General features: G+C 71.0%; 97 protein-coding genes (1 of these 97 running past the window's edge). 51 read left to right on the top strand and 46 right to left on the bottom strand.

All coding sequences use genetic code 11. The features are described 5' to 3' along the window. The 3 genes from AUL35_RS05595 to AUL35_RS05585 all read left to right on the top strand — a co-directional run. Positions 1–710, top strand: the 3' end of a protein-coding gene (locus AUL35_RS05595; protein WP_082666136.1) for an ATP-binding protein. The gene continues 1,138 nt to the left of window position 1, outside the view; the window shows 710 of its 1,848 coding nt (coding positions 1,139–1,848); its start codon lies off the left edge, out of view; its stop codon occupies positions 708–710. Next, complete coding sequence (locus AUL35_RS05590; RefSeq protein ID WP_062012869.1) at positions 707–2,056, top strand: sigma-54 dependent transcriptional regulator; 1,350 nt, start codon at positions 707–709, stop codon at positions 2,054–2,056. Before AUL35_RS05595 ends, AUL35_RS05590 begins: the two co-directional genes overlap by 4 nt. Positions 2,057–2,149: 93 nt before the next feature. Next, a complete protein-coding gene (locus AUL35_RS05585; RefSeq protein WP_062012867.1) occupies positions 2,150–4,135 on the top strand; it encodes a response regulator in 1,986 nt (661 codons plus the stop codon). A 21-nt stretch (positions 4,136–4,156) separates the two neighbouring features. Here AUL35_RS05585 and AUL35_RS05580 read toward each other — a convergent pair whose 3' ends face one another. Continuing rightward, complete coding sequence (locus AUL35_RS05580) at positions 4,157–6,523, bottom strand: EAL domain-containing protein (RefSeq protein ID WP_062012964.1); 2,367 nt, start codon at positions 6,521–6,523, stop codon at positions 4,157–4,159. 184 nt (positions 6,524–6,707) lie between these two features. On the opposite strand from AUL35_RS05580, the gene AUL35_RS05575 reads away from it, so the two are divergent. After that, positions 6,708–7,970, top strand: coding sequence for a glycosyltransferase family protein (locus tag AUL35_RS05575; RefSeq protein ID WP_156417852.1), 1,263 nt, complete (start codon positions 6,708–6,710; stop codon positions 7,968–7,970). Beyond that, entirely contained in the window at positions 7,967–9,262 is a 1,296-nt protein-coding gene (locus tag AUL35_RS05570) for a glycosyltransferase family 4 protein (protein WP_062012865.1), read from the top strand. The genes AUL35_RS05575 and AUL35_RS05570 overlap by 4 nt, the downstream gene beginning before the upstream one ends. Here the strand turns inward: AUL35_RS05570 and AUL35_RS05565 are convergent. Genes AUL35_RS05565 through AUL35_RS05555 form a run of 3 tightly spaced genes read right to left on the bottom strand, consistent with a single transcriptional unit; the run spans position 9,252 to position 13,626 of the window. Beyond that, entirely contained in the window at positions 9,252–10,601 is a 1,350-nt protein-coding gene (locus tag AUL35_RS05565; RefSeq protein WP_062012864.1) for a nucleotide sugar dehydrogenase, read from the bottom strand. The genes AUL35_RS05570 and AUL35_RS05565 overlap by 11 nt on opposite strands. Continuing rightward, positions 10,598–12,496 (bottom strand): glycosyltransferase, encoded by a 1,899-nt coding sequence (locus AUL35_RS22010; RefSeq protein WP_062012862.1) that lies wholly within the window; start codon positions 12,494–12,496, stop codon positions 10,598–10,600. Before AUL35_RS22010 ends, AUL35_RS05565 begins: the two co-directional genes overlap by 4 nt. Beyond that, entirely contained in the window at positions 12,484–13,626 is a 1,143-nt protein-coding gene (locus AUL35_RS05555; protein ID WP_062012861.1) for a glycosyltransferase family 4 protein, read from the bottom strand. Before AUL35_RS05555 ends, AUL35_RS22010 begins: the two co-directional genes overlap by 13 nt. Before the next feature lie 172 nt (positions 13,627–13,798). On the opposite strand from AUL35_RS05555, the gene AUL35_RS05550 reads away from it, so the two are divergent. The 4 genes from AUL35_RS05550 to AUL35_RS05535 are packed head-to-tail and all read left to right on the top strand — an operon-like array spanning position 13,799 to position 19,146. Continuing rightward, complete coding sequence (locus AUL35_RS05550; RefSeq protein WP_062012859.1) at positions 13,799–16,513, top strand: ABC transporter transmembrane domain-containing protein; 2,715 nt, start codon at positions 13,799–13,801, stop codon at positions 16,511–16,513. A 40-nt stretch (positions 16,514–16,553) separates the two neighbouring features. Beyond that, positions 16,554–17,018: a cyclic nucleotide-binding domain-containing protein gene (locus AUL35_RS05545; RefSeq protein ID WP_062012857.1), complete on the top strand. Its 465-nt coding sequence runs from the start codon at positions 16,554–16,556 to the stop codon at positions 17,016–17,018. Continuing rightward, positions 17,015–17,878, top strand: a complete 864-nt coding sequence (locus AUL35_RS05540; RefSeq protein WP_062012855.1) for an MBL fold metallo-hydrolase — start codon at positions 17,015–17,017, stop codon at positions 17,876–17,878. The genes AUL35_RS05545 and AUL35_RS05540 overlap by 4 nt, the downstream gene beginning before the upstream one ends. 8 nt (positions 17,879–17,886) lie before the next feature. Next, a complete protein-coding gene (locus AUL35_RS05535) occupies positions 17,887–19,146 on the top strand; it encodes an adenylate/guanylate cyclase domain-containing protein (protein ID WP_062012853.1) in 1,260 nt (419 codons plus the stop codon). Here the strand turns inward: AUL35_RS05535 and AUL35_RS05530 are convergent. From AUL35_RS05530 to AUL35_RS22515, 6 genes are all read right to left on the bottom strand, one after another. Then, positions 19,114–20,274 (bottom strand): ABC transporter permease, encoded by a 1,161-nt coding sequence (locus AUL35_RS05530; RefSeq protein ID WP_062012851.1) that lies wholly within the window; start codon positions 20,272–20,274, stop codon positions 19,114–19,116. The genes AUL35_RS05535 and AUL35_RS05530 overlap by 33 nt on opposite strands. Next, positions 20,271–21,269: an ABC transporter permease gene (locus tag AUL35_RS05525; protein WP_062012850.1), complete on the bottom strand. Its 999-nt coding sequence runs from the start codon at positions 21,267–21,269 to the stop codon at positions 20,271–20,273. Before AUL35_RS05525 ends, AUL35_RS05530 begins: the two co-directional genes overlap by 4 nt. 6 nt (positions 21,270–21,275) lie before the next feature. After that, positions 21,276–23,216: an ABC transporter substrate-binding protein gene (locus AUL35_RS05520; protein WP_062012848.1), complete on the bottom strand. Its 1,941-nt coding sequence runs from the start codon at positions 23,214–23,216 to the stop codon at positions 21,276–21,278. 50 nt (positions 23,217–23,266) lie between these two features. After that, positions 23,267–25,177 (bottom strand): ABC transporter ATP-binding protein, encoded by a 1,911-nt coding sequence (locus tag AUL35_RS05515; RefSeq protein ID WP_062012846.1) that lies wholly within the window; start codon positions 25,175–25,177, stop codon positions 23,267–23,269. Positions 25,178–25,251: 74 nt separating this feature from the next. After that, on the bottom strand, positions 25,252–26,103 hold the full coding sequence (locus AUL35_RS05510) for a GNAT family N-acetyltransferase (RefSeq protein WP_062012844.1): 852 nt from the start codon (positions 26,101–26,103) through the stop codon (positions 25,252–25,254). Continuing rightward, on the bottom strand, positions 26,096–26,899 hold the full coding sequence (locus AUL35_RS22515; RefSeq protein WP_192847047.1) for a polysaccharide deacetylase family protein: 804 nt from the start codon (positions 26,897–26,899) through the stop codon (positions 26,096–26,098). Before AUL35_RS22515 ends, AUL35_RS05510 begins: the two co-directional genes overlap by 8 nt. Before the next feature lie 183 nt (positions 26,900–27,082). Here AUL35_RS22515 and cysG point away from each other — a divergent pair, with 183 nt between their 5' ends. Beyond that, entirely contained in the window at positions 27,083–28,609 is a 1,527-nt protein-coding gene (gene cysG / locus AUL35_RS05500; protein ID WP_062012839.1) for a siroheme synthase CysG, read from the top strand. Between the two features lie 19 nt (positions 28,610–28,628). Here the strand turns inward: cysG and AUL35_RS05495 are convergent, their stop codons facing one another. From AUL35_RS05495 to AUL35_RS05480, 4 genes are all read right to left on the bottom strand, one after another. After that, complete coding sequence (locus tag AUL35_RS05495) at positions 28,629–29,000, bottom strand: CesT family type III secretion system chaperone (protein WP_062012837.1); 372 nt, start codon at positions 28,998–29,000, stop codon at positions 28,629–28,631. Next, on the bottom strand, positions 28,997–30,292 hold the full coding sequence (locus tag AUL35_RS05490) for an HrpJ domain-containing protein (RefSeq protein WP_062012835.1): 1,296 nt from the start codon (positions 30,290–30,292) through the stop codon (positions 28,997–28,999). Before AUL35_RS05490 ends, AUL35_RS05495 begins: the two co-directional genes overlap by 4 nt. 124 nt (positions 30,293–30,416) lie before the next feature. Continuing rightward, positions 30,417–30,737, bottom strand: a complete 321-nt coding sequence (locus tag AUL35_RS05485) for an EscF/YscF/HrpA family type III secretion system needle major subunit (protein WP_062012833.1) — start codon at positions 30,735–30,737, stop codon at positions 30,417–30,419. 283 nt (positions 30,738–31,020) lie between these two features. After that, positions 31,021–31,806 (bottom strand): Crp/Fnr family transcriptional regulator, encoded by a 786-nt coding sequence (locus AUL35_RS05480; RefSeq protein ID WP_156417849.1) that lies wholly within the window; start codon positions 31,804–31,806, stop codon positions 31,021–31,023. A 208-nt stretch (positions 31,807–32,014) separates the two neighbouring features. Here AUL35_RS05480 and AUL35_RS05475 point away from each other — a divergent pair, with 208 nt between their 5' ends. Next, positions 32,015–34,216 (top strand): FHA domain-containing protein, encoded by a 2,202-nt coding sequence (locus AUL35_RS05475; RefSeq protein WP_062012830.1) that lies wholly within the window; start codon positions 32,015–32,017, stop codon positions 34,214–34,216. Between the two features lie 594 nt (positions 34,217–34,810). Here AUL35_RS05475 and AUL35_RS05465 read toward each other — a convergent pair. The 15 genes from AUL35_RS05465 to AUL35_RS05395 form a co-directional block, all read right to left on the bottom strand. Continuing rightward, positions 34,811–37,219 carry a secretin N-terminal domain-containing protein gene (locus AUL35_RS05465; protein ID WP_062012827.1) on the bottom strand — a complete coding sequence of 803 codons (2,409 nt, stop codon included), beginning with the start codon at positions 37,217–37,219 and terminating at the stop codon, positions 34,811–34,813. A 220-nt stretch (positions 37,220–37,439) separates the two neighbouring features. Then, a complete protein-coding gene (gene sctU / locus AUL35_RS05460; RefSeq protein ID WP_062012825.1) occupies positions 37,440–38,564 on the bottom strand; it encodes a type III secretion system export apparatus subunit SctU in 1,125 nt (374 codons plus the stop codon). Next, entirely contained in the window at positions 38,561–39,496 is a 936-nt protein-coding gene (gene sctT / locus AUL35_RS05455) for a type III secretion system export apparatus subunit SctT (protein WP_062012823.1), read from the bottom strand. The genes sctU and sctT overlap by 4 nt, the downstream gene beginning before the upstream one ends. Before the next feature lie 10 nt (positions 39,497–39,506). Beyond that, positions 39,507–39,773, bottom strand: coding sequence for a type III secretion system export apparatus subunit SctS (sctS, locus tag AUL35_RS05450; RefSeq protein ID WP_062012821.1), 267 nt, complete (start codon positions 39,771–39,773; stop codon positions 39,507–39,509). Positions 39,774–39,791: 18 nt separating this feature from the next. Further along, positions 39,792–40,433, bottom strand: coding sequence for a type III secretion system export apparatus subunit SctR (sctR, locus tag AUL35_RS05445; protein ID WP_280137324.1), 642 nt, complete (start codon positions 40,431–40,433; stop codon positions 39,792–39,794). 22 nt (positions 40,434–40,455) lie between these two features. Continuing rightward, positions 40,456–41,556: a FliM/FliN family flagellar motor switch protein gene (locus AUL35_RS05440; RefSeq protein WP_062012817.1), complete on the bottom strand. Its 1,101-nt coding sequence runs from the start codon at positions 41,554–41,556 to the stop codon at positions 40,456–40,458. Then, positions 41,553–42,278, bottom strand: a complete 726-nt coding sequence (locus tag AUL35_RS05435) for a hypothetical protein (protein WP_062012816.1) — start codon at positions 42,276–42,278, stop codon at positions 41,553–41,555. Before AUL35_RS05435 ends, AUL35_RS05440 begins: the two co-directional genes overlap by 4 nt. A 10-nt stretch (positions 42,279–42,288) precedes the next feature. Beyond that, a complete protein-coding gene (locus AUL35_RS05430; RefSeq protein WP_062012814.1) occupies positions 42,289–42,768 on the bottom strand; it encodes a YscO family type III secretion system apparatus protein in 480 nt (159 codons plus the stop codon). Between the two features lie 13 nt (positions 42,769–42,781). Then, entirely contained in the window at positions 42,782–44,164 is a 1,383-nt protein-coding gene (gene sctN, locus AUL35_RS05425) for a type III secretion system ATPase SctN (RefSeq protein WP_244493670.1), read from the bottom strand. Next, positions 44,161–44,805, bottom strand: a complete 645-nt coding sequence (locus AUL35_RS22510) for a hypothetical protein (RefSeq protein WP_062012812.1) — start codon at positions 44,803–44,805, stop codon at positions 44,161–44,163. Before AUL35_RS22510 ends, sctN begins: the two co-directional genes overlap by 4 nt. Continuing rightward, entirely contained in the window at positions 44,784–45,527 is a 744-nt protein-coding gene (locus AUL35_RS22505; protein ID WP_062012809.1) for a hypothetical protein, read from the bottom strand. Before AUL35_RS22505 ends, AUL35_RS22510 begins: the two co-directional genes overlap by 22 nt. Positions 45,528–45,534: 7 nt before the next feature. Further along, complete coding sequence (sctJ, locus tag AUL35_RS05410) at positions 45,535–46,356, bottom strand: type III secretion system inner membrane ring lipoprotein SctJ (RefSeq protein WP_156417847.1); 822 nt, start codon at positions 46,354–46,356, stop codon at positions 45,535–45,537. Between the two features lie 2 nt (positions 46,357–46,358). Next, the gene (sctI, locus tag AUL35_RS05405; RefSeq protein ID WP_062012807.1) at positions 46,359–46,844 is read right to left on the bottom strand and encodes a type III secretion system inner rod subunit SctI; all 486 of its coding nucleotides are present in this window, start codon (positions 46,842–46,844) and stop codon (positions 46,359–46,361) included. A 142-nt stretch (positions 46,845–46,986) separates the two neighbouring features. Further along, on the bottom strand, positions 46,987–47,370 hold the full coding sequence (locus AUL35_RS05400) for a tol-pal system YbgF family protein (RefSeq protein WP_062012805.1): 384 nt from the start codon (positions 47,368–47,370) through the stop codon (positions 46,987–46,989). Positions 47,371–47,393: 23 nt separating this feature from the next. Further along, complete coding sequence (locus AUL35_RS05395) at positions 47,394–47,825, bottom strand: hypothetical protein (RefSeq protein WP_156417846.1); 432 nt, start codon at positions 47,823–47,825, stop codon at positions 47,394–47,396. A 274-nt stretch (positions 47,826–48,099) separates the two neighbouring features. On the opposite strand from AUL35_RS05395, the gene AUL35_RS05390 reads away from it, so the two are divergent. From AUL35_RS05390 to AUL35_RS05305, 18 genes are all read left to right on the top strand, one after another. After that, entirely contained in the window at positions 48,100–48,462 is a 363-nt protein-coding gene (locus AUL35_RS05390) for a hypothetical protein (protein WP_062012802.1), read from the top strand. Positions 48,463–48,480: 18 nt separating this feature from the next. Continuing rightward, a complete protein-coding gene (locus tag AUL35_RS05385) occupies positions 48,481–50,796 on the top strand; it encodes a hypothetical protein (protein ID WP_062012799.1) in 2,316 nt (771 codons plus the stop codon). Between the two features lie 161 nt (positions 50,797–50,957). Then, complete coding sequence (locus AUL35_RS05380) at positions 50,958–51,344, top strand: hypothetical protein (protein WP_062012796.1); 387 nt, start codon at positions 50,958–50,960, stop codon at positions 51,342–51,344. After that, the gene (locus AUL35_RS05375; RefSeq protein WP_062012794.1) at positions 51,341–51,763 is read left to right on the top strand and encodes a hypothetical protein; all 423 of its coding nucleotides are present in this window, start codon (positions 51,341–51,343) and stop codon (positions 51,761–51,763) included. Before AUL35_RS05380 ends, AUL35_RS05375 begins: the two co-directional genes overlap by 4 nt. Before the next feature lie 93 nt (positions 51,764–51,856). After that, positions 51,857–52,411 (top strand): tetratricopeptide repeat protein, encoded by a 555-nt coding sequence (locus tag AUL35_RS05370; RefSeq protein WP_062012792.1) that lies wholly within the window; start codon positions 51,857–51,859, stop codon positions 52,409–52,411. 33 nt (positions 52,412–52,444) lie between these two features. After that, positions 52,445–53,626, top strand: coding sequence for a type III secretion system translocon subunit SctE (gene sctE, locus AUL35_RS05365; RefSeq protein WP_062012790.1), 1,182 nt, complete (start codon positions 52,445–52,447; stop codon positions 53,624–53,626). A 22-nt stretch (positions 53,627–53,648) separates the two neighbouring features. Further along, entirely contained in the window at positions 53,649–54,620 is a 972-nt protein-coding gene (gene sctB / locus AUL35_RS05360) for a type III secretion system translocon subunit SctB (protein WP_062012788.1), read from the top strand. Continuing rightward, on the top strand, positions 54,617–55,117 hold the full coding sequence (locus AUL35_RS05355) for a hypothetical protein (protein WP_062012786.1): 501 nt from the start codon (positions 54,617–54,619) through the stop codon (positions 55,115–55,117). The genes sctB and AUL35_RS05355 overlap by 4 nt, the downstream gene beginning before the upstream one ends. A gap of 162 nt (positions 55,118–55,279) precedes the next feature. Next, on the top strand, positions 55,280–55,765 hold the full coding sequence (locus AUL35_RS22000; protein ID WP_062012783.1) for a hypothetical protein: 486 nt from the start codon (positions 55,280–55,282) through the stop codon (positions 55,763–55,765). Positions 55,766–55,781: 16 nt separating this feature from the next. Beyond that, positions 55,782–56,336 carry a hypothetical protein gene (locus AUL35_RS05345; RefSeq protein ID WP_062012781.1) on the top strand — a complete coding sequence of 185 codons (555 nt, stop codon included), beginning with the start codon at positions 55,782–55,784 and terminating at the stop codon, positions 56,334–56,336. 896 nt (positions 56,337–57,232) lie between these two features. Next, a complete protein-coding gene (locus tag AUL35_RS21995; RefSeq protein ID WP_156417845.1) occupies positions 57,233–57,589 on the top strand; it encodes a hypothetical protein in 357 nt (118 codons plus the stop codon). A 95-nt stretch (positions 57,590–57,684) separates the two neighbouring features. Continuing rightward, positions 57,685–58,722: a hypothetical protein gene (locus AUL35_RS05335; RefSeq protein WP_062012776.1), complete on the top strand. Its 1,038-nt coding sequence runs from the start codon at positions 57,685–57,687 to the stop codon at positions 58,720–58,722. Between the two features lie 155 nt (positions 58,723–58,877). After that, entirely contained in the window at positions 58,878–61,007 is a 2,130-nt protein-coding gene (gene sctV, locus AUL35_RS05330) for a type III secretion system export apparatus subunit SctV (protein WP_062012774.1), read from the top strand. A gap of 4 nt (positions 61,008–61,011) precedes the next feature. Continuing rightward, complete coding sequence (locus AUL35_RS05325) at positions 61,012–62,130, top strand: MotA/TolQ/ExbB proton channel family protein (RefSeq protein ID WP_062012772.1); 1,119 nt, start codon at positions 61,012–61,014, stop codon at positions 62,128–62,130. Continuing rightward, complete coding sequence (locus tag AUL35_RS05320; RefSeq protein WP_062012770.1) at positions 62,123–62,629, top strand: hypothetical protein; 507 nt, start codon at positions 62,123–62,125, stop codon at positions 62,627–62,629. Before AUL35_RS05325 ends, AUL35_RS05320 begins: the two co-directional genes overlap by 8 nt. Before the next feature lie 6 nt (positions 62,630–62,635). Further along, the gene (locus AUL35_RS05315) at positions 62,636–63,391 is read left to right on the top strand and encodes a hypothetical protein (protein ID WP_062012768.1); all 756 of its coding nucleotides are present in this window, start codon (positions 62,636–62,638) and stop codon (positions 63,389–63,391) included. Between the two features lie 50 nt (positions 63,392–63,441). Next, positions 63,442–63,729: a hypothetical protein gene (locus AUL35_RS05310; RefSeq protein ID WP_062012766.1), complete on the top strand. Its 288-nt coding sequence runs from the start codon at positions 63,442–63,444 to the stop codon at positions 63,727–63,729. Positions 63,730–63,816: 87 nt separating this feature from the next. Continuing rightward, positions 63,817–65,061 carry an FAD-dependent oxidoreductase gene (locus tag AUL35_RS05305; RefSeq protein WP_062012765.1) on the top strand — a complete coding sequence of 415 codons (1,245 nt, stop codon included), beginning with the start codon at positions 63,817–63,819 and terminating at the stop codon, positions 65,059–65,061. A gap of 3 nt (positions 65,062–65,064) precedes the next feature. On the opposite strand, the gene AUL35_RS05300 is transcribed toward AUL35_RS05305, so the two are convergent. Beyond that, the gene (locus AUL35_RS05300; RefSeq protein WP_062012960.1) at positions 65,065–65,337 is read right to left on the bottom strand and encodes a DUF2312 domain-containing protein; all 273 of its coding nucleotides are present in this window, start codon (positions 65,335–65,337) and stop codon (positions 65,065–65,067) included. A gap of 149 nt (positions 65,338–65,486) precedes the next feature. Here AUL35_RS05300 and AUL35_RS05295 point away from each other — a divergent pair, with 149 nt between their 5' ends. After that, positions 65,487–66,623: a glycosyltransferase gene (locus AUL35_RS05295; protein ID WP_062012764.1), complete on the top strand. Its 1,137-nt coding sequence runs from the start codon at positions 65,487–65,489 to the stop codon at positions 66,621–66,623. A 7-nt stretch (positions 66,624–66,630) separates the two neighbouring features. On the opposite strand, the gene AUL35_RS05290 is transcribed toward AUL35_RS05295, so the two are convergent. Together AUL35_RS05290 and AUL35_RS05285 are read right to left on the bottom strand one after the other, a co-directional pair. Beyond that, a complete protein-coding gene (locus AUL35_RS05290) occupies positions 66,631–67,500 on the bottom strand; it encodes a glycosyltransferase family 2 protein (protein WP_062012763.1) in 870 nt (289 codons plus the stop codon). Next, entirely contained in the window at positions 67,482–69,575 is a 2,094-nt protein-coding gene (locus tag AUL35_RS05285; RefSeq protein ID WP_062012762.1) for an HAD-IIB family hydrolase, read from the bottom strand. Before AUL35_RS05285 ends, AUL35_RS05290 begins: the two co-directional genes overlap by 19 nt. Before the next feature lie 79 nt (positions 69,576–69,654). Here AUL35_RS05285 and AUL35_RS05280 point away from each other — a divergent pair, with 79 nt between their 5' ends. Both AUL35_RS05280 and AUL35_RS05275 read left to right on the top strand, forming a co-directional pair. Then, positions 69,655–70,704 carry a glycosyltransferase family 4 protein gene (locus tag AUL35_RS05280; protein WP_062012761.1) on the top strand — a complete coding sequence of 350 codons (1,050 nt, stop codon included), beginning with the start codon at positions 69,655–69,657 and terminating at the stop codon, positions 70,702–70,704. Further along, positions 70,704–71,885 carry a glycosyltransferase family 4 protein gene (locus AUL35_RS05275; RefSeq protein ID WP_062012958.1) on the top strand — a complete coding sequence of 394 codons (1,182 nt, stop codon included), beginning with the start codon at positions 70,704–70,706 and terminating at the stop codon, positions 71,883–71,885. Before AUL35_RS05280 ends, AUL35_RS05275 begins: the two co-directional genes overlap by 1 nt. Here the strand turns inward: AUL35_RS05275 and AUL35_RS05270 are convergent. Continuing rightward, positions 71,867–72,838, bottom strand: a complete 972-nt coding sequence (locus AUL35_RS05270; protein ID WP_062012760.1) for a hypothetical protein — start codon at positions 72,836–72,838, stop codon at positions 71,867–71,869. The two genes, AUL35_RS05275 and AUL35_RS05270, sit on opposite strands and share 19 nt — an antisense overlap. Positions 72,839–72,936: 98 nt before the next feature. Between AUL35_RS05270 and AUL35_RS05265 the strand changes: the two genes are divergently transcribed. Both AUL35_RS05265 and AUL35_RS05260 read left to right on the top strand, forming a co-directional pair. Next, positions 72,937–74,049 (top strand): acyl-CoA dehydrogenase family protein, encoded by a 1,113-nt coding sequence (locus AUL35_RS05265; RefSeq protein WP_062012759.1) that lies wholly within the window; start codon positions 72,937–72,939, stop codon positions 74,047–74,049. Beyond that, complete coding sequence (locus AUL35_RS05260) at positions 74,049–75,365, top strand: PIG-L family deacetylase (RefSeq protein WP_062012757.1); 1,317 nt, start codon at positions 74,049–74,051, stop codon at positions 75,363–75,365. Before AUL35_RS05265 ends, AUL35_RS05260 begins: the two co-directional genes overlap by 1 nt. On the opposite strand, the gene AUL35_RS05255 is transcribed toward AUL35_RS05260, so the two are convergent. Together AUL35_RS05255 and AUL35_RS05250 are read right to left on the bottom strand one after the other, a co-directional pair. Continuing rightward, positions 75,307–76,494 (bottom strand): glycosyltransferase family 2 protein, encoded by a 1,188-nt coding sequence (locus tag AUL35_RS05255; protein ID WP_062012755.1) that lies wholly within the window; start codon positions 76,492–76,494, stop codon positions 75,307–75,309. The genes AUL35_RS05260 and AUL35_RS05255 overlap by 59 nt on opposite strands. Beyond that, positions 76,491–78,074, bottom strand: coding sequence for an aldehyde dehydrogenase (NADP(+)) (locus AUL35_RS05250; RefSeq protein ID WP_062012748.1), 1,584 nt, complete (start codon positions 78,072–78,074; stop codon positions 76,491–76,493). Before AUL35_RS05250 ends, AUL35_RS05255 begins: the two co-directional genes overlap by 4 nt. A gap of 232 nt (positions 78,075–78,306) precedes the next feature. On the opposite strand from AUL35_RS05250, the gene AUL35_RS22755 reads away from it, so the two are divergent. From AUL35_RS22755 to AUL35_RS22500, 7 genes are all read left to right on the top strand, one after another. Beyond that, entirely contained in the window at positions 78,307–79,119 is an 813-nt protein-coding gene (locus AUL35_RS22755) for a hypothetical protein (protein ID WP_062012746.1), read from the top strand. Beyond that, a complete protein-coding gene (locus tag AUL35_RS05240) occupies positions 79,116–80,588 on the top strand; it encodes an ATP-binding protein (protein ID WP_062012744.1) in 1,473 nt (490 codons plus the stop codon). Before AUL35_RS22755 ends, AUL35_RS05240 begins: the two co-directional genes overlap by 4 nt. Then, positions 80,585–81,028, top strand: coding sequence for a response regulator (locus tag AUL35_RS05235; protein WP_062012742.1), 444 nt, complete (start codon positions 80,585–80,587; stop codon positions 81,026–81,028). Before AUL35_RS05240 ends, AUL35_RS05235 begins: the two co-directional genes overlap by 4 nt. After that, positions 81,021–82,070, top strand: coding sequence for a sensor histidine kinase (locus AUL35_RS05230; RefSeq protein ID WP_062012739.1), 1,050 nt, complete (start codon positions 81,021–81,023; stop codon positions 82,068–82,070). Before AUL35_RS05235 ends, AUL35_RS05230 begins: the two co-directional genes overlap by 8 nt. 86 nt (positions 82,071–82,156) lie before the next feature. Further along, entirely contained in the window at positions 82,157–82,603 is a 447-nt protein-coding gene (locus tag AUL35_RS05225; RefSeq protein ID WP_062012737.1) for a MarR family winged helix-turn-helix transcriptional regulator, read from the top strand. A gap of 204 nt (positions 82,604–82,807) precedes the next feature. Beyond that, complete coding sequence (locus AUL35_RS05220) at positions 82,808–84,277, top strand: mannitol dehydrogenase family protein (protein ID WP_062012735.1); 1,470 nt, start codon at positions 82,808–82,810, stop codon at positions 84,275–84,277. A 410-nt stretch (positions 84,278–84,687) separates the two neighbouring features. After that, positions 84,688–85,014, top strand: a complete 327-nt coding sequence (locus AUL35_RS22500; RefSeq protein WP_192847046.1) for a BLUF domain-containing protein — start codon at positions 84,688–84,690, stop codon at positions 85,012–85,014. 293 nt (positions 85,015–85,307) lie between these two features. On the opposite strand, the gene AUL35_RS05210 is transcribed toward AUL35_RS22500, so the two are convergent. From AUL35_RS05210 to AUL35_RS05185, 6 genes are all read right to left on the bottom strand, one after another. Continuing rightward, positions 85,308–86,078, bottom strand: coding sequence for an ABC transporter ATP-binding protein (locus AUL35_RS05210; protein ID WP_082666140.1), 771 nt, complete (start codon positions 86,076–86,078; stop codon positions 85,308–85,310). Further along, positions 86,075–86,914: an ABC transporter ATP-binding protein gene (locus tag AUL35_RS05205; RefSeq protein WP_062012731.1), complete on the bottom strand. Its 840-nt coding sequence runs from the start codon at positions 86,912–86,914 to the stop codon at positions 86,075–86,077. Before AUL35_RS05205 ends, AUL35_RS05210 begins: the two co-directional genes overlap by 4 nt. Further along, positions 86,911–87,837: an ABC transporter permease gene (locus tag AUL35_RS05200; RefSeq protein ID WP_062012729.1), complete on the bottom strand. Its 927-nt coding sequence runs from the start codon at positions 87,835–87,837 to the stop codon at positions 86,911–86,913. Before AUL35_RS05200 ends, AUL35_RS05205 begins: the two co-directional genes overlap by 4 nt. Further along, positions 87,834–88,928, bottom strand: coding sequence for an ABC transporter permease (locus tag AUL35_RS05195; RefSeq protein ID WP_082666127.1), 1,095 nt, complete (start codon positions 88,926–88,928; stop codon positions 87,834–87,836). Before AUL35_RS05195 ends, AUL35_RS05200 begins: the two co-directional genes overlap by 4 nt. Before the next feature lie 10 nt (positions 88,929–88,938). Continuing rightward, positions 88,939–90,534 (bottom strand): ABC transporter substrate-binding protein, encoded by a 1,596-nt coding sequence (locus AUL35_RS05190; protein WP_062012727.1) that lies wholly within the window; start codon positions 90,532–90,534, stop codon positions 88,939–88,941. A gap of 108 nt (positions 90,535–90,642) precedes the next feature. Beyond that, entirely contained in the window at positions 90,643–91,719 is a 1,077-nt protein-coding gene (locus AUL35_RS05185; RefSeq protein WP_062012725.1) for a dipeptidase, read from the bottom strand. A gap of 129 nt (positions 91,720–91,848) precedes the next feature. Here AUL35_RS05185 and AUL35_RS21990 point away from each other — a divergent pair, with 129 nt between their 5' ends. From AUL35_RS21990 to uvsE, 3 genes are all read left to right on the top strand, one after another. After that, the gene (locus AUL35_RS21990) at positions 91,849–92,010 is read left to right on the top strand and encodes a hypothetical protein (protein ID WP_156417843.1); all 162 of its coding nucleotides are present in this window, start codon (positions 91,849–91,851) and stop codon (positions 92,008–92,010) included. A gap of 88 nt (positions 92,011–92,098) precedes the next feature. Then, positions 92,099–93,148 carry a DHH family phosphoesterase gene (locus AUL35_RS05180; RefSeq protein ID WP_062012723.1) on the top strand — a complete coding sequence of 350 codons (1,050 nt, stop codon included), beginning with the start codon at positions 92,099–92,101 and terminating at the stop codon, positions 93,146–93,148. Beyond that, positions 93,145–94,203, top strand: a complete 1,059-nt coding sequence (uvsE, locus tag AUL35_RS05175) for a UV DNA damage repair endonuclease UvsE (RefSeq protein WP_062012722.1) — start codon at positions 93,145–93,147, stop codon at positions 94,201–94,203. The genes AUL35_RS05180 and uvsE overlap by 4 nt, the downstream gene beginning before the upstream one ends. A 25-nt stretch (positions 94,204–94,228) precedes the next feature. Here uvsE and AUL35_RS05170 read toward each other — a convergent pair whose 3' ends face one another. Continuing rightward, a complete protein-coding gene (locus AUL35_RS05170; protein WP_062012721.1) occupies positions 94,229–95,839 on the bottom strand; it encodes an alpha-amylase family protein in 1,611 nt (536 codons plus the stop codon). A 259-nt stretch (positions 95,840–96,098) separates the two neighbouring features. On the opposite strand from AUL35_RS05170, the gene ytfQ reads away from it, so the two are divergent. From ytfQ to yjfF, 4 genes are all read left to right on the top strand, one after another. Further along, a complete protein-coding gene (ytfQ, locus tag AUL35_RS05165; protein WP_062012720.1) occupies positions 96,099–97,064 on the top strand; it encodes a galactofuranose ABC transporter, galactofuranose-binding protein YtfQ in 966 nt (321 codons plus the stop codon). 112 nt (positions 97,065–97,176) lie between these two features. After that, positions 97,177–98,697 (top strand): sugar ABC transporter ATP-binding protein, encoded by a 1,521-nt coding sequence (locus AUL35_RS05160; protein WP_062012719.1) that lies wholly within the window; start codon positions 97,177–97,179, stop codon positions 98,695–98,697. Further along, the gene (locus AUL35_RS05155; RefSeq protein ID WP_062012718.1) at positions 98,694–99,731 is read left to right on the top strand and encodes an ABC transporter permease; all 1,038 of its coding nucleotides are present in this window, start codon (positions 98,694–98,696) and stop codon (positions 99,729–99,731) included. Before AUL35_RS05160 ends, AUL35_RS05155 begins: the two co-directional genes overlap by 4 nt. Then, entirely contained in the window at positions 99,728–100,690 is a 963-nt protein-coding gene (gene yjfF, locus AUL35_RS05150; protein ID WP_062012717.1) for a galactofuranose ABC transporter, permease protein YjfF, read from the top strand. Before AUL35_RS05155 ends, yjfF begins: the two co-directional genes overlap by 4 nt. Positions 100,691–100,890: 200 nt before the next feature. Here yjfF and AUL35_RS05145 read toward each other — a convergent pair whose 3' ends face one another. Then, positions 100,891–103,170, bottom strand: coding sequence for an NADP-dependent malic enzyme (locus tag AUL35_RS05145; RefSeq protein ID WP_062012716.1), 2,280 nt, complete (start codon positions 103,168–103,170; stop codon positions 100,891–100,893). Between the two features lie 239 nt (positions 103,171–103,409). Here AUL35_RS05145 and AUL35_RS05140 point away from each other — a divergent pair, with 239 nt between their 5' ends. Further along, complete coding sequence (locus AUL35_RS05140) at positions 103,410–104,549, top strand: OpgC family protein (RefSeq protein WP_062012715.1); 1,140 nt, start codon at positions 103,410–103,412, stop codon at positions 104,547–104,549. Further along, complete coding sequence (locus AUL35_RS05135; protein ID WP_062012713.1) at positions 104,495–105,247, top strand: SGNH/GDSL hydrolase family protein; 753 nt, start codon at positions 104,495–104,497, stop codon at positions 105,245–105,247. The genes AUL35_RS05140 and AUL35_RS05135 overlap by 55 nt, the downstream gene beginning before the upstream one ends. 7 nt (positions 105,248–105,254) lie before the next feature. Here AUL35_RS05135 and AUL35_RS05130 read toward each other — a convergent pair whose 3' ends face one another. The 3 genes from AUL35_RS05130 to metH form a co-directional block, all read right to left on the bottom strand. After that, the gene (locus AUL35_RS05130) at positions 105,255–108,395 is read right to left on the bottom strand and encodes an efflux RND transporter permease subunit (protein ID WP_062012711.1); all 3,141 of its coding nucleotides are present in this window, start codon (positions 108,393–108,395) and stop codon (positions 105,255–105,257) included. After that, positions 108,392–109,627, bottom strand: a complete 1,236-nt coding sequence (locus AUL35_RS05125) for an efflux RND transporter periplasmic adaptor subunit (protein ID WP_082666126.1) — start codon at positions 109,625–109,627, stop codon at positions 108,392–108,394. The genes AUL35_RS05130 and AUL35_RS05125 overlap by 4 nt, the downstream gene beginning before the upstream one ends. A 112-nt stretch (positions 109,628–109,739) precedes the next feature. Continuing rightward, positions 109,740–113,510, bottom strand: a complete 3,771-nt coding sequence (gene metH / locus AUL35_RS05120; protein WP_082666125.1) for a methionine synthase — start codon at positions 113,508–113,510, stop codon at positions 109,740–109,742. A gap of 183 nt (positions 113,511–113,693) precedes the next feature. Here metH and AUL35_RS05115 point away from each other — a divergent pair. Further along, the coding region (locus AUL35_RS05115; RefSeq protein WP_192847045.1) for a CHASE3 domain-containing protein at positions 113,694–114,395 on the top strand (702 nt) is incomplete at its 3' end.

Raw genomic sequence — 114,395 nt, 5'->3', positions numbered from 1 at the left:
TCATCCGCCTGCGCGACGACCTCGCGCAGGCCAACCGCCTGGCGACGCTCGGCCAGATCACGGCGGGCGTCGCGCACGAGATCAACCAGCCGCTCGCCGCGATCCGCACCTATGCCGAAAACGCCGGCCGCTTCCTGGAGCGCGCGCAAGAGGAGGCCGCACGCGAGAACCTTTCGCACATCGTCGGGCTGACGGAGCGCGTCGGCTCGATCACGGGGACGCTGCGCTCGATCGCGCGGCGCCCGGCCGGCGGGCGTGCGCGGGTCGAGCTGCGAGAGGCGCTGGACGGGGCGATGCTTATGCTCTCGACGCGGCTCGCCGAGCAGGGCATCGCCGTCGCATTGCCGGACGCGGGGGGCTCGTTCGCGGTCGAGGCCGACCGGCTGCGGCTCGAGCAGGTTCTGGTCAACCTCCTGCGCAACGCGATGGACGCGCTGCGCGGACATCCCGCGCCGCGCATTGCGATCACGCTCGAACGTGGCGAGGGCCGGGTGCGCCTCGCGGTCACGGATAACGGGCCGGGCCTCTCGCCGGAGCAGATGGAGCGCCTTTTCACGCCCTTCTCCACCACCAAGCCCGACGGGCTGGGCCTCGGCCTCGTGATCTCGCAGGACATCGTCTCCGAGTTCGGCGGCCGCCTGTCGGCCGGTCCTGCGCCGGGCGGCGGCGCCTCCTTCCTGATCGATCTGCCGCGGGCGGAAAACCGATGAGCCATTCTGCCGAACCCCGGATCCTCTTCGTGGACGACGAGGCGCACCTGCGCGCGGCCACGCTCCAGACCCTGGCCCTCGCCGGGCTGGAGGCCGTGGGGGCCTCGTCCGCCGCCGAGGCGCTGGAGCGGGTCGCCGACACGGAGCCGGCGGTGGTCGTCACCGACATCCGCATGCCCGGCACCGACGGCATGGCGCTGTTTCGCCGCCTCCACGCGCTCGACCCCGACCTGCCGGTGATCCTCGTCACCGGCCACGGCGACGTCGAGCTCGCGGTCGGCGCCCTCAAGGAAGGGGCCTACGACTTCATCGCCAAGCCGTTCGCCGCCGACCGGCTGGTGGAAAGCGTGCGGCGCGCGGCCGAGAAGCGTCGTCTCGTTCTAGAGAACCGGCGGCTGCGCGAGGCCGCCGAGGCGGTGGACGAGGACCTGCCGCTGATCGGCGAGACGCCGGTGATCCAGCGCCTGCGCCGCACGCTGCGCCAGATCGCCGACACGCAGGTCGACGTCCTGGTGGAGGGCGAGACGGGATCGGGCAAGGAGGTCGTGGCCTCGCTGCTCCACGCCTGGAGCCGGCGGCGCGCGCGCCCCTTCGTGGCGCTCAACTGCGGCGCGCTGCCCGAGAGCGTGATCGAGAGCGAGCTCTTCGGCCACGAGCCCGGCGCCTTCACGGGCGCGGCCCGGCGGCGCGTCGGGCGCATCGAGCACGCGAGCGGGGGCACGCTGTTTCTGGACGAGATCGAGTCCATGCCCCCCGCGCTCCAGGTCCGCCTCCTGCGGGTTCTGGAGACGCGCAGCGTCGAGCCGCTCGGCACCAACGAGCGGCGCGAGTTGGACCTTCGCGTGGTGGCCGCCGCCAAGGTCGATCTCGGCGATCCCGCCCGGCGCGGCGCCTTTCGTGAGGATCTCTTCTACCGGCTGAACGTGGTGACGCTTCGGATCCCGCCCTTGCGCGAGCGGCGCGAGGACGTCCCCCTCCTCTTCCACCACTTCCTCGGGCGCGCCGCGCGGCGCTTCGGCCGGCCCCTGCCCGAGATCGGCGCGGCGGTGCGGCGGACCTTGTCTGAGCACGACTGGCCCGGCAACGTGCGCGAGCTCTCGCACTATGCCGAGCGCGTGGCGCTCGGCCTGAGCGAGGAGGACGAGCCCGCCGAGGCGCCGACCCGCGATGCGGGCGGTTCGCTCGCCGAGCGGGTCGAGCGCTTCGAGGGCGAGGCGATCCGCGAGACGCTGCGCCGGCACCGGGGCGAGGTGCGCGCCTCGCTGGAGGCCCTCGGCCTGCCGCGCAAGACCTTCTACGACAAGCTCCAGCGCCACGGCATTGACCGCCGCTCCTTCGAGGACTGATCCGCGCCCGCCCTTGATCGCGGGCTCGTGCGCGCAACCTTGGATCGGTTCGGGCGCGGTCGGCGTCTCGTCCGCTCCGGGGAGATGCCAGTCATGACGAGCGCGCGGTTTCTGAGCGGCGAGGGCGAGATGGCCCGCCGCATGCGGGCGGCCGACTGGGCGGCGACGCCGCTGGGTCCGCCATCGGGCTGGCCGCGCGCGCTTAAGACCATGGTCTCGCTGATGCTCGCCTCGCGCCAGCCCATGTTCCTCGCCTGGGGCGAGGACGGGATCATGCTGTACAACGATCCCTACATCGCGCTTCTCCAGAGCAAGCACCCGGCCGCCTTCGGGCAGCGCTTCCGGGAAACCTGGAGCGAGATCTGGGACGAGATCGGCCCGCTCGTGGCCCGTGTCCACGAGGGCGAATCCGTCCACTTCGACGACATCGCCCTGCAGGTCGAGCGCAACGGCCACGTCGAGGAGGCGCATTTCGCCTTCTCCTACACGCCGGTCTACGGCGAGGACGGAAGCATCGACGGTCTCTTCTGCGCCTGCAACGAGACGACCTCCCAGATCCTGGCCGAGCGCGCCAAGATGGAGGCGCTGCAGGCCGCCGAGGAGGCGAACCTCGCCAAGTCGCAGTTCCTGGCCAACATGAGCCACGAGTTGCGCACGCCCCTCTCGGCCATCATCGGCTACAGCGAGATGCTGATCGAGGAGGCCGAGGAGGGCGCGGTGGCCGGCGACCTCGTGCGCGACATCCGCAAGATCGAGAGCAACGCCCGCCATCTCCTCGGCCTCATCAACGACGTTCTCGACCTGTCCAAGGTCGAGAGCGGCAAGATGGACCTCTATGCCGAGACCTTCGACGTCGCAGAGATCGTCGCCGACGTCGCCGCGACCGCCCGGGCGCTCGCCGAGAAGAAGGACAACCGGCTGGAGGTCGAGTTCGAGGGCGAGGTCGGCGCCATGCACAGCGACATCACCAAGCTGCGCCAGATCCTCCTCAACCTCCTCAGCAACGCCGCCAAGTTCACGCAAGGGGGCACGATCACGCTGCGCGCCGAGCGCCGCGGCGACACGCTGGTCTTCTCGGTCTGCGACACCGGCATCGGCATGACGCCCGAGCAGCTGGAGCGCCTTTTCCAGCGCTTCGCCCAGGCCGACGCCTCCACCACGCGCCGCTTCGGGGGAACGGGCCTCGGCCTGTCGCTCACCAAGGCCTTCAGCGAGATGCTGGGCGGCGGCGTGTCGGTGGAGAGCCGCCCCGGCGAGGGCAGCACGTTCCGCCTCACCGTTCCGGCGCGGCTGCCCGATGCCGCCGAACCGGACGCGGCCCCCGGCCCCGCCCAGCTGCCGCAGGGCACCGACACGGCCGGGCGCCACACGGTTCTCGTGATCGACGACGACACGGCCCAGCGCGAGCTGATGACGCGCTTCCTGGCGCGCGAGGGCTTTGCCGCCATCACCGCGCCGGACGGCCAGACGGGCCTGGCCATGGCCAAGGAGATGCGCCCGCGCGCCATCCTCCTCGACGTCATGATGCCGGGCATGGACGGCTGGACCGTGCTCGCGCGCCTGAAGGCCGATCCCGAGCTCGCCGAGATCCCGGTGATCATGGTGACCTTCGTCAGCGAGCGGGCGCTCGCCTCCTCGCTCGGCGCCTCGGACTACGTCGCCAAGCCCGTGCAGTGGGAGAGCTTCCGGCTCGTCATGGACCGGTTCCGCGAGGAGGCGGGCGACGTCCTGGTGGTGGACGACGACGAGGACGCGCGCGATCGGCTGCGCCACGCGCTGGAGCGCGACGGGTGGAGCGTGTCGGAGGCCGGCAACGGCCGCGAGGCGCTGGACCGCGTCGAGGCCGCGCGGCCCCGCGTCATCCTGCTCGACCTCACCATGCCGGTCATGGACGGCTTCAGCTTCCTCGACGCGCTGCGCAGCCGGCCCAGGGACCGCGACATTCCCGTGATCGTCCTGTCGGCCCGCAGCCTGACGCAGGAGGAGCGCACCCGCCTCGAAGGGGCCGACCGAGTGATGACCAAGGGCATGGTCTCCTTGAGCGAGGTCGCCTCCAACGTGCGCGCGGTGACGCAGTAGCGAGGGATCGCGCCGCGCCCGTCAGGCCGCCGAGCCGTGCCGGGCGAGCGCCCCGCGCCCGGCTTCCAGCCGCTCGGGGCGGCCGATCAGGAAGCCCTGCGCCGCGTCGCAGCCGACCGCGGCGACGAGGTCCATCTGCGCCTGCGTCTCGACCCCTTCGGCCAGGATCTCGATGCGCATGTCGCGCGCGATCTGCGTCATGCCGCGCAGCACCGCCAGCGAATGCCGGTCGCTGTCGGCGGTCGCGACGAAGAGCGGGTCGATCTTGATGCGGTCGAGCGGAAAGTCGCGAAGGTGCGCCAGCGACGAGTTGCCCGTGCCGAAGTCGTCCATGGCCACGCGCACCCCGAGCTGGCGGACGGCATGGAGCACGCCCGCGACCTGCGCCCCGTCCTCCACGATCGCCGTCTCGGTCATGTCGATCTCGAGGCGCGAGGCCGGCAGTCCGCTGCGGTTGAGCGCCTGGGTGAGGTGCGACAGGAAGAGCGGCGAGCGCAGTTGCACGGCCGAGACGTTGACCGAGACGCTCAAGCCCTCCTGCCAGGTCGAGGCCTCGCGGCACGCCTCCTCGAGGACCCATCGGCCGATCTCGATGATCTGGCCGGTCTCTTCGGCGAGCGGCACGAAGCGCGCGGGCTCGACGGCGCCGTGGAGCGGGTGCTCCCAGCGGATCAGGGCCTCGCGGCCGCTGACGCGATCCGCTTCGAGCGACAGGATCGGCTGATAGGCGAGGTGCAGCTGGCCCCGCTCCATTGCCGTGCGCAGGTCGTTCTCGAGCACCTGCTGCTCGGCCACCGCTTCCAGCATGCCGATGCGATAGCTGGACACGCGCCCCCGTCCCCGGCGCTTGCTCTCGTAAAGCGCGATATCGGCCCTTTGCAGCAGCTCCGTCGCGTCGCGCGCCTCGGCCGAGCCGCACAGGCCGATGCTGCAGCCGATCGAGACGCTGAACCCGTCGACCACGAAGGGCCGCGCGACGGTCTCGACGATGCGCGCGGCGATCTCGACGGCGCGCGCCGGCTCGTCGTGGACGAGGATGGCCAGCTCGTCGCCGCCCAGCCGCGCGGTGAAGCCCGACGCCCCGACCACCGCCAGGATGCGCTGCGCGACCTGCACCAGGAGCGCGTCGCCCGCCCCGTGGCCGTAGGTGTCGTTGACGGCCTTGAACCGGTCGAGATCCACCATCAGGAGCTGGAAGCGCTGCTTGGGGTGGAAGTTCTCCTCCATGCGCTGCTGCAGCGCGCGCCGGTTGGCGAGGCGCGTGAGCGGGTCCTGGAACACGAGCTCGGCGATGCGGCGCTGCGCCTCGCGATCCTTGGTGACGTCGTCGAAGGTCATCACCACGCCGCCCGTCGCCACGGGCCGCAGCTCGATCTCCATCGTGCGGCCATTGTCCATCACGTAGTCGAACAGCGTCTGATGGCTTCCGCCCATCCATTCCTCGGCCCGCGCGCAGGCGCGCAGGCGCCGCTCGGCGCTCCAGCCCTTCGCGTCGCCGATCGCGCCGATCACCTCGCCCGGCGACATGCCGAGGCGAAAGACGGCGGCGTCAACCTCGAAGATCTCGGCGTAGCGATGGTTGAAGAGCTGCAGGCGGCTGAGCTCGTCGAAGTAGAGGAGCCCGTTCGACATGTTCTCGAGCGCGGTCGACAGGATCGCCGAATGGGCCCGCTCCTGCGCGTCGAACCGCTTGGCGGCCAGGATCGTGACGAAGGCGCCCAGAAACAGGACGGCCGCGCCGATCGCGGTGAAGAGGCTGAGGAGGATGCCGTGGTCCGCCCCCTCCCGCGCGCCGTCGATCGCGGTGATCGTCGTGCCGGCGAGCGAGGCGAAGTGGGCGCCGGTCACCGCGAGCGTGAAGAGCGCGCAGGTCCGCCAGCGCGAGCGCCCGATCGCGGGCCGTCCGCGCGCGAGCGCCAGACAGGCGGCGCCCAGGCCCGACGCGGCCACGCTCACGGCGATCGGCGTCTCGCGCAGGCACCCCTCGATCGCCGCCATGCCGGTCTGGTGCATCACCCCGATGCCGAGCCCGGCCAGGGCGCCGAGCGCGGCCCGAATCGCGAAGTGCTCGACGCGGACCGAGAGCGCGAGCGGGACGCCGACCCCCACGATCGCCGCGATCGCCGAGAGAAGCGTGGTCGCCCCGTCGAAGCCGAGCAGGAGATCCGGCCTGTAGCCGAGCATGGCGATGAAGTGCGTCGTCCAGACCGTGACGCCCGCGACCAGCGCCAGCCCCGGTAGCCAGAGCCGCTGGTAGCGCGCGCGCGTCGCGCTCGCTGTGCGCATGATGTCGGCCAGAAGCCAGCCGCCGACGAGGCAGATGGCCAGGGCGGCCGCGACGAAGCCGAGGGAATGGTCGGCGGCCAGGGAGACGAGCGAGGCGATCATGACGCAGCGCACGCTAGGGGAATGATGTGACCAAGCCCCTCAGGGACATGGTTGATCAAACGTAAGGCCGCCGAAAGCCCGGCTTTCGTTTTCCTGTGCAGACCGGATTTCCCGTCCGGCCCCAAGCGGCGTAGTATGGGTGCAAACGGTCGGGCACGGCAGGACGAGCTTCGAGAATCCGCATATGCTGAATTCGCCCTTTCCGGCCGATCGACGCGAACCCGCGCGGGCCCCTCGCATCCTCATCTACAGCCACGACACGTTCGGGCTCGGCCATATCCGGCGATGCCGCGCCATCGCCAACCGCCTGGCCCCCGGGCTCGGGCGGCCCTCGATCGTGATCATCTCGGGCTCGCCGATGATCGGCAGCTTCGAGTTCGGCGACGGCATCGACTTCGTGCGCGTGCCGGGCGTGGTGAAGCTGCCGGACGGCACCTACTCGACCTCCAGCCTCTCGCTGGACCTCGAGGAAACGGTGGCGATGCGCGCGGCCGTGATCATGGCGACCGCCCGCAGCCTGCAGCCCGACATCCTAATCGTCGACAAGGAGCCGGCGGGCTTCCGCGACGAGCTGCTCGACACGCTCGCCTACCTGCGCGCGGCGGGCACGCGCATCGTGCTCGGCCTTCGCGACATCCTGGACGAGCCGGAGGTGATCGTGCCCGAGTGGCGGCGCAAGGGAGCGCTCAACGCGCTGGAGCGCTTCTACGACGAGATCTGGATCTACGGCCTGCGCGAGATCCACGAGCCGCTCGCCCCCTTCGACCTTCCCGAGGCGGTGGCGCGGCGCATCAACTACACCGGCTATATCCGCCGCGAGCTGCCGCCCCGCCCCCAGACCACGCGCTATCCGCGCCTGACGCGCGAGCCCTTCGCGCTGGTGACGACGGGCGGCGGGGGCGACGGCGAGGAACTCATCGACTGGGTGATCTCGGCCTACGAGGCGGACGGCGAGATCCCGCTCGGCGCGCTTCTGGTGTTCGGCCCCTTCATTCCCCGCTCGCGCCGGGCCGCCTTCATGGAGCGCATCGCGCAGCTTCCGCGCGTCGACGCGATCACCTTCGACACCAAGATCGAGTATCTCATGCAGCGCTCCGAGGGCGTGATCGCCATGGGCGGCTACAACACGTTCTGCGAGATCCTGTCGTTCGACAAGCGCGCGCTGATCGTGCCGCGCCGCACGCCGCGCCTCGAGCAGACGATCCGGGCCGAGCGCGCCGCCGAGCTCGGCCTCGTCGCCATGCTGGACGGCGCCATGCTGGAGCCGGGCGGGCGGCGCGACCCGCGCGTCATGGCCGAGGCGATCCGCGCGCTCGCCCGCCAGCCCCTGCCCTCGGCGAGCTTCCCGCCGGGCCTTCTCGACGGGCTCGACCGGATCGAGGAGGCGACCCATGCCCTCCTGCATCCCGAAACGAAGCGCGCCGGGCTGAGCGCCGTCCGCGCATGAGGGCCGAGAGCGACGCCGCCCTGCCGGGCGCGCCGGCGCGGCATCTGGCGGTCGTGGTGAAGGGCTATCCGCGCCTGTCGGAGACCTTCGTCGCGCAGGAGATCCTGGCGCTGGAGGCGGCGGGCTTCGCGATCGAGATCTGGTCCCTGCGCGAGCCGACCGACGGGGCGCTGCACGAGCTGCACCGGCGCATCCGGGCGAGCGTCCACTACCTGCCGGAATATCTCTACCGCCAGCCCTTACGCGTCCTGCGCGGCCTCCTCCACGCGCGCCGCCTGCCGGGATGGCGCGCCTTCCTGCGGGCGGCGCTGCGCGATCTGCGGCGCGACCCCTCGCCCAACCGGATGCGCCGGCTCGGCCAGGCGCTGGTCCTGGCGCGCGAGCTCGACCCCGCGCTTCCCCATATCTACGTCCACTTCCTCCATACGCCCGCCTCGGTCGCGCGCTACGCCTCGCTTCTTCGCGCCGGCACGTTCAGCTTCTCGGCCCATGCCAAGGACATCTGGACCACCTCGGACTGGGAGAAGCGCGAGAAGATCGCCGAAAGCCGCTTCGGCGTGACCTGCACGCGGCAGGGATTCGAGGAGCTGCGGCGCCTCTCGCCGCCGGGCGACCCGGACCGCGTGCGCCTCGCCTATCACGGGCTCGACCTGTCGCGCTTTCCCCCGCCGCCCGAGCGCGCCGCGGCGCGCGACGGGCGCGACCCGGCCGACCCCGTGCGGATCGTGACGGTCGGGCGCATGGTCGCCAAGAAGGGGTTCGGCGACCTTCTCGGCGCGCTGGCAAGCCTTCCCGCCGACCGGCACTGGCGCCTCGTCCATGTCGGCTCGGGCGAGCTCAAGACGGCGCTGAAGGCGCAGGCGGACACGCTCGGCCTGTCGGATCGCATCGAATGGCGCGGCTCGCAGCCGCAGGACGCGGTGATCGCGGCGCTGCGCGAGGCCGACCTCTTCGCGCTCGCCTGCCGCGAAGGGGACGCGGGCGATCGCGACGGGCTGCCCAACGTCCTGATGGAGGCGGCCAGCCAAGGGCTCGCCATCGTGTCGACGCGCTACGCGGGCGTGCCGGAATTCGTCACCGACGGCGAGACCGGCCGGCTCGTCCCGCCCGCCGAGCCCGAGGCTCTCGCACGGGTGCTCGGCGAGACGATCGCAGACCCGGCGACGCGCGAGCGCTTCGGCCTCGCCGCGTTCGAGCGCCTTCGCCGCGACTTCTCGCTCGACACGGGCATCGCGACGCTCACGCGGCTCCTGGACGAGAGCCTCGCCGCCACGCCGCCCGTCAGGCCTTGACGACGCGACCGAGGTCGAGCCCGCGCCTGGCAAAGGCGTTGCGCGTATCGAGGCCGAGCCGCATGTGGCGGGCCACCAGCGCGTAGTCCACGTCGTCGTGGTCGGTGGCGACGAGCACCGCGTCGAAGCCGGCCACCGTCTCGGGCGTCAGCTCGACCGAGCGACGGCCTGCGAGCGCCGCGTGCTCGCGCGTCGGCCCGATCTCGGGCACGTGGGGGTCGTGGTAGCGCGTCACGGCGCCCCGGTCCTCCAGGATCTCGATCAGGCGGAACGAGGCGCTCTCGCGCGTGTCCTCGACATTGCGCTTGTAGGCGACGCCGAGCACGAGGATCTCGGCCCCGTTGAGCCCGCGCCGGAATCGCCGGTCGAGCGCTTCGGCCAGGCGGTCCACCACGTGGCGGGGCATGGCCGTGTTGATCTCGCCGGCCAGTTCGATGAAGCGCGTCGGCACCTCGAACTCGCGCGCCTTCCAGGCGAGGTAGAAGGGGTCGATCGGGATGCAGTGGCCGCCCAGGCCCGGCCCCGGCTGGAAGGGCATGAAGCCGAAGGGCTTGGTGGCGGCGGCCCCGATCACGTCCCAGATGTCGATGCCCATGGCGTCGTAAACGACCTTCAGCTCGTTCACGAGGGCGATGTTGACCGAGCGGAAGATGTTCTCGGTGAGCTTCACGGCCTCGGCGACCGAGGGGCTGGGGACCGGCACGGTGGAGGCCATGGCCGCGCCGTAGAGCGCGTCGGCGAGAAGAAGCGCGTCCGCGCCGTCGCCGCCCACGATCTTCGGGATGTCGCGCGTGCCGTAGTCCGGGTTGCCGGGATCCTCGCGCTCCGGCGAGAAGGCAAGGAAGAAGGTTTCGCCCGATCGCTCGCCGCCCCGCTCCAGGATCGGCTTCACGACCTCGAGCGTCGTGCCGGGCCAGGTGGTGGATTCCAGGACGACCAGCTGGCCGGGCCGCAGCACTTGCGCGATCTGGCGGCTCGCGCGCTCCACGAAGCCGAGATCGGGCTCGCGCTGGCGCGTGAGCGGGGTGGGCACGCAGATCAGGACGGCGTCCGCCTCGCCGAGGCGCGTAAAATCCGCCGTCGCCTCGAAGCGGTTCTCGGCGATCGCCTCGCGGATCGCGTCGGAGGCGATGTGGCGGATGCCGCTCTCGCCCCGGTTCAGGAGCGCGACGCGGCGCTCGTCGATGTCGAACCCGAGCACCGGAAAGCCGGCGCGGCAGAGCGCCAGCGCCAGAGGCAGGCCGACATAGCCGAGCCCGATGATGCCGACGCGCGCCTCGCGCCGGCGGATGCGCGCGAGAAGCTCGGCGGCATGGGGGTTCGTCGGGGCCTCGCTCATCGCGGCGCCTCCTCGTGTGGGGGTTGGAGGTCGAACACCTCGCGGGCGTCCGCGAACCGCGCGCCGGGATGGGCCGCCAAGCGCTCCAGAAGTTGCTCCGCGAAGCGCCAGACCGCCGGGTCGTGGACGAGATGGTGGGTCAGGAGACCCACCGGCTCGTCGCGAGCGAGATCACGGGCAAGCTTCCGAAGCGTTTCCGCCTCGTCGGCCAGCCCTCGCCCGCCGTGCCAGAGGATCGGGTCGCAATGGGTGTTGGCGACGGCGAGCCCGTCGCGCGAGGCCCCGGATCTCGCGCCGAAGGTCGAGAGGCCGCGATAGCCAAGCGCGGCCAGACCCGGCACGAGCCCTGCATCGATCCGGTTCCAGGGCGGCACGAGGACAGGCAGCGTCCGCGCGCCGAAGAGTTGGCGGAGCGCGGCGAGCCCTTCGGCGAGCTCGGGCAGGATCTCGTCGGCGGGACGCCCCCCCAGCTCGCGCCGCTTCTCGCCCGGCGGCGCGTGGTTGAGGTGCGCTATGCCGTGGGCGAGGATCGCCGCGTCCTCGCCCTCAAGTCGCCGGGCCAGGGCGTCCGTCGCAAGGTGCGGGCTGACGGCGAGCGCCAGCGGCACGCCTGTCCGGCGATGGAGGGCGAGAAGCGTGTCCAGCGCCATGGTGGGCTCGGCCGCGTCGTCGTCGCGCCACCAAAGGGTCGCGGGGCGCCCGGACGCCGCTCGCTCGTCCAGTGCCGAGCCGAGCGCGACCCAGGCTTGCGCCGTCTGCTGCGCGCGCGCGCCGGCCGCCTCGACCAGCGCGACGCTGCGCGCGACGCCCTCCGTGTTCACCGACGCACCGGCGCCTTGCGGAAGTTCGCGAGCCGTCTCCACCGCGCGGACCAGCGCCTCGGGCGACAGATCGGCGGCGGGCAGGAGCACGGCGCGTCCCGACGCCGCCAGCCCCTCGGCGCGCAGGCGCTGCTCTTGCTCCGAGCCCTCCTCGAAGGGCACGAGGACGGCCGGCGTGCCGGCAGCGGAGAGATCCAAAACCGTGTTGTAGCCGCTCTGGCTGACCGACACGGCGGCGCGGGCGAGAAGCGCCGGGAAGTCGGGGCGCGCGCGCTCCACCACGAGCCGCTCGTGGGCGCCGGCGGCCAACGCGGCGAACTCGGCCTCCGGCACGCCGTGGCCGACGAGGACGCGCCAGGGCGGCCCTTCCCCGCCGCCGAGGCGCGAGGCGGCGACGGCTGCGCGAAACAGCGGCAGGCCGGCGGTGCCCCCGCCGCCCGAGACCACGATCTCCCGGCCGCGCGGCCCGCCGGGCAGCGCGGGGCGGTCGGCGACGTAGCCCGTGTAGAGGAGGCGCGGGCGGAGAGCCTCGCCCACCGGCCAGGACCGCTCCAGCGGCACGGCGCTTGGGTCGCCGTGGACGAGGACGCCGTCGTAGCGCTCCGCAACGACGCGCTCGGCCCACGCCGCCTTTTCCGGCCTGGAGGGCGGGTTCAGGATGTCGCGCACCGATGCGAGGAGCGCCGGGCGGTCGGGCCGGTCCCAGGCGGCCGCGACCAGCGCCTCGAACTCGGCTCGCAGCGACCGGCGACCGAAGGGATAGGTTTCCGTCACCACCACGTCGGGACGGGTGCGGTGGAAGGCGCCGAGCAGCGCCTCGCGCCGCGCGCCGCGCAGCGCATCGTCCAGCACCTGGCCATCCTCGCCCCACAGGACGCGGAAGTCGGCGTCGCGGCAGTGGACGGGGGGAAGCTGCACGAGACCCAGGCCGGAAACGTCGAGGTTCGGGACCGGTCGGCCGCCGCTGGCGAGGCAGACCTCGTGGCCGGCGGCCACGAGGCCCCGACCGAGGAGCGCCGCCCGGGCGAGATGGCCGACGCCCAGGAGATGGGTAACCGCGATCAGGACGCGCATGGGACGCCTCGCGACAGGAGCGGCGCGAGCGCTTCGCGCAAACGCCGCGCGGCCGCCTCGAAGCCATGGAGCGTCCGGACCCTTTCCCGCGCGCCGGCCCCGAGCCGGGCGAGCCAGGCACGGTCCGCGGCCAGACGATCCAGCGCGGCGGCGTAGGCGCCGGCGTCCTCCGGCTCGACGAGAAGGCCCGACACGTCGTCCTCCACCACGTCCGGCACGCCGCCGTAGCGCATGGCGAGCGCCGGACGCCCGTGTCGGGCGGCTTCCAGATAGGTCATGCCGAAAGCCTCGTTGACACCCGGCCAGACAAGGAGGTCGGCGCCCTCGACCAGCGCGGCGAGCCGGACGGGATCGGCGACGAGGCCGTGGAAGCGCACGCGCTCTCCGAAACCGGCGAAGGCCGCCTCCACCTCGCCGCGCGCCGAACCGTCGCCGGCCACCTCCAGCCTCCAAGAGCAGCGCGCGCGCGCCAGCGCCTCGGCAAGGAGCCGGTAGGAACGGAGCTTGTCGCTCGGCCGCATCATGGCGACCGTCACGAGGCGCAGCGGACCCGCCGCGAAGAGGGGCGCGGGCTCGCCCGATCCGGCTTCCTCCACGAAGGGCGGAAGGAACACGATCCCCTCCCCGTCGCCCCGCAGGCGGCGCAGGGCCGTTTCGTCGCGGCGGGCAAGAACGAGGTGGAGGTCGGCCGCCCGCGCCGCGTCCGTCGCCTTGCGATGAAACATGTCGAAGGGGCCGCCCGCGCGCTTGTCGGCATGCGAGGCCTCAGCGAGAACGTAAGGGATGCCGAGCCGGCGCGAGACGGCGGGGCCGAGGAGGTCGGGCGCCTTGTAGTAGCTGTGATAGGTGAACCAGAGGCGCGGTCGTGAGCCGACGGGGCGGCCCGAAAGGTCCCCCGCCACCCGCTCCGCCTCCCCGGCCCCGGCGGCGGCGAGCTCGGCCTGCGCCGCGCCGTCGCCGGAAAAGGCGCTGAAGCGGCTCGCCACCTCCGGCGCGAAGCCCGCCCGCTCGAGCGCTGAGAGAAGCAGGCGTGCCATCGTGCGGTCGCCCGAGGGCACCGGATCGTCCGGCGACTTCAGGGGCGCGTAGAAGCTGATCGGCGGGCGAAGCGCCGGCGGGACGGATGGCATCGCTTTGAGCCGCGCGGTTTTCCAAACGGGTTCGCCCGTGGCCTAACGCGGCCCCCGCCGCCCCGCAAGCGCCGCGCCTCGGGGGCGGCTCTCCGCTTGACGCGGCGGGCGCTTCCTGCGCTCCTCCGGCCAATAAGTCCTCGTGCCTATTCCGGAGCGGCGCCGAGCGTTCATGGCCACCTCCCTCTACCGCTACGTCTGGCGCCACACGCGCCGGGAACAGATCTGGATGCTGGTGGTGGTGCTTCTCTCCATCATCCCGCTCTTCCTGTCCCTGAACCTGCCCAAGCTCATCATCAACGGACCGATCCAGGGCGAGGGCTTCGAGGGCGCGGGCGCGAGCCTGCGCTACTTCACGCTGACGCTCCCGCTGCCGGCCTTTCTCGGCGGGCCCGACCATCTGGTTCTCCTCGACGGCACGTCCCTCCAGCGCATGGAAGCGCTGTTCGTCCTGTCGACGCTGTTCCTGTTCTTCGTGATCGTGAACGGCGCGTTCAAGTTCTACCTCAACACCTACAAGGGACGACTCGGCGAGCGCATGCTGCGGCGCATGCGCTACGAGATGGTGGACCGGGTGCTGCGCTTCCCGATCCGCCAGTTCCGGCGCGTGCGGCCCGCCGAGGTCGCCTCCATGATCAAGGACGAGCTGGAGCCGATCGGCGGCTTCATCGGCGACGCCTTCGTCCAGCCGCTCTACCTCGCCAGCCAGATCCTGACGGCGATGGTCTTCATCTTCCTGCAGAGCTGGACGCTCGGGGCGATCGCGCTCGGCGTGACGCTGTTCCAGGCCGTGTTGATCCCGCGCATGCGCCGCCGGCTCCTGATTTTGGGGCGCGAGCGGCAGCTGACGGCGCGGCGCCTGGCCGGCACGGTCGGCGAGATCATCGAGTCCATGCCCACGATACGCACCAACGACACGTCGAACATCGTGCGGGCGCGCATCTCGGAGCAGCTCGGCCGGATCTTCCTGATCCGCTTCGACATCTACCAGTGGAAGTTCTTCGTCAAATTCCTGAACAACTTCCTGAGCCAGGCGACGCCCTTCATCTTCTACATGTTCGGCGGCTACTTCGCGATCAAGGGCGAGATCGACATCGGCGAGCTGGTGGCGGTGATCGCGGCCTATCGCGAGCTGCCCTCGCCGCTCAAGGACCTGATCGACTGGGACCTGATGCGGCTCGACGTCGACGTGAAGTACGAGCAGGTCGCCCAGCAGTTCGAGATCGGCGGCCTCGTCGACCCGGCCGCGCAGGCGGCGGGCGCGGCGGGCGTGTCGAAGCTGGCGGGCGGGTTCCGGCTTCTCGACGCCACGATCCGCGACGACACGGGCGCCGTTCTGGCGAGCGGCGTGACGCTGGAGCTCCCCTTGCGCGAGCGCGTCGCCGCGCTCGGCCCGCTCGGCGAGGGCGCCGAAAGCGTCGCCGAGGCGTTGGTGGGCCTTGCCCCTCCGGCCACCGGCGAGATCGAGCTCGCCGGGCGCCCGCTCGCCAGCTGGCCGGAGGCGGTGACGGGCCGGCGTCTCGCCTATGCGGAGGCTGCTCCCTACTACCCGCAGTCGACGCTGCGCGAGGCGCTGCTCTACCCCTTGATGCACTATCCCGTGCCCGGCATGCATCCGCCCGAGACGCGCCTCGAGGCACAGATGCGGCACGAGGCGGCGGCTTCGGGCAACACGACGCTGGACGCGCGCGAGGACTGGGTCGACCGCTCCGTCCTGCCCGCCCAGCCGGACCGCGAGATCGCGCTGATCGAGGAGGCGATCGCGATCGTCGACCTCAAGCGCGACGTCCGGCGTCTGGGGCTGGCGGGGCGCGTGCCAGACGCCCATGCGCCCGAGGCCGGCGAGCGGGTCCTGGCCGCCCGGGCGCTATTTTCCGCGCGGCTCGCCGAGGAGGGCCTGGGCGGCGCGGTGGAGCGCTTCGACCCCGGCAGCTTCCTTCGCCACGCGACGATCCTCGAGAACATCGTGTTCGGGGCCTCGCGCGAGGACGAGGCGGCGGCGACCCGCCTTCTCGTGCGCTCCGACGCGCGGCGCGTCCTGCAGCAGACCGGCCTCGGCGACACGCTGGCCGCGATGGGCCTCCAGATCGCGACCACGCTCGTCGAGCTCTTCGGCGAGATCGGCTCCGACAACCCCCTCCTGCGGCGCATGGACATCATCCGGCCGGACGAGATCGACTTCTACCGGCAGCTCGTCCTGCGGCTCGGCACGCCGACCGGCCCGATCGAGACCGGAGAGGACCGGGGCTCGCTGATCCGCCTCGCCCTTTCCTATGTCGAGCCGCGCTACCGCCTCGGCCTCGTGGACGAGAGCCTGCGCGCGCGCGTCGTCGAGGCGCGGACCCTCTTTCGCCAGATCGCCTCGCCGCTCGTGCGCGAGACCGTGGTGTTCCACGATCCGGACAGCTTCAACCCGGCCGCCACGCTCCAGGACAACATCGTCTTCGGGCGCGTGGCGGACGCAACGCCCAAGGCCTCGGCGCGGATCGACGAGCTCCTGGCCGAGACGATCGGCGAGTCGAACCTCGGCGCGGTGGTGCTGCGCACCGCCTTCGAGTTCGATCTCGGCGCGGGCGCCAAGCGCCTCAGCCTCGGCCAGCAGCAGAAGCTGACGCTCGCCCGCGCCCTCCTGAAGGCGCCCGACTACCTCGTCGCCAACCGGTGCCTGTCGGCGCTCGACGCCGACACGCAGGCCCGCATCGTCGCCGCCGTCCTGGAGCGCGCGGCTGATCCCGCGCGGCCCTTCGGCCTGTTCTGGGTCGCCTCCTCGCCGGGCCAGGGCGAACCTTTCGACCGCATCGTGCGTTTCGAGCGCGGACGGGTCGCGGACGATGGTCTTGCGAAGTCGCGCGAGCCCATCCTATCGTCACCAGCGGACGCGCGATGACGGCCGGAGGCGGCCGGTCGCGACGGAGCCTTGAGCAGCCATGAGCCTTCTTGCGGACGAGGTGGAGATCCTGCGGCGCGTGCCCCTGTTCCAGGGCATCGAGCCGAGCCGGCTGAAACTGATCGCCTTCACCTCTCAGGCGATGCGCTTCTCGGCGGGCGACACGCTGTTCCACCAGGGCGACATGGGCGACAGCGCCTACCTGATCCTGTCGGGCGAGGTGGCGGTGCTGGCGAGTTCGCCGATCGGCGACATCGAGCTGGCGCGCTTCGGCCGCAACGACATCGTCGGCGAGATCGGCATCCTGTGCGACATCCCCCGCACCGCCAGCGTGCGCGCGCTGACCGACGTCGCGACGCTGCGCATCGGCAAGGAATGCCTGTCCGACATGCTGGACGCCTTCCCCTCGATGGCGCGCATCATGCTGCGCGAGATGGCGATGCGGCTGAACCGCACCTCCTCCGAGCTCGTGGCGGCCCGCGCGGCGGCCGCCCTTCCCACGTGACAGCCGAGCCCGCGGCCCTGCGGCTCGAGATCTGGGGTGCGCGCGGAACGCTTCCCGTCGCCCCCGACGACCCCTCGCGCTTCGGCGCCAAGACCTGCTGCGTCTCGGTCGAGGCCGGCGGGCGGATGCTGATCTTCGACGCGGGCACCGGCATCGTGCCGCTCGGCAACCGCATCCATGCCGAGAAGCGGCGCGAGATCGACCTCTTCCTCGGCCATGCCCACTACGACCACGTGATGGGCCTGCCCTACTTCGCGCCCTTCTACGATCCCGCCTGCCGTATCCGCATCCACGCCGGGCACATGCAGGACGGCAAGACCTGCCGTGAGCTTCTGGCGGACTTCCTCCGCCCCCCCTTCCATCCGGTGGGCCTCGAGAAGTTCAAGGCCGAGATCGACTACGTCACCTTTCGCCCGGGCGACCGGCTAGATCCCGCGCCCGGCATCACGGTCGCGACCGCGCCCTTGCGCCATCCCAACGGCGCGGTCGCCTACCGCGCGGCGGCGGGCGGTCGCTCGCTCGTCTATGCGACCGACCACGAGCACCTGCCGGGAAGCCGCGACGAGGCGCTGGAGCGCTTTCTCCACGACGCCGACCTTCTCGTCTACGACACGACCTACACCGACGCGGAAATGCCGCTTTTCAAAGGGTATGGACACTCCTCGTACGAGGAGGGGATTCGCCTCTGCCGCCGGGCTGGCATCGAGCGGCTCGTCCTGTTCCATCATTCCCACAAGCGGTCCGACGCCGACCTGGCGCGGATCGAAGCGCAGGCGCAGGCCGCCTTCCCCGGCGCCGTCGCCGGCCGACCGGGCCTTCGCTTCGATCTCGCACCCGTGGCGGACCGCCTGCCGGCCTAGAGGCTGTCATGGTGCTCAACACGTCCAAGATCCTCGAGGTCGGCGACTGGCTCCTGCGCCAGGCGCTGGCCGAGAAGCCGCCCGAGGTGATGCTGGAGGCGCTCGCGCGAAAGCTCAACCACGTCGGCATCCCGATCGACCGCTGCCGCATGGCCTGGTCGACGCTTCATCCCCTGTTCGAGGCCGAGACGGTCCTCTGGACGGCGCAGAACGGCATCTCCACCAACCGCTTCCCCCATCAGGAGGAGGACTCGGAGGAGTGGCTGCGCAGTCCCATCAAGTGGATGTTGGACCATCGCGAGACCTTCATGCGCGCGCGCCTGGACGGCCACGGTCCCCTGCCCTTCGATCTCTACGAGGAGCTGCGCGCGGAGGGCTACACGGACCTCATCGGCCTCCGGAACGAGATGTTCACGGAGCGCTCGGTGCTGCCGCTGCGCTCCGACGACCTAGGCCTCTACGTGACCTGGGCGACGCGCGCGCCGGGCGGCTTCCACGACACGGTCGTGGAAACGCTGCGCCAGCTGCAGCGCTACATGGCGCTCCTGTGCAAGCTCAACATCTATCCGCGCCTCATCACGAGCGTCGCCGACACCTATCTCGGCCCTACCGTCGCGCACGAGGTGCTCAGCGGGCGCATACGGCTCGGCAGCGGCAGCCAGGTCCGGGCGCTCGTCTGGTTCTCGGATCTTCGCGACTCGACGGGCCTGGCCGAAGATCTCGGCGAGGACCGCTACCTCCACCTCCTCAACGATTATTTCGACTGCGCGGGCCGCGCGGCGGTGGAGGCGGGCGGGGAAATTCTCGCCTTCATCGGCGACGCGGTGCTCGCGGTCTTCCCGATCCGCGACGGCGAGGCCTCGGAAGCGGAGGCGAGCCGGCGCGCGGTCGCGGCGGCCAGGGCCGCGCGCGAGGCGCGCGAGGTCGTCAACCGGCGGCGCGCGGCGGCGGGCGAGGTGCCGATCGAGTTCGGCATCGCCATGTGCGTGGGCGACGTGCGCCTCGGCAATATCGGCATCCGCCAGCGGCTGAGCTTCTCGGTGATCGGCCCCTCGGTCAACGAGGCGGAGCGCATCGAGAAGGAAACCAAGCGCCTCGGCGTTCCGGTGCTCGCGACCGACGACGTCGCGCGCTGCGATCCCGCGCAGTGGCGCCCGATCGGCCGCTTCACGCTGCGCGGCACCCACCACGAGACGGTGCTGCACGGCCTCCTGCCGCGCGAGAGTGCCGCGTCCTTAGTCCGACAGGGGATCGAGCGCGTCGCGTAGGCCGTCGCCCAGGAACGAGAAGGCGAGCACCGTCGCCATGACCGGCGCCATGGGCAGAAGCAGCCAGGGGTAGAGAACCACCGCCTCGATGTTCTGCGCCTCGGTGAGCAGCACGCCCCAGCTCGTGATCGGCGCGCGCAGGCCAAGGCCGAGGAAGCTCAGCGCCGTCTCGGCCAGGATCATGGTCGGGATGGCGAGCGCGGCCGACACCACGATGTGGCTCATGAAGTTCGGCAGGAGATGGCGCGAGATGATGCGCGCCGGCCCCGCCCCCATCATCTCGGCCGCCGCCACGAAGTCCTCCTCGCGCAGGGACAGGAGCTTCGAGCGCACCGCCCGCGCCAGGCCCGGCCATTCCAGGAAGGCCAGGATCGCGGTGATCAGGAAGTAGACGAGAAGCGGGTCGAGCGTCACCGGCAGCGCCGCCGAGAGCGCCAACCAGATCGGCAGGTGCGGCAGCGAGCGCAGGATTTCGGTCGCGCGCCCCAGCCAGAAGTCGGCCCAGCCGCCGAGATATCCGGCGAGCCCCCCGAAGAGCAGACCCAGCGCCATGGTGAGCGTGACGCCGACGAGGCCGATCGTCAGCGAGATGCGCGCGCCGTGAACGAGCCGCGAGAGCATGTCGCGCCCGAGCCGGTCCGAGCCGAGCAGGAAGGCGGTGCCCCCGTCCGGCGCGCAGTAGAGGTGACGTTCGCCCTCGACGAGGCTCCAGAAGCGGTAGGGCTCGCCCCGGCAGAAGAAGCGCAGCGGCAGCGGCCTCGTGCGGTCCTCGCGGTAGCGGCGCTGCAGCGTCTCCATGTCGAGCGAACCCTCCCGCGCGTAGACGAAGGGCCCGAGGAAGCGCCCCTCGTGGAAGAGATGCAGCGCCTGCGGCGGCATGAAGATGTGGCGCGTGTCGCGCGTCGCGACGCCGGTCGGGGCGACGAACTCGGCCGCGGCGGCCACGAGATAGGCGAGCACGAGGAAGACCAGCGACAGGACCGCGAGGCGATGGCGGCGCAGGCGCCACCAGAAGAGGCGGCGCTGCGAGGCGCGCGCATAGGCCGAGCTGACGCTCGTGTGCTCGCCCGCAAGCCGCTCGGGATCGAAGGGCTTCTGCGACACCCAGTGGACGACGGCCTCGCTCACGACGCGCGCTGCCCGGTGAGGCGCACGCGCGGGTCGATCAGCGCCAGCGCGATGTCGGAGACGAGCATGCCCGCCACGGTCAGGATCGCCAGGAACATCAGGAAGGAGCCGGCGAGATACATGTCCTGGCTGCGCAGCGAGGAGAGGAGCATCGGCCCGGTGGTGGGCAGCGACATGATCACCGAGATGATCACCGAGCCCGACACGATCTGCGGCAGGAGATCGCCGATGTCGGAGACGAACGGATTGAGCGCCGAGCGCAGCGCGTATTTGCGCAGGACGAAGCCGTCCGACAGTCCCCGCGCGGTCGCCGCCACGACATAGGGGCGGCGCAGCTCGTCGAGGAGGTTGGCGCGCAGGCGCTGGATCATGGCCGCCGTTCCCGACAGGCCGATCACCACCACCGGCACCACGAGATGGGCGAGCACCGAGCCGATCTTTGCGGCCGACCAGTCGGCTTCCGCGTAGGCGGGGTCCATGAGGCCGCCGATCGAGACGCCGAACAGCCAGTTGGCGAGGTAGAGAAGGACGAGCGCGAGCAGGAAGTTGGGCGTCGCCAGCCCGAGATAGCCGGCCAGCGTCAGCGAGCGGTCGGCGAAGCTGTGCTTGCGCCGCGCGATGAACAGTCCGAGCGGAAAGGCAACGAGATACACGAAGAGGACGGTCGCGAAGTTCAGGACGAGCGTCAGGAACACCCGGTCGCCGATCACCTGCGAGACGGGCGCGGCATATTCGAACGAGTAGCCGAAGTCGCCCCGCACGAAGCCTGTGATCCAGCGGAGGTACTGGACCGGGAGCGGCTGGTCGAGGCCGTACTGCTCCCGCAGGAAGGCGACCTTCTCGTAGGCCTGCGTTTCGCCCTCGGCGCGCAGCTCGCCGATATAGTTGGTCAGGTAGTCGCCGGGCGGCAGCTGGATGATCGTGAAGATCAGGACGCTGGCGACGGCGAGCGTCGAGACCATGGTGACGAGGCGGAACAGGAGATAGCGCAGCATGTCGGCCTACCGCGATCCCGAGGCGAGCGTCGCATCGTCGGCGAGAAAGAACGTGTCGGGACGGTAGGAGCCGAAATAGGCCCCCGGCTCGAAGTTCCAGCGCCCCGTGCGCGGCAGGTTGCGAAGGCGCCGCGAGGCGACGATGATCTGGTCGACGTCGGCCACGATGCCGATGCGCGGCACCTCGTCGGTGTCGAGCCGGAGCATCTCCTGCCAGACCTGCCGCTTTTCGGCCGGGTCGAGGGTGCGCCGCCAGCGCCCGTTCAGCTCGAGCTGCCGCGAGGCGAAGGGGAGCGCGGGCGCCTCGCCGAGCTTGCCGCCGCTCTCGTAGTGGAGGCCCCAGGCCGGCCAGGAGGGTTGCGAGGAGTCCGTCGGGGCGAGCGCGGCCGGGCTGTCCTCGGCCCGCGCCGCGCCGTTCTCCAGCCCGCTTCCCACCGTCATGACCGGCGAGCCGGCGGACAGGCGCGAGGCGAGCGAGTCGCGCTCCACGGCCTTGAACAGCATGCGCACGCCGATGCGCCGCCAGTCCTCGGCGATGAGCTGGAGGACGTCGGTCTGCTCGCCGTCCTCGCCTGCGAACTCCACGACGAGGTCGAGCGGCCGCCCGTTCGCCATCCGCCGCGTGCCGGCGCTGTCGCGCCCCGTGAGCCCGAGCCCGTCGAGAAGACGGTTGGCCGCGGCAGGATCGAAATGCGCCCAGCGCGTGGCGAGGTCCGGCTCGAAGAGCGGCGAGGCCGGCAGCACCGTGTCGGCGGCCGGGCGCGCGAGGCCGTAATAGATGGCCTGCGCGATGTCCTCGCGGTTGATGCCGAGCGAGAGCGCGCGGCGGAAGTCGCTCGTCTGCAGGAGAGCGCGCCAGTCGGCATCGCCGGCGTTGAGGTCGGGAAACAGGACCATGCGCGAGCCCCGGCCGCTCGGCCAGCGCAGGACGTCGTAGTCGGAGCGCTCCTCGGCGGCCTTCACGAAGGCGTAGTTGCCGAGCGTCAGAGCCGTGGTCTGGAGGTCGGTCTGGCCCGAGGAGGTCATGGCGGGGATGAGGCCGGCGCTCGAGATCCCCATCGAGACCTCGTCGATATAGGGCAGCTGCCGCCCCTCGCCGTCGACGCGGTGAAAGTAGGGGTTGCGGCGGAACAGGAAGCGGTCGGCGGGCGGACGCGTCGCCAGCACCCAGGGCTGGAGCGAGGGCAGGTCCGGATCGGTGTTCTTGTAGCTCTGGTCGTGCTTGAAGTGGAGCGCCTGCCAGTTGCGCTGGCCCTCGTCCTTGAGGCGCCGTTCGAGCGCCGCCGCGTCGGCGTAGCGGGCGTGGAACTGCTTGAGGTAGTGGGCGGGCCGGAAGATCTCGAGCGGCAGCGAGGCGGCGAGCGAGGGCAGGAAGTCCGGATTGGGCGCGGCCCATTCGTAGCGGATCGTTTCCGCGTCCGGGAAGGTGACCGCCGGCCCCTTGCCGTCCACCAGGAGCTGGCGCGGAAGGCCGTTCTTGCCGAGCTTGGGATCGTTGGCGACGTCCTCCCAGTAATAGCGGAAGTCCTCGGCGGTGAAGGGCTCGCCGTCCGACCAGCGATGGCCGGGACGCAGGTGGAAGGTAAAGATCCGCCCCGCCTCCACATCGACGCTGCGCGCGACGTCGGGCTCGATGCGCCCGTCCGGCGTGTAGCCCACGAGGCGGGCATAGCCGAACACCACCATGCGGCGCGTGTCGCGCGCCTGCGTCTCGATCAGGCGCAGCGTGCCGCCGTAGCGGCCGGGCTCGCGGTTCATGGCGGAAAGGTCGGTGCGCAGCGGCTCGGCGGGCAGGCGCTTGGCCATCGGCGGCAGCGCGCCGCTCGCGACCTCGCCGGCCAGAAGCGGCGGCTCGGGCAGGGCCTGTGCCGGGGAGAGGCCGGGCGCGAGCAGCCCGGCAAGGAGAGCCAGGGCCGGCAGCAGGCGACGGATCGGGTTCGGGCGCATCGGCGGGGCGGGCCTGAAACGGGTCGGGCACGGCCAGGGTCGCATGGGCATCAAGGCTCGCATGGCGCCAGCGTCCCCGCAACCGGGCGCGCGCCGAGGTCGCGCCGCCCGTCCTCGAACGCCTGGACGAAGTGGCCGCCGCCCAGATCCAGAAGGTCCGGCTCACCCGTCCCGTCCCGCGCCACGAAGGGCCACCCCCAGGCGGCACGGTCGCGAGCGCGGCCGGGCTCGAAGGCCGAAAAGTCGATGGGGCGCGCGGGATCGGGCTCGGGGATCGAGGCGATCAGGCGCCGCGTATAGGGGTGGACCGCTTGCGAGAACAGCGCCTCGCGCGGCGCGACCTCGACGACGCGCCCATCCGCCATCACGGCGATGCGGTCGGCCAGATAATCCACCACCGCGAGGTTGTGGGAGACGAAGAGATAGGTGAGGCCGAGTTCGCGCTTCAGGTCGGCCAGGAGGTTGAGGACCTGCGCCTGCACCGAGACGTCGAGCGCGGAGACCGGCTCGTCGAAGAGGATGAGCTCGGGTTCGAGCGCGAGAGCCCGCGCGATGCCGATCCGCTGGCGCTGCCCGCCCGAGAAGCCGTGGGGAAAGCGCGAGAGATGCGTTTCGGGCAGGCCGACGAGGGCGAGCAGCTCGCGCGCCCGCTCGCGCCGCGAGCGCGACGTGCCGATACCGTGGATCTCGAGCGGCTCGGCGAGGATGCGCTCGACGCTCATGCGCGGGTCGAGCGCGAGATAGGGGTTCTGGAAGACGTACTGGACGCGCCGACGCCAGCTTTTCAGCGCGGGGCCGCGCAGCGCGAGGACATCCTCCATCGCCCCGCCCGCCCCCCGCATGGCGAGGCTTCCCCGGTCCGGCGTCTCGTCGCGACCGAGGATGCGCGACAGCGTGGTCTTGCCCGAGCCGCTTTCGCCGACCAGCCCCAGGCACTCGCCGCGCCGGATCACGAGATCGACGCCGCGCAGGGCGTGGTGCGGCGGGCCGCCTCCGAAGCCGTGCGAGCGGAAGGTGCGGTCGAGGCCGCGCGCTTCCAGAAGCACCTCGCCCTCGCGCCTCTCCCCGCTCCGGCGCCGGAAGCCCGCCATGGCGTCGGCGACCTGGATCTCGCGCAGCGGTCGCAGGCGCTCGCCGCGCGGGCGGCCGAGGCGCGGCACCGAGCGCATCAGCGCCTTGAGGTAGGGGTGGCGCGGATCGGCGAAGAGCTCGGGCACCGCGCCGCTCTCCATCGCCGCGCCGTGGTGCATCACCACCATCTCGTCGGCCATGGTCGCGACGACGCCGAGGTCGTGGGAGATCAGGAGAAGCGCGGTTCCGTGCTCGGCCTGGATGCGGCGCAGGAGGCGCAGGATCTCGGCCTGGACGGTGACGTCGAGGGCCGTGGTCGGCTCGTCCGCGATGATGAGGGCCGGCCGGCACAGGATCGCGATGGCGATCATGGCCCGCTGGCAGAGCCCGCCCGAGAGCTGGAAGCTGTAGGCGGAGGCCGCCCGCTCCGGGTCCGGGAAGCCGGTCTCGCGCAGCGCCTCCAGCGTCGCGGCGCGCACGCCCGCCGCATCGAGCCCCGGGCGGTGGCGGCGCAGGACGTCGCCGATCTGCTCGCCGATCGTGTGCATGGGCGAGAGCGCGGCGGTGGGCTCCTGGAAGACCATGGCGATGCGGTCGCCGCGAATGGCCTGGAAGGCCGGCGCGTTGCGTGGCAGCGCGGCGAGGTCGACCGGGGCGCCGCTTCCCTTCGGGTCACGGAACAGGATGCGCCCGGTGAGACGATGCGCCACGCCCGGCAGGAGGCCGAGGATCGTCTGCGCGGTGACCGACTTGCCCGATCCCGACTCGCCGATCAGCGCGAGCGTGCGGCCGGGCCTCACCGCGAAGGACAGGTCGTCCACCGCGCGAAGCCGCCCTTCCAGCGTGCGGAACTCGATCGACAGGTTCTCGACGGCCAGAAGCGGGGGCATGCGACCCTTGGAAACCACGCGGGGCGCCGGGCGGGCGGCGCGGCACGCCCGCATCATGGCAGACGGCGCCCCCGTCAGGGAAGCTTCAAGTCGAGAAGCAGCGTCTCGTTGTACAGAAGATCGACGTCGCTCGCCTCGACGCCGTCCGCCGGGCGGAACCAGCGCGCCAGAGCAATGGGCTCGGCCGCGCCCCCCGCGCCGCCGGGCGGCAGGAAGCGGCGGTCCACCGCGAGCACGCCTTCCGCCACGAGAAGATCGGCGAGCGCCTGCGCGTGGTTCGCCAGGATCGCCGGATCGCCGCAGTGGAGAAGGTCGTGGTGCAGCACGTCCTCGCCCTTGCGCTTGAGGTGGAGGAGGACGAGCGCCGCCGGCCCGTCCGCCGCGACGATGGCGGACCGGAGGCCGAGCCCCTCGTGGTCCGCGAGGCGCCGACGCGCGTCGGCATCCAGGCGCGCGGGGTCGGCGAGGAGGCGCAGCGGCGCCACGCGGCGCGGGCTGCGCGGCGAGAAGACCTCGCGATGCTCGTCGAGGATCTGGAAGCCGAGCGCGCGGATGCGCCGGCCCGTGGCGCGCCGGGCGGTCAGGGTGACGTAGGTCGTGTCGGCGCGCGCCATGCCGGCGCGCAGCAGCGCCTCGCCGATGCCGGTGCCGCGATACGCGCGCTGGAGATACCAGGCGCCGAGGTCGCAGAAGAGGCGGGCGCCGAGACGCGTCGGCCTTTGGCTGTAGATCGTCGCCATGAAGCCGACGATGCGCCCCTCGTCCTCCACCAGCCAGCCGCGCTCGAAGCCCGCCGGGCGCCAGGGATCATCGAGGACGCGCCGCCAGCGCGCGGGCGAAATCTTCGGGTTCATCAGGCGGTGGAGAAGGTCGGCGACGGGCTCGATGTCGGCCTCGCCGGCCGGGCGGACGACGGGTTCAACCACGGGGCGCCACCAGGCCGAACACCTCGTCCGCCCCGATCGGCCGGGCGTGACGCAGGAGACAGCGCAGGAAACGCTCGAGAAAGGCCCAGGTCGCCTCGTCGTGGTCGAGATGGTGGGTGAGGAGGCCGAAGGGCGCCGCCCCATCGCCCGCGCGCCGTTCCAGCCACAGGAGCGTTTCGGCGATGAGCTTCGCCTCGCCGGCGAAATGCGCCCCGCCCTTCCAGCGCAGGACGTCGAGATGCGCATTCGCGACCCGCAAGCCCGGCACGCGCTGCTCGCCCTCGCCGCCGAAGGCGCTCAGGCCACGAAAGCCGAGCCCGGGCAGCGCCTCGGCGATCCGTGCCTCGATCCGGTTCCAGGGCGGCACCATGACGGGAAGGAAGCGCGGGCCGAAGGCCGCCGCCAGCGTTTCGCGCCCCGCCCCGAGGTCGCCAAGGAGGTCCCGCGTGTCCCGCCCGCCGCCGAGCTCCACCGCACGCTCGCCGCGTAGCGCCGCGTTGCGGTGGGCGAAGCCGTGCTGGAGAACCGCGACCTCGCCGCCCGCCCCCTCCAAAGTTGCGGCCAGCGCCGGGTCGAGCCCGGCGGGGATGGCGGCGAGCGCGAGCGGCGCGCGGACGCTTCCGGCAAGCGCCACGAGGCGCGCGAGCGCCGGCGTCCAGCGAACGGCGTCGTCGTCGCGCCACCAGAGGCGCAACGGCCCTTTCGCGCGCGCCCGCGCCTCCAGCGCCGCATCCAGCGCGGCCCAAGCCTCGTCCATGCCGTCGACCTCGTCGCGCCGCATCCGTCCGCCCCTCATGGCAGACGGATGCCGGCCCCAGCAACCCGAGCCGCACCGGGGCACCCTTGCATCGCGGCGCCGGCCGACGACATGAGGCGGGCGGTTGAAAACCCGCCCTTGTCCGCGCCGGCCTTTGCGCCCTTGTTGCGGGCGGGGGCAAAGTGTGGCTCCTGCCGCCAAGGCATATCCCGGGAACGGTCGATGGAATCCGTGTCGCAGCCCTTCGGCGTCGCCGAGACGTCCCGCCAGCGCCCCCAGCGCATGGGCGACCTCGCGACGCTGCCCGTGTTCTTCGACCTGAAGGGCCAGCGCGTCGTCATGGGCGGCGGCTCCGACGCGGCGGCCTGGAAGGCCGAGCTCCTGGCCGCGGCCGGCGCGGCGGTCGATCTCTACTGCGCAAGTGGCGAGATCGGCGAGGAGATGCGCACCGTCCTTGCCCTCCCCTTCCCGGACGGGCGGATCCGCCACCACGACCGGCCCTGGAGCCTCGACGTCTTCGCAGGCGCGGCGCTCGCGGTCGCCGACTGCGAGAGCGAGAGCGAGGCCCAGGCCTTCTTCTGCGCCGCGCGGGCGAGCGGCGTGCCGGTCAACGTCATCGACAAGCCGCGCTTCTGCCAGTTCCGGTTCGGGACGATCGTCAACCGCTCGCCGGTCGTGGTCGGCATCTCGACCGACGGGGCGGCGCCGATCCTCGGCCAGGCGATCCGCCGCCGCATCGAGACGCTTCTGCCCGCGACCCTGACCGGCTGGGCGCGCATGGCGGCGCGCGTGCGCGCCGAGGTGATGGAGCGCCTGGCGCCCGGTCCCGCGCGCCGCGCCTTCTGGGAGCGCTTCTCGGACGACGCCTTCACGCGCCGCCTGCCGGACGCGGGCGCGGAGGCCGACGCGCGCCGCTTCGTTCAGGACCTCGCCAACCGCCCGCAGGCGGGCGGGCGCGTGACCCTCGTGGGCGCGGGGCCGGGCGATGCCGAGCTTCTCACGCTGAAGGCGGTGCGCGCGCTCCAGGCCGCCGACGTGATCCTGTTCGACGACCTCGTCTCGGACGACATCCTGGAGCTGGCGCGCCGCGAGGCCAAGCGCATGCTGGTCGGCAAGCGCGCCGCGCGCGAGAGCTGCCGGCAGGAGGACATCAACCGGCTGATGGTGCAGTTCGCGCAGGCCGGAAAGCATGTCGTGCGCCTGAAGTCGGGCGACGTGTCGGTCTTCGGGCGCTCGGGCGAGGAGATCGCAGAATTGCGCATGGAGGGCATTCCGGTCGCGATCGTGCCCGGCATCACCGCGGCCTCGGCGCTGGCGGCCGGCTTCGGCGTCTCGCTGACCCACCGCGACCGCGCGCAGTCCGTGCGCTTCGTCACCGGGCATTCGCAAAAGGGCGACCTGCCGGAGCAGACGGACTGGCGCGCGCTCGCCGACGACCACGCCACCACGATCTTCTACATGGGCGGGCGTATGGCCCCGCGCATCGCCGACGAGCTCATGGCCCACGGCCTTGCGCCCGAAACGCCGGTGGCGGTCGCGGCCTCGATCTCGCGCCCCGACGAGACGCGCGCGGTGGGCCGCCTCAACGAGCTCGGCGCGATCGTCCGGCGGATCGGCGTCGACCGACCGATCCTGATCGGCGTCGGCCGCGTCTTCGGCGACGTCGAGGCGGCGGCGCTGGCCGGGCACGACGACATGGATCGCGCCGAGGCGCCGACCTCGCGCCTGTCGGATCGCGCGGCCGGCTAGGCTCCGACGGGGCGTCCGGTCAGCCGATCGCGCGGCCCGCCGCCAGAAGCCGCTGGAGGCCGGCCTCCACCGCCGGCAGGTCGAAGCCCTCGTCCAGCGAGACCGCGAGGAGCGCCGAGCCGTCGCGCGTCGTGCCGGCGTGAAGGAACTGCCCCGTGGTCGGGTCCGGGCCGGCCAGCTGCAGAAGGCGCTCCTCGCTCGCGTCGTCGAGATGGACGCTGCGCGCCAAGCTCATCACCACCCTCTCCGACCCCTCCGCCGCCGTGAAGGTGACGAGGCCGGACTGGCGGAAGGCGAAGGAGTAGCTGCCGTCCGGCGAGGCCGGGAGCGGCAGGCCGAGCTGGGCGGCGAAGGCGGCGATCGTCTCGCGGCTGGCCGTGGACAGCGTCATGCCACGCCCCGCTGCGCTTCGGCCTGCCAGGCGGCCTCTTCTGCGTTCACCAGTTCCTCGTTCAGGGCGGAAAGCGCCGCGCTCTGCTGAAGGCGAGCCTGGGGCGAGGGCATGATCTCGTCGGAGAGCTGGCGGTGCATGTCGTGGAGCCCGTTGGCGAAGGCGACCTGGGTGGCGAGCGAGCATTGCGCATAGGGGTGCAGGAGCTGACGCGCGTCGCCGGAGCCTGCGGACTGGCGCGAGGCGTAGGAGAGCATCAGGCCCGCGATGTCCAGCGCGGCTCCCGAGCGGCATGTCCTGCACACCGACGGGGTCTTCAACACCTCCTGTCGACTCTCGCGCGCACGGCAGGCCGGACATTTGACCTTGGAATAATCGGTCGGCTGGTCGTCGGGCCGCAGGAGCCGGTTGGTGGTTCGCGCAAGATCCTCGGCCATCTCCAACGTGGTCGACATCTTCTTCAGCTTGCCGAGCTCGGTGAGGAGGCCGTGGAGGTGTACCGGGTCGGCCGAGGGACCGGTGGCGGCGAGGTCGCGCCCCGCCGTCTCCATGAAGGCGGCGACGATCTCGTCGAAGTTCTTGAGCGGGTCGAAGGCGCGGAAGGCATCGAACAATCGCCCCATGTCCGGCGTCTCCCGCGCCATCTGGCGATAGGCGTCTCGGAACAGGGCGGGGTCGGTCTCCATCGTCGCGCTGGCGCGCGCGGCGACCTCGGCGGACGCGAAGCCCGCACGCACGTCGCGGCCGAGATCGCCCCGCCCGTAGGCGGCATGCGCCTGGTCGAGCAGAGCCTGGAAAGCCTCGTCCCCGCCGCTTGCGGCGAAGAAGTCGCGGGCGATCTCGAGCGCGGCGAACTGGTGGGTCGAGTCCGGATCGAAGCGCTGAAGGAGCCGCAGCACGTCCTCGGCGGTCGCCGAGCCTCCCCCGCCGCCTCCGCCGCCCTGCAGCAGTTCCTGCATGCGCGTCAGGTCCTCAACGAGCCCCTGCAGCTCGCTCTCGCGGGGCATGTCGGGCAGCTTGTCGTAGTAGTCGGCGATGCGCGCGATGGCTTGGAGGTTGGCGCCCTGGCCCTGACGCACCTGGCGCTGACCGAGCGTCTTCTTGTCGGCGCGGTGCGCCACCGCCATGCCGATCTCCTCCTTCGCGTCCTCGAGCTTGGAGGCTTCCGAAGACGTCTCGACCGTTTCGCCGCGATAGTTGCCCTGAACGGCCCGCATGACCTCCGCGCCGACCGGCGAGGTCGCGCTGAGCGCGGCGACATTCTGGCGGGTGGTCTCGATGGCTCCGGCCATGGCTCTGTCTCCCGGAAGGCGGCCTCAAAAGGAAAAGGCCGGCGCTGAGCACCGGCCTTCCCGTATCAGGCGAATTCAAGACGGCACGAGCGCCCGATGCGGGCGGCTGTGCCGAACAGGACGGTCAGGCCACGTTGCGCGCGATCGACTTCAGCGTGTCGGCGACCGACTTCAGCATGTTGGTGCGCAGGTTCGAGACCGCCGACCAGGTGTTCATGGCCATCTGCATGGCGAACATCTTCTCGGTGTCCGAGAGGTTGGCGTTCTTCTCGATGGCGCGGATGTCGTCCTCGATCTTCGACATCTGGTCGCCGAGTTCCTTCTGGCGCCAGATCAGGTCGAAGCCGTCGCGGTTGACGAACTTGCCGTCGGTCGCGAGATCCGCGCCGGTCCGCGTCTGGCGATACAGTTCCGCGGTCGAGCCCGCGCCCCAGGTGGTGCTCATCGATCCATTCCTCCAAAGAAAGAAGATCGGCGGGGTTCTGAGACATCCGGCGTCGATCGTGAGGCCATGGCTAGCATGACAACCCTGGCGTGATCAAGCGCTCGCGCCACGCGCTCAAGTCTAGCGTAGGTTTCGGGCGCGGCCCCCGACCGCATCTGCCGCCTCACGTCTTGGCGAAGACTGTCGAGACGCTCGGCATGGCGACCTGCCTCTAGGGGACCTTCGGGTGCCATCAGGCGCTCCGCCAGGTCGTTCATCGCCACGGGCGCCTCGTCATCGGGCATCACAGGCCCTCCTCCAGCCAGAGCGCCTCGAGGCGCGGTCGGTTGACGATCAGGATCGCACGCTCGCGCACCGCGATCCACCCCGCCCTCTCCCAGGATTTCAACGCACGGTTGACGTTGGAGCGCGCGCCCCGCGCCATCATGCCGAGATCCCCTTGCGTCACGAAGGCGCCCACCGCAGGCACCTGGCGCCCCTCGAAGGGCGCGGTCGAGCCGAGGTCGTCGGACAGGCGCAGGAGCGCCTGCGACAGCCGGCCGTTCAGCGTCTTGAGGCCGAGCGAGCGCGTGAGCGCGATATAGGACCGGTAGCGCCGGGCCACGGTGCGCCCGAGCGCGAGCGCGGTCTCGCCGCCCTGGCCGTCGAGTTCGCGCAACTCGGCCGCCGGCACGCGGAAGACCGAGGACGTGCCGATCGTCGTCGCCATGTCGTGATGGGTGCCGCCCGCGAAAACGCCGAGCTCGCCGAAGCTCTCGCCGGGCGGCAGGATCGCGAAGAGGACGGCCGAGCCGTCCTCCAGGAGGTAGGACAGGCGGATGTGGCCCGAGCGCACGAAGTAGAGGTGATCGGCCTCGTCGTCCTGGAGGTAGACGAACTCGTTCGGACCGTAGAGCCGCACGCTCCCGATCTGCGACAGGCGCGAGGCGACGGCGGGCGACAGCGTGGAGAATTCCGACCCCTGCCGGAAGGCGATGCGCTCGCGCGGCGCGCCGGCGGCGCGCGGGGCGTTCACGGGGCCGCCGGGCATGGCACCCGCCCCTTGCGCGCCGCCCCGTCCGGATGCCACCTCATCGCCGCTCCGAAGTTTCGATCCGCGCCCTGTCCGCCCGGCGGCTTTACCCTAAGTCATTTTGCCCGCCAAGCGTGCAATCTGCCCTAGTGGCAGGTCGGCTAACCGCGTATAGCTGTCCCGAACGTGACGATCCGTACCCTCGCCCGCTCGCCGGGTTCCGACATGATGTCGTTTCAGGAGGGGATGCGAGACGGGGGGCTTCATGACCGACGCGGCCGGCGATCCCATCATCCTGAAGATCCTGACCGGCGTGCAGTCCGGCGTGGACGTCTTCCTCGTGGACGGCGACTACGTCCTCGGCTCGGGCGACGACGACGACATCCAGATCTTCGACGTCAGCCTCCTGCCGGGCCATGTCAGGCTGCGCGTGCAGAACGGCAAGGTCTCGCTGGCGGGGGGCGCGGGTCCCGCCCGCACCCAGACCGGCGTGCAGCTTGCCGCCGACGGCGAGCCGGTGGACCTCGAGCCGCTCGACGTCGTCTGGGTCGGCACGACGCGCTTCACGACGGGCCTTGCCAGCGCGAACTGGTCCTCGCTCGGCGAGGGCGAGACGCCGACGCCCGTGAAGGTCCGCCGTCCCGGCCTGCGGCTGCGGCGCGGCCGCGCGGACGGCGTCCCGCGCCCGGCGGGCGAGCGGCCCGCCCTGCTGCGCTGGGGCCTTCCTGTCGCGGCCGGCATCGCGGTTGCGGCCGTGGGCGCGGCGGCCTTCGCCACGATGGGCGTCGGCCCTGGCACGGCCGGAGCACAACCCCAGGCCCGCCCGACGCTGGAGCGCGTCGAGACGGCGCTGCGCGCCCTTCCCTTCGCGCGCGACGTCGCCGCCCGCCAGGAGGTCGACGGCGCCGTGTTCGTGACCGGCTTCGTCGAGACGCCCGCCGAGCGGCGCGCCGTGCTGCAGGACGTGCGCACGGCCGACGAGGCGGCGCGCGTGCGCGTCGGGGTCCTGGAATCCATGCGCGCCGAGATCGCGCAGCTCCTCAAGAGCGAGGCCCCGGGCGTCGACTTCCAGCTGTCGAACCGCGCCGAGGCGACGCTCACCGGCACGATCCTCGACCCCGCCGAGGCGCAGCGCGTCACGGGGCTCGTGGAAAGCAGCATCATCGGCCTGCAGAAGGTGTCCTCGCAGATCCGCACGCGCGACACGCTGCTCGCCGACATCCAGACCCTGTCGGACCGCTCCGGCATCGCGCCGCTCACGCTCCTGCGCCTCGACGGCTCGCTCGCCGAGATCAGCGGCGTTCTTCCGTCCGAGAAGGTCGACAGCTGGGTGGGCTTCCTCCAGGCCTATTCCAGCCAGTACGCCAAGCTCATTCCCCTGCGCTCGCTGGTGCAGCTCCAGAACCCGGACGGCTCGCTGCGCCCCGCGCCCGGCGGCCCGGCGCTGGTGCTCGGCGATGCGCCGCTCGCGGCCGGCGACGTGCGCATGGACCCCGACCGCCTGACGGCCGGCGACTACAAGCTGGAGGACGTGTTCGCCAACCGCGCCGCCGCCGTGCCCGACGCCGCGACGCTGGCGCAGCCGGCGAGCGGGCGTCCGCTCGACCTCGCCTCCGTGATCGAGGGCGGCGGAGGCATCGCGGCCGGCCGGGCGGTGCGCCGCGTCGGCACGCCCTTCATGGAGGACGCGGCCGAGGGCGCCGCCTCGCAGGCGCTCGCGGCCCGCACGGCGCCGACGGCCACGGTCGCGCAGGAGACCGGCGCGACCGAGCCGGACGCCGCCCCCCGCCTCGTCGCCGCCGAGCCCACCGATCCTGGCCAAGCCAACAACAAGGCGGTGCGCGACCTCATCGGCGTCTGGAACTCCAAGGGCATGCCGGGGGTCGGCGACGGACCGCGCATCGACCGCGCGCTGGAGGCGCTGCGCCTCGCCCGCCCGCAGGCGAGCCTTGAGGAGCGCTACGCCCCGATCCGCCGGCGCGAGGGCGCCGAGCCGCAGGCCGCCTGCTGGCGTGGGGCCGAGATCACCCCCGCGAACGTGTCCGGCATCCTGTTCTGGCTCGACCTTCTGTCGGTCAGTTCCGACCTGACGCTGCAGAGCGTGGCGGCCGAGACGCGCCCGCTGGTCCTGGAAGCCGCCTTGAACCCCAGCCGCGTCGACGACTGCGCCTCGCGTGCCGGCCTCTCGGTCGATTCGGTGTATCTCGACGAGGTGACGCGCAACCCCGACTTCGTGAGCTTCATCACGCGGGACCTCGCGCGCTACGACCTCGACATCGCGGGCGCGAATCTGGGAAGCGTCAACCGCTTCGTGCAGCTGCGCGGCGGGCGCAAGCTCCACGAGGGCGCCGCCCCGGATCGCAACAGCCGCATCGCCAGCGTCGGCGAGCTCGGCGTCGCGGTCGCGCGCGGCAACGACGTGTCCGCCGTCATCTTCGGCACGAACGTCAACTGGATCGTGCGGTAGGAACGCCCGGACCTGTCGAGGACGGGCGTTCGCAAGGCGCCGTGAACGTCACGGACGAATTCCGGCAGGCCGTCCCGGATTTCGGGCTGGCGGCGTTGGACACGTTCACGCCGCGCATTGGCCAGCAGGAGAAGGGCTCGCTTCTCAGGGGCCTTCCCGCCGACACGTCTTGCGGCCGGGTGGATCGCCAATCGATGCGGTCGGGCGCCAAGCCTGCGCGGCGGACCTGACCGCTCGCACGCTCCCTCACACCGAGGACGGCTACGAGTTGCCCGTCGCACCCGGCGGGAACAGCGAGGCGGTTCGCGCGCTCGCTTTGCTCGCGGACTAGCTGGACGCGCTGGCCCACGCGGGCGTTCATTCCCGCCTGACATCGTAGGCCACCCTCGAGCATGATGCCGTCGCGCTGACGCCGGATCGGGTGAGCGCGGCCCGCGCGACCGGGATCGAGGTATCGAACGGGACCGGCGGCGTCGCGACAACGGCACCGCTCTCCGGTTCAAGCCAGAGTCGACCGAGCAGGGCGGGAGGCCGGGGGACAAGTCCGGCCCGGCGTGCTGGAACGCCGTGGGGGCCGTCCTCTCGCCGGCTGGCTCAGGGCTTCACGACCGCCGGCTCGCGCGGTATGCCGCCGCCGTCGACCTGGGCCGAGCGCAGGAGGCGGGTGATGCTTTCGAGCTCGTTCGAGGTGCGCGTGACGCGCGGCGTGATGAGGACCAGAAGCTCGTTGCGACGCGCTTCCTTGGTCTTCTGACGGAAGAGGTTGCCGATCACCGGCAGGTCGGCGGCCACCGGCACGTCGGTGCGCGAGTTCTCGACACGGTCCTGGATCAGGCCGCCGAGCAGGACCGTGCGGCCCGACTGGACGAGGATCTGGCTCTGCAGGTCGCGTGTCGCGATGGTGGGCGTCAGGTCCTGCGACTGGCTGCTGGCGACGGGCGTCGAGACCGACTGGCTGATCTGGAGATCGACCGAGTTGTTGGCGTGGATCTGCGGGGTGATCTCCATCACGACGCCGGTGTCCACGACCTGGATCTCGCGCGTCACGGTGACGTTGCCGAGGTTGTTGGAGGACTGGGTGGCGGTGGCGAACGGGATCTGGTCGCCAATCACGAGGCGCGCGGTGCGCTTGTTGAGGACGGTGAGATAGGGCGAGGACACGACCTTGACGTTGGTCACCTCGCGCAGTGCCGTGAGAACGGCGTTGACGCTGATGTTGCCGAGCGTGCCCGAGAAGCCGACGATGCCGCCGCTGGTGGGTGAGACGGCGGAAGGGATGCCCGAACCGGCCCCGATGCCGTTGGATTCCAGGAAGAACTGGACGCCGCGCTCGAGCCGGTCGTTGAGCGTCACCTCGATCACGGTCGCCTCGATGACGACCTGCGCCTCGGGCACGTCGAGGGCCTGAACGATCTCGCGGATCTGGTTGTAGATGCGGTAGCTCGAATAAACCAGAAGCGTGTTGGTGCGCGTGTCGGGCACGATGCGGATCTCGCCGCTCGTCGGCTGCGCCACCTGCGGGGTCGTCCTCTGCGAGACGCCGGCGCCCTGGATCGCCGCCGCCTCGTCGCCGGCCGCCGCGTCCTGGCCGGCGGCCAGGCGGCTACCCGTCGCGGTGCCGCCCTGCAGCTGGCCGCCCTGCACCTGACCGCTCGGGTCGGGCGAGACGCCGAGAGCCGGCGGGGGCGCGAGCGTCGTGCCGGTGCCCGTGTCGAGCTCGCCGTCCGACAAGGGTCCCTCGCCCGCGCCCGGCAGGCGGGCGCGGGGAAACAGCCGGCTGTTGGGGCTGGAGCGCTTGACGTCGGTCAGCGCGGCGCGCTGCTCGGCGCGCGTGTTGCTGGCCGGCGTCTCGACGCCGGAGCCGAAGACGCGGCTCACCTGGGGCGCGATCTCCTCGGCCCGCAGGTGCGTCAGGGGAATGACGCGCAAGGACGAGACGTCGGTGGTGGAGCGGTCGAGCTGCTGCACGAGAAGCCGGACGCCGTTCATCTGCTGGGCGTCGGGCGTGCCGACGAGGAGCGCGCGCTGCGCCTCGAGCGGCAAGACCGTGACGGGCGGCTCGTCGCCGCGGATCGTCGAGGCGTAGAAGGCGGTCACGCGCTCGGCGATGGCGGTCGGCTCGCTCTGGCTGAGCGGCAGGATCGCCACCGTGCCGTCGCCGACAGCCGACTGCGAGATGGTGCGCAGCAGGCGCTCCACCCCGTCGGCCTCGTCGGGCGAGGCGCGCAGCACCACGGTGTTGGGCGAGGAGGAGGTTTGCAGGACGACGCCGCCGGGCACCAGCGCGTTGCCGAGCTGGACGACCTGCGCGGCGTTGCCCTTGCCGAGCTTGACGATGCGCGTCACCTCCTCGCCGGCCGAGCCGATGGCCGCGTTGGCGACGAGGCCCTGGATTACGGCGGCCGAGCCGACGTGGTAGACGCCGTTGATGTTGCGGATCACGAGGTCGTTGCGGGCGAGAAGGTCGCGCACGACGTCGATGACGCGGCTCTTCGGGATCGGGGTCTCGGTGCGGAAGGTGATCGTGCCGGGAAGATTGTCGGGCGCGACGTAGTTGAGGCCCAGCGCGCCGCCGAGAAGCTGCTGCAGGACGAAGTTGACGCTGGCGTTCTGGAAGTCGACCGTGATGCGCTCGTTGGGATCGAAGCCGGTCGTGTTGCTGGTCTTGAGCTCGTTGAGGTCCTGCGTGAGCTGCACCGTGTTGGGGGCGTATTCGACGCGCTGCGGCCCGACATAGCCGGTGAAGGGCTGCGCCGTGCGCGCGACGCCCGCCGCGTTGATCGCGCGCACGTCCACCACGGGCCCCCGCCGTTCCGGCGCGCCGTTTTCCAGGCGCGGCTGGCCCGTCGGCCCGGCCACGTCCTCGACCGCGCCGAGGCCCGATCCGTTGCAGCCGGCCAGAAGCGTGAGGGCGAGAAGCGGGATGGCGCCGCGGCCGATCCTCGAGACGGCGGCGTAAGGGCGGCGGGCGGCGGGATGAGGGGGTATGGGGGCAGTCTTCACGGGTCCGTCACCTCCGCCAGAGGAATACGAGTCTGGCGGAAGGGGGATGCGGGACCCGATCCTTGCCGGAACGTCAAAGCTTTCTATCAGAGCGCGAGTGGCCGATACCAGCATACCAACCCCCGTCATCAACAAGGATGACGTAGCGTTGCGCGGCTGCCGCATGTTTTCCGGCGTTCAGGCCCAAGCAAGTTCATGAGGATATGCTGCGGCGCGTCAGTCACGAGGCACGTCCTTCCGGGCGATGATCTCCGCCGTCCATGTCGATCACGCCATGGGGCAGGCGCTGCCGGTAGAGCGTGTCCTCGTGCCGGGACACCCAGGCCAGCACCTCCGCCACCGCGTCGAACAGTTCGTCGGGAACCGGCTCGTAGAGATCGGCGTCGGCATAGAGCGCGCGCGCCAGCGTGACGTTCCGGAACACGGGCACCCCCGCCTCCTCCGCCTCGCGGCGAAGATAGGCGGCGATCGCGTTCTGCCCCTTGGCGGTCACGGTCGGCAGCGGCGTCTCGCCGGCCTTGTAGTGCAGCACGACTGCGAAATGGGTCGGGTTCACGACCAGGGCGGTCCCCTTCCGGGCCGCAGCGCCGCCGTCGCTCATGGCGAGCTCGTGGGCGAGCTGCTTGCGCTTGCCCTTGATGTGCGGGTCGCCCTCGCTCTCCTTGTATTCCCGCTTCACCTCGTCCTTCGACATCATGAGGCTCTTGGTGTGGGAATGCTTCTGGTAGGCGAAGTCGGCCACCGCCACGATGATGAAGGCCACCGCCGAATAGGCCAGCGTCTGGAACAGGATCGTCGAGGTGACGTCCGCGATGCAGGGGATGCCGCATTCCAGCGAGTTCATGAAGGGGCCGATCGCCCCGCGCAGGACGATGTAGAGAAGCACCGACAGGAAGACGATCTTGAGGATCGACTTCAGGAGATCGACCACCTGCTTCATCGAGAAGATGCGCTTGAAGCCGGCGGCGGGGCTGATCTTCTCGAGCTTGGGCGCGATGCTCTCGAACGAGAAGAGCGATCCGAACTGGGCGTAGTTGGCCGCGATGCCCGCCAGGATCACGACGCCAAGCGCGGGCAGGAGCAGGAAGGCGCTCTCGCGAAAGGCGTAGAAGACGGCCGGCAACGCCACGGTGCGGAAGTCGCCGGTCGCGAGCTTCGCCATCTGGTCGAACATACCGACGAAGGCTTCGGTGATCGCGCCCCACCGCGTCCAGACATAGGCGACGACGGCGAGCAGCGAGACCGTGGTGACGACCTCCTGGCTGCGCGCGACCTGCCCCTTCTCGCGCGCGTCGCGCTCCTTCTTGGGGGTCGGAAGTTCGGTCTTCTCGCCGCCCTCGCTCATGGGACGACCTCCTGGGGCTCGGTCTGCGGCGGGGGAAGACGAGGCGCGGGAACCTCGATCGGCCGGGCGTGCGGCTCGGTCGGCCGCGTCTCGCCCGCTGGCGGCACGGGCACGGCGTTCGAGAACTGCATCACCGCGTAGAAGCGGTCGATAAAGGGCCGGAAGGTGCCGAGCTGCTCGACGCCGTAGGGCAGGAGGCGCGAGAAGTAGAAGATCAGGATCAGGATCGCGAGCGCGCTCTTGATCGGCATGGCGAGGATGAAGACCTGGACCTGCGGCGCGAAGCGGCTGACCATGGCGAGCGCGAACTCGGCGAGGAACATGACCGCCACCACCGGTCCCGCGATGATCACCATGATGCGCAGCGCGTTGTCGGCGACCGCGAGCGCCAGCGTCGGAAATTCGGGGCTGAGGATCGGCACGCCGCGCGTGGCCGGCCAGAGCTCGTAGCTCTGGTAGAGCAGCCCGAGGATCGGCAGCATCGCGCCGGTCGTGTAGACGTAGGTCAGGAAGGCCTGGGAGAAGAGAATGCCGAGCGGTGAGGTCTCGTGGCCCTGGAGCGGGTCGATCGAGGCCGCGATCGCCGCGCCCCGCTGGTTATCGATGAAGGCGCCCGCCGACTGCACGGCCCAGAAGATCCAGCCGACGATGTAGCCGAGCACGAAGCCGATCGCGTATTCCTTCAGGATCAGGAGCGCGAAGGCGGGCACGGTCCGGTCGAACGCGTCCACATAGGCGTAGTTGATCGGCACCGCGATCACCGAGAGCGAGAGGATCGCGGCGGTCTTGGGCAGGCGCGGCACGGCGGTGTCGGCCAGAAGCTGCGAGACCTGCATGAAGGCGTAGATGCGCGGCAGCGTCAGGATCAGCGCGATGATCTCGCGGTCGAACAGCGAGAAGTAGAGCCGGGCGATGTCCGCGACGCCGTTCATGACCGGTCCGTCATGTCATGCTCGGGAAGCCGTCGAAGAGCTTGATCGAGAAGTTCACCATCTCGGAGCCGAGCAGCCCGGCCATGGCCGCGATCGTCGCCGCCACCGCGATCAGCTTGATCGCGAAGGAGACGGTCTGCTCCTGGATCTGCGTCAGCGCCTGGAGAAGGCTGACGAGGATGCCGACCACGGACGCCACGATGATCGGCGGCATGGACAGGACCATGACCAGGAGCATGGCCTCCTGGATCTGCTGGAGCGCGACGTCGGGGGTCATCGGCTTCTCTCCGCCTTGTCAGACATAGCTCTTCACCAGGCCGAGGATCAGGCGCGACCAGCCGTCGATCATGACGAACAGGAAGAGCTTGAAGGGCAGCGAGATGGTGAGCGGACTCACCATCATCATGCCCATGGCGAGCAGGATGTTGGAGACGATGAGGTCGATGGCGATGAAGGGTAGGTAGAGAAGGAAGCCGATCTCGAAGGCCTCGCGCAGCTGCGTGACCGTGAAGGAGGGCAGCACCACGGCCATGCTCGTCTCGGTGAGCTGGCTTGCCAGGTCCGGCGGCCAGAGCGAGCGGGCGGCCTCCAGAAAGAACATCTTCTCGCGCATCGAGGCGTGGCGGTTCAGGAACTCGGTGAGCGGTCCCGAGCCTGCGTCGTAGGCCGCGCGGATGCCGGCGGCCGAGCCCATGTCGAGGCTCGGCTGGGCGGACAGGATGTTGAACGTCTCCACCGCCACGGGCGCCATGATGTAGCCCGACAGGATGATGGCGAGCGCGTTCAGAGCCATGTTGGGCGGGATGTTCTGCACGCCGATGGCGTTGCGCACGAGCAGGAACACGACCGACAGCTTGATGAAGCTCGTCGCCACGACCGCCAGGAAGGGAAACAGCGCGGCCGCCGCGACGATGAAGATGAGGTTGAGCGGATCGATCACGCGGGCGCGGCCTTGCCTGTCAGCGGGTGGGCGCGGCCAGGCGCGTGATACGCACGCCGATGCGGTCGTCGATGCGCACGATGTCGCCGGTGCCCACCGCATCGCCGTTGATGCGGATCGTGACCGCGACGCCCGGCTCGGTGGAGGGCGGCGAGAGTGGCACCACGGTTCCGCGCGTCCAGCTCTGGAGCGTCGAGAAGGGCACGGCGACACGGCCGAGATCGAAGTCGACGCCGAGCGTCAGGTCTTCGATCGACAGGGTGTCGGGCGCGGTCTCGCGATCGGCGGGCTGGTCGGACATGACGGGATCTTCCTGGCGCTGGGCGGCTTCGAGGCCGCCGAACAGGGTGCGGGGTCGCTGGCGCGGGATGGGAAGCGCGCCCGACGAGGTCCAGCCGCCCTCCCCTTGCGTGAACACGAAGCGGAACTGCCCGGCGCGGATATGGAGCTGGTCGGCCGGCATGGCGGCCAGAACCGCGACGTCGCCGGGCTCGATGCGGCGCAGCTCGGCGAGCGTCAGGTCGATCCGACCCGCCGTCAGGTCGACCGGCACCTCCAGCCCGCCCGCAAGCGCGCCTTGCGGCATGGGCCCGTCACCGGGCGCTCCGAGAAGGCGCAGGAGGTCGCCGCGCCGCGCGCCGACATGGGCGGAAACCTCAGCGGATGCGACACCTTCGAGCGTCACCGCGAGCCATTCGAGCGCCGGGTCACGCAGGGCCGACAGCGGCCCGTCCTCGCCGATGCGGGGCAAGGCGCCGGCGCCGAAGCCGCTTGCGCGGGCCAGGGCTCCCTGCATGCCGAGGAGGATCGCGCCGCGCAGTTCCGCCGGCAGGGCGCCGAGATCCGAAGCGTCGAGCTCGACGCCCGCGATCTCGCGGAACGGAAAGGCGCGCGGGCATACGAGCATCGCGCCCGACCCCATCGCCTCGGGCAGGAGAAGGCGCACGCACCAGGTCTGGGGCGCGGGCGCCTCGGCCAGCTCGTAGCGCAGCGAGACGCCGCCGGCACCGACCGGCCTCGCCTCGCCGGCACCGGCGACGAAGCGGTTCCACAGGAGAAGGCCGTCCGCGCCGCCGCCGTCCGCGGGCGTGAAGAACCGGTCGGGTTGAAAGAGGGTCACGAGCGCTCGTCCCGACGCGCGAAGAGGTCGAAGACGCTGGGGCGCGAAGGGCCTTCCGCCGCCTCGCGCTCCACCGCCCCCGCGGCCTCCTCCAGGACGCGCACGACGCGCCTGGGATAGCGCTGGCCGAGCCGCTCGGCGAGCGCCTGGGCCGATTGCAGGAACAGGGCGTCCTGCGTTCCGTCGGGATTTCGGCGCAGCGTCACGTCGAGCATGCCCTCGTGCAGGGTCAGCGACACGCCGGCGATCGCGCCCGCCGCCTCGCCGGGCCGCAGGGCCTCGAAGCTCAAGGTGAGCGGGCGTCCGGGCACGGGCGACAGCTCGGCGCGCAGCGCTCCTTCCACCATGCGTGCAATGCGCTCGCCCTGCGCGAGCGCATCGGCGCGCCGCTCCGCCGCGCCGTCGAGGGATGAGACAACCACGGCTGCGGGCCGTCCCGGTTCGGCGACCGCCAGAAGGCGCGGATCGGGCAAGGCGGCGTCGTCGCCGTCCGGGTTCGCGTCGGCGCGCTTCAGGCTTTCGGCGAAGCGGCGCAGGCGATCGCCCTCCTCGCCGCCGGTGCGGCTTTCGCCGAGGCCCGTGCCGGACTGGAGGTTCTCGCCCGCCGTGTGGAAGCGCTTGAGCCCGCCCGTCAGGTCGCGCTCGCCCTCGCGCCGGTGCGCCTCGGCCCCCTCGCGGCGCTCGGTCGCCGCGCTTGTGTCGAATCCCGTGATGCGGGTCATGGGCGGCTCCTCAGGACACCGGCTTGCGGGGACGCGAGAACATGTCCTCGATCTCGACCTCCTCGGCGAGCGCCCGTTCGGCGTCGCGCGCCTGGACGAGGTCGTCGGTGAGGATCGTGTACTTGTCGCGCACCTTCACGGCCGCCTGGTAGACGCCGCTCTGGGTCTCGGCCTCGTCGCGCAGGCGCGCCTCGACGTGGACGGCGCGCTCGCGCGTGTCGGTCAGGACCGTGTGCTCGCGCACCAGCGCCACTACGCGCCCGTGCGTGGCGTCGATCTCGCTGAGGTCCACCACGCGACCGAGGATGCCCGCGAAGATCGCGTCCTCGCGCGTTTCCATCGTGCGCTGGCTCTCCGTGACGGCGGCGTCCGCCTGCCGCGTCTCCTCCTCCGCTTCGCGCACCGCCGCGCGGCGGCGCTGCAGCTCGCGGAAGGCCTGGTCCTGCTTCAGGTCCTTGACGCGCAGGAGCACCTTCATCTGGCCGATCATCGCGCGTCCCCGCTCATCGCGTCACCGCCGCCAGCTTGTCGAGAACGGCCTGGAAGCTGTCGAACTCGTCGGTCGCCTGCTGCAGGAAGGCGTTGATGTGCTTGTACTTGGCGATCGCGAGGTCCGCGTCGGGATCGGCGCCGCGCTTGTATTCGCCGACCTTCACGAGAAGCTCGACGTCCGCATAGGTGGCGAGCCACTGGTTGATGCGGCTCGCCATCTGGCGGTGCTCGCGCGTCGTCACCGCGTTCATGACGCGGCTCTTGGAGGCGAGGACGTCGATCGCGGGATAGTGGTTGGCCGAAGCGAGCTTTCTCGACAGGATGATGTGTCCGTCGAGGATCGAGCGCGTCTCGTCGGCCACCGGCTCGTTCATGTCGTCGCCCTCGACGAGCACGGTGTAGAGCGCGGTGATGGAGCCTTTGTCGTTCATGCCGACCCGCTCCATCAGCTTGGGCAGGTTGGCGAAGACGGACGGCGGGAAGCCGCGCCGCGTCGGCGGCTCGCCGGCGGCCAGCCCGATCTCGCGCTGGGCGCGGGCGAAGCGCGTCACCGAGTCCATCAGGAACAGGACGCGCTGGCCCTGGTCGCGGAAGTATTCGGCGATCGCGGTGGCGGTGAAGGCGGCCTTGGCGCGCTCCATCGAGCTCTTGTCGGAGGTCGCCACCACGATCACCGACTTCGCCATGCCCTCGGGCCCGAGGTCGTGCTCGATGAACTCGCGCACCTCGCGGCCGCGCTCGCCGATCAGCGCCAGCACGGTCACGTCGACGTCGGCGCCCTTCACCAGCATGGAGAGAAGCGTGGACTTGCCGCCGCCGGCGGCGGCGAAGATGCCCATGCGCTGGCCTTCGCCACAGGTGAGGATGCCGTCCAGCGCGCGCAGGCCCAGCGGCAGCGGCTTGTCGATCACGCGCCGCTTCATCGGGTCGGGCGGGTCCTGGTAGACCGGATAGTAGGCGAGCGGCTGGAAGGGCGTGTCGAGCCCGTCCACGAAGTTGCCCATGCCGTCGAGGACGCGCCCCTTGAGGCCGGGCCCGACGGCCACCTGCTGGACGCGGCCCGTGCGGTGGACCTCGGTCTGCGGGCTGACCCCTTGCGTCTCGCCGATCGGCGACAGCAACGCCTCCTCGTCGAGGAAGCCGACGCACTCGGCGTAGAGGCGCGTGCCGGCGCGCCGGTTCACGAGTTCCACGATCTCGCCGACTTGAATCTCGGCCACCGCCGCATGGATGATCGTGCCGACCACCTTGCGCACGCGGCCCGTGACGCCGAAGGGCTGGAAGCGGGCGATCTCGGTCGCGATGCGCGCGGGCGCGGCTCCGATCCGGCGGCCGATGCGCTCGCGGCGCTCCGCGGCGAGCTCCGCCATGCCCGAAAGCTCGGCGCGGATCATCGGGGCTCTTCCCTTGCCTGCGCGCGCAGCGCGCCGACGCCGCGCAGCGCGCGCTCGAGGTCGCCCGCGGCGCGGCCGAGATCGCCCTCGACGCGCCCGATCGCCGTTTCCACCACGACGTTGGGGCTCTGCAGCGTGTCGTCGCCCAGGACGTCGACGAGAAGCAGTTCGGGAAACTCGCCGCGCACCCGCTCGGCCACGGCGCGAAGCTCGGGCAGCTGCTCGCGCGAGACGCGGATCTCGGCCTTCTTCTCGCGCCGCATCTGCGTCAGCGCGGCACGCACCATGGACTCGGCCTTGGCGCGCTCGTCGAACTCGGCCACGAGCTTGCGCACGCCCTGCGCGACGAGCTCGGCCAGCTCGCCCTCGACCTCGTCGAGCCGCTGGTCGAGCGTCAGGCTCTCGGCCAGAAGCCGCTCGGCCGCCTCGAGCCGCGCGGCGGCCAGCCCGTCCTCGTAGCCGCGCCGCCGCTCGGCCTCGAAGGCGTCCGCGGCGGAAGCCTCGATCGCCGCCGCGCGCTCCTCGGCGGCCGTGACGAGCGCGACCGCCGTCTCCAGCGTCTCGACGTCGGCCCGGCGCAGGAGATGGGCGCCCGAGGCGAGGCGGAAGCCGAACTCGGCTAGCCGATAAGTGCCGACCACGATGGGACCCTCCGGCGCACGAGCTTGACGAGATGCTGCTCCAGGGCCTCGGGCAGCGGCGGGGCGGCGTCGAGGTCGAGACCGTGGCGCACGGCCGCCATCGCGCCGAGCGCGGGATCGGCGTTGCTCGCGCAGGCCAGGAGGATGCCGGAGCCGTGCTCCACCACCGCCCGCGCGCCGTCCGCCTCGTCCGGCCCGCGGGCGCGGTCCCAGTACGGGTCGCCCGCATCGAGAAAGGCGAGCGAGGGATGGAGGGTGGGAACCTCCTGCGTGGCGGCGTTGTAGTTCTCGACGCCGAGAAGCGTGCGGATGCGCGCGCGCTCGGCCCGCAGCGCGAGGCGCAGGATCCGCCGGTGCCAGACGGCGGCCGAGACGAGCCGCGCGACCTCGGCGAGATCGCCGCGCGCGGCGGTCGCGATCAGGAGCGCGAGGCGCCCGCCCGCGCGGTGGCTGACATGCGCGAGGCGCGAGGCGTCGAGACCGGGAACCCCGCGGTGCCGCGCGACCGCTTGCGCGAGCGGGGCGGCGAAGTCGGGGTGGCGGGCGAGCGCCGCGACGTCGACGCCCGCGACCGGCCCCCAGTATCCCGGCAGCGGGTCGGCGTCGTCGAACGGGCGGGCGAGCGAGGCGGCCAGACGGCAGCCGAAGTGGAACAGGCGCGCCTGTGCCCGCTCGTCCCCCCAGGGGCCCGCCAGAAGCTCCTCTCCTCCCCGTTCCGCCATCCGAGCCTCAGGACGGCTCCATCAGCGCCGTGCCGGGCTCGGCGGCGCCCTTGACGCGCGCACGGCGGGGGCGCTTGCGAAGATAGTAGACGAGGCCCGCCACGCAGCCTGCGAGCGCAACGCCGGCGACGCCGAGGACACCATAGGCAATCGTCCAGAACCGGCCGGCATCGGCCTGCCGGATCGAGAGGCCCGGCAGGATCTCGACCATGCGCTCGTCCACCTGCAGCGGCTGCACCTCGGTGGGCGCCGCCTCGGTGAGGACCACCGTGACGGCGGCGTAGTCGAGCCCCTCGATCGCGCTCGACACGAGCCGGCGGATCTGCGGCACGAAGAACTCGAGGTCGACGTTCGGCTCGTGCTTGATGAAGACGGCCGCCGAGGAGGGCCGCACGGGCTGGCCGAGCTGGGGCTCCTCGGGCAGGACGACGTGCACGCGCGCCGACACCACGCCGTCGATCTGCGACAGGGTCTGCGCGACCTCCTCGCCGAGCGCGTAGATGTAGCGCACGCGCTCCTCGAAGGGCGAGGAGATGATGCCCGACTTCTGGAACACCTGCCCGATCGAGGTGCGCGTGTTGCGCGGGAAGCCCTTGTCGTTGAGCAGCGCGATGGCGCGCAGCATGTCGTCCTTCTCGACGAGCACGGTGAAGCCCTCGCCGATCGCCTGCTTGTCGGCCGAGATGCCGTTCGCCATCATCACGGCGAGCATCTGGTTGGCCTCGTACTCGGTGAGGTTGGTGTAGAGGTCGGTCTTGCAGCCCGCGAGCAGGAGCAGCGCGCCGAGCGCCAGCCCGGTCGCCGCGCGAGCGGCCTTGCGTCCCGCCACCCTTACTGACCCTTCATCAGCGTGTCGAAGACCTGCGTGGTCTTGCCGGTGAGCTTGGAGGAGAGATCCACGAGCAGGGTGAAGTTGGTCAGCTCGAGCTGCATCTGCATGAGCGAGCCGGCGTCGGTTCCCGCGCGGCTCATGACCTCGCTGACGCGCCCCTCGCTCTTGTCGAAGACGCCGCGCAACTTCTGCATGCCCTCGAGGATCATGTCGCCGCTGGCGGGCGGCGCGACCACGGCGGGCGTGCCCTGCAGGCCGAGCCCCTGGCGCGCGCGTTCGAGGGCGCCGGCCGCATCCACCTGCGCGGTACCCGCCACCGGAGGTTGCGCGACCATGGGCGCCTGCGTGGTCGCAGCCGCCGCGCCGTTCTGGCGTTGCATCGCGTCCTCGAAGAGCTGCACCCGATCGGCCGCGGGCACCGGAGCCGCGGAGCCGAGCGGCGTCGCGGACGCCACCGCGGTCGTGGAAACAACCGGAAGCACCATGGGTCGGACCCTTTCGATAGGAGAGACGCCGCCCGACCTCCCGGACGCGCATCCAAAGTGACCTTACGAAATGCACGCCCTCATTGCAAAGCCAAATCGCGATCGCTAGGGCGCACGCGCTCGGCGTCCAGAGGAAGGAGCCTTAGCGATCCATCTCATCCAGCGTCGCTTGGGCCAGCACCCGGAAGGCGGGTTCCCGGGCGCGGGCGGCGACATCGCGCAGCAGGCGCTCGGCCTCCTCGCGCTCGCCGGCCTTGAGAAGCGCGAGGCCGAGATAGGCGGAGGCCGCGTCGGACGGCGGCAGGGCGCGGAAATGACGCACCGCCTGCGGGACATCGCCGGCCGCCAGCGCCGTGAGCCCGATCCCGATCGCGCCCGCCTCCTCGGACGGGCGGGCCGCGAGCGCGCCCTCGAAGATCTCCCGCGCCTCGCTGAAGCGCCCGGCCGTCAAGGCGAGAAAGCCGATCTCCACCAGAAGGCGCGTGTCGGCGACGTCGAGCAGCGGAGGGACCTCGGAATCGAGCATGGTCTGCGGTTCCTTGCGAGGGGTCAGCGGGACCCGAGCTGCATCAGGAGAAGGACGCGCTGGGCGCCGCGCAGGTCATCGGCGGCCTCCCCGCCGGTGCGGGCGATGCGCGCGGCCGCCGAGAGCAGGCGCTGCGCGTCCGCCTGGTCGCCCCGCTCCAGCGCCGCCACCCCCGCTACCGCGCAGGCGCGCGCCGAGCGCTCGCCCCGATCGAGGCAGAAGCGCGCGAAGGCCTCCGCATCCGAAAGATCCTCGCGCCCGAGCGCCAGGACCGCGAGCCCGAGCGCGCCCTCGCCCGCCCGCGCGGGATCGCGCAGAAGGGCGAGAAGCATGGCCGCGGCCTCGCCCAGGCGCCCCTCGCCTTGCGCCGCGCGCGCGCGCGCGAGGCTGGGCGCCCCTGCGAACCCGCCTGCGGCGTCGGACCCGAATTCGCCGGCGAACACCACGGCGCGCACGAGGAGATCCTCCGGCGCGGCCAAGGGCGGCCCAGCGGGCGCCACCGCATGGGCTGGGATGGCGAGAAAAGGTTCCCGATAGGACTGCAGTTGAGACTTCCCCGATTCCCTGGCCCTACCGGCGGCCGGCCCATCCTATCCTAGCCGCTCCGCGCGCATCGGGCGGCCATGATCCAACCGCAAGTGTATCATACGGCACAGCAGGCAACGCGCATTGCGCCCAAAAACAAGGCTCGCGCGACCGAAGACGGACGGCCTCAGGCGACAAGACCTCATGAGCTTTCTTTCCCCCCTGCCCCCCGCACCGCGGAGCGAGCCCGAGAACGGCATCGGCTCGGCGGCGAAGGCGTCCGCGGAGATCGAGCGCAGGCTGGCGGAGCGCGGCCGGGTGCCTGAGCTCGAGCCCGTGCTCGGCGAGATCGCGCGCGTTTCCGCAGAGCTCCTGCGCCACCCCCGGGTCGCCGAAGATTCGGAAGCGCTGCATATCCTGCGCATGATGGCGCTGGCCGAGGACATGGAGCGCGTCGAGGCGCTCGCCGAGGCGCTCCGATCCTGCCTCGCGAAGACAGCCGCTCCGTTCACCCCCGCGCCGCGCGACGCCGAGCCGCGCTCGGCGCGCGTTCTTCTTCGCCTCTGAACCTTTTGGAGACCGCCCATGTCGAGCATCATCACAGGCCCGTCCCAAGGCTGGAGCTCCTTCTTCAGCGTGGTGCAGGCGCCCAACGCGACCCCGACCGCCGACCCGGAGGCAGCGCAGGGCAAGGCAGCGGCGATGGAGAAGAACGCCGGCTACACGATGGCGGACTTCGAGAGCTGGACCCCGCTCAGCCAGAAGACCTACCTCCTGCTCTACGGGACGGCTGGCCGGCTGACATTGAAAGACAGCCGTCCTGCGACGGGTGCCGTCTCCTATGATGTCGAGATCGACGCGACCAGCAACACGGTCCAGAAGCGCCCCGCCGCGTCCAGCAGCGCGGCGGACTGGACACCGGCCGGGTCCGGAACGACGGCGAAGGTGCCCGGTCCCGACACGCTGACGCCCGCCACCTTCCTGTCGTGGCGCAAGACCGACCAGTTGCGCTACCTGAACTTGGTCGGCGAGACGAACTCGAACTCGGTAGCGCTGCGCAACACCGACGGCAGCTATCAGGTCTACTACAAGGGCAAGAACGCGGGCGGCACCACGATCGTCCAATCGACCATGCGCACGGCCACCGGCCTCGAGCCGACGCCCGGCATGTCGGAGCCGATCCCCTACTACAACCTCACCGGATCGGGCGCGGGCGGAGCGGCCAACAGCCTGGTGAAGGCGGGCGCCGAGGCGTTGTTTCCCTCGCTGGACGGCGCCGACAGCGGCCACTTGCTGCCGTTCGCGTTCAACGAGGATGGCGTGCGGGAGGAGCCCGACGGCTTCAGCACCGAGGCGTCGTCACTGACCACCCTCGCGAAGGCCGAGGACTTCCTCGCCAAGTTCAAGACCTGGCACTCGTCGTATCAGACGCAATGGGTCCTGAAGAACGTGTCCAGCTCGCAGCGCCTGATCGAGATGCCCCCCTTGGTGAAGGACGCGAGCGGCAACGTCACGCAGGCCCCGCTCGTGTCGCTCTTCGTCACCACGGACGCGGCCGTCGACACGCGGCGCACCTACCGCACGATCAACATCGCCAGCATCACGAAGGAAGACATCGGCAAGCTCAGCGCAGCCGACATGCAGACGCTGCTTTCGTCCAACCTCTTCAAGGAGGTGCGTCAGGTCGATCTGGGCGTGCGGGGCCTGACGCTGACCAAGCCTCCCGGCTGGAAGGAAGGCGCTCCGCTGACGGCCAGCGGCTCCGATGACGCCAAGGAACAGTACGACAAGATCCAGACGATGATCTCGTCGATCTCGGGGAGCCTAAACAAGTCGGCGCCGGGAGCAACCGCGCCGTTCGACGACTCGCTCGTCTTCGTCAACCAGCTGAAGCTCCTGCGCAGCCAGATCGAGGGCAAGATCACGTCCGACACGACGAGTACCGTCATGGACGCCACCAAGATCGAGGCGCAGCTCAAGGAGATCCAGGACCGCTACAACCGGGCCAAGGCCTATTACGACTCGGGCTACGGCACCAAGGCGGAGAAGACCCAGAAGGCCACCATCTCCAGCGATACGGATACGGCGCAAATCCCCGTATACGTCGTGAGCCTGGACGGGGGCGCCCTCATCCGCAGCGGCTACGATACGTTCATCGCGCAGGAAAAACGCCTCCTCCAGTATGCGCAGAACCGCTACGACGTCGCGACGGGCGCCATTCCGGCGGAGTTCAACGGCAAGCCGCTCGACGTGCCGACGCTCATCTACTACCTGCAGAACAAGTACAACCAGTCGCTCGAAGCCGAGGTCACGATCGAGACCGAGTCGGTGAAGCAACTGAACGCCTATCTGAAGGACTATGCCGAGTTCCAGGACTGGGTGCAGCAGACCATGGGCACCTTCACCAACGATCAGATCAAGGACGGCGGCGCGGCCCTCGGCCTGGCCTACAATGGCGCGACGGACTCGGAAGAGAAGCGCCGCAATCTCTTCAAAGACTACCGGAGCGGCACGGGCGGCGACAAGACCAAGCGTCTGTTCAAGCTCGCCATGATGTTCGAGGACTCCAACAACGGCGTCACGGGCGAAGCCATCGGGTACCCCATGCATCCGGCCGAGGTCGAGAAGGGCATCACCCGTCCGGACGGCTTCGATATCTTCCTGAGCAGTTCCGACGAAAAAGGCAAGCGGTTTCAGACGGCCGCGCACACCTACAACGAGTGGAACACCTACTCGCAGCGATTGGCCTCGAAGGTGACGCAGCTGAACCAGGACAGCCAGCAGAAGATGAACGACATCAACAACATGGACAAGCAGCGCAACCGGCACTACGACCTGGCCAACTCCGCCCTGTCGAAGATGAACGACGCGCTGCAGAGCATCCTGCGCGCGACGGGCTGACCGTCGCGGGCGGCGTTGCGCCGTCCGCCGGGTCGTGATCTAGACCCTGTTCGGCGGACAGGCTCGCCGGCCTGCTCTCCAAGCGGTCCGCCGCGTCCCGCGACGGCCTCCCGTCGGACGTGCCTCGAGATCCTACAATCCCCGTGCCAGGAGTTCGGCCCATGCGCATCAAGCCGTTCGATGTCGGCGTCGAGTCGGTCACGCTGTGGCAGCACGAGGACGAGGTCCATCTGCCAGCGGATGGACGTGCCGCGCCCGCCTTCCTGCCCGAGGTCCAGGCTCTGGACGAGATCGTGAACCGGCCGCGTCTCGACGAGCGCCTTCCCGATCTCCTGATCCCCGCCAATCTCGATCCGGGTCTTCTGGAGCCCGCCGCGCTCAGCGACGTGCGTGCCGGGCTGCAGCTCTTCTTCGAGCGCGAAAGCCAGGCCGCCGACCTCCAGCCCGAGGACCGGGACCTGTTCGGCGCGGCGGGACGCCTCCTGGGCGACGACATGACCATGGATACCGAAGTTCGCGCCGCGCTCGCCATGCTCCTGCGCGGATGAGCGACCTGTCCCGCCCGTCCGAGCGGGGCGGGTCCTCCACGCGCCTGTCGCGGCGCCAGCGCGATTTCCTGCTTCTGACCGTCTACGTCCAGCTTCGTCACGGCTACCACGAGCGGGCGCTGGTGCTGGCGCAGGCGCTGCGGCGTCTGGGCGACGGAACGGCGGAGGTCATGCTGGCGCAGGCCGTGCTCCTGTTTCTGGAGCGACGCTGGGGCGAGGCGCTTGCCTCTCTCGACGAACTCGACCGCACCTTCCCTTCCGAGCGCTTCGGCAGCTACCGCCTGAACGAACGCCAGCGCATGCGCCGCTACCTGCGCTCCCGCTGCCTGTTCGAACTGGGCGAGCCGGCCCGCGCGCGCGACGCCCTGGAGGGATATCTGCGCCACGGCGAGAGCGGACCCGAGAAGGAGGAGGTCTGAAAGGCGGGGCTTGTCGCGTTCGGCACAAGGGCACGGGGCAAGAGCGGGTAGACCTGAACCTACCAGCCACCCAGCCAGAGCGAGCGCCAGCCCATGTCCATCCTCGACGGCCTGTTTCCCGGTCAGGACGATCCCAAGGACTTCGTCGCCCGCGCGAGCAACATGGTGGCCGACCTCATGGACGGCGTCGAGATGGACGAGCGCACGAAGGGCATCGCCGACCTCATGGGTCAGGGCCTGACGCTGCGCAACGCGCTCGGCCTTTCCACCGAACACATGACCGCGTTGCTGACGCAGGGGAGCCAGCTCCTGGCCGCCGGCCGCCACCAGCCCGCCCGCGACCTGGCGCTGCAGGTCATGCATCTCGACCCGCTGGAGGCGCGCGCCCCCTATCTGATGGGCGTTTCCTTTCAGACCGAGGGCGACATCGCCAAGGCCGCTCACTTCTACCTTCAGTTCCTGGCCCTCGATGCCACCAATCCCGATGGCTACCTGCGGCTGGGCGAATGCTGCATGGCGGCCGGCGAGGTCGACAACGCCCGTGATGCGCTGGGGGCGGCGCGAGCTTTCGCCCGGCAGGGCAAGGGTCGCGCCGAGGCGGCCGACCAGGCCGAACGCCTACTCGCCACGCTCGATGCCGCCGCCTGAACGATCGCTTTTTCCCTTTTCCCGGAGTTTCCCATGTCGCAGGTCAACGGTCCCAGCAGCGTCAACCAGATCACCAACGATGCTCTCAACCGCGTGTTGGGAAGCGAGGTCATCAAGCAGAGATCCGTCGGCGGCGGCACGACCGCCCAGAGCGGCCCGGCCCCGGCGCCCAGCCCCGCCAACGGCGCCACGATCTCCGACATTCGCGCCAGCATGGCCTCGCTCGGGCTCAACATGACGCAGGCCCAGGTCGACGTGCTCCTGGTCGAGGTCGCGATCTCCATGCGCGACACCGAGTCCAAGACCCAGGACGCCAAGATCAAGAACGACCAGGCCAGCGTGCGCTCGCGCATCGGCGAGCAGAGCCGTCAGATCGACGAGATGACCGCCAAAATCAAGGAAGCGAAGGAGGCCAAGGAGTCGGCCTCGATCGCGGACAAGATCAAGCTCGCCTTCGAATGGCTCGGCGCCGTGATCGCCGTGGTGGTGGCGGTGGTGGCGATCGCCACCAGCCCGCTGACCGGCGGCGCGCTGGCCGTGGTGGGCGCGCTGCTGATCGCCGCGGCGGTTGCCTCCTTCATCTCGGCGGCCGATTCCACGGTCACGGTCGCGACCGGCAACGGCATCGGCTTCTACTCGGCCAAATCCATGGGCCTTTCGGACGAGGAGGCGCGCAAGCACGAGCAGGCCTTCCAGGTGACCGTCGCCGTCGTCGGCGCCGTGTGCGGCCTTGCGGGCGGAGGCGTCGGTATCGTCAGCGGTGTGCGGTCCGTCGCCAGCGCCACGTTCCAGCTATCCCGCATGGCCGGCAACAGCATCATGACCGCGACGCGCGAGGCCATGAAGGAAGGTCTGAAGATCGCCTGGGCCCTGCTGCGCAACGGCGCCTTCGAGGAGGGCGTGAGCCAGTCCATGAAGTGGGCCTCGCGAGGCGCCAACATCGCCGAGGCGGCCAACACGATCGGCACCCAGGCCGCCGGCATCACCTCGACCGCCTACAAGGGCGTCGCCACGATGGCCAATGCCGACGCCAAGCGCGCCGAGGCCAACTCCAAGGAGGAGGAAGCGCTGATCACCATGCTGAACGACGCCATCGATCAGGCCTTCACACGCCTCATGGCCGCGGGCGACCGGTTCAACGCCGTTCTGGACGGCATCATGGAGGCGCGCAACGACCGCGCCCAGTTCACCGCCCGCGCGCATTTCGCCGGCTGATCCCCTTCTTCGAGGCGCTCCCATGAACACGACCATCGGCAACACCCCGAATCCGGCCTTCGTCAACTACAACACGACGACCGGCACCCAGCAGACGTCAGGCACCGGCACGACGACCGGCGCCGGCAACGCCGGCGCGGCGGGCGGGCAGCTCCCGGGCGTTCCGGCCTCCTACACCCCGCCGGCGCCTCCGCCGCCCCTGTCCGACGCCGAACTCTCGGCCCTAAGCGAGTCCCTTTCGGCGGCCGGCCTGTCGACGGGGCGCGGCAACTTCGACTACGACAGCGTCATCAGCACCCTTGCCAATCTGATGATCCAGCAGAGCAACGATCGCCGGTCGCAGGCCATGAACCAGCGCACGGCCGGCTACGAGCAGGCCAAGGCCCAGTCGATTCAGCAGGCCGCCGACATGAATCAGGCCGCCGACAAGATGGACAAGGGCGCGGTCCTGTCGATGACGATCGGCATCGTCACCGCCGGCATCGCCATGATCGGCAGCGGCATCTCGCTCTACAAGCAGGTCGGCAGCCTCAAGCAGAGCGCCGACGCCGCCAACAACATGTCGAAGGCGCAGCAGGAGCTGACGGCGGCGACGAAGAAGGCTGACACATTCACCGATGCCGGCAAGTTCGCGACCGACAAGGTCAAGACCGACGTCCTGAACGCCGAGATGAAGTTCAAGATCGCCTCGAACGAGGGCGCGCAGATCGACAAGATGCTGCAGCGCTACCAGTCGGCCGCCGATCTGACGTCCCGCGGCGGCGACATCGGCCGCCAGCTCGGCCAGGGGCTCGACACCAAGGAACAGGCGCAGGCCAAGCGCGAGGAGGCCGAGGGATCGGTCGCTGCCGCCGAGGCCACGTCCCATCAGCAGAAGGCCGAAATCGCCAAGGACGTCCAGCAGGCCATGGACGACATGATCAAGCAGGTCATCAACTTCGTGAAGGAGATGCAGGAGAACAAGGTCGAGATGATGCGCGCGATCACCCGGTGAGCGTAAGCTTCAACGCGCCGGCCGCGTCCGACCCAACCGGCTTCCGCCCGACCGCCGCGGCGCTTTTCGCGCGCCTCGGCCTCTCGCCACCGCGCTTCGACGCGACGGGGATCGTCCGTCTCCTGATCGACAACCAGGGGGTGAACCTGTCGGATGACGGGCGCGGCTACATGCTGGTCGAGACCGTGGCGGGGCGTGCGCCCGAGGATGGCGCGGCGCGGCGAAGCTGGCGGGCCGCCGTCCTGCGAGGGGCGCCGGGATGGTTTCTCCTGAACGAGGCCGGCGTGTTCGTGCGCCGGCAGGGACAGGCCGAAACGCTGGTCGTCCATGCGCGCTACCCGCTGCGCCGCGGCCGGCTCGAGCGTCTGGAGCGGCTGATCGAGGACGTGACGACCCAGGCCGACCATTACCGCTCGATGCTGGACGGATTGCCCGCTTCCGGCACGCGATCGGGAACGGTTGTGCCGGAAAGCGACGTCATGATCTTTCGGTTGTAGAAAAGACACCTGCCACCCGCTTGCCGAGGGTGCGGGACAGGAGCAGGATCGCCGGAAAGCGCGAGACCGCGGCCGTGGCACCAAGCCGGGCGCGGGACGAACATCGGGCCAGGCGGACCGGCTTCCGGCAATAACGACATGATCGGGATGAGGGGTTGGGCGATGACGAACGAGGAGCGCGCCGCATTGGAGGCGATCGCGCAAGGTGAACTGGGACGCCAGTTCGGTATCGAGGCCAGGCATCTCGACGTGGCCGCTTCGATGGCCGGCGACCTCGCCCGGCGCGGAGCCCATGACAGGGCTCTTCGCCTCTATGCAACGATCGTCCTGTGCGACCCGCAGCATCGGGCGGCGCAGGCCGGCTTGGCATCCGGCGCGCTGGAGGTCGGGGCGCCCTACATCGCCATTCAGGCAGCGGCGGTCCTGATCGCGGGCGCACCGGACGATCCCTTGGGCTATCTTCTGTCCGGCAAGGGCTGCCTCCTCGCGCAGGAATGGCCCGAGGCGCGCGAGGACCTGCAGAGGGCGTCGGACCTCGCAGGGGCGCGTGGCGACGGCAACTGCCAGCGGGAGGCCGATATGCTGCTGGCCGGCCTGTCGGCTCACGCGGCGCAGTCCACCGCCGCCCCGGCCGTCCAGTTCGGTTGATCGGGACATCCTGGTCGTGAACGCACCGCCCCGCACCGGTTTCGAGCAGCGCTTCGATCTGGAGCCGGGCGAGGGCGACCTCGTCCTCGGCCTCCTCGGCCCGCTTCTGGCGGATCTGGGGGAGTCGCGGGTCTCCCCGCTCCTTTCCGCCATTCGGGCCGACCGGCCGCTCTCCGAAGGGCTCGGGCTTCCGCCGGGAGCCGGCGAGGTTCTGTATGCGCGTGCAACGCAGTGGTTCGCGGTAGGGCGTCCGGAAAAGGCCGAACCCCTGTTTCGCATTCTTTGCATGCTGGACGGGGCGAGCGCCGACCATTGGGTCGGGCACGGGGTCTGCCTGCATCTGGCCGACCGCATAGAGCCGGCCCGTCTCGCCTTCGAAACGGCTTCGCGCCTGCGTCCCGGATGGGCGGTGCCGTTGTTCCACCTTGCCGCGCTGGCCGTGCGCGAACGACGCTGGGGCGACGCGGTGGCCGCTCTCGAACAGTTCGGCCTCCATGCCGATGCCGACACGCCCGAGACCATGAGGCGGGAGGCGCAGCGCCTGCGGACGATGGCGGATTCCGCGTCGTGATCGAGGCCCGCATCGACCGGGACGAGTTGCGCCAGCTCTTCGCCTTGATCGGCCGCAACATCGCGGGATCGAGCCCCGGTCCCGTGCCCGCGGGGACCGGAAGTCGCCGGGAAGCCAGCGTCGCTCCGGATCGGTCTTCCGACACGGCGTCGGCGTCGAGCGATGGACCGTCCGCAGACCGGCCGATCGCGGCCGATTTCGAGGCGGAGGCGCCGGGATCGCCTGTCCGGATCGCGACGGTCTTCACCCTGGCGGGCTTGCGCCCCCCGCGCATCCTCGCCATGGCCGAATCGGCTTCGGTGCCCGGGCTGGCGGCCGACGGGGATGACGCACTGCGGAAGATGGGGACAGCCCCGGGACGCATCGCCTTGTCCCGGTCGGACAACGACGGCTTCCTGCAAGGGGGTTCACCTGCCGCGACGCGACCAGCGCCCGGCATGGCCGCGCGCGCCGCGCCCGTCTTCGCGGCGCCCGCTCCCGACGGGCCTGCCTTCAACGGGCCCGCGGCGCGGCTCGCGCCCTCCGAGCCTTGGTCGAGCATGGAGGCTTTGGCCGGGCCACCTTCCGCCCCCTCTGCTCCCGGCGCCGAAGAAAGACGTCCCGCGCCGGCAGGCTTTGCCGGCAAGCTCCCCTTGCCGGACTCGGCCGCAGACAAGGGGTACGCCTCGGCGTGCGGCTCCTTGCGCGAAGAGCGCGCCCTCACCTCCTCCGTGCAGCAGGATAGCGCGGTCTGGCCGCAGGATCGGACGGCGCCCACAGAGGACGCGCGGCGGAGGCCGGATCTTCGAATCAGCTCCGTGGCGCCTGCCCTTTCGACACTCGACGGATTTCTCCTTCGGGCTGGCCTTGGCGAAGAAACGCCGGGCGGGAGTGAGGGTCAGGCGGAGCGCGCCGGCGTGCTGGCCTCGTTCGTCCTGAACGCCGCGATGATTCCGGGCTGGCCGCCACCCCGCCCCATCGAACCGGCGAGCTTTCTGCGGCAGGTTCCCGTTCCTCTTCCCGGGACGGCCTGGGCGGCGGACGAGATGGAGGCGGGACTTCTTCTCGCCAAGCTGCTGGGCGATCCCGCTCGGGTCGCCGCTCTCCTGGCGGCTCTTCGCACGCAGCGCCGCAGACGCAAGGTTCTGGCGCTTCTGGCGCTGCTCGCCACGCAGACACGCATGCTTCTGAACCTGTGGGCCGAGGAACTGGGCACCTGGATCTCGCGCGACGAAGCCCCGCCCCCCCGTCGCGACCGTCTGATCCTGCGCTGAGCGCGCCGAACGCGCACGGTCGCATACGGCACAGGACGCGGCCTCGCGATCCGCTATTCAGGTCCCAGCCACGCCTCATCCAGGATTGCCCCCCGATGTCCTTGATCCCGTCGGTTTCCTCAACCACACGCCCCTCTTGGGACCCGGCCATCGATGCCGCCGGCTCGGTGCCCTCCGCGACCACGGAAGGCGATGCCGCGCCGGCTGTTCCCGATGCGGTGCCGGCGGCGAGCGAGATCCTGTTTCGTCTCGGACTGGCGGGCCTGCGCCTTCCCTCGGGAACCGGCGACATCTCCGTGCTGCTCGCGCAGACGCTGTTCGGAACGGAGGAAACCCGCAGCGACGCCGAGCGGCAGCGCGTTGCGACCGCCGCCACCACCGCTCTCAGCCTGGACGGACGGTTCGACACGACCGGGCTGCAGAAGGACGTCGAGACCAAGCAGGGTGAGCGCAAGACGCTTGCTGCCGCACGCACGACGGCCGTGGCCGACGTCGCCGCGAAGCAGCAAACCGTCGAACGCCTCCAGGAGCAGATCGACACACAAAACGCGGTCGTGGCGGAGGCGAAGGCGGCCGTCGCCGCCGCCAAGACGCCCGAGGAGAAGTCGGCCGCCGAGGCCAGGCTTTCCGCCGAACAGGCGACGCTCGCCACGCTGAGCACGCGGAAAAGCGGCGCCGAGGACGCGTTGCAGGCGGCGCAGGGAAAGGTCGCAGACCTCGACAACCAGATCGCGGCGACGGACGTTGCCATCAAGTCCCTGAATGCGCAGATCACGACGTTGGCGAAGATGCAGCAGACCGTTGCGGCCAGCCTGGCCACGCGCCAAGCTTCCGAAACGCAGATCGACGGCTTGCGCTCGCGCGCGGTCGACCTCGACGTCGAAGACCTGTTCGCCGCCATACAGGACCTCGCGGCGCAATCCCTGCGCAACGCCAACCCGCTCCTGCGGGACGACGCCCTTCCGGAGGACGACGCGGCGACCCGCGAGCCCCCTCCTCGTCCCGTCGCGGTGGCGGCCGCGCTTCAGTTCGCGCTGACCGATCTCCTGCGCGAGCTCAACGGCTTCGATCCCCTGCTTCTGGCGCGTCCACCCGAGCAGACCGGGCTCGACCGGCTGCGGCTGCGCGTCTGAGCCTGTCGCGTTCGCCATGCTTCCGCGACAATCTGGGCGTTTGGATCGCGTCGCCGTGTCAACCTCTTGACAGAACGGGGTCCGCGCTCCAGCGAATGGGTCGCCGCGTCCGTCCTCAAGGGTCTGACCGCATGTCGGCAAGGGGTTGAACGGGTATGACACGCTTCCTTCAGATCCTGTCCAAGCGCAACGACCTGCTGCTCGCCTTCCTCCTCGTCTGCATCGTCTTCATGATGATCCTGCCGCTTCCGGTTGTGATCATCGACATCCTGATCGCGATCAACCTGTCGCTCTCGGCCATCCTCCTGATGGTCGCGATCTACCTCAAGGACGTCACGCAGCTCTCGGCCTTTCCCTCGATCCTCCTGATCACGACGCTCTTCCGCCTGGCTCTGGCGATCTCGACGACGCGCCTCATCCTGCTCCAGGCCAATGCCGGCCACATCGTCGAGACGTTCGGCAAGTTCGTGGTGGGCGGCAACCTGATCGTCGGCCTCGTGATCTTCCTGATCCTGACGATCGTGAACTTCATGGTGATCACCAAGGGCTCGGAGCGCGTGGCCGAGGTTTCGGCCCGCTTCTCGCTCGACGCCATGCCCGGCAAGCAGATGTCGATCGACTCGGACATGCGCGCCGGCCAGATCGAGATGGACGAGGCCAAGCGCCGCCGCAACAAGCTGGAGAAGGAGAGCCAGCTCTACGGCGCCATGGACGGCGCCATGAAGTTCGTGAAGGGCGACGCCATCGCGGGCCTCATCATCATCGCCGTCAACATGATCGGCGGCCTCGCCATCGGCACGATGCAGCGCGGCATGGCGGCGGGCGACGCGGTCCACCTCTACTCGCTCCTCACCATCGGCGACGGCCTGATCCAGCAGATCCCCGCCCTCTTCGTCTCGATCACCGCCGGCTTCATCGTCACGCGCGTCGCCTCGGAGGAAAACGACAACCTCGGCTCCGACATCGCGAGCCAGCTCGTCTCCGAGCCCAAGGCCCTGATGATCACCGCGGTCATCATGCTGATCTTCGCGGTGATCCCCGGCTTTCCCGCGCTGGTCTTCCTGGGGCTGGCGGTGGTGACCGGCGGCGGCGGCTTCCTGGCCATGCGCAAGTCGAAGGCCGCCGGCCAGACGCAGCGTTCGGGCGAGATGCCCGCGCTCGCCGCCGCCCTCGCGCCCCAGGGCAAAGCGCCATCGCTGCCCGACGACGACGACGGCCTGCCGGTCGAGCCGGTGAACTTCGCGCTCACCGTGCCGCTGATCGTCGACATCGCGGCCTCGGTGCGCAACTCGATCCGACCCGACAAGCTCGACCGCGAGGTCGCGCGCGTGCGCCGCGCCCTCTACTTCGACCTCGGCGTGCCCTTCCCCGGCATCAACCTGCGCCTCAACGAGAACCTCAAGGACGGCGAGTACCGCATCCTCGTCAACGAGATTCCGGTGGCGGCGGGCGCCTCGCGCCCCGGCTGGTTCATCGTGCGCGAGACCGAGACGAACCTGCGCATGTTCAACGTGCCCTTCGAGCGGGGCGAGGACTTCCTGCCCAACACGGCGAGCCTCTGGGTGCAGATGAAGCACCTGCCGCTCTTGGAGAAGGCGGGCATCCAGACGATGACCCTCTCCAACATGCTGACCTTCCATCTCGCGCACATCCTGAAGGCGCACGCCGCCGAGTTCGTCGGCGTTCAGGAAACCATGTTCCTGATGAACCAGATGCAGAAGAACTTCGGCGAGCTGGTGCGCGAGGCGACGCGCCTCCTGCCGGTCACCACGATCACCGACGTCCTGCAGCGCCTCGTCTCGGAGGAGATCTCGATCCGCGACATGCGCACGATCCTCGAGGCGCTGGTCACCTGGGGCCAGCGCGAGAAGGACCCGATCGTCCTGTCCGAGCACGTGCGCGGCGCGCTCTCGCGCTACATCACCCACAAGTTCTCCGGCGGCCAGAACGTCATCCCCGCCTTCCTCCTGTCCAAGGAGATCGAGGACGCGGTGCGCGGCGCCGTGCGCCAGACGAGCGGCGCCTCCTACCTCGCGCTCTCGCCCGACATTCACCGCGAGATGATCACCGCCATGAAGCAGGTGGTCGGCAATCCGGGCGGGCGCGCCATGTCGCCCGTGATCCTGACGCCGATGGATATCCGCCGCTTCATGCGCAAGATCGTGGAGCGCGACTTTCCGAGCCTTGCCGTCCTCAGCTACCAGGAGCTCTCGCCCTCCGCCAACATCCAGCCGCTGGAACGCATCAAGCTCGCCCATGGCGGCGCGCAGCTGACCGCGGCCTGACCCTGTGACGGCCACCGGGGGCGCCCTTCGCCGCCCCGCCAGCCTCGCGCTCGCCCCGATCCTGGCGGCCGCGCTTCTCGCGGCGCTCGCCGTCCAGGCGCTTCTGGCGTCCGGCGGCGCACCCGCCCCCATGCGCGCGCTCCTGCCCCTTCCCGGCCTCGTGGCGCTCGTCGGCGCCTTCACCGGGCGCGGCGCGCTCCTGCGCTGGGGCGCGCGGGGCGCGGGGCTCCTCGCCGCGCTCGTGCCCCTGGCCTTCCTGCCCGCCGAGCCCCTGCCGCAGCTTGCCGCGCGCCTGCCGGTCTGGCCGCAGATCCTCGTGCTTCTGCTCGCCGGCCGGGTCCTGTCGCTGAATGCCGAGGAGCGCTTCCGTTTCTTCTGGAACGCTCCCTTGCGCGAGGGCTCGACGCCGCGCACCCAGTCCACCGCGGCGGCGCTGTGTCTGGGCGCCGCGCTGACACTTCTCTTCTACAGCCTCGTCGGGCGGTGGGCGCCGGGCGCCGCGCTCGATCCCGTCGGCGTCACGCTGCGGGCCTTCGCCGGGCCGACCTATGTGCACGCGGCGATCATCGCGCTGTTCTTCGTGCTCCTGGCCGCACTTCTCGACGCAGCGCTCGCGCACCTCACCGACCGCACGCTCCTGTCCGTCGCGCGCCGGCGCCTGGCCACCGGCGGTCCGGCGCCGCGCCTGTCGCCGGCCGAGATCGCGGGCGTCGTGCGCACCCTGCCCGGCCGCCCGGCCGAAAGCCGCACCTCGGCCTATCTTCTGGAGGCCTGCGCCCTGCCCGGCGCGCGGGCCGAGCGCGAAACGCTGGAAGGCTTCCACACGGCCTCGCGACGCTTCCTGCGCGCGCTTCTGGCCTTTCTGCCGCTGCTCGGCTTCGTCGGCACGGTGATCGGCCTGGCCGTCGCGATCGGAAGCCTGGGAACGAACGGCCCCGACGCCACGGCCGTCGACATCGGTTCGAGCCTTGCCGGCCTGTCGATCCAGTTCGAGACGACGTTGCTGGGCCTTGCCACGGGTCTCGTCGCCTCGCTTCTCATGGCCATCCTGGAGCGCCGCGAGGCGGAGCTTCGCCAGGAGTGCCGACGTCTGGTCGAGGTCCTGGTGCGCGCCGATGGATGACGAGGAGGAGGCGGAGGGTGAGGAGGCGGCGATCCGCTCGGTGCCGCTCGCCGACCTCTTCCTGGCACTCGGCGCTTCCTTCCTGTTCGCCCTCTTTCTCGTCAGACCGGAGCTGCAGCTGGCAAGAGCCGCGCCGGCCGACCCGCTCGCCGCGCTCCTCGACGGGGCCGCCACCGTGGCGGGCGCCGAGCCGCTCGTGATCCTGGCCGGCGCCGACGGCGCGCGGCTCGCGCAGGACACGGGCGCACCGACGCCGCTCATGGCCCTTCGTCCCGGTGCGCCGCTGCTCGATGCGATCCGCGCAGCCGTGAGCGACGGGCGGGCGGCGCTTGTCGCGATCGAGCCGGGCGGCGAGGAGGCGGCGTTTCTCCTCGACCCGCTTCTGGCGGCAACGCTCGGCGGGCCGGTCCGCCAGCTGCGCCTCGACCGATCCTGTGGCTTCCAGCGCCCCGCGCCACGCCCCGGCGCGGACTGCCTCGCCGCGCTCGGCGGGGGCTGACGAACGATGCTGCGCTTCGAGTTCGCGGTGGTGGCGGACCTCACCGCCAACGTCCTGTCGGTCTGCCTCGTGGTCTTACTGACGCTCCTGCCGCTCACCACCGAGCCCCGCCGGCCGGCCGCGCCGCCCGACGCCGGGACGCTCCTGCGCATCACCACGCGGCAGCCGCTGACCGGGCCGGACATGGTGGGGCTTCTCTTCGAGCGCGGCGCACCCGACGCCCCGGCCTCGGTCGACCTCTTCGCCGACCGGATCGAACGGCGCGAGAAGGGCCTTCCACCCCGGCCCGTCACGCCTGCCGAGCTGGCCGGCGGCTCCGAGCCGCTGCGGCTCTTCGTGCTCGACCCCGCGCTCTATCCCGCCGTTCTCGACGCGCTGGGACACGGCGGGCGGATCGCCGCCGAGATGTCGGTGCCGGACGCCCTGCGCGACCCCGCGCGCCCGCGCCTCGACTGGTCCGCCGACTTCCGCCGGCTCGACGCCGCGCCGCTCGACCGCGCCGCCTTCGAACGGGAACTCGCCCGTATCCTCGATGCCGCGCCGCCGCGCCAAGGCCGGGGCGCCTCGGCGCCCGAGACGGGCGGCGCGGCGGCGGGGCTCCTGGAGCGGATCGGAAGCCGCCTCGACGCGGCGCTCGATCTCGGCCTTCACGTCGTCCTGCCGCTCGGCGCGCTCCTCTGGCTCCTCGTCGCTGAAATCCGCCGTCGCCGCCGAGCGCTCGCTGTGCCGTTCGGCATGGAAGCGGAGCGGCGGACAGGCTAAGGTCGCGACGATCGAGCCCTTGCGGGCGGCGGAGCTTAGGGAGACACGTCATGGCGGGAGCGATCGGGGGCAGCGTCGCGCAGCCCATCGTCTCGAACCGGATCGAGGAGCGCCTCGGCGATCCGCTGGAGCTCGGCCAGGCGACTCGCGCCCAGCGCTCCGACGAGACCAAGGCGGAAGGCCAGTCCGACAAGGACGTCGCGGACTTCGGCGACTACCTCAACCAGTCCGGCATCACGCTCCTGTCGCGGGCGCAGGAGACGAACCGCTTCGATCCGGTCGAGGAGATCGGGCGCGGAAGCGTCTACGGCATGCCGGCCGACAAGCAGCAGATCTAGAGGGAACGCGGGGCCCCGCCCGACGGTTTGCCGACCGTGCCTTCCGTGCGAGGACGGCACGATCGGCACCACAGGCAGACACGCTCCATGTCCTCTTCCCTTCCCGTTCTCGTGATCGGCGCCGGTGCCGGCGGCCTCGGCGCCGCGCGCACGCTGGCCGATGCCGGCGTGCCGGTGCTCGTGATCGAGGCGCGGAACCGCATCGGCGGGCGGGCGCATACGGTGCTCTCGCCCGGCGGCGATCCGATCGACCACGGCTGCGGCTGGCTCCATTCGGCGACCGAGAACCCGATGGTCGCCATCGCCGAGCGCGAGGGTTTCACGGTCGACCGCTTGACGCCGCCCTGGCAGCGGCGCTCCGCGACGCCGGGCTTCTCGGAAACGGACCAGGCGGCCTTCGGCGCGGCGATCGACCGCTTCGACGAGCGGCTCGTGGAAGCGCGCGGACAGGACGACCGCCCCGCCTCCGCCATGCTGGAGCCGGGCAACCGCTGGAACCCGCTGATCGATGCGGTCAGCACCTGGTACAGCGGCGCCGAGCTCGACCTCGTCTCGGCCGAGGATCTCGACCGCTACGACGACAACGGGCGGAACTGGCGCGTGCGCGAGGGATACGGCCGGCTGATCGAAACGCTGGGCCGGGGCCTCGATATCCGGCTCGGGGTCCGCGCCGAGGCGGTGCGTCACGACGGGCGGACGCTCACCGTCGAGACGAGCCGGGGCACGATCGAGGCCTCGGCCGTCGTGGTGGCGCTGCCGAGCGCGGTTCTGGCGACCGGCGCCCTTCGCTTCCACCCCGCCCTGCCGGACAAGATCGAGGCGGCCGACGCGCTGCCGCTCGGTCTGGCCGACAAGCTCACCTTCCGGCTGGACGACGCGGACGGCTTCGAGGCGGACCGAGCCGTGTTCGGGCGGACCGACACGCGGCGCACAGCCTCCTACACGTTCCGTCCCTCCGGCTTCGCGCAGGTCGAATGCTACTTCGGCGGCGCCTTGGCCTATGATCTCGAACGGGACGATGCGCGAGCCTTCGAGACCTTCGCCCTGGAGGAACTCTCGGCGCTCTACGGCGCGGATATCCGCCGGCGCCTCCATGCCCTGCCGATGACGCTCTGGGGCCGCGAGCCGGAGAGCCTCGGCTCCTATTCCTATGCGCGTCCCGGCATGGCCCGGATGCGCGAGCGGCTCGCCGAGCCGGTCGGCGAGCGCCTGTTCTTCGCCGGCGAGGCCGTGTCGCCGACGCACTACTCCACGGCCCACGGTGCCTATCTCACCGGCGTCGAGGCCGCGCGACGTATCGTCGCCGCGCGGCATGGCGAGATCGCGGCCTGAACCTCAGGCCGCCTTGAGGCCGTGTTCGGCCTCGCCGGCCTCGTCCATCGCGCGCATGTAGGTTTCGAGCAGCGTCTCGTGCTCGTCGCGCTCGTCCTGGTTCTGCTTGCGCAGCTTGATGATCTCGCGAAGGATCTTGACGTCGTAGCCCTCGCCCTTGGCCTCGGCGAAGACCTCCTTCTTGCCCTCGGTGAGCTCCGAGATCTCGATCTCGAGCTGTTCGATGCGCTCCACGAAGGACCGGATCCGCCCGCCCGCCATGCCGACCGTATCCATTTCCATAGCCGTCTCCTGAACTGCTGCTGTCTGGCGGGACCGGTTATCGAGCGGAACGGTCAATGCTCCGTTAAACTGCCCCCGACGCCCGCCGACCCGCTTCACCCCGTTCGAAGCGGGCGCGTGGGCCTTCAGGAGACTGCCGCCGCATGAAGAGACCGATCACGTTCTTCGTCCACCACCAGGGACGGGGACATGCCAACCGCACCATGGCGATCGCCGCCGAGTTCGCGCGCGACCGGCCGGTCAGCGTGCTGACCGCCGGGCCCCAGCTCTTCGACGGCTTCGAGCGCGACATCGAGATCGTGACGCTGCCCAACATGATCGGGGCCGGGGTCCCGACCGAGCGCCTCTATGCCGAGCCGACCCCGCAGGTCCTCCACTGCGTGCCGTTGGGCTTGCGCGAGATGCGCGCGACCATGCGCGCCATTCTCGATCATCTCGACGAACGCGACACGGGCCTCTTCGTGGTGGACGTTTCGGCCGAGATCGCGCTCCTGTCTCGCATCGCGAGCGTCCCGGCCGTCCAGATCCGCATGCACGGCGACCGATCTGACATCGGCCATGTCGGCTCCTACGAGGCGAGCGTCGGCATGCTCGCGCCCTTCGACGAGCGCATGGAGCAGGACGACTATCCCGCGCACCTGCGCGCCAAGACCTTCTATTCCGGGGGTCTGTGCACGACGCGCGAGCCGGTCGCGGAAAAGGCGGCGGCCCGCGCGAGGCTCGGCCTCGATCCGAGCAGCGAGATCGTCGTGGTGGTGACGGGCGGCGGGGGCTCCGGCACGCCTTACGCGCCGCTGACGGTGGCCGCGCGTGCCGCGCCCGACACGCTCTTCCTGACGCTCGGCCCCACCCACCGCGAGGGCCACGAGACCGATTTCTCGAACCTTCGCGAGCTCGGCTGGGTGAGCGGCGTCACCGACTATCTGGCGGCCGCCGACATCGTTCTGGCCTCGGCCGGCGACAACACGGTGCACGAGATCGCGCGCGTCGGGCGCCCGCTCGCGGTGATGCCGGAATGGCGCTACTTCGGTGAGCAGACGCGCAAGGCGGAAGCGCTGGTGCGACTCGGGGCGGCGGTCACGCGCCCCGCCTGGCCGGGGGATCTCGCCGGCTGGCAGTCGCTCCTCGCCGACGCGCGCCGCCTCGACACGGACGCCATCCGCCCGCTCTACGCCCCCGACGCCGCCGCGCGAGCGGCCGGATGGCTGGAGGGGCTGACCGACGAGCTCTGGGCGGGCGCGGCCTCGGACGCCAAGCCTGCCCTCGCCGCCGTCGGCTGAAACGGTATCAGCTGAAGAGCTGCTCGCCGCCCCGGCGCGAGGCCGTCACCTCGGCCTCGCTCGGGCGGCGCAGGACCTCGATCGCGCCCGCCTCCGGCGACCAGCGGACGAACGCGGCGTCGCGGAACTGGCCGAGCCAGTAGTCCATGCACCAGCGCCCGTGCTTGGCCCGGAAGCGCCGGGCGTTGGCGAGGATCGCGTCGAACTGGTGGAGCGGGGGCACGTGGACCGGGTGGTGCTGGTGGTAGGCCCGCGCGCCCGCCGTCCAGAACACGGGAACGCCGGCCTCGCCCAGCCGCGCGGCGAAGTCGGTCTCCTCCGCGCCGTAGCCCGTGAAGCGCTCGTCCATGCCGCCGAGCGCGAGGTAGCGCGCGCGCCGCAGCGCGAAGGACAGGCCCCAGAGTTCGCCGTGGTCGCGCTCCTCGCGAACGCCCTCGACCGGGATCGGCGGCTTGGCCGGGTGGACGCGGCCGAGGCCGTCGAGGCGCGCGTAGTCGATCGCCCCCTGCCCGACGGCTCCCGCCGGAAGGTAGAGGACCTCGCCCAGGAGAAGCGCGTCGCGTCCGTGCATCTCGGCCTCGTAGCGCTCGACCAGCGTTGCCGAGGGAATGCAGTCGACGTCGAGGAAGACCAGCGTCTCGCCCCTCGCGGCGTCGGCCGCTCGGTTGCGCGCGGCGGCGAGCGGCATCGGATCGCCGTCGACCCGCACGTGCCGCACCGGCACGGGCCCGAGATCCGGCAGGTCGCGCGCCGGCTCCTCGCCCATCCAGCAGACGACGACCTCGTCGGGCCGCCGCGTCTGCTGCGCGAGGCCCTTCAGAAGGTTGCGAAGATGCGCGTGCCGCCCGCGCAGCAGCGTCAGTACGGAGACGGCCACGAGACGAGCGCCTTGCCCGAGGGAAGCGCCTTGGCGCGGAAGTGGGCGACGCCCTCGATGATGCCGCGCGCGTGGGTGGCGCGTGCGACATAGGTGTGGCCGAGGCCCGGCAGTTCGGGCAGGCCGTCCGAGAAGTTGCCGACGATGATCGCCTGCGGGATGGCGCGCAGCATCTCGATGTCGTTGCCGGAATCGCCCGCCACGAACACCGCCTCCCGGCCGAGGCCGTAGAGACGGCGCACCCAGTTCACCGCCGTGCCCTTGGAGGCGCGCAGCGGCAGGATGTCGAGATAGCGCCCGTGGCTGTGGATCACCGAGCATCGCAGGCCCGCCCGCTCCAGCCGCGCGTGGACGCGCGCCGCCGTTTCTGGGTCGCCGTCCGAGAAGTAGGACAGCTTGTGGCGCCGCTGCTCCAGCGCCGCCTGGGGCCGTATGCCCGGCATGTCCTCCAGCGTCTCCGCGACGCGCTCGCGCTCCCAGCCGCGCGAGACCAGCGCTTCCCAGGAGCGGTCGGCGCCGTAGGTCGTGCCGTTCGGGCCGAGATGGTAGATCTCAGAGCCGACCGAGGTGATCATGACCTGCGGCCGGGGCGCCTCCTGCTGCTCCAGGATCGCCATGGCGGAGTGGAAGGAGCGGCCGGTCGCCACCCCGAAGGCCAGCCCCTCCTGCTCCTGGCGCCAGCCGTTGAAGGAGCGGATGCCGTCCTCGCAGCCGACCAGCGTGTTGTCGATGTCGCAGACGAGAAGCTGCGTGGGGCGCTCGGCCGGGGCCTGGGGCGCCTTCGGCGGGGCCTTGAGCGAGCGCAGGAGCTCGCCGTAGCGCCGGGCATGGCGCGTCCAGTCGTAGGCCGCGACGGCCCTTGCGCCCGCCGCCGCATACCGGTCCCAGAGCGCGGGATCGCGCAGGATGGCAAGGCAAGCCTTGGCGATCGCAGCCGGGTCGCGCGGGTCCACCAGCTCGCCGTTGCGGCACATCTCGATGATGTCGTTCGGCCCGCCGCTGTCGGTGGCGACCAGCGGCAGCCCGGCGGCGGACGCCTCCAGGAGCGTCAGGCCGAAGGGCTCGTTCAGGGCGGGATTGACGAAGAGGCCGCGACGCTGGCGCGCATAGGCGTAGATCGCCGCCACCTCCTCGGGCCGGTGGGTCTTGGGGTAGGCGACGTGGCCGTAGAGGTCGTAGCGGTCGACGAGGCGCAGCATCTCCTCGACCTGGCCCCGCATCTCGGCGTCGAGCGTCTCCAGCCCGGCGCGGTTGCCGGCCATGACAACGAGGTTGGCGCGCGCGCGCAGCTCGGCCGACTCGCCGAAGGCCCGCACCAGCGCCGGCAGGTTCTTCTTGGCGACCGGACGGGCGAGCGCGAGGATCACCGGCTTGGCGGGGTCGATCAGGAAACGGCCGATCTCCTGCTCCAGCCGGCGCGAGCCGAGGGCGCCGTCGAAGCCGTCGAGATCGCTGCCCGGAGGGATGACGCGGATGCGGCCGGGATCGTAGCTTCCGTAGTCCGCGTACTGCACCTCGGCCTCGTCGCGCGAGGAGGCCACGACCAGGCTGGCGCGCCCGAGCGCCGCCTCCTCGATCGCGATGCGCCGGTCGAGCGCATCGTCCCCGCCGCCCATCACCGCGCGCTTCACGCGGCCGAGCGAGTGGGCCGTGAAGACGAAGGGAATGCCGAGCCGCTCCTCCACGGTCGCCGCCACCGTGCCGGCGTCGGCATAGTGCGCGTGGATCATGTCGGGGCGTTCGTCCTGTCCCTCGATCCAGCGCACGAGGGCGTCCGCGAAGCGCGGCGTCTCGCGCCAGAGCTCCTCCTTGGGGAGGTAGGCGGGATCGTCGGTGCGAAGGCGCAAGATCGACACGGCGTCCGAGACGCGCTCCTCGCCCGCCTCGTATCCGGGACCGGGCGCCCCCTCGAAGGCGCGCGTCGCCATGACGATGCGCCGCGCCTCCCCGCTCAAGACGCACGCGTTGACGAGATCGAGCAGATACCGGATATGCCCCCCGGTATCGGCGGTGATCCCGTAGTCCACCGTTCCGGCGCGCAGGCACCCCTGCAAGGCGATGTGAAGCACATACATCAGCGCCCGTTTCCCTCGAACTTCCGCTCCGCCGGGCTCGGGCCCCTTGGAGAAACCATCAAACGTTCAGGGCCATCGAATGCTTCGGATCGCTCAAGTCGCGCCTAACATTTTTCCGGTCCCGCCCCTCGATCACGGCGGCACGGAAAGAATCGTCGAAGATCTTTCGGTCGCGCTGCGAGACTTGGGCGTAGAGGTAACGCTGTTCGCCCCCTCGGACAGTGCGACAGAATTGAACCCTGTGGGTAACCTGCCCAGTCTCCACGCCCTGGAGACTCGGTACGGCTCGGTTCCACCTTCGATTCCGGCGGTTCTCGAAGCGGCGCAGATGGAAGGACTTCGCAGGCGCCTGAGCGAGTTCGACATCGTCCACTGCCACGGCGAGTTCATGCACGCCGTGATGCTGGGCGAGCGCCGGCCCCAAAGCCTGACGACGATCCACTGGCGCGTCGACGAGCTCGACCGCGAGCTCTTCTTCGCCGCCTTCCCGGACCTGCCGGTGGCCGCCATCTCCCGCTCCCAGGAGAGCGGCATCCCGCTTCCCAACCGGGCGGGCGTCGTCCACCACGGCATCGCCGAAGGCCGCTACGCGCTCGGGGCGGGCGACGGGGGCTATCTCGCCTTCGTCGGCCGCATGACCGACCAGAAGCGCCCCGACACCGCGATCCGCGTGGCCGCCGCCGCCGGCCGGCCGATCCGGCTCGCCGGCACGGTGGACGTCGGCAATCCCCGCTACTTCGACACCTACGTGCGGCCGCACCTGTCGGACGAGGCGGTCTATGTCGGCCCGCTCGGCGACCGGGGAAAGGGCGACCTTCTCTCGGGCGCCGAGGCGCTACTCTTCCCGGTGGACTGGCCCGAGCCCTTCGGCCTCGTCATGATCGAGGCCATGGCCTGCGGCACGCCGGTGATCGCCTGGAACAGGGGCTCGGTGCCCGAGGTCGTGGAGGACGGGGTGACGGGCTTCGTGGTGAACTGCGAGGAGGAGGCCGTCGAGGCGATCGCCAAGGCCCGCAGGCTCGACCGCGGGGCCATCCGCCATCGCTTCGAGGCGCGCTTCACCGCGCGCCGCATGGCCGAGGATTACCTCGCCATCTATCGCCGGCTCGCGAAGCAGGTGGATCGATGATGCGCACGGCCCTGATCGCCTGGGACTATCCGCCCTCGCCGAGCGGCCTGTCGACCGCCGCGCGCGAGATCGCCGAGAGTCTGGCGGAAGCGGGAGCCGAGGTCACGGTCTTCACCGCCGACCGCGCGGGCGAGACGCGGGAGGGATCGATCCGCATCCACGGCTGCCGGGTGGAGCCGTCGAGCGGCCTCGGAGCCCTGCGCCGCTGGGCGGGCGCGGGGCACCTCGCCGCCCCGCTCGCGATCCGCCGCGCGGTTCTGACCGAGCACCGGCGCCGGCCCTTCGCGGTCGTCGAGGCGACGAACTGGTACGCGCCCGCCGTGCTGCTCGCCCGCCATGTGCCCCTGGTGACGCGCAACTCGACGCCCGCCGCCTATTCGCGTGCGCCCGGCGGCGGCTTGCGCGACCGGCTCGACGGGCGCTTCGCCGACCGGCTGGAGCGCACGCAGGCGCGCCGCTCGATCGGCCTCATCTCCAACACCGCCGACCACGCCCGCCGCATCGCCGCCGAATACGGCCTCGACCCCGCCGTTCCCCACGCCGTGGTCGGCCTCAGCCTGCCGCCTGCCACGCTCCGGCGCGGTCGCGAGGCCCGTTATCCCGACGGCGAGGCGCCGGTGCGCGCCTTGTTCGTCGGCCGGGCCGAGCACCGCAAGGGCTTCGACATGATCCTTGGCGCGGTCGCCATGCTCGACGCCGAGGCGCGCACCGGCGTGCTGCCCGCGTTCCGCATCGACCTGGCCGGGGTCCCGCCCGAAGACCTGCCGGGCGACCTCGCCCCGGCCGTTCGCGAACGGCTCGATCCGCACGGCCGCGTGCCGGAGGACCGACTCGCCGCGCTCTACGAGGGCGCCCATCTCGTGCTCGCCCCCTCGCGCTACGAGAGCTTCGGCCTCGTCTACCAGGAGGCGATCGCCTTCGGCCGTCCCACGGTCGCCTGCGCGGTGGACGCGAGCGGATCGCTCTTCGTGGGCGACACGGGCGCGGGGCCGCTGGCGCGCACCGACACGGCTGAAGCGCTGGCCGACGCGATGCGCCCGCTCCTCGCCGATCCCGGCGAGCGGCGCCGCGTGCGCGAGAACGCGCTCCGCGCCGCCGGCCGCTTCACGCGCGAGACGCTGGGGGCCGAGACGCTCGCGCTCTACGAAGCCGCGCTCGCGCGTCAGGGCCGGAAGGGCTGAAGCAGCGCCCGGCGCTCGAAAAGGCGGCCCTCGCCGGGCGCGATCCTCTCGTAGCGCTCCGAACGCCCTTCCACATGGGCGCGGGTCAGCTGGTGGCGGATCGCGCCGGTGAGCGCGATCGCCGTCCATGCCCAGCCGTCCACCGCCGGCCGCTCGTGGACGCGGCCGCGGAAGCGCACCTCGCGCCGGTTCAGGCGATACTGGACGTCCGGCCACAGGTCGGCGCGCTCGCCCTCCACGAAGTTCTTGCGCGGCAGGCCGACCGAGACGACCCCCTCGCCCGCCGCCTCCGGCAGGGCGCGCAGGAGGCGCCGCACGCCGCGCCCGACCGTCTCGTCGGCGTCGAGCTGGAGCACGAAGGGGTGGCGCGCCATGGCCTGGGCGGCGTTGCGCTGGGCGCTGAAGTCGTCGCCGAGCCGGCGGTAGCGCAGACGGAGGATCCCCCGGTCGCGTGCCTCCCCCTCGCCGTCCACGAGGACCAGCACGTCGTCGGTCCAGTCGCCATGGGCAGGCACCCCGGCCAGGACGGCGTGGAGTTCCTCCTCCCGGCACAGGATCGCAAGGCTCGCCTGCGGAGCGGCCGCCTGCGGATAGTCGGCGAGCCGGGCGTCGGCCGCCACCTCGCCGTGCGGGTGGAGGAGGGCCTGCCGCCCCGCCTCGTCCAGCGGCTGAACGAGCCTTGCGCGCCGCGAGGCCGCGATCCGCAGCGTATAGGGCGAGAAGGCGAAGGGGTCGTCGGTGCGGCTTTCGTAACGCTCACCGGCCAGACGCGCGGCCAGCTCCGGCTCGAAGGCGCTCGCGCTCGCGCCCGCCGCGCGCAGCGCCCCGCAGGACCGGCACTCCGCCTCGAAGCCGCGCCACAGGCCGGCGGGATAGCGCAGGCGGCGCTCCGTCGCCCCCCACCAGCGCGCGCCGCAGACCGGACACCGCTCGCCGCCTAAGCTTTCCGCCATCCCGTGCCGTCCTTCCCTCCGGTCGCCACAGGGCCACCTTGTGCTACAGCGCTGGTGACAGGCGCAGCCTCCAGACGCAACCAGAGTGAGGGCGCGCGATGGACCAGATTTCCAGGCCGACGGATCCAAGGGCGGACGTCGTGCCGCGCATCGACGAGGCGGCGCGCCGCATCGCGGCGCTCCCCCGTGTCGAGGACGCGCCCGAAGCGGGCCTTGCCGTTCTGCGCGAGGCCGGGCTTCTCGACGTTGCGGCGCGGGAAACCGCCGAGGGCTACCGCTACGATCCGCCCTGGCGCACGGTTCTGCGCCTTCTCGCCCGGATCGGCGGGGCCGATCTCAGCCTCGGTCGTCTTCTGGAGGGCCATCTCAACGCTCTGCAGCTCGTCGCCCTCTACGGCAGCGAGGCGCAGAAGCGGCATGTCCTGGCGAGCGTGCGGGCGGGTACGCTTCTCGGGGTGTGGGGCGCCGACACCGAGCCGCGCTTCGCGGTCTCGGGCGCGGACTCGGGTGAACTCCGGCTTTCGGGCGCCAAGCGCTACGCCTCGGGCCTCGGCCTCGTCGGCCTCGCGCTCGTTCCCTACGAGGACGAGGCGCGCGTCTCGCATCTCCTTCTCCTGCCGGTCGACGATCCCGAGCGACAGGACGGCGCTCCCTGGCGCATGGGCGGCATGCGCGGCTCGCGCTCGGGCACCTTTCGCTTCGAGGGCCTGACCATCGACGAGAGCGCCGCGCGGGTCGGCGCCCCCGGCGACTACCGGCGCGAGCCCTTCTTCGTCGGCGGCATCTGGCGCTGCGCCGCCGCACAGCTCGGCGCGGTGGAGCGCCTCGTCGAGATCCTCGCCGCCGAGCTGACCGCCAGCGAACGGCTCCAGCATCCCCTCCAGTCGGCGCGGGTCGGCGAGGCGATCATGGCCGCGCGCGACGCCCGGCTGAACGTCGAGGCGGCGGCGGAAGCCGTGGAGACCGCCTCGGTGGATGCCGAGCTGGCCGTATCCTTCGCCGCCCTTGCGCGGCTGCGCGTCGAGAAGGCGGCGCTCGACGTCATCGAACTCGTCCAGCGCGGCCTCGGCCTGCCCGCCTTCCACGAGGACCATGCCGCCGAGCGGATCATGCGGGATCTGGCCGTCTACCTGCGCCAGGCGAACCCGGACGCGCTGTTGCTCGACCAGGCGCGCCGACTGAGCCGTCGCCTGCCGGACCTCCTTGGCTGATGCGCTACGGGGACTGGACACAAAGGCAGCACGACGCGCCGCCGGCCGATCCGCTCGACCTCGTCGGCCCCGGCGGGCTCGTGGTGATCTCGCCCCACCCCGACGACGAGAGCATCGGGGCCTCGGCGATGATCGCGGCGGCGGCAGCGGCCGGGCGCCCGATCGGCCTCGTGGCCCTGACCGACGGCGAGGGCTCGCATCGCGGCTCGCCTTCCTGGCCGCCCGCGCGCATCGCCGAGCGGCGGCGGGCCGAGCAGCAGGCGGCGATGGAGGAACTGGGCGCGGGCGCCGCACGTGTCCTGCGCCTGTCCCTGCCCGATGGAGGCTCGCGCTGGGCAGACGGGTTCACGGACGCCGCAGCGGCCGTCGCGCGGTTCTGCGAAGAGCTCGGCGCGACCGCTCTCATGACGACGCCCGTCTTCGATCCCCATCCCGACCACGAGGCGGCGGCGGAGCTCGGTACGCGCGTCCAGGCGCTCATGCCCGGCATCCGCCTTATCCTCTACCCCATCTGGTCGCTCCGCCACGGCGCCGAGGACGAGATCCCGGCCGCTGGCCTTCACCCCTTCCGCCTCGCGGCCCCGCTGGACCGCAAGCGCCGGGCGATCGCGCGCCACGAGACGCAGGGCGGCACCCTGATCCTCGACGATCCCGAAGGCTTCGGCCTGCCCGACTGGTTTCTCGATCATCACCTCGCCGGCTCGGAATCCGTGTTCTGGTCACCCATGCCCGGCTCGCCGCCGGACGCCGAGCATTTCAGCCGGATCTACCAGGGCGGCCGCGACTTCTGGGGCGTGCGCGACCGCCCCTACGAGCTCGCCAAGCGCGAGGCGGCGGCGGCGTTTCTCGGCCCATGGCGCGGCGCGCGCGGGCTGGAGCTCGGCTGCGGCGAGGGCTTTCTCGCGGCGCGTCTCCTGGCGTCGGGCGCAGTACGCAATATCCTCGGCATCGACCTCGATCCCGGCATCGTGGAGCGCGCCCGGCAGACCCACGCCTCGCTGCCCGGCGCCTCGTTCCGGCAGGGACGGATGCCGGAGGGCTTCCCGGACGAGCCGTTCGATCTCCTGGTCGTGTCGGAGATGCTGTATTTCCTCGACGAGCGCGAGATCGCAGCGCTGCTTTCGCGCGCGACGCGCAACGCCCCGCCCGGCGCGCTCTGCCTTCTCGTGAACTATCTCGGCCCCACGGGAACGCCGCTCGACGGCGACGCCGCCGCCGACTTCCTGCGGGCGAGCGCGGCCGGCGGCTGGCGGCCCGTCAGGTCCGAGCGGCGTGCGGAAGGGTTTCGTCTCGACCTTCTCGAGCGGCTTGCCTGAGGCGGTCGCGCAGGGCGACGAGATCGGGATGATGGCGGGCGAGCTCGGAGCGGCGCAACCGGCGCCGGCGCAGCCTCGGGCTCGCGTCCTCGGCGGCGAGCCAGGTTTCGCCGGGGCTTGCGCCTTGCAGGGCCTCCGCATCGCCGGGGGGTAGCTCCAGCTCGCGCAGAAGCGCGGCGCGCCCTTCCGCGTCGGCCAGGCGACAAGCGCGGCGGCTGCGGATGCGCAGCTCGAGCTGCTCGGCCGGCTCCAGCGCCTCGTCCACCAAAGGGTCCTCCTCGCGGCGCGATCGGGCGAGCTCGTCCGACAGGCCGCCGCGCGCGCGCCCGCCGAGGCGCGGCGAGGTCCAGACGCAAGGATCGCCCGCAAAGCGCACCCGCAGTCCATGGGCGCGAGCGCGGCGCAGAAGCTCGCGGTCCTCGGCCGAGGGCACGTGGGGAAGGCCACCGGCGCGCTCAAGGGCACCCGCCCGCAGGCCGAAGTTGGCGCCGCCGATATTGCCGTGGTGCGGCCAGGGATTGTCGGGATCGGGGTCGATCAGGGCCTCGGCCTCGCGGCTCGCCGCGCGCGCCTCGCGCAGGACGCGCTCGGCCTCCGGATCGCCCTCGGGCAGGAGCGCCGCCTCCTCGGGCACGAAGCCGATGCCGCCGCACACGAGGTCGAAGCCCTGCGCGAACAGCGCCTCGTAGCTCGCGCGCCAGAGCGGGCGCACCAGCGTGTCGGCATCGAGCGACAGGAGGTGGGCCTGCGGGCTCAGCGCGGCGGCGCATTCGAGCGCGAGGCGACGGGCGAGCGGGGCGGAGCCGCTGGCGCCGCGCCAGGCGAGATCGATCAGGAGAAAGGGCCGGCGCCGCGTCGCAAGGTGCCGGCGGGCAAGGTCCGCGCTGCGGTCCTGCGAGTTGTTGACCACCACCACCACGGCGTCGCCGGGCTGAAGCTCGCCGTCCAGCGCCTCCAGCGTTCGGCCGATGCGCTCCGCCTCGTTCATCGCGGGGATGGCGACCGCCACAGGCGCGCGGCCGAAGTCGCCGCCGCGCAGGGTCGAGGCCTGGGCCACCAGCGGGTGGTCGCCCAGGCGGTCGGGGTGGAAGCGGGGCGGCAGGTTGTCCCGCCCCGCCGTCTCCCTCATGCGGAGGGCTGGGTCAGGACACCGTCGACCCGGCGCCACAGGCGCTCCGGGTTCGCGTTCTGGAGGGCCGGCGGCAGGAGGTCGTCGGGCATGTCCTGGTAGCAGACCGGGCGCAGGAAGCGCTCGATCGCCTTGGAGCCGACCGAGGTCGAGCGGCCGTCGGCGGTCGCGGGGAACGGTCCCCCGTGCACCATGGCGTGGCTGACCTCGACGCCCGTGCCGAAGCCGTTGACGAGGATGCGGCCGGCCTTGCGCTCCAGAAGCGGCAGCAGCGGACGCGCCGCCTCGTGGTCGGCGGGCTCGATATGGAGCGCGGCGGTGAGCTGGCCCTCGAGGCGCTCGGCGACGCGGCGCATCTCGGCCGCATCGCGGCAGCGCACGAGAAGCGACGAGGCGCCGAAGACCTCCTCCTGCAGCACCGGGTCGGCGAGGAAGCCCTCGGCGTCGACGGCGAAGAAGGCCGCCTGGCCGCGAAGGGTGCCGCCCTCCTGGCCGCGCGCCACGGTCTCGACGCCCGCATGGCCGGCGAGCTGGGCGACGCCCTGCTCGAAGGCTTTGTGGATGCCGGGCGTCAGCATCACGCTGGCCGGAAGCGCCGCGAGCGCCTCGCCGGTGGCCTTGACGAAGCGGTCGAGCGCGGGACCCTCGACCGCGATCACGAGGCCCGGATTGGTGCAGAACTGGCCGGCGCCGAGCACGAGCGAGGCCGCGAAGCCCTTGGCGATACCCTCGGCGCGCGCCTCGAGCGCCTGCGGAAACAGGAAGACCGGGTTGATCGAGCTCATCTCGGCATAGACCGGGATCGGCTCGGGGCGCGAGGCCGCGATCTTCATGAGCGCCGTGCCGCCGCCGCGCGAGCCGGTGAAGCCCACGGCCTTGATGCGGTGGTCGGCGACGAGGCCCTGGCCGATGCGGCGGCTCGAATCGAACAGCAGCGAGAAGACGCCTTCCGGCATGTCGCAGCGCTGGGCCGCCGCCAGAACGGCGCGCCCGACCAGCTCCGATGTGCCGGGATGGGCCGAGTGGGCCTTGGCCACGACCGGGCAGCCGGCGGCGAGCGCCGAGGCCGTGTCGCCGCCCGCCACCGAGAAGGCGAGCGGGAAGTTGGAGGCGCCGAACACGGCGACCGGCCCGACCGGCACGTTGCGCAGGCGAAGGTCGACGCGCGGCAGCGGCTGGCGCTCGGGCATGGCGGGATCGACGCGCGCGTCGAGATAGCCGCCGTCGCGCAGCACGGATGCGAAGAGGCGCAGCTGGCCCATGGTGCGGCCGCGCTCGCCCTCGATGCGTCCGCGCGGCAGGCCGCTCTCGGCGCAGCAGCGCTCGATCAGCTCGTCGCCGAGCGCGAGGATCTCGTCCGCGATCGCCTCCAGGAACGCGGCGCGGCGCTCGGCCGGCAGCGCGCGATAGGGATCGAACGCCTCGTCCGCCAACTGGCAGGCGCGCTCGAGATCGGCCTGCGTGGCGCCGCCGAAGGCGGGCTGCAGCGTCTGGCCGGTCGCCGCCTCGATGCCGTGGATCGCGCCTTCCGTTCCGCGCGCGATCTGGCGGCCGATGATCTGTTCGCCCTGGATGGTCATGGCGCAGGTCCTTCCGTGTTGCGACGGTGCGACGCACGGCCACGTCCCGGGTCCGCCGTCGATGGCTCCCGATACAGCGAACCGCCGCGCAGGGAAACCGCCGAACCCGGTTCCCGCCCGAATTTGTCCGAGGAATTCGAACCCGGGAACTGCGGCTCCGCGGCAACGCTACGTCAGCCTTACCGCAGCCACCCCTTGAAGAAGCGCGGAGGAGGCCACCTAAACCGCTCCGATGGACCTGATCTCGCTTTCCCCGCCGCCCTTCCCCGCCCCGGTCGCTCCCGCCGCGCCCTGGCGCGACGCGCTGCCGGGGTTGCGGGTCCTGCGGCGCGGCATGGAGCCTGCCCGTCACATCCAGATCTACGGCCAGCGCTGCTCGGGAACCAACGCGCTCGCGCGGCTGGTCGAGCGAAACCTCGGGGCCGACCTCTTCTCGGAGCGCTACGGTTTCAAGCACTGGTTCGTGCCGGACCAGGTCCTGTTCGGCCCCGACGTCCTCGTGGTGGTGATCGCGCGCGACGCCTTCGACTGGCTGCGCAGCCTCCACCGCCAGCCCTGGCATGCCCATCCCGACATCAAGGCGCTGGACTTCTCGCGCTTCATCCGCACGGAATGGCACAGCACTTGGGACGACCATGTCGGGGGCATCGACGAGCGCCACCCGATGCGCGGGCGCGAGATGCTGCACGAGCGCGATCCCCTCACCGGCTCGCGCTTCGCCGGGCCGCTGGCCAAGCGCCGCGCCAAGCTCGCCCATTGGGCCGGCCTCGAGGAGCGCGCGCCCAACCTCGTCCTTCTCTCCTACGAGACGCTCCGGCGCGAGCCCGAAGCGGTGATACGCGTCCTGGGCGAGGCGGCGGGCCTTGCGCCGGCCGAGCCCTTCCGGCCGGTCGACACCTACAAGGGACAGGAGATCCGCCCCTTCCGCCCGATCCGCTACGATCCTCTGTCCGAGGCGGACCTCGCCTGGATCGAGGCGCATCTCGACGCGGGCGTGGAAGGCCTCTACGGCCTGCCGCACGCCTTTGCGGGGCGCGCGCCGTGACGCGCTTCGGTCGCGGCACGCTCGCGGGTCTCGCCGCCGGCTTCGCGGTCCTGATCCTTCTGGTGGCGGCCACCGCGTGGCTCGTCCTGCGCACGCAGGAGGCGGGGCGCCTGGCCAGCCATTCGCTGCAGGTCGAACTCGCCGCCAACGAGGTGCGCACCCTGACCGAGCGCGCCGAGACCACGCAGCGCGGTTTCCTGCTGGATCCCGACGAGGAGTTCGCGAAGGCCTTCGAGGCGACCGCGGCCGAACTCGACCCCGCCCTTCTGAAGCTGAAGCTCCTCGTGGCCGACAACCTCAACCAGGTCGCCCGCGTCGAGACGCTGGAAGCCGCCGCCCGAGCCCATGTCGACTTCCTGCGGGCCGAGATCGCCGAGCGACGCGCGCAGCCCTCGCTTCCACCCAGCTTCAGCCTCGCGCGCAACCTGCCGCCCGTGCGACAGGTGCGCGAGGAGATCGCGGCCTTGATCGAGCGCGAGCGCGCGCTTCTGGCCGAGCGCTCGGCGCGCGAGACCTTGAACCTGCGCTGGTCGGTGGCGGTGATCGCGCTGGCGCTGCCCGCCCTCCTGGCGCTGGCGGGCGCCACGATCTGGCTGACGCGGCGCAACGTGCGCGCGCTCGCCGACACGAGCGAGCGGCTGCGCCTTCTCAACGACGATCTCGAGGGAGCCGTGGAGGAGCGCACGGCCGAACTCATGCGCGCCAACGAGGAGATCCAGCGCTTCGCCTATATCGTCAGCCACGACCTGCGCTCGCCGCTGGTCAACATCATGGGCTTCACGGGCGAGCTGGAGGCGGCCACGGGCCTGCTCGGGGACATGGTGCGCCGCGTCGAGACCGAGGCGCCCGAACTCCTGAACGAAGAGGCCCGGCTGGCCGCAGCCGAGGACCTGCCCGAGGCGATCGGCTTCATCCGCGCCTCCACCGCCAAGATGGACCGCCTCATCAACGCGATCCTGCGCCTGTCGCGCGAGGGGCGACGCACCATCAATCCCGAGCCGATCGACATGGGCGAGCTCGTGCGCGGCGTCGAGGCGAGCCTCCAGCACCGCCTGACCGAGACCGGCGCCCACGTCGAGATCGGGCCGCTGCCGACCGTCGTCAGCGACCGGGTGGGCGTCGAGCAGATCGTCTCGAACCTCATGGAGAACGCGGTCAAGTACCTGAAGCCCGGGCGCGCCGGGCTGATCCGCGTGCGCGGCCACGTGGAGGGCGAGCGCGCCGTATTCGAGTTCGAGGACAACGGGCGCGGCATCGACCCCAAGGATCACGAGCGCATTTTCGACCTCTTCCGCCGCTCGGGCCCCCAGGACCAGCCGGGCGAGGGCATCGGTTTGGCCCACGTCCGGGCGCAGGCCTATCGCCTCGGCGGAACCATCAGCTGCCGGTCCGCCCTTGACGAGGGTGCGACCTTTCGCCTTTCCATGAGACGGATCACCCCGTCCGGCGAGACTTCGAGGCCGTCATGAGCGCACAGCAATCCGTCACGATCGTCATGGTCGAGGACGACGAGGGCCATGCCCGCCTGATCGAGAAGAACATCCGGCGCGCGGGCGTCGCCAATCCCATCCGGCACTTCACGGACGGCACGAGCGCGCTCCGCTATCTCTTCGAGGACGTGGACGGCCCCGCGCGCGGGCACCCGGTCCTGGTGCTGCTCGACCTCAACCTGCCCGACATGAGCGGCATCGACATCCTGCAGCGCATGAAGAGCGAGGCGAGCGCCCTGCGCCGCACGCCGGTCGTGGTGCTCACCACCACCGACGATAAGGTCGAGATCCAGCGCTGCTACGATCTGGGCGCCAACGTCTACATCACCAAGCCCGTGAACTACGAGAGCTTCGCCCAGGCGATCCGGCAGCTCGGCCTGTTCCTGTCGGTCATGCAGATGCCGGCGGTCGATGCCTGACGACGCGCCGCGCCCCCTCGCGCGCATCCTCTTCATCGACGACGACGAGGGCCTGCGCCGGCTCGTGCGCCGCGCGCTCGGCCGGCGCGGCTACGAGATCGTGGGTGCGGGCGGCGGCCTGGAGGGCCTGGAGCGGCTCGACGACGGCACGGGCTACGACCTCGTGGCGGTCGACCACTACATGCCGGGCCTCGACGGTCTCGAGACCCTGGAGCGCATCCGCGCGCGCGCCGACGCGCCGCCGGTGGTCTACGTCACGGGCTCCGACGAGAGCCGCGTGGCCGTGGCCGCGCTGAAGGCGGGCGCGGCCGACTACGTCGTGAAGGCGCTGGGCGACGACTTCTTCGACCTCCTCGCCTCGTCGTTCCGCCAGGTCCTCGACCGCGCCGCGCTCGTGCGGGAGCGCGACGAGGCCGAGGCCCTGCTGCGCGTCAGCCACGAGCGGCTGGAGGCCCTTCTCAAGGAGGCCAACCACCGCGTCGCCAACAGCCTCGCCATCGTCTCGGCCTTCGTGCGCATGCAGGCAGCCGAGACCGACAATGCGGAGACGCGCGCGGCGCTTCGCGACACGCAGCAGCGCATCGGCGCGATCATCCAGGTCCATCGCCGCCTCTACCGCTCCGACGACATCGGAACCGTGGACATGGCGGACTATCTGGAGGCGTTGGCCGCAGAGCTCGAGGCCACGTGGTCGACGCCCGGCGCCTCCCGCACGATCCGGGTCGATTGCGCGCCGTTCCGCCTCGCGACGGACCGGGCGGTGTCGGTCGGGGTGATCGTCGCCGAGCTCGTCGGCAATGCCTGCAAGTATGCCTACGGACCGGAGGAAGCGGGCGAGGTGCGCGTGCGCGCCAGCGCCGACGCCTCGCGCTTCCGCCTGACGGTCGAGGACGACGGGGGCGGCCCGGCCGCGGCGGCCGGGCGCGGAAGCGGCACCGGCATGGGCAGCAAGCTGATTCGCGCCATGGCCCACTCGCTCGGCACGGAGCCGCACGTCGAAAGCGAAAACGGTTACAAGGTTATGTTGGACGCCGTTCTTTAAGGCGAGGTTATGGATCGTAACAAGCATCGATCTATGTCATGGTTCTGGCGCCACGAACCTTGCGAAGACGCCTCCTTGGAGTTGCCATGACCGATCAGTCCTCGTTCCAGCTGGACGAGCAGCTCTGCTTCGCGGTGTATTCCACGGCGCATGCGTTCAACCGCCTCTACAAGCCCAAGCTCGACGCGCTCGGAATCACCTATCCGCAGTTCCTCGTGCTCAGCATCCTGTGGCGGACCGAGCCGCAGACGGTCGGCAGCCTCGGCGACCTGCTGCTGCTCGATTCCAGCACCCTGACGCCGCTCCTGAAGCGGCTGGAGGCGGCCGGCTTTGTGCGGCGCACGCGCTCGACGCGCGACGAGCGGGTCGTGGACGTGACGCTGACGCCAGAGGGCCAGACCCTGCGCGAGCGCGCCTGGGCGATCCCGCCGGAGATCGCGACCGCGACCGGTGAAAGCATGGCGGAGCTCGGCCGGCTGCGGCAGGCCATCCTGCGCGTGCGCGATTCGCTGAACGCTTCCACCATCGGCTGAGCTGCGCCCCGGCGGCGGAAAGGCCCCTTCCCCATCCGCGAGGGCCGTCGACAAACGCCGCCTCGCCCGCCAATCTGGCGCCGACGCACGCGCTTCGCCCCATAGGCGGGGCGCGCCGGCCCTTGCGCTATCCAAGGGGCGAAACACCCTCTAGAAGGCGCGGCCAGACAACGCGCCGCTCACCACCTCCCGGGAGGACCTTCCTTGACCGTTCTGTCCCAAGCCACCCTTCGCGACCTGTCCTGCCGCACGCCCGGCTACGACCGAAGCCGGCTCGGCGGCGGCATCGTCCATTTCGGCGTGGGCAACTTCCACCGCGCGCACCAGTGCGTCTATCTCGACGACCTGTTCGAGGCGGGGGGCGACCTGTCCTTCGGCATCACGGGCGTCAGCGTGCGCGCCGAGGACGCGCCGGCCTTTGCCGACATGCAGGCGCAGGACGCCCTGTTCACCGTGACCGAGGTCGACGAGGGACACCGCCAGACGCGCGTCATCGGCTCGATCCACCGTCTCGTCGAGCCGGGCGACCGGCCGGGCATCCTGCGCGCCCTTGCCGACCCGCAGACCCGCATCGTCTCGCTCACCATCACCGAGGGCGGCTACTACCTGTCGGGCGACCACCCGAACCTCGACCATCCCGACCTCCAGGCGGATGCGGCGAATCTGGCCGAGGCGCGCACCGTGTTCGGCCTGATCCTCGCCGCCATCGCAGACCGCCACGCCTCGGGCGCGCCGCCCTTCACGGTCCTGTGCTGCGACAACCTTCCCCATAACGGCGACCTGACGCGCCGCCTCGTGCACGGGTTGGCCGAGCGCGTCGACGCGGGCCTCGCGGCCCATGTCGCGGAGGCGATCCGCTTCCCGAACTCGATGGTGGACCGCATCACGCCGGCCACCACGATGGCCCAGATCGAGAGCCTGGCGAAGGACGGCATCGAGGACCGCCGCCCGGTCTTCTGCGAGCCCTTCATGCAGTGGGTGATCGAGGACGCGTTCTCCGCCGGCCGCCCGGCGCTGGAGCGCGTCGGCGTGACCTTCGTCGAGGATGTCACCCCCTACGAGCTGATGAAGCTGCGCATCCTCAACGCGGGCCACGCCACGATCGCCTATCCGGCGGCGCTGATCGGGCTGACCTATGCGCACGAGGCCATGCGCGACGATCTCGTGTCGCGCTTCTTCCGCGACGTCGAGGAGGGCTTCCTCCTGCCGGCCTCGCCGGAGATCCGGGGCGTCAGCCGCGAGGACTACCTTGCGAGCATCACCCACCGCTTCGCCAACCCCGCGATCGGCGACACGATCCGGCGCCTCTGCCTCGACGGATCCAACCGCCAGCCGAAATTCGTGCTGCCGGCGGTGCGCGAGCTTCTGGGTCGAGGCAAGGATGTGTCGGGCCTCGCGCTCGTCAGCGCGCTGTGGTGCCGTTACTGCGCGGGAACGCTCGAGGACGGCACGCCGGTCGAGCCCAACGACCCGAACTGGGACCTCCTGAACCGCACGGCCCTGGAGGCGCGCGAGAACCCGGCGCGCTTCCTGGAGCTGCGCGACGTGTTCGGCGACCTCGGCTCCGACCCGGTCTACGCTCCGCTCTTCTCGGGCTTCGTGCGCTCGCTCTGGGAGCACGGCGTCGCCCCGACGATCGAGGCCTACCTGCGCGTTCGCCAGAACGCGCGCTGAGGCCCCTTCCCCGTCCGGCCGGTCGGCCGCTTCGGACCGGGTGGCCGCGCGCCCGGTCCGGTCCCCGCCAGCCCGGCGCCACGGCGCCGTGCGAAGCCTCCGCATGAGCGAAGCGATGCGGGCGGCGGGGGCGCGATCTCATGCGACAGGACTGTCCCGGCTCACGCTGGCGAGGCTCTGCCGAAAAACTTGAGGATGCTCCCCGGGTATGGGGAACCATGCACCCGATCAGGGGCTTTGGCGCACATGACGACGATGCGCCTTCTTCTAGAGTCCGAAAACCGGAGGATGTGCAAGCGCTTAAGCCGGACACGGCCGCGCCGCACCGCCTCTCCCGACGCCTTCCGACCATGCGCGGGCCGGTTTGCGCGTCCGCCAACGCTCGCGGCCCGTCAGCGCCGCATCGCGTCATGACGCTTCTGCATCTTTCCTATGTCAGCCGCCTCGGTCCCGACACCAGCATGGCCGAGCTTCTCGACGAGATCGGGCACTTCCGCGCCAAGAACCTGGCGGCGGGCATCAGCGGCTGCATCGCCTTCGAGGGCGACCGCATCATGCAGATTCTCGAGGGCCCGACAGCGAGCGTGAACGCCCTGTTCCAGACCATTCGCGACGATCCGCGCCATGTCGAGGTGATCGAGCTCGAGCGCAAGACGATCGAGGCCGTGAGCTTTCGCGATTGGGGCATGGTTCGCCGGCCGATTGCCGACGTCGTGTTCCTGTCTCAGCTCACCTGAGACGTCGGCGCGCCGGACAGGGCCGGACGCGCGCGCGGCAATGCGGCCGGGAGCACCCCCGTCAGGGAAGGAGGATCGCGGCCGCGACCGTTCCGACCGCCCCCAGCAGCGCGAGAGCGGTGACGTTCACGAACAGGGCGACCATGGTCTCGATGCGCATTTCTGGGGTTCCTCTTCCCGAACGGCGAGAGGCATAGCACCGTCACGTTTCGGCCACGTTTCAACGTCGGCGCCGACGCGGCGTTCCCCCGGAATTACCTTAAAACTTCGTTAACCTGGCCGCGCCCGGCCGATCAGGGCGCCGGGCGGCGGAACCCCTCGGCGGCGCGTACGAGCTCGGCGGCATAGGGGCTCTCGACGCGCCCCTGCGCCAGCGCCTCGGCGTCCAGCTCCTCGATCGCGCGCCCCCCGCGCAGGACGAGCGCCCGCTCGCACATGTGGTCGACGACGGCCAGATCGTGGCTGACGAAGAGAAGGGTCAGGTCCCGCTCGCGCCGCAGCCGCGACAGGAGGTTCAGGACCTCGGCCTGGATCGACACGTCGAGCGCCGAGGTCGGTTCGTCGAGAAGGAGGATGGGGGGCCCGAGGATCAGCGCGCGGGCGATCGCCACGCGCTGCCGCTGGCCGCCCGAGAGCTGGTGCGGCAGGCGGAAGCGGAAGGAGGCCGGCAGGCCGACGTCCGCCATCGCCTGTCCGACGCGCCGGTCGCGGTCGCCCAGGCCGTGGATCGCGAGCGGCTCGGAGAGGATGCGGTCGATCGTGTGGCGGGGATGGAGCGAGCCGTAGGGGTCCTGGAAGACCATCTGGACGCGCGCGGCGAACTCGCGGCCGCGACGCCCGCGGATCTCCTCGCCGTCGATCAGGATGCGGCCGCCCGTCACCGGTGCGAGCCCGCAGATCGCGCGCAGGACCGTCGACTTGCCCGAGCCCGATTCGCCGACCAGCCCGAACGAGGCGCCGGCGGGTACGGCGAGCGACACGCCGCTCACCGCCTCGACGCGCGCGCGGCCCGTGCCGAAGGCGACCGAAAGGTTCTCGACCACGATGCGGGGCGAAGCGCTCATGCGGCGGCCCACACGGTGTCGCGCCGCAGGACCGGCAGGTCCCCCTTGCCGCCGCCGATGCGCGGCAGGCAGGCGAGAAGCCCGCGCGTGTAGGGGTGCTGCGCCTCGTGAAGGCGGCTGGCCTCGATCTCCTCGACGATGCGCCCCGCATACATGACGAGTACGCGGTCGCAGAAGGTCGAGACGAGGCGCAGGTCGTGGCTGATGAACAGGAGCCCCATGCCACGCTCGCGCACGAGCCGGTCGAGGATGGCGAGGACGTCGAGCTGGACCGTCACGTCGAGCGCCGAGGTCGGCTCGTCGGCGATCAGGATCTCGGGCTCGGGAATCAGCATCATGGCGATCATGACGCGCTGGCCCATGCCGCCCGACAGCTCGTGCGGATAGGCGGCGAGCACGCGCTCGGGATCGCGGATCGCGACCTCGCGCAGCATCTCCACCATGCGCCGGCGGCGCTCCTTGCGCCCGAGCCGGCCGTGAGCGTCCAGCGCCTCGCCGAGCTGGCGCTCGACGCGCATCACGGGGTTCAGCGAGTATTTCGGGTCCTGCAGGATCATGGCGACGCGCCGCCCGCGCACCGCGCGCATCTCGCGCTCGGACAGGCGGGCGAGGTCGGTATCGCCGAGCGCCATGCGGTCGGCCGCGACGCGCCCGGGCGGGCGCACGAGGCGCAGGAGCGCGCGGCCCGTCATCGTCTTGCCGGACCCCGATTCACCGACGATGCCGACGCGCTCGCGCCCCAAAGCGAAGGAGACGCCGCGCACGGCCTCGACGGGGCCGCGCCGCGTCTCGAAGGACACGCGCAGGTTCTCGACTTGGAGAAGCGGCTCGCTCAACGCTTGGCGCTCCGCGGATCGAGAACGTCGCGCAGGCTGTCGCCGATCAGGTTGAAGCCGAGGCTGACGAGGAGGATGGCGATGCCGGGAATGGTCGGGACCCACCAGTGGCTGAGGAGGAACTGCTGGCCGGTCGAGATCATGGCGCCCCATTCGGCGAGCGGGGGCTGCGCGCCGAGCCCGAGGAAGCCGAGGCCGGCGGCGGTCAGGATGATACCCGCCATGTCGAGCGTGACGCGCACGATCACGGACGGAAGGCACAAGGGCACGATATGGCCGAGAACGATGCGCGGCGTGCCCGCCCCCTGCAGGCGCGCGGCGGCGATGAAGTCGGAACGGCGAACGGTCAGCGTCTCGGCGCGCGCGACGCGCGCATAGGGCGGCCAGGCGGTGAGCGCGATGGCGAGGATGGCGTTGAGGATGCCGGGGCCGAGCGCGGCCACGAAGGCGAGCGCGAGGATGAGGCGGGGAAAGGCGAGGAAGATGTCGGTCGCGCGCATCAGGACGCGATCCGTCCAACCGCCGAGCGTACCCGACACGGTGCCCACGAGCAGGCCGAAGACCGGCGCGGTGACGGCGACGAGCGCGACCACCTGGAGCGTGACGCGCGAGCCGAAGACGAGGCGGCTCCAGATGTCGCGGCCGAGCTCGTCCGTGCCCAGCCAGTGCCCGTCGGCCCCGGGGGGCTGGAGGCGGAGGGCAAGGTTCTGCGCGTTGGGGTCGTGCGTCGCGAGCCAGGGCGCCAGGAGCGCCATCAGGACGAGCGCGGCGACGATCATGAGGCCCGCGACGGCGAGCGGATTGGCGAGAAGCTCGCGCGCGGCCGCCGCCGCCGAGACGAGCCGCGCCTGGAGGCGCGAGTGGGGCGTGTCGGTGGTCAGCCAGGCGCGCAGGCCGCGGGGCTGTGCGGGGGCAAGGCTCATCGGGCCCTCGGGTCGACCAGCGTGTAGACGAGGTCGGACAGGATGTTGAGGAGGATGAAGGCGCAGCCGATCACGAGCGTGCCGCCGAGCACGGCGTTGAGGTCGGCGGCGAACAGCGCCTGCGTGATGTAGAGGCCGAGCCCCGGCCAGGCGAAGACGGTCTCGGTGAGGACCGAGCCCTCCAGCAGCGCGGCGTAGGAGAGCGCGATCACGGTGATGAGCGGCACGGCGGCGTTGCCGAGCGCGTGGACCCAGACGACGCGCCGCTCCGAGACGCCCTTCACGCGGGCGGTGGTGACGTATTCCTGGCCGAGCTGCTCCAGCATGAAGGAGCGCGTCATGCGGCTGATATAGGCCATGGAATAGGCACCGAGCACGCAGACCGGCAGGACGATGTGCGACAGGGCGTTGCGGAACACGTCCCAGGCGCCCGACAGGGCGGAGTCGACGAGGATCGAGCCGGTGCGGGGCGTCACGTCGAACTCGTAGGAGAGCTCGAAGGCCACATCCAGCCGTCCCGGTCCGCCGGTCCAGCCCAGATGCCCGTAGAAGAGAAGAAGCGCAACGAGGCCCAGCCAGAAGACCGGCATGGAATAGCCGAGCAGCCCGACGACCCGCAGGACATGGTCGGGCCAGCGCCCCTGGTTCACCGCGCCGACGACGCCCGCCGGAACGCCGAGGAGGACGCCGAGCAGCGTCGCCAGCGTCGCCAGTTCCAGCGTTGCGGGAAAGACGCGAAGCACGTCGTCCAGAACGGGCTGCGAGGTCGTGACCGAGCGCCCGAAGTCGCCGCGCGCCACCTCGCCGAGATAGCGCGCGAACTGCACGGGAATCGGCTGGTCGAGCCCGAGCTCGGTGCGCGCCGCCTCGTACTGCGCGGCGGTCGCCCGCTCGCCCACCACCGCCAGCACGGGATCGATCGGCACGAGCCGGGCGATGGCGAAGGTGACGAGCACCAGACCGAACAGGGTGACGAGGAGGCTGAACAGGGTCTTGAGGAGACGCGAGGCGATGCGCCCCGCGTGCCCGCCCCCGGTCCGCTCCTCGGCGACCTGTTCGGCGGCGAGTTCGTCGCCCGGCAGGATCGTCATGCGGGATGCCTTACTTCGCGGCCTTGGTCACCACGTAGTAGAAGGCCGAGGACACGGCGCCGCCGCTGTTGAAGCCCTCCACGTCCTTGGCCATCGCGTTCTGGGCGATCTGCTGGAACATCATCACGAAGGGCGAGGAGTTGCGGCTGATCTCCTGCATGCGGTGGTAGAGCTCGACGCGCTTGGCCTCGTCCTGCTCCACCACGGACTGGGCGACGAGCGGCGTCGTCTCGGTCGCGGCATAGGCGTTGCGCCAGGCGAGGTTGCCGACGAGGTTTCCCTCGTCCGAGTTGTTCTCGTTGGAGGCGAAGACCGAGGCGTTGGTGTTGGGATCGGGATAGTCCGGGCCCCAGGCCTCCAGCGTCAGCTGCGCGTTGCGCGCGCGGTAGATCGACAGCACCTCCGAGCCCGTCGCCGCCTTGATCGAAACGCGGATGCCGGCCTGGCCGAGCGTGTTCTGGAGCGACTGGGCGATGGCGAGGCGCTGCTGGTCGTTGCGCACCAAGATCTCGACGTCGAAGCCGTTGGGATAGCCGGCCTGGGTCAGCATTTCCTTGGCCTTGGCGACGTCGAGCTTGAAGGGCTTGTCGTCCACCGCGCCGAGGAAGCCGACCGGCAGGAAGTTCTGCTGCGGGATGACCTGGCCCTTCAGGAAGGACGAGGCCATGCCGTCGTAGTCGACGAGATACTTGATGGCCTGCATGACGCCGGGCTTGGCGAGCGGCTCGTACTTCTGGTTGCCCGAGAGGTAGTAGATGCGCCCGCGCGGCTCGTCGACGACCTTGAGCGCGGCGTTGCCCTGCACCGAGGCGACGTCCTCGGGCGTCAGGTTGCGCGCGATGTCGACATCGCCGCGCTCGAGCAGAAGACGCTGGGTGGCGGGCTCGGCCACGTGGCGCACGAAGATGCGCTTCATGGCGGGCGCCTCGGGCCATTTCGGGTTGACCTCGAGCAGCACCGACTCGTTGGGCTTCCAAGCGCGCAGCATGTAGGGGCCCGAGCCCGCCGAGTGGGTCTTCAGCCACTCGTTGCCCATGTCGCCGCCGCTCTCGTTCTCCATCACGGTCTTCATGTCGACGATCGAGGCGACGTCGGCGGTGAGCGCGTTGTAGAGGAAGGTCGGGGCGTAGGGCTTGTCGGTCTCGATCTCGACCGTCGCGTCGTCGACCTTGCGGATCGTCCGGTCCACATTGTCCTTGGTGAGGCCGAACTGCGAGATGATGAAGCTCGGCGTCTTGTCGAGCTTCACGATGCGGCGCAGCGAGAAGACCACGTCGTCGGCCGTCAGCGGGTTGCCGGAGGCGAAGACCTGGCCCGGCGCGATCTTGAAGGTGAAGACGCGCCCGTCGCCGCCCACGCTCCAGCTCGCCGCCACGCCCGGTCCCGGCTTCAGGGTCTTGGGGTCGAGCTCGACCAGCTTGCGGTAGATGTTGTTGATCGCGTCGCCGCCCGAGAACTCGAAGCTTTCGGCGGGATCGAGCACCTTCAGGTCGTCGATCGTGTTGGCGATCACCAGCGTGTCGGCCGGGGTCGCACCGAGCGCCGGGCCCGAGAGGCCGGCGAGAACGAGCGTGCCGGCCAGAAGCCGCGCGGTGAGCGAGCGCATGTGGAGCAAGACGAGGAACCCTTTCCCGAGCGGCACGGAGGCCACCGGGCCTGTCGCCCGGTGACGTTCGCGTGAAAGGCTAGGATAAGCCCAAGAAAGGGGCAAGCCTCATTGCGCGGCAGCTGTGGACGGTTCGCGAAACGTGCGGCGCAGGACGTCCATCCAGTTGCGCCAGGCGATGCGTTCCAGAAGCGCGTCGCCGTAGCCCGCCTGCGACAGGTGCTCCAAAAGGCGCGGCAGGCCGGCGGCCGAGCCGATGGCCTTGGGGATCGTCGCCCCGTCGAAGTCGGAGCCGAGCGCGACACCCCCCTCGCCCAGATGCTCCAGCATCGCGTCGAGATGGCGACGCATCGTGTCCAGCGGCGTGTCGGCGTCCATGTGCCCGTCCTCGCGCAGGAAGGCGGTCGCGAAGTTAAGGCCGACGAGCCCGCGCGAGCGCGCCACCGCGTCGAGCTGCCGGTCGGTGAGGTTGCGGCTCACCGTGCATAGGCGATGGACGTTGGAATGGGTGGCGACGAGCGGAGCGTCGGAGAGCTCGGCCACCTCCCAGAAGCCGCCCTCGTTGAGATGCGAGAGGTCGAGGAGGATGCCGAGCTCGTTGCAGCGCTTCACCAGCCGCCGGCCGGCTTCCGTCAGGCCCGGACCGGTGTCGGGCGTGGAGGGAAAGCGCATCGGCACGCCGTGGCCGAAATGGTTGTGCCGGCTCCACACCATGCCGATCGAGCGCAGGCCCGCGGCATGAAGCACGTCGAGCGTCTTCAGCTCCGCGTCGATCGCCTCGGCACCCTCGATATGGAGCATGGCGGCAAGGCGCCCGCTGGCCATCGCCGCCTCGATCTCGGCGACCGTCCGGCAGACCGTGAGCCGCCCGCCCGACTCGCGCTCCAGGCGCAGGAGGATCGAGATCATCGAAACGGTGCTGTCGAGCCCGAACGGATGGGCGAGCGGGGCCGGCAGGGGCAGATCGAAGGGCGCGCGGCGCATCGGGTCGGGCGTCCCGTCGGAGCCCCGCCAGGGCGAGGGCGGAAAGACCGCGAAGAGTCCGCCCGCGAGCCCGCCCGCGCGCGCCTTCTCGAGATCGATGTGGGCGTCCGACCCCCCCTCCAGGAACTGGCGGAAGGCCTGGCCCGTCTCGTCGAGATGGATGCGCAGGAGGATGTCGTTGTGGCCGTCGAAGACTTGCATGAAGGGGCTCCGCGAGGGGGACGAGCGCCTTGAAGCGCCTCCTAGCCTTCGCGTCAAACCTTCGCAGTCGCCTGAACGAAGGCGGCGGCCGATCGTTGGGGCCGGGAACCCATCTTCAGGAGAGAGAGCATGAGCCGCATCCCGCACGATCGCTTCGACAACCAGCAGGACCAGGCCGACAACCAGGACCGCGACGCCGACCAGGCTTCGCAGCAGTCGCAGGAGGACGAGCTGCAGGAGGCGCTGCGCCGGATCCCGGACGGCGGCGCGACAACCGACGCGGGCCGCTGACGGCGCTTGCATCATGCCGCATGGGCGCGGCGGATCGGATCGCCGCCTCCATGCGTTGGCTCCCTGACAGTCAGGGGACCGCGAGCGCATGAGCATCTTTTCCGGCATGAAACGGCCCGAGGCCTTCGCTGAGGCGGCGCGCGCGCTCGGCCCCTCACCGCTCGTCGCATGCCACAACGACGCGGACGGCTTGTCGGCCGGCGCGATCCTCGTGAAGACCCTCCGGCGTCTCGGCATGGAGCCTTCCACGCGCATCGTCGGCAAGGGCGAGAACGCCTATTCCGACGCGTTCATCGCCGAGCTGCGCGGCCGGGCCATGACGGGCCTCGTGGTCACCGACCTCGGCGTGTCGAGCCGCCTGCCCGACCTCGGCCTCCCCACCGTTCTGATCGACCACCACGTGCCGACCGGCGTACCGACCCATGCCTGCGTCATCTCCGGGATCGAGGACGATCCGATCCCGACCTCCTCGCTTCTCGCCTATCGCTGCGCGAAGGCGACCGGCATAGAAACCTCCGACCTCCTGTGGCTGGCCGCGATCGGCCTGATCGGCGACATGGCCGACGAGGACGGCTTCCCGGAGATGGAGGAGGCCCGGCGCCTCGGCATCACGGCGCTGCGCAAGGCGGTCTCGCTCGTCAACGCGCCGCGCCGCACGGCGAGCGGGGACGCGTCCGCCGCGCTGGACCTTCTTCTCAAGGCGGATGGGGCCAAGGCCGTTCTCTCCGGCGAGCACGGCGAGACCGCCGCGCTTCTGGCCGCCAAGGAGGAGGTGAAGGCCGCGCTCGACGCCGCGCGCAAGATCGGCCCCCGCGTCTCGGCCGAGGTCGCGCTGATCCCCTTCTCCTCGCCCTGCCAGATCCATCCGCTCGTCGCCCAGGCCTGGCGCACGCGCATCAAGGACCGCATCGTGATCGCCGCCAACTTCGGCTACCTCGAGGGCTGGGTGCATTTCGCCGCCCGCACCGGCGAGGATCGCGACCTCATCGCCTTCCTCGCCGAGCACCGGCCGCCCGGGGCGGGCGAGGAATACGGCAACGGCCACCGCCTGGCATCGGGCGGCGCGCTCAGGCTCGCGGACTGGAACCACTTCGTCCACGCGATCGGCTTCGGGCCCGAGCTGGAGGCCGCGGCATGAAGCTCGTCGCCCCCGCCCCCTCGCGCCTCGGCTTCCCGGTCAAGGTCATGGCGCGCGACGACCTGAAGAGCAACGACGCGCGCAGGGCCGCGAGCGAACCGCATCTCACGGTCTCGCTCGGCTATCTCGACGCGATCCTCGACCACTTGGACCGCCATGACATCCGCATGTACCGCATGTCGTCGGACATCGCGCCTTACGCGACCCATCCCGACATGCCCCAGTTCCACTCGATGGTTCGCGACTCCAGGGCGGAGCTGGCGGCCTTCGGCGCCAAGGCGCGGCGGCTCGGCATCCGCCTCTCCTTCCACCCCTCGCAGTTCATCGTCCTCAACAGCCCCGACCCCCAGCTCGTCGCGAAGTCGGTCGCCGACCTCGTATCGCAGGCCGAGATGCTGGACCTCATGGAGCAGCCGCCCGAGGCCGTGCTCGTGATCCATGTCGGCGGCACCTACGGCGACGTGCCGGCCTCGCGCGAGCGCTGGGTGGAGACTTGGGCTACGCTGCCCGAACCCGTGCAGCGGCGTCTCGTGCTGGAGCACGACGATCTGCGCTTCTCGGCCGCCGACGTCCTGTGGATCCACGAGCGCACCGGCGTGCGCTGCATCTTCGACTACCAGCACCACTGGTGCCTCAACCCCGGACAGGTGCCGGTGCGCGACACGCTGGCCGCCATCCTCAAGACCTGGCCCGAGGACCAGCAGCCGAAGATCCACTTCTCCTCGCCCCGCACGGAGCTGCGCGAGCAGGTGCGCGTCGACAAGAAGACGAAGAAGAAGACCGTCCGCCATGTCGCGCCGGTCTTCACGGGCCATGCCGACTTCTGCAACCCGTTCGAGTTCGCGACCTTCATGCGCGAGGCGGAAGGCCTGCGCTTCGACGTCATGCTGGAGGCCAAGGCCAAGGACCTCGCGCTCATGCGGCTTCGCCCCGACCTCCTGCGCTACGCGCCGGACGTGGCCGCCCTCTTCGGCCTCGAGCCCTCGGAGGCTCCGGCCCTGGAGGCCGAGGAGGACGAGGTACTGGACGAGGTCGAGGTCGCCGGCGGCGCATGAGCGCTCGCCGGCGGCGCGTGAACATTCACGTCTTCACGCGGAACCAGGCGAAGCCGTAGGGGCCGAGCTCGGGGGACTTATCCTCCAGAAGCGCGGCCCCCTCCTCGATCAGCGGATGCAGCTTGGTGCGCGCGACGCCCTTCGGCCAGCGGATGCGAGCGGGCGCGTCCGACAGGTTGTGCAGCGTGACGATCTCGCCGCCGCGCCAGCGCGAGCGCAGGCCCAGCACCGCCGTCGTGCCGAGGTCGAGCGGCTCGGCCTCGCCCCAGCCGATCTCCACCGCCTCGCGCCGCGCGCGGATCAGGCGCCGCACGGTGGAAAGGGGCGAGGCGGGGTCGAGGCGCTGGGCCTCCGCGTTGGTGCGCTCGAAGCCCAGCGGGTCGCCGGTGACGGGCGGGCGCACGCAGGCCCCGCGCTCGGCCGAGGAGAAGCCGCCGTTCGGCGTCGCGTCCCACTGCATGGGCGTTCGCACGGCATGGCGTTCGGGAAGCGCCAGATCCTCGCCCATGCCGATCTCGTCGCCGTACCAGATCACCGGCGTGCCCGGCAGCGCCAGCATGATCGAGAAGGCCATGGCGAGGCGCTTGGCGTCGCCGCCGAGCATGGGCGCGAGACGACGACGCAGGCCGCGCTCGTAGAGCTGCATGCCCTTGTCGGGGCCGAAGGCGGCGAAGACCTCCTCGCGCTCGCCCTCCTCGAGACGCCCGAGGTCGATCTCGTCGTGGTTGCGCAGGAAGGTCGCCCATTGCGCGACCGCCGGGATGTCCGGAAGCGCCTTGAGGAAGTCCACCACCGGCGAGGCGTCCTTGCGGGCTAGGCCGAGGAAGAGCTTCTGGTTGAGCGGGAAGTTGAAGATGACGTGGAGCCGGTCGCCCGTGCCGAAATAGTCGTCCGCCTCCCGCATCTCGATATTGGCCTCGGCCAGAAGGATCGCCTCCGCCCGCCGCCAGGAGGCGAAGGTCTGCAGCTCCGACAGGTAGCGATGCGGCTCCCAGCCCGAATGGGCGGTCGAGAGTTCCTCCAGCATGAAGGGCACCGCGTCCATGCGGAAGCCCGAGACGCCGAGCGCCAGCCAGAAGCCGATGATGCGCTCGATCTCCTCGCGCACGGCGGGGTTGGCGATGTTGAGGTCGGCCTGGTGCTTGTAGAAGCGGTGGAAGTAGTATTCCCGGCGCGTGCGGTCATAGGTCCAGGTGGACTCCTGCACGCCGGGAAAGATCACCCCCTCTTCCGCGTCGGCCGGCTTCTCCTTGCGCCAGACGTACCAGTCCTCGAAGGCCGGGTCCCGCTGGCGGCTGGCCTGGAACCAGGGATGGTCGATCGAGGAGTGGTTCACCACGAGGTCGACCAGGACACGCAGGCCCCGCTCGTGCGCGGCGTGGGTGAACTCCACGAAGTCGCCGAGGGTCCCGTAGCGCGGGTCGACGCCGTAATAGTCGGCGACGTCGTAGCCGTTGTCGCGGTTGGGGCTGGGGTAGAAGGGGAGCAGCCAGATGCAGGTCGCTCCCAGCGCCTCGATATGGTCGAGCCGCGAGATGAGCCCCCGGAAGTCGCCGATCCCGTCGCCGTCCGAGTCCTGGAAGGTCTCGACGTCGACGCAGTAGATCACGGCGTTCTTGTACCAGAGGTTCAGCATCGGGCGCTCCGCGTGGGGGTTGCGCGCGTAAGCTAGGGCGCTTGATGCGAAGCGCCGCAGCGAAGCACGGGACCGTGCGCGCAGGTTGCGACGCGATCGGACCGTCAGGGGAGTTGACAGAATCGTGCGCGCGGCTTTTGTATGAGTTATTCCCGCTCAAACGTGCGGGTGGTCGCCGGCGCTTCGTGAACGTGCCGGCCGGGGCCTCGGGAGGGCCGCCCGGCCGGTGAGCGTCGGCTCTACGGGAGGTCTTCATCTCATGCGCATTCGCTCCACGCTCGCCGGCTTCGCGCTCGCGACCCTTCTCGCCTCGCCGGTGCTCGCCCAGAGCGGCATGACGGTCGGCTTCTCGCAGGTCGGCTCGGAGTCCGGCTGGCGCGCGGCCGAGACCTCGGTCACCCGCGAGGAGGCCAAGAAGCGCGGCATCGACCTCAAGTTCGCCGACGCCCAGCAGAAGCAGGAGAACCAGATCAAGGCGATCCGCTCCTTCGTGGCGCAAGGGGTGGACGCGATCCTGCTCGCCCCGGTCGTCGCCACGGGCTGGGACCAAGTCCTGGAAGAGGCCAAGGACGCCAAGATCCCGGTGGTCCTGCTCGACCGCAACATCGAGACCAAGGACGACTCGCTCTACCTAACCGCCGTGACCTCGGACCAGGTCCACGAGGGCAAGGTGGCGGGCGACTACCTCGTCGGCCAGGTCGGCTCCAAGCCCTGCAAGGTCGTCGAGCTCCAGGGCACCACGGGCTCCTCGCCCGCCATCGCCCGCAAGAAGGGCTTCGAGGAGGCCATCAAGGGCCACGACAACATCAGCCTTACCCGCTCCCAGACCGGCGACTTCACCCGCACCAAGGGCAAGGAAGTCATGGAGAGCTTCATCAAGGCAGAGAACGGCGGCAAGGACATCTGCGCGGTCTACGCCCATAACGACGACATGGCGGTGGGCGCCATCCAGGCCATCAAGGAAGCCGGCCTGAAGCCCGGCAGCGACATCATGGTCGTCTCGATCGACGCCGTGCCGGACATCTTCCAGGCGATGAGCAACGGCGAGGCCAACGCCACGGTCGAGCTGACGCCCAACATGGCCGGCCCCGCCTTCGACGCGCTGGAAGCCTACAAGAAGGACGGCAAGGAGCCGCCGAAGTGGATCCAGACCGAGTCCAAGCTCTACACGCAGAAGGACGACCCGAAGGCCGTCATGGAAGCCAAGAAGGGCATGGGATACTAAGCTCCCCGTCATCCTGACCGATCCGTGCCGCCGGGCCGGGAGCTTGTGGCTCCCGCCCGGCGGAACCGCCTCTGCCTCCGGGCGATGCGACATTTGTCTTCAGGTGCCAGCCATGTCCCCACCGCTCCTTGCGATCCGCGGCCTGACCAAGGCGTTCGTCGGCATCCGCGCGCTCGACGGCGTCGACCTGACCCTTCGGGCCGGCGAGATCCACGCGCTGCTCGGCGAGAACGGCGCCGGCAAGTCGACCCTCATCAAGACGCTCACCGGCATCTACCGGCGCGACGGCGGCTCGGCCGAGCTCGAGGGCCGCGCCATCGACCCCGCCGACAGCCGCGAGGCGCAGAGCCTGGGCATCGGCACCGTCTACCAGGAGGTGAACCTCCTGCCGAACCTTTCGGTCGCCGAGAACCTCTATCTCGGGCGCCAGCCGACCTGGGCGGGCCTGACGCGCACCGGCCTCATGCGTCGGCGGGCCAAGGCGCTGCTCGCCGAGCACGGCCTCGGCCACATCGACCCGAACGCCACGCTCGGCACCCTGTCGGTCGCCATCCAGCAGCTCGTCGCGATCGTGCGCGCCGTCGACGTGTCGGGCAAGGTGCTGATCCTCGACGAGCCGACGGCCAGCCTCGACGCCGCCGAGGTGGAAACGCTGTTCACGGCCATGCGCGCGCTTCGCGACCGGGGCCTTGCGATCCTCTTCGTCACCCACTTCCTCGACCAGGTCTTCGCGGTCTGCGACCGGGCGACCGTCCTGCGCAACGGCAAGCTAGTCGGCGAGCGCGCGATCCGCGACACCTCGACCGCCGAGATCGTGTCCCTGATGCTGGGCCGCGAGCTGCGCGCCGCCGTCGCCCACGCGCCGGCTGGCCCGGCGCAAAAGCGCACGGGCGAGCCGCGCGTGCGCTTCGAGCATTATGGCCGCCGCCGCGAGATCGAGCCCTTCGACCTCACGGTCCATCCCGGCGAGGCGGTGGGCGTCGCGGGGCTGCTGGGCTCGGGCCGCACCGAGACGGCGCGCCTCGTCTTCGGGGCGCTTCGCGCCGACGAGGGCCGCGCCTTCGTGGACGGCAGGCCGGTGCGCATCCAGAACCCGCGCACGGCCATCCGCCTCGGCTTCGGCTACTGCCCGGAGGAGCGCAAGGTCGAGGGCATCGTCGGCGACCTGTCGGTGCGCGAGAACATCATCCTCGCCCTCCAGGCGCGCCAGGGCTGGCGCAAGCCCCTGCCCATGCGCGAGCAGGTGCGCATCGCGGAGCGCTTCGTGAAGGCGCTCGACATCCGCACCACCGACATCGAGAAGCCGATCCGCCTCCTCTCGGGCGGCAACCAGCAGAAGGCGATCCTCGCCCGCTGGCTCGCCACCGAGCCGAGCTTCCTGATCCTCGACGAGCCGACGCGCGGCATCGACGTCGGCGCGCACGCCGAGATCGTGCGCCTGATCGAGGACCTGTGCCGCGACGGCATGGCCATGCTCGTCATCTCCTCGGAGCTCGAGGAGATCGCCGTCTATTCCGACCGCGTGCGCGTCCTTCGCGACCGACGCCATGTCGGCGACCTCGAGGGCGCCGCCGTCTCGCCCGACGGCATCATGGCGATGATCGCGTCCGGCCACACGAGGGATGCCGCATGAGCCTGCGCCGCGCCGCGCCCCAGATCGGGGCCCTCCTCCTCGTTCTCCTCGCCAACTGGGCCGTCTTCCCCGGCTTCTTCGACCTTGCCACGCGCGACGGCCGCCTCTACGGGCCGCTCGTCGACGTCCTCAACCGCGGCGCGCCGGTGATGCTGCTCGCCGTCGGCATGACGCTGGTGATCGCCACCAAGGGCGTCGACCTGTCGGTGGGCGCGACCATGGCGATCGCGGGAGCCGTCGCCGCGACCCTCACCGTCGCCGGATACCCGCCGGCCGTGGTGCTCGTGGCCGCGCTCGGCGTCGGCCTCCTCTGCGGCCTGTGGAACGGATTTCTCGTCGCGGTCCTCGACATCCAGCCGATCATCGCCACCCTGATCCTGATGGTCGCGGGCCGCGGCATCGCGCAGCTCGTCACCTCCGGCACGATCGTCACCTTCAACGATCCCGTTCTCTTCTTCATCGGCAGCGGCGCCTTTCTCGGCCTGCCCATGCCGGTCTGGATCGCGCTGATCGTGGCCTTCGGTGCGACGCTCCTCGTGCGGCGCACCGCGCTCGGCCTCCTGATCGAGGCCGTGGGCATCAACCGCCGCGCTTCGGCGCTGGCGGGCGTCGACGCCAAGGCGACGGTCGCCCTCGCCTATGTCGCCTCGGGGCTGTGCGCCTCGGTCGCGGGCGTCATCGCCGCCGCCGACATCCGGGGGGCGGATGCCAACAACGCGGGCCTCTGGCTGGAGCTCGACGCCATCCTCGCGGTCGTGATCGGCGGCACCTCGCTCATGGGCGGGCGCTTCTCGATCCTCCTGTCCTTGGTCGGCGCGCTCGTGATCCAGGCCATGAACACTGGCATTCTCCTATCGGGCTTCCCGCCGGAGATGAACCTCATCCTGAAGGCCGCGCTGATCGCCCTGATCCTGGTCGTGCAGTCGCCGGCCTTCGGCGGCCTTGCACAGTTCCTTCGCCGCTCGCGCGCCCAGGACGCGCCCACCGTGCCGCCCGCCGCCAAGGCCCCCGCCGCCGGAGCCCGCATCCGATGAACGCCCGCTTCCTGCCCCTTCTCGTCACGCTCGGCGTCTTCGCGCTCGCCTTCGCCCTGTCCTCGCTCCAGTTCCCGGCGATCCTGTCGACGCGCGTCGTCGCCAACCTCCTCACCGACAACGCCTTCCTCGGCATCATCGCGGTCGGCATGACCTTCGTGATCCTGTCGGGCGGCATCGACCTGTCGGTCGGCTCGGTGGTCGCCTTCACCGGCGTGTTCCTCGCCGTGACGATGCGTGACGGCTACCCCCCTTACGCGATGATCGCCGCGATCCTCGTGATCTCGGCGCTCTTCGGCGCGCTCATGGGCGCGATGATTCACTACCTCCAGACGCCGCCCTTCATCGTGACGCTGGCCGGCATGTTCCTGGCGCGCGGCGGCTGCTACCTCCTCACCACCGAGGCGGTGCCGATCTCGAACCCCGCCTTCGACGCGCTCCAGTCCATCTACTGGCGCATGCCCGGCGGCGGGCGCCTGAGCTTCGTCGCCATGGTGATGCTGGCCGTCTTCGCACTCGGCATCCTCGTCGCCCACCGCACGCGCTTCGGCACCTACGTCTATGCGCTCGGCGGCGACCGCACCTCGGCCGAGCTCATGGGGGTGCCCGTGGCCCGCACCACGGTCGGCATCTACGCCCTGTCGAGCTTTCTCGCCGGCGTGGCGGGCGTCGTCTTCGCGCTCTACACCTCGTCCGGCTACTCGCTCGCCACCGTCGGCGTCGAACTCGACGCCATCGCCGCCGTCGTGATCGGGGGAACGCTGCTGACCGGCGGCGTCGGCTTCGTCGCCGGCACCTTCGTCGGCATCCTCATCTCCGGCCTGATCCAGACCTACATCGTCTTCGACGGCACGCTCTCGTCCTGGTGGACCAAGATCGCCATCGGCATCCTCCTGTTCGGCTTCATCGCCCTCCAGCGCAGCCTCACCAAGCGCACCGCGCTCGCGCAGGCGGCTTAGCGAACAGGAGCGGGGCTGCCGCCCCGGTCCCCGCTCGGGAAAGACTTCCCGAACCCTTCCTTTCGTTTGGAGATCTTTTCCGAGACCGGGCGGGGCCTGCGGCCCCGCCCGGTCTCGGACACGCTTCAAATGAAGAGGGGTCCAGGGGAAATCATTTCCCCTGGCAGGGGTGCAGGGGACGGCGTCCCCTGCGCTGACCGCTACTCGCCCGCCGAGAAGGCGGCGAAGGCGGCCATGTTGAGGATGTCGGTGTCGCGCGCGCCGAGGTTGACGATCTGGACCGCCTTGTCGAAGCCGATGAGGACCGGGCCGATCACGGTCGAGCCGCCGAGTTCCTGCACCATCTTGGTGCCGATCGAGGCCGAGTGGAAGGCGGGCATGACGAGGACGTTGGCGGGTCCGGTCAGGCGGCAGAAGGGGTAGAGCGCCATCAGCTCCGGGTTGAGGGCGACGTCCGCCGCCATCTCGCCGTCGAACTCGAAGTCCGCCCCGCGCTGTCCGAGGATCGCGACGGCCTCGCGCACGCGCTCGGAGCGCTCGGAGGGCGGGTGGCCGAAGGTGGAGTGGGCGAGGAAGGCGACGCGCGGCTCGTGGCCGAGGCGCTTGGCGAAGCCCGCCGCCTGCCGGGCGATCGTGGCGAGTTCCTCGGCCGAGGGCATGGCGTGGACGGCGGTGTCGGCGACGAAGGTCGTGCGCCCCTTGGCGATCACGATCGAGACGCCGATCACGGTCTCGCCGGGGCGCTCGTCGAAGACGTGGCGCACGTCCTCCAGCACGACCGAGTAGTTGCGCGTGAGGCCCGACACCATGGCGTCGGCGTCGCCCAGCGCGACCATGGCGGCGGCGAAGTGGTTGCGGTCCGTGTTGATCAGGCGATGGCAGTCGCGCTGCAGGTAGCCGTGCCGCTGGAGGCGGCCGTAGAGATATTCGGAATAACGGTCGTTGCGCGTCGAAAGGCGGGCGTTGACGATCTCCAGCCCCTCGCGCAGCTCGACGCCCGCCTCGCGCGCCGCCTCGCGCACGGCGTCCTCGCGCCCGACGAGAATGGCCCCGCCGAGCCCCTGCGCGACATAGGAGGCGGCGGCGCGGATCACCTGCGCCTCCTCGCCTTCCGCGAACACCACCCGGCGCGGGCGCTGGCGCAGTTGCGCGAAGAGATTCTGGAAGGTGCCGGCGGTAGGATCGCGCCGCGAGGCGAGCTGGTTGCGGTAGCTGTCCCAGTCCGCGATCGCGGCCCGCGCGACGCCGCTTTCCATCGCGGCCTTCGCCACGGCCTCGGGGACATGGGTGATGAGGCGCGGATCGAACGGCGCGGGGATGATGTAGTCGCGCCCGAAGCGCGGCCGTCCCGCGCCCTTGTAGGCGGAGGCGACCGCGTCCGGCACGTCCTCGCGGGCGAGATCGGCGAGCGCCTGCGCGGCCGCGATCTTCATGGCGTCGTTGATCTGCGTGGCGCGCACGTCCAGCGCGCCGCGGAAGATGTAGGGGAAGCCGAGGACGTTGTTGACCTGGTTGGGATAGTCCGAACGCCCGGTCGCCACGATCGCGTCGTCGCGGATGGCGTGCGCTTCTTCCGGCGTGATCTCGGGATCGGGATTGGCCATGGCGAAGATGATGGGATTGGGCGCCATGGAGCGCACCATCTCGGCCGACAGCGCGCCCTTGGCCGAGACGCCGAAGAAGACGTCGGCGCCCACCATCGCCTCAGCGAGCGTGCGCGCGTCGGTGCGCGCGGCGTGCGCCGACTTCCACTGGTTCATGCCCTCCGTGCGGCCCTGGTAGATCACGCCCTTGGTGTCGCACAGGATGACGTTGTCGTGCGGCACGCCCATGGCCTTGACGAGCTCGATGCAGGCGATGCCGGCCGCCCCCGCCCCGTTGCAGACGAGCTTGATGTCGCCGATCTCGCGGCCCGTCAGGTGCAGGGCGTTGATGATGCCGGCCGCCGCGATGATCGCGGTGCCGTGCTGGTCGTCGTGGAAGACCGGAATGTCCATCAGCTCGCGCAGGCGCTGCTCGATGATGAAGCACTCGGGGGCCTTGATGTCCTCGAGGTTGATGCCGCCGAACGAGGGGCCGAGGTAGCGCACGGCCTCGACGAACTTGTCGGGGTCCTCGGTGTCGAGCTCGAGGTCGATCGAATCGACGTCGGCGAAGCGCTTGAAGAGGACGGCCTTGCCTTCCATCACGGGCTTGGAGGCGAGCGCGCCGAGGTTGCCGAGGCCCAGGATCGCGGTGCCGTTCGAGATCACGGCCACCATGTTGCCGCGCGTCGTGTAGTCGAAGGCGGCGGCGGGGTCCTCGGCGATGGCAAGCACCGGTACGGCGACGCCCGGCGAATAGGCGAGGCTGAGGTCGCGCTGCGTCGCCATGGGCTTGGTGGGCTGGACCTCCAGCTTGCCGGGGCGCCCCTCGGCGTGGAAGGCGAGCGCCTCGGCGGGTGTGAAGCGGATGCCGCTCCTGCGCTTCTCGTCGGCCATCCCGTTCCTCCCCTGCGATCGCGGACGCTCCCCGTCCCGCTACCCTGTTTCGGCGGGCACGGCGCCCGCGTCAACCTCGCGCAAAGGGTGGACGGCCCCGCGAAGCGTTCGCCCCGACGGTTGACGGCGGCCCCTTCGGTGCAAGATGTAAGGCGGACGAACAGACGCGGTGCGCCCTCCGGCGTTCCGCGCGCCAGGCGACGATCTGCGTCCTGCGGCGCGTGAAACATGGAAGGCGCATGAGACAGGTGGACCCGGAGCGGACGGGCGCGCGGCGCGTTCTCTCGATCGACTTCTGGCGCGGGCTCGCGCTCCTGACGATCTTCGTCAACCACATGCCCGGCAACGCCTTCGAGCGGTTCACGCACCGCAACGTCGGCTTCTCGGACGCGACCGAGGTCTTCGTGCTCCTGGCGGGCGTGGCGGTGGCCTTCGTCTACCTGCCGCTGTTCCGGGCGGGTCGCGGCATGGCGGGGGCCTTCCGCATCCTCCAGCGCGCCTTCCAGCTCTACATGGCGCAGATCGTGCTCGTGATCCTCAGCGCAGCGGTGATCGCGCGCACGGTGGCGATTACGGGCGATCTGCGCTTCTACGAGATGCTGAGCCTCGACGTCCTGATCAACGACACGGTCGAAAGCCTGATGGGTTTGGCGACGCTGGGCCTCCAGCCCGCCTATCTCAACATCCTGCCGGTCTACATCGCGCTCCTGGCGGCGGCGCCGGTCCTTCTTTTCGTGCGCGTGCGCCTCGGTCGGGCGGCGCTGCTCCTGGCCTCCGGCGCCTTGTATGTCGCGGCCCAGCTCCTCTGGCTGAACGTTCCCACCTACCCGGTGGGCGGCTGGTGGTTCCTGAACCCCTTCGCCTGGCAGTTGCTGTTCGTGATCGGCATCCTCTTGGGCGAGCGGATCGCGAGCGGCGAACCCCGCGGGGCGCCAACGCTCCTCGACGCGGCCGCCCTTCTCTACGTGCTCCTGTCGGCCGTCTGGATCGTCAGCGGCTTCCGGCCCGAGTTCAGTCCGTCCTGGCTGCCGCGCTTCGCCTTCGAGTTCGACAAGACCTACCTGACCCTGCCGCGCCTTCTCCACGTGCTGGCGCTGGCGCTCGTCGTCTCGCGCCTGCCGCTGGAGCGGTGGCTGGCGCAAAGCCGCTCGGCCTGGCCCTTCGTCGTGCTCGGGCGCCATTCGCTTTCGGTCTTCTCGCTGGGCACGATCCTCGCCATCATCGGGCAGATGATCCGCACCCAGACCGGGAACGACATCGCGGTGGACAGCGTCCTGGTGGGCGGCGGCATCCTCATCCAGCTTTGTCTTGCGGGAGTCCTCGAATGGCAGCGATCGCGAAGCCCCTCCTCCTCGCCGGCCTCCTCGCCGGCGCGGTAGCGGCGGGCCTGGCGCTTCGAGGCTCACACGAGGCGGAAGCGCCCGCCCCTTCCCTCGCGCAGGCCGCGCCGGCGCAGGCGACAGCGGTTCCCGCGGTCGGCCCGGCCTGCCAGGTGCCCGACCAGTTCCTGCGCCTGGCCGGCGGCCTGGAGCGCACGGAGACGCTGATCACCCACCGGCGGCCCGTGCGCGTGGTGATGATGGACGCGACCGCGACCGCCCACCAGATCCTGGGAGCGGCGCTGGAGCGGCGCATTCCGGGCGCGCGCTTCGAGATCGCCGCCGTCTCCTCGGCCGGCCTCGCCGCCGAGGACGGGCAGAGCATCCGCCGCATCCTCCAGCAGGTGAAGCCCGACCTCGTGGTCTGGCCGGTGGGCGTGCGCGACGCGCTCGCCTCCAGCGACATCCGCGCCTTCGGCGACGCGCTCGACACGACGCTGGCCTGGAGCGAGGCGGCGGGCGCCGACCTTCTCCTGGTGGACCCGCCCTTCGTGCCGCGCGTCCAGCACGAGAGCCTCTACGCCCCTTACGTCAGCGAGATCGCGGCGGTCGGCCGGGAGGAGCAGGTGCCGGTGCTGCGGCGCTACGCGGCGATGCGCTACCTGTCCGAGGACGCGCCTCGCGTCCTGCCTGTTGCCGACCAGCGCCCCTGCGCGCTCGACCTCATGGCCGAGGCGATCTCGCGCGTCGTGCGCTGAAGGGCAGCTACTCCGCCGCCGCCGGCAGGGCGTCGGAGACGGGCTGCGCGACCGCGTGCGGCCCGGCGTCCCGCGCGCGGCGCCGGCCCAGGCCCCGCAGCCATCCGCCCAGCCGTTCGACCTGAACGAAGACCACGGGCGTGATGAAGAGCGTCAGCACCTGGCTGACCAGGAGGCCGCCGACCACCGCCACGCCGAGCGGCTGGCGCAGCTCCGACGAGGCGCCCGTGCCGAGCGCGATCGGCAGCGCGCCGATCAGCGCGCAGAAGGTCGTCATCATGATCGGGCGGAAGCGGCGCACGGCCGCCTCGCGGATCGCGTCCCTCGCGCCCATGCCCTCCTCGCGGCGCAGTTCCAGCGCCACGTCGATCATCATGATCGCGTTCTTCTTCACGATGCCGATCAGCATCAGGAGGCCGATCACCGCGATGATCGAGAGGTCGAAGCCCAGAAGCTCCAGCGACAGGAGCGCGCCGAGCGCGGCCGAGGGCAGGCCCGACAGGATGGTGAGCGGGTGGAGGAAGCTCTCGTAGAGGATGCCGAGCACGATGTAGATCGTTAGAACCGCCGCCCCGATCAGGAGGCCGAGATTGCCGGTCGCCTGCTGGAAGACCTGCGCGGTGCCGCCGTAGCTCGTGAAGACGTTGGCGGGCAGACCGATCTCGCTCTCGATCGCCGAGACGCGTTCGGTGGCCGTGCCGAGCGACACGCCGGCCGGCAGGTTGAAGGACAGCGTCACCGAGGTCAGCTGCCCCGTCTGGTTGACCGTGACCGGACCGCTCGCACGCTCCACATGGGCAAAGCTCGCCAAGGGCACGAGCTGGCCGCCCGAACCCGCCACGCGGATCGCGGCGAGCGCGTTCTCGTCCCAGCCGAAATCCTCCCGGTACTCGAGGATCACGTCGTAGCTGTTGCCGGTGGACTGGATCTGCGTGACGGCGAGCGTGCCGAAGCCGGCCTCCAGCGCGGTGCGAAGGTCTTCGGCCGAGATGCCGAGCGCGTCGGCACGGTCGCGGTCCACCACGATGCGGGCCTGGAGGCCGTCGTCCTGGAGGTCGGTCGCGACGTCCGTGAAGGTCGCGCGGTCGGCGCGCAGCTTGTCCTCGATCCGGCCCGACCAGTCGCGCGCGGCCGCCGCGTCCAGCGACTGGACCACGAGCTGGTACTGGCTCTGAGAGGAGCGGCCGCCGAAGCGCAGGCTCTGGACGGGCGTCGGGAAGGAGCGCAGGCCCGGGATCTTCCCGAGCTCCCGGCGCAGCGAGGCGAGCGTCTTTTCCAGCGGCGGGCGTTCGGTCTTGGGGCGCAGCTGCACGAACATGTTGCCGCTGTTGGTGGCCGAGCCGCCGGGGCCGCCGCCGAGCGTCGAGGTGACATGCAGCACGGCGGGGTCGGCGGACACGGCCTTGGCGGCCTGCGACTGGAGCGCCGACATGGCCTCGTAGGAGATGTCCTGGCGCCCCTGCGTCGAGATCGTCAGGAGCCCCGTGTCCTCCTGCGGGAAGAAGGAGCGCGGCAGGTCCGCCATGAGCCAGGCGGAGGCGCCGAACGACAGAAGGAACACGGCCGCGATGAAGCCCTGGCGGCGCAGGCACCAGTCGACCGAGCGCCCGTAGGCGGCGGTCACGCGATCGAAGCCCTGGCCGAAGCGAAAGGCGAGGCCGCGCGAGGGCGGCGCCGAATGGGGCAGGCGCGCGGCGAGCATGGGGGTGAGCGTCAGCGACACCACCGCCGAGGCGAGGATGGCGAGCGTCACCACCATGCCGAACTCGAGCAGGACGCGGCCCACCACGCCGCCCATCAGGAGGATCGGCAGGAACACGGCGACCAGCGACAGCGACATGGAGACGATCGTGCCGGCCACCTCGCCGGAGCCCTGGAGCGCGGCCTGCATCGGCGCCGCGCCCTCTTCGGTGTGCCGCACGATGTTCTCGAGCATGACGATGGCGTCGTCCACCACGAGGCCGACCGAGAGCGTCAGCGCCAGCAGCGAGAGGTTATCGATGGAGTAGCCGAGCGCGTACATGGCGGCGAAGGTGGCGACCAGCGACAGCGGCACGGCGGCGGCCGGCACCAGCGTCGCGGCGACGCGGCCGAGGAACAGGTAGATCACGAGGATCACCAGCGCGATCGTCAGCATCAGCGTGAACTGGACGTCCTCCACCGCCGCCGAGATCGAGCGAGAGGCGTCGTTGGTGACCTCGACATGCATGGAGGCCGGCAGGCTCGCCTCGATCTCCGGCAGCTTGGCGCGGATGGCGTCCACCACCTCCACCGTGTTGGCGCCCGGCTGGCGCTGGACGGCGAGAACGATCGCGGGCTGGCCGTCGAGCCAGGACCCCTGGCGCGTGTTGGACACGCTGTCGGTGACGGTGGCCACATCCCCGAGCCGCACGGTCTGGCCGTTCGGACGCGCGATCACGAGGGTGCGGAACTCGTCGGCCTCGGTGCGCTGCGTCGGCGCGTCGACCGTGAGGGTCTGGGTCGGCGTCTGGAGCGTTCCGACCGGCGTCTGGTCGTTGGCCGCGCGCAGGGCCGAGGCGACCTGGTTCATGGAGAGCGAGCGTCCGGCAAGCTGCACCGGATCGACGCCGACCCGCACCGCGAAGGTCTTGGAGCCGTAGACCTGCGCCTGCGCGACGCCCGACACGGTGGACAGGGCGGGTGAGACGACGTTCTCGGCGAGGTCGTCGACCTTGGTGAGCGGCGCGCCGTCGGAGACGAGCGCCAGCAGCAGGACGGGCGCGTCGGCGGGGTTGGCCTTGCGGTAGCTCGGAGGCGTCGTCAGGTTGTCGGGCAGCTGGCGCGTCGTTCGCGCGATCGCGGCCTGCACGTCGGCGGCCGCCGCGTCGATGTCGCGCGACAGGTCGAACTGCAGCGTGATCGAGGTGTTGCCGAGCGAGGAGCGCGCCGAGATCGTGTCGATGCCGGCGATCGTCTCGAACTGCTTGATGAGGGGGGTGGCGACCGCGCTCGCCATCGTGTCGGGCGAGGCGCCGGCGAGCTGCGCCGAGACGTTGATCGTCGGGAAGTCGGCCTGCGGCAGGGCGGCGACCGGCAGGAGCCTGTAGGCGGCCAGCCCCGCGATCATCACGGCCAGCGACAGGAGGATGGTGGCGACCGGGCGGCGGATGAAGAGGGTCGAGTTCACGACTTGTCCTCCGCCGGCTTGTCGGTGGCGGCGACCGGACCGCCCTCCGCGGGCTGGGGCGCGGCTTCTTTCACCTCCACACGCGAGCCGGCGCGAAGGCCGCCCTGCCCTTCGGTGACGACGCGCTCGCCCGCCTTGAGGCCCGCGGAAAGCCCCGCCTGATCGCCGACCCTGAGGGCCACCGTGACGGGGCGAACCTCCACGGTCGCGTCCGCGCCGACCACGTAGACCGCCGAGCCGTCCTCGCGCGGCTCGACCGCGACGCCGGGCACGACCACGAGCCCGCCCTGCAGGCCGGCCTGTGCCCGCACCGCGATGGATTGGCCGGGCACGAGCGCGCCGTCGTCGTTGGGAAGGCGCGCGCGCAGGCGGATCGTGCCCGACGCCTGGTCCACCGCGTTGTCGATGAAGACCACGGGACCGGTGCGGGCCGGCGTGCTCTCGCCGGGCGGGTCGATCGTGGCCTGAAGCGTTCCGGCCTGGAGGGAGGCCTGAAGAAGGTCGAGGTCGTTCTCGGGCAGAGAGAACTCGGCGAGCACCGGCGAGACCTGCGTCAGCGTCGCGATCGCGGTGCCTGGCGTGACCAGCGTGCCGAGCGAGGGCGAGACGACGCCGAGTCGCCCGTCGAAGGGCGCGCGGATCTGCGTCTTGTCGAACGCGACATGATCGGCGGCGAGCGCCGCGCGGTCCACCGCGACCGTCGCGGTCGCGCTGCGCACCGCCGTGCGGGCGTCGTCGCCCGCCTGGCTGGTGGCGGCCCCCGACGCGACGAGCCGCTCGATGCGCGCAAGCGAGTCGTTGGCGGCATCCAGGGTCGCCTGGTCGCGCGCCACGGCCGCCTCGTCCTTGGTGACCAGCGCCTTGGCGGCGCGGTCGTCGAGCCGCGCGACGAGGTCGCCCGCCTTGATGCTCGCCCCGTCGCCCACCGCGATCTCGGCGATCGTGCCCGCCGTCTCGCTGGTGAGGACCGTGGATGCCACGGGACGCACCCAGCCGATGGAGTCGCGCAGGATCGGCAGCGAGCCGTCGGCGGCGGTCGCCACCGTGACCGTGGCCGTGCCCCCCTGCGAGCGGCCCCGCCCGCCGCCCTTGCCGCCGCTCCCGTCCTGTTCGCCGCCCTGCGAGGGCAGATAGGCGGCCAGCGCGGGCGGCAGGTAGGGAGCGATCCGGTCGCGCTCGACGACGGCGGCCGCGATCAGAACGACGAGAACGAGAATGAACCAGCGGCGCATGCGGCCCGATCCTTACGGACGCGCGACGGCGCGGCCTCTTCACCCCAATGTTATGGGCACGTGATCGCTCGGGAAAGCGATGGCCGCCTTAAATTACTGCAATGCAGCGATCTCAGGCCGCCGCTCGCTCCGCCGGAACGTAGTTCAGGATCGGCCCGAGCCAGCGCTCGACCTCCGCCACCGCCATGCCCTTGCGCCGCGCGTAGTCCTCGACCTGGTCGCGCTCGACCTTGGCGACGCCGAAATAATAGCTGTCGGGATGCGACAGGTAGAGGCCGGAGACCGAGGATCCCGGCCACATGGCGTAGCTCTCCGTCAGGCTGACGCCGGCGGCCTTTTCCGCGTCCAGCAGCCGGAACAGCGTCACCTTCTCCGTGTGGTCGGGCTGGGCGGGATAGCCGGGCGCGGGGCGGATGCCCCGGTAGGGCTCGCCGATGAGATCCTCCGGCGCGAAGCCCTCGTCGGGCGCGTACCCCCAGAGTTCGCGGCGCACCAGCTCGTGCATGCGCTCGGCGAACGCCTCCGCCAGCCGGTCGGCGAGCGCTTTCACCAGGATCGCCGAATAGTCGTCGTTGCTCTTCTCGAAGCGGTTGCTGATCGCCTCCTCCTGCGGGCCGGCCGTCACCACGAAGCCGCCGAGATAGTCCGGCAGGCCCGTCTCCAGCGGTGCCACGAAGTCGGCAAGCGCGGCGTTCGGCCGATCGGTCCGCTTGGCGATCTGCTGGCGCAGGGTGAAGAAGGTCGCCAGCTCCTCTTCTCGCGCCTCGTCGGTGAAGAGGCGGATGTCGTCGCCGACGGCCCCGGCCGGCCAGAAGCCGACCACAGCACGGGGCTGGAACCACCGTTCCTCGACGATCTGCTTCAGCATCCCTTGCGCGTCCGCGAAGAGCTGGCGCGCGGCCTCGCCTTGGGCCGCATCCTCCAGGATCGCGGGATAGCGGCCCTTCAGTTCCCAGGTCTGGAAGAAGGGCGTCCAGTCGATGTAGCGGGCGAGCTCGGCCAGGTCCCAGGTCTCGAACGTGCGCGTGCCGAGGAAGCTCGGGCGCGGCGGCGCGTAGCCCAACCAGTCGACCGCGATCCTGTTGGCGCGGGCCTCGCCGAGCGGCATGCGCCGCTTCTCGGCCTCGGAGCGGGCATGGGCCTCGGCGACCTTGCGGTACTCGGCGCGGATGCCGTCCGCGTAGCTCTCGCGCGTTTCCGGCGACAGGAGGTTCGACACGACGCCGACCGCACGGCTGGCATCCGTCACATAGACCGTCTGGCCGCGCCGGTAGCGCGGGTCGATCTTCACGGCCGTGTGGACGCGGCTCGTCGTGGCGCCTCCGATGAGAAGCGGGATGTCGAGCCCCTCGCGCTCCATCTCGGCCGCCACGTGCACCATCTCGTCGAGCGAGGGGGTGATGAGGCCCGACAGGCCGATCACGTCGACCTGGCGTTCCCTCGCCGTCTCCAGGATCTTGGCGGCCGGCACCATGACGCCGAGGTCGATCACCTCGTAGTTGTTGCAGCCGAGCACGACGCCGACGATGTTCTTGCCGATGTCGTGGACGTCGCCCTTGACGGTCGCCATCAGGATGCGGCCCGCCGTGGAGCGCTCCGAGCCGCCGTTCAGCCGCTTCTCCTCCTCCATGAAGGGCAGGAGATGGGCGACGGCCTGCTTCATGACGCGGGCGGACTTCACCACCTGCGGCAGGAACATCTTGCCCGACCCGAACAGGTCGCCGACCGTGTTCATGCCCGCCATGAGCGGGCCCTCGATCACGTGAAGCGGGCGCTCGGACTGGAGGCGCGCTTCCTCGGTGTCGGCCTCAATGAACTCGGTGATGCCGTTGACGAGAGCATGAGCCAGGCGCGCCTCGACCGGGCCCTCGCGCCACGAGAGATCCTTGGCCTTCGCCTCGCGCCCGCCCTGGCCCTTGGTGCGCTCGGCCAGCTCCAAGAGGCGCTCGGTCGGCGACTGGCCGCCCCGGCCCGGCCGGTCGAGGACGACGTCCTCGCAAGCCTCGCGCAGCTCGGGGTCGATCGCGTCGTAGACCGCGAGCTGGCCCGCGTTGACGATGCCCATGTCCATGCCCGCCTGGATGGCGTGGTAGAGGAACACGGCGTGCATGGCCTCGCGCACCGGCTCGTTGCCGCGGAACGAGAAGGAGAGGTTCGACACGCCGCCCGACACGTGGGCGTGCGGCAGCTCTTCGCGGATGAAGCGCGCGGCCTCGATGAAGGCGACGCCGTAGCCGTCGTGCTCCTCGATGCCGGTCGCGACCGCGAAGACGTTGGGATCGAAGACGATGTCCTCGGGCGGGAAGCCGTCCGCGACCAGGAGGTCGTAGGCGCGCCGGCAGATCGCCTGCTTGCGCTCCAGCGTGTCGGCCTGCCCCTCCTCGTCGAAGGCCATGACGACGACGGCCGCGCCGTAGAGGCGGCACAGGCGCGCGTGCTCGAGGAAGCTCTCGACGCCTTCCTTCATGGAGATGGAGTTGACGATCGGCTTGCCCTGCACGCACTGCAGCCCGGCCTCGATCACCTCCCACTTCGACGAGTCGATCATCACCGGCACGCGGGCGATGTCGGGCTCGGCGGCGACGAGGTTCAGGAAGTCGACCATCGCCTTCTTCGAGTCGATCAGGCCCTCGTCCATGTTGACGTCGATCACCACAGCGCCGTTCGCCACCTGCTCGCGCGCGACCTCGAGCGCGGCCGGGTAGTCGCCGTTGGTGACGAGCTTGCGGAAACGGGCCGAGCCCGTGACGTTGGTGCGCTCGCCGACGTTCACGAAGGGAATGTCCGCCGTCAGCGCGAAGGGCTCGAGGCCCGACAGGCGCATGACGGGATGGAGCTTGGGAACCTCACGCGTCCGCAAGCCCGCGACGGCGTCGTGTATCGCGCGGATATGCTCGGGCGTCGAGCCGCAGCAGCCGCCGACCACGTTGATCAGCCCTTCCTCCGCAAAGCCGCGCACCTGACGCGCCATCGCGTCCGGCGTCTCGTCGTACTGGCCGAACTCGTTGGGCAGGCCGGCATTGGGATAGGCGCACAGGAACGTGTCGGCGACGCCCGAGAGCTCCGCCAGATGCGGGCGCATGGCTTCCGCGCCGAGCGCGCAGTTCAGGCCGATCGTGAAGGGCCTGGCATGGCGCACCGAGTGCCAGAAGGCGGTCGGCGTCTGGCCCGACAGGGTGCGGCCCGACAGGTCCGTGATCGTCCCCGAGATCATCACGGGCAGGCGGATGCCGCCTTCCGCGAACACCTCTTCCGCGGCGAAGATCGCCGCCTTGGCGTTCAGCGTGTCGAAGATCGTCTCGATCAGGACGATGTCGGAGCCCCCGTCCACGAGGCCCCGGATCTGCTGGGCATAGGCTTCGCGCAACTGGTGGAACGTGACGGCGCGAAAGCCGGGATCGTTGACGTCGGGCGAGATCGAGGCCGTGCGGTTGGTGGGGCCGACCGCGCCCGCCACGAAGCGGCGTCGCCCGTCGGCGGCCTCGGCGCGGATCGCCGCCCGGCGCGCCACCGTCGCGCCTTCCCGGTTCAGCTCGTAGACCACCGCCTCCATCTGGTAGTCGGCCTGCGCGATCGTGGTCCCCGAGAACGTGTTGGTCTCGACGATGTCGGCGCCCGCCATCAGGTAGGCGAAGTGGATGTCCTCGATGGCACGCGGCTGCGTCAGGACGAGAAGGTCGTTGTTGCCCTGAAGGTGGCAGGCGCAGTCGCCGAAGCGGTCGCCCCGGAAATGCTCCTCGCCGAGGCCCAGACCCTGGATCTGCGTTCCCATCGCGCCGTCGAGGATCAGGATGCGCTCGGACGCGGCCTTCCTCAGCGCCGTCATCGGATCGTCGCGGTGGCTCGCGCGGGGGGCGAACAGGGTCTCGGAAGCGCTCGACATGGCGGACTCGCAAGGCTGGCCGGTGTCCCGGCCATGGCGCGCCCGGGACATATAAGGATGTCCTTATATGATACCGCACCGCTTGGCGAGCGAGGCGACGGCCATGGCGCTCGGGATGCGGCGCCTTAGATGGCGGCTCGGGCTAGCGAGCGGCGCGGCGGATCAGGGGAGCGGACAGGCAAGATGGTCGACTGGTCGTGGCGGGCCCTGCGCCGGAACACCCTGACGACGCCCGTCCTCCTGCGCTCGATCCCGGTCGGCGTCGTGATCGCGGCGGGCGTTCTTGCCACGGGCTGGACGCACCGGCTGCTCGCCGACCACCAGGGGCTGGTGGTCCACACGTTCGAGGCGATCGACAACACCAAGGATGTCCTGATCGGGCTCGACGATGCCGAGACCGGCCAGCGCGGCTATCTCCTGAGCGGCGACCGGCGCTATCTCGACCCCTATGACAAGGCGCTGGGACGCTTGTGGCGGCTGCGCGGCGAGTTGCGCTCGCACATCTCCGACAATGCCGCGCAGGTCGAGCGCGTATCGCAGCTCGATGCGCTGGTGGACACGAAGCTGGCGGAACTCAAGGATTCGATCGCGCTTCACGACAGCCAGGGCTTCGAGGCGGCGCGCGACCGCGAGGTCGCGATGATGGAGCGCGCCACGATGGATCGGATCCGCGCGGTGATCGGCGAGATCACGCGCGGCGAGACCGCGCTTCTCGCCGAGCGCCAGAGCGAGGTCGATCGCGACGAGCGGCGCATCCGCTGGGTGGCGGTGGCGATCGCCCTCGCCTCGTTCCTGACGCGGGCCGGCGTCGAGGTGTATCTCGCGCGGCGCGAGCGGCGGCGGCGCGGGCGGGAGGCGGCTTCGCCGCCCGGCCCGGCCCCTAGC

Source organism: Aureimonas sp. AU4, assembly GCF_001463765.1.
Taxonomy (GTDB): domain Bacteria; phylum Pseudomonadota; class Alphaproteobacteria; order Rhizobiales; family Rhizobiaceae; genus Aureimonas.
This window is presented reverse-complemented; position numbering and strand designations above follow the sequence as displayed.

Excerpts from the sequence above, each read along its gene's own strand:
- AUL35_RS22010 (WP_062012862.1), bottom strand. The coding sequence starts at position 12,496 with ATGCGCGTCCTGATCGCGGTTACCCATCTCCTGGGCGTCGGCCATCTC.
- AUL35_RS05170 (WP_062012721.1), bottom strand. The coding sequence starts at position 95,839 with ATGCTGAACCTCTGGTACAAGAACGCCGTGATCTACTGCGTCGACGTC.
- AUL35_RS05300 (WP_062012960.1), bottom strand. The coding sequence starts at position 65,337 with ATGGATACGGTCGGCATGGCGGGCGGGCGGATCCGGTCCTTCGTGGAG.
- AUL35_RS05400 (WP_062012805.1), bottom strand. The coding sequence starts at position 47,370 with ATGCTCGATTCCGAGGTCCCTCCGCTGCTCGACGTCGCCGACACGCGC.
- AUL35_RS05190 (WP_062012727.1), bottom strand. The coding sequence starts at position 90,534 with ATGCGCTCGCTCACCGCGCGGCTTCTGGCCGGCACGCTCGTTCTCGCC.
- AUL35_RS05260 (WP_062012757.1), top strand. The coding sequence starts at position 74,049 with ATGCGCTACGGGGACTGGACACAAAGGCAGCACGACGCGCCGCCGGCC.
- AUL35_RS05430 (WP_062012814.1), bottom strand. The coding sequence starts at position 42,768 with ATGATCGGCCAGATGAAGGTGCTCCTGCGCGTCAAGGACCTGAAGCAG.
- AUL35_RS05265 (WP_062012759.1), top strand. The coding sequence starts at position 72,937 with ATGGACCAGATTTCCAGGCCGACGGATCCAAGGGCGGACGTCGTGCCG.
- AUL35_RS22505 (WP_062012809.1), bottom strand. The coding sequence starts at position 45,527 with ATGGCGGAACGGGGAGGAGAGGAGCTTCTGGCGGGCCCCTGGGGGGAC.
- sctS (WP_062012821.1), bottom strand. The coding sequence starts at position 39,773 with ATGACCCCCGACGTCGCGCTCCAGCAGATCCAGGAGGCCATGCTCCTG.
- AUL35_RS05195 (WP_082666127.1), bottom strand. The coding sequence starts at position 88,928 with ATGACGATCCTGCCGGGCGACGAACTCGCCGCCGAACAGGTCGCCGAG.
- AUL35_RS05535 (WP_062012853.1), top strand. The coding sequence starts at position 17,887 with ATGGTGCTCAACACGTCCAAGATCCTCGAGGTCGGCGACTGGCTCCTG.
- sctN (WP_244493670.1), bottom strand. The coding sequence starts at position 44,164 with ATGATCCGCGCCGAGCTTTCGGGCATGGCGGAGCTCGCCGCGGAGCGC.
- AUL35_RS05570 (WP_062012865.1), top strand. The coding sequence starts at position 7,967 with ATGAGGGCCGAGAGCGACGCCGCCCTGCCGGGCGCGCCGGCGCGGCAT.
- AUL35_RS05210 (WP_082666140.1), bottom strand. The coding sequence starts at position 86,078 with ATGAGCGCTTCGCCCCGCATCGTGGTCGAGAACCTTTCGGTCGCCTTC.
- AUL35_RS05520 (WP_062012848.1), bottom strand. The coding sequence starts at position 23,216 with ATGCGCCCGAACCCGATCCGTCGCCTGCTGCCGGCCCTGGCTCTCCTT.
- AUL35_RS05135 (WP_062012713.1), top strand. The coding sequence starts at position 104,495 with ATGGCAGCGATCGCGAAGCCCCTCCTCCTCGCCGGCCTCCTCGCCGGC.
- AUL35_RS05490 (WP_062012835.1), bottom strand. The coding sequence starts at position 30,292 with ATGGCCGGAGCCATCGAGACCACCCGCCAGAATGTCGCCGCGCTCAGC.
- AUL35_RS05525 (WP_062012850.1), bottom strand. The coding sequence starts at position 21,269 with ATGCTGCGCTATCTCCTGTTCCGCCTCGTCACCATGGTCTCGACGCTC.
- AUL35_RS05180 (WP_062012723.1), top strand. The coding sequence starts at position 92,099 with ATGAGCATCTTTTCCGGCATGAAACGGCCCGAGGCCTTCGCTGAGGCG.
- cysG (WP_062012839.1), top strand. The coding sequence starts at position 27,083 with ATGGAATCCGTGTCGCAGCCCTTCGGCGTCGCCGAGACGTCCCGCCAG.
- sctV (WP_062012774.1), top strand. The coding sequence starts at position 58,878 with ATGACACGCTTCCTTCAGATCCTGTCCAAGCGCAACGACCTGCTGCTC.
- AUL35_RS05515 (WP_062012846.1), bottom strand. The coding sequence starts at position 25,177 with ATGCCCCCGCTTCTGGCCGTCGAGAACCTGTCGATCGAGTTCCGCACG.
- AUL35_RS05335 (WP_062012776.1), top strand. The coding sequence starts at position 57,685 with ATGTCCTTGATCCCGTCGGTTTCCTCAACCACACGCCCCTCTTGGGAC.
- AUL35_RS05380 (WP_062012796.1), top strand. The coding sequence starts at position 50,958 with ATGCGCATCAAGCCGTTCGATGTCGGCGTCGAGTCGGTCACGCTGTGG.
- AUL35_RS05295 (WP_062012764.1), top strand. The coding sequence starts at position 65,487 with ATGAAGAGACCGATCACGTTCTTCGTCCACCACCAGGGACGGGGACAT.
- sctI (WP_062012807.1), bottom strand. The coding sequence starts at position 46,844 with ATGGTGCTTCCGGTTGTTTCCACGACCGCGGTGGCGTCCGCGACGCCG.
- AUL35_RS05250 (WP_062012748.1), bottom strand. The coding sequence starts at position 78,074 with ATGACCATCCAGGGCGAACAGATCATCGGCCGCCAGATCGCGCGCGGA.
- AUL35_RS05230 (WP_062012739.1), top strand. The coding sequence starts at position 81,021 with ATGCCTGACGACGCGCCGCGCCCCCTCGCGCGCATCCTCTTCATCGAC.
- AUL35_RS05315 (WP_062012768.1), top strand. The coding sequence starts at position 62,636 with ATGCTGCGCTTCGAGTTCGCGGTGGTGGCGGACCTCACCGCCAACGTC.
- AUL35_RS05125 (WP_082666126.1), bottom strand. The coding sequence starts at position 109,627 with ATGCGCCGCTGGTTCATTCTCGTTCTCGTCGTTCTGATCGCGGCCGCC.
- AUL35_RS22515 (WP_192847047.1), bottom strand. The coding sequence starts at position 26,899 with ATGAGGGGCGGACGGATGCGGCGCGACGAGGTCGACGGCATGGACGAG.
- AUL35_RS05565 (WP_062012864.1), bottom strand. The coding sequence starts at position 10,601 with ATGAGCGAGGCCCCGACGAACCCCCATGCCGCCGAGCTTCTCGCGCGC.
- AUL35_RS05475 (WP_062012830.1), top strand. The coding sequence starts at position 32,015 with ATGACCGACGCGGCCGGCGATCCCATCATCCTGAAGATCCTGACCGGC.
- AUL35_RS05575 (WP_156417852.1), top strand. The coding sequence starts at position 6,708 with ATGCTGAATTCGCCCTTTCCGGCCGATCGACGCGAACCCGCGCGGGCC.
- AUL35_RS05390 (WP_062012802.1), top strand. The coding sequence starts at position 48,100 with ATGAGCTTTCTTTCCCCCCTGCCCCCCGCACCGCGGAGCGAGCCCGAG.
- AUL35_RS05145 (WP_062012716.1), bottom strand. The coding sequence starts at position 103,170 with ATGGCCGACGAGAAGCGCAGGAGCGGCATCCGCTTCACACCCGCCGAG.
- AUL35_RS05305 (WP_062012765.1), top strand. The coding sequence starts at position 63,817 with ATGTCCTCTTCCCTTCCCGTTCTCGTGATCGGCGCCGGTGCCGGCGGC.
- AUL35_RS22000 (WP_062012783.1), top strand. The coding sequence starts at position 55,280 with ATGACGAACGAGGAGCGCGCCGCATTGGAGGCGATCGCGCAAGGTGAA.
- AUL35_RS05155 (WP_062012718.1), top strand. The coding sequence starts at position 98,694 with ATGAGCCTGCGCCGCGCCGCGCCCCAGATCGGGGCCCTCCTCCTCGTT.
- AUL35_RS05160 (WP_062012719.1), top strand. The coding sequence starts at position 97,177 with ATGTCCCCACCGCTCCTTGCGATCCGCGGCCTGACCAAGGCGTTCGTC.
- metH (WP_082666125.1), bottom strand. The coding sequence starts at position 113,510 with ATGTCGAGCGCTTCCGAGACCCTGTTCGCCCCCCGCGCGAGCCACCGC.
- AUL35_RS05310 (WP_062012766.1), top strand. The coding sequence starts at position 63,442 with ATGGCGGGAGCGATCGGGGGCAGCGTCGCGCAGCCCATCGTCTCGAAC.
- AUL35_RS05375 (WP_062012794.1), top strand. The coding sequence starts at position 51,341 with ATGAGCGACCTGTCCCGCCCGTCCGAGCGGGGCGGGTCCTCCACGCGC.
- AUL35_RS05200 (WP_062012729.1), bottom strand. The coding sequence starts at position 87,837 with ATGAGCCTTGCCCCCGCACAGCCCCGCGGCCTGCGCGCCTGGCTGACC.
- AUL35_RS05280 (WP_062012761.1), top strand. The coding sequence starts at position 69,655 with ATGCTTCGGATCGCTCAAGTCGCGCCTAACATTTTTCCGGTCCCGCCC.
- AUL35_RS05550 (WP_062012859.1), top strand. The coding sequence starts at position 13,799 with ATGGCCACCTCCCTCTACCGCTACGTCTGGCGCCACACGCGCCGGGAA.
- yjfF (WP_062012717.1), top strand. The coding sequence starts at position 99,728 with ATGAACGCCCGCTTCCTGCCCCTTCTCGTCACGCTCGGCGTCTTCGCG.
- AUL35_RS22500 (WP_192847046.1), top strand. The coding sequence starts at position 84,688 with ATGACGCTTCTGCATCTTTCCTATGTCAGCCGCCTCGGTCCCGACACC.
- AUL35_RS22755 (WP_062012746.1), top strand. The coding sequence starts at position 78,307 with ATGGACCTGATCTCGCTTTCCCCGCCGCCCTTCCCCGCCCCGGTCGCT.
- AUL35_RS05185 (WP_062012725.1), bottom strand. The coding sequence starts at position 91,719 with ATGCAAGTCTTCGACGGCCACAACGACATCCTCCTGCGCATCCATCTC.
- AUL35_RS05495 (WP_062012837.1), bottom strand. The coding sequence starts at position 29,000 with ATGACGCTGTCCACGGCCAGCCGCGAGACGATCGCCGCCTTCGCCGCC.
- AUL35_RS05255 (WP_062012755.1), bottom strand. The coding sequence starts at position 76,494 with ATGAGGGAGACGGCGGGGCGGGACAACCTGCCGCCCCGCTTCCACCCC.
- AUL35_RS05590 (WP_062012869.1), top strand. The coding sequence starts at position 707 with ATGAGCCATTCTGCCGAACCCCGGATCCTCTTCGTGGACGACGAGGCG.
- AUL35_RS05370 (WP_062012792.1), top strand. The coding sequence starts at position 51,857 with ATGTCCATCCTCGACGGCCTGTTTCCCGGTCAGGACGATCCCAAGGAC.
- sctE (WP_062012790.1), top strand. The coding sequence starts at position 52,445 with ATGTCGCAGGTCAACGGTCCCAGCAGCGTCAACCAGATCACCAACGAT.
- AUL35_RS05275 (WP_062012958.1), top strand. The coding sequence starts at position 70,704 with ATGCGCACGGCCCTGATCGCCTGGGACTATCCGCCCTCGCCGAGCGGC.
- AUL35_RS05225 (WP_062012737.1), top strand. The coding sequence starts at position 82,157 with ATGACCGATCAGTCCTCGTTCCAGCTGGACGAGCAGCTCTGCTTCGCG.
- uvsE (WP_062012722.1), top strand. The coding sequence starts at position 93,145 with ATGAAGCTCGTCGCCCCCGCCCCCTCGCGCCTCGGCTTCCCGGTCAAG.
- AUL35_RS05485 (WP_062012833.1), bottom strand. The coding sequence starts at position 30,737 with ATGAGCACCACCTGGGGCGCGGGCTCGACCGCGGAACTGTATCGCCAG.
- AUL35_RS05585 (WP_062012867.1), top strand. The coding sequence starts at position 2,150 with ATGACGAGCGCGCGGTTTCTGAGCGGCGAGGGCGAGATGGCCCGCCGC.
- AUL35_RS05140 (WP_062012715.1), top strand. The coding sequence starts at position 103,410 with ATGAGACAGGTGGACCCGGAGCGGACGGGCGCGCGGCGCGTTCTCTCG.
- sctT (WP_062012823.1), bottom strand. The coding sequence starts at position 39,496 with ATGAACGGCGTCGCGGACATCGCCCGGCTCTACTTCTCGCTGTTCGAC.
- AUL35_RS05320 (WP_062012770.1), top strand. The coding sequence starts at position 62,123 with ATGGATGACGAGGAGGAGGCGGAGGGTGAGGAGGCGGCGATCCGCTCG.
- AUL35_RS05285 (WP_062012762.1), bottom strand. The coding sequence starts at position 69,575 with ATGTATGTGCTTCACATCGCCTTGCAGGGGTGCCTGCGCGCCGGAACG.
- AUL35_RS05435 (WP_062012816.1), bottom strand. The coding sequence starts at position 42,278 with ATGACCCGCATCACGGGATTCGACACAAGCGCGGCGACCGAGCGCCGC.
- AUL35_RS05545 (WP_062012857.1), top strand. The coding sequence starts at position 16,554 with ATGAGCCTTCTTGCGGACGAGGTGGAGATCCTGCGGCGCGTGCCCCTG.
- sctU (WP_062012825.1), bottom strand. The coding sequence starts at position 38,564 with ATGAGCGAGGGCGGCGAGAAGACCGAACTTCCGACCCCCAAGAAGGAG.
- AUL35_RS21990 (WP_156417843.1), top strand. The coding sequence starts at position 91,849 with ATGAGCCGCATCCCGCACGATCGCTTCGACAACCAGCAGGACCAGGCC.
- AUL35_RS05385 (WP_062012799.1), top strand. The coding sequence starts at position 48,481 with ATGTCGAGCATCATCACAGGCCCGTCCCAAGGCTGGAGCTCCTTCTTC.
- AUL35_RS05580 (WP_062012964.1), bottom strand. The coding sequence starts at position 6,523 with ATGATCGCCTCGCTCGTCTCCCTGGCCGCCGACCATTCCCTCGGCTTC.
- AUL35_RS05555 (WP_062012861.1), bottom strand. The coding sequence starts at position 13,626 with ATGCCATCCGTCCCGCCGGCGCTTCGCCCGCCGATCAGCTTCTACGCG.
- AUL35_RS05270 (WP_062012760.1), bottom strand. The coding sequence starts at position 72,838 with ATGGCGGAAAGCTTAGGCGGCGAGCGGTGTCCGGTCTGCGGCGCGCGC.
- sctB (WP_062012788.1), top strand. The coding sequence starts at position 53,649 with ATGAACACGACCATCGGCAACACCCCGAATCCGGCCTTCGTCAACTAC.
- ytfQ (WP_062012720.1), top strand. The coding sequence starts at position 96,099 with ATGCGCATTCGCTCCACGCTCGCCGGCTTCGCGCTCGCGACCCTTCTC.
- AUL35_RS05235 (WP_062012742.1), top strand. The coding sequence starts at position 80,585 with ATGAGCGCACAGCAATCCGTCACGATCGTCATGGTCGAGGACGACGAG.